The 115,343-nt window shown below is 71.5% G+C and carries 97 protein-coding genes, 2 pseudogenes and 1 riboswitch (1 of these 100 running past the window's edge); of the genes and pseudogenes, 27 read left to right on the forward strand and 72 right to left on the reverse strand.

The window, feature by feature from the left end:
• Positions 1-123: 123 nt before the first annotated feature.
• The 4 genes from infB to rimP form a co-directional block, all read right to left on the reverse strand.
• Positions 124-3,159, reverse strand: a complete 3,036-nt coding sequence (infB, locus tag ABZ948_RS04940; protein ID WP_359757336.1) for a translation initiation factor IF-2 — start codon at positions 3,157-3,159, stop codon at positions 124-126.
• Between the two features lie 146 nt (positions 3,160-3,305).
• Positions 3,306-3,602 carry a YlxR family protein gene (locus tag ABZ948_RS04945; protein ID WP_359757337.1) on the reverse strand — a complete coding sequence of 99 codons (297 nt, stop codon included), beginning with the start codon at positions 3,600-3,602 and terminating at the stop codon, positions 3,306-3,308.
• A gap of 102 nt (positions 3,603-3,704) precedes the next feature.
• The gene (gene nusA, locus ABZ948_RS04950) at positions 3,705-4,739 is read right to left on the reverse strand and encodes a transcription termination factor NusA (RefSeq protein WP_359757339.1); all 1,035 of its coding nucleotides are present in this window, start codon (positions 4,737-4,739) and stop codon (positions 3,705-3,707) included.
• A gap of 2 nt (positions 4,740-4,741) precedes the next feature.
• Entirely contained in the window at positions 4,742-5,242 is a 501-nt protein-coding gene (rimP, locus tag ABZ948_RS04955; protein WP_359757340.1) for a ribosome maturation factor RimP, read from the reverse strand.
• A gap of 206 nt (positions 5,243-5,448) precedes the next feature.
• On the opposite strand from rimP, the gene ABZ948_RS04960 reads away from it, so the two are divergent.
• From ABZ948_RS04960 to ABZ948_RS04970, 3 genes are read left to right on the forward strand one after another with little or no spacing between them, the layout of a single operon-like run.
• Positions 5,449-5,976: a hypothetical protein gene (locus ABZ948_RS04960; protein ID WP_359757341.1), complete on the forward strand. Its 528-nt coding sequence runs from the start codon at positions 5,449-5,451 to the stop codon at positions 5,974-5,976.
• The gene (locus tag ABZ948_RS04965; protein ID WP_359757342.1) at positions 5,973-6,437 is read left to right on the forward strand and encodes a ferritin-like domain-containing protein; all 465 of its coding nucleotides are present in this window, start codon (positions 5,973-5,975) and stop codon (positions 6,435-6,437) included. The genes ABZ948_RS04960 and ABZ948_RS04965 overlap by 4 nt, the downstream gene beginning before the upstream one ends.
• Before the next feature lie 48 nt (positions 6,438-6,485).
• The gene (locus ABZ948_RS04970; RefSeq protein WP_359757344.1) at positions 6,486-7,388 is read left to right on the forward strand and encodes an aminoglycoside phosphotransferase family protein; all 903 of its coding nucleotides are present in this window, start codon (positions 6,486-6,488) and stop codon (positions 7,386-7,388) included.
• A 45-nt stretch (positions 7,389-7,433) separates the two neighbouring features.
• Here the strand turns inward: ABZ948_RS04970 and ABZ948_RS04975 are convergent, their stop codons facing one another.
• The 8 genes from ABZ948_RS04975 to ABZ948_RS05010 form a co-directional block, all read right to left on the reverse strand.
• On the reverse strand, positions 7,434-9,134 hold the full coding sequence (locus tag ABZ948_RS04975) for a proline--tRNA ligase (RefSeq protein WP_359757346.1): 1,701 nt from the start codon (positions 9,132-9,134) through the stop codon (positions 7,434-7,436).
• A 69-nt stretch (positions 9,135-9,203) separates the two neighbouring features.
• Positions 9,204-9,734 carry a GNAT family N-acetyltransferase gene (locus ABZ948_RS04980; protein WP_359757348.1) on the reverse strand — a complete coding sequence of 177 codons (531 nt, stop codon included), beginning with the start codon at positions 9,732-9,734 and terminating at the stop codon, positions 9,204-9,206.
• Between the two features lie 30 nt (positions 9,735-9,764).
• Positions 9,765-10,613, reverse strand: a complete 849-nt coding sequence (locus tag ABZ948_RS04985; protein WP_359757349.1) for a GNAT family N-acetyltransferase — start codon at positions 10,611-10,613, stop codon at positions 9,765-9,767.
• Positions 10,614-10,790: 177 nt separating this feature from the next.
• The gene (gene ispG, locus ABZ948_RS04990) at positions 10,791-11,948 is read right to left on the reverse strand and encodes a flavodoxin-dependent (E)-4-hydroxy-3-methylbut-2-enyl-diphosphate synthase (protein WP_037763766.1); all 1,158 of its coding nucleotides are present in this window, start codon (positions 11,946-11,948) and stop codon (positions 10,791-10,793) included.
• Between the two features lie 168 nt (positions 11,949-12,116).
• Positions 12,117-13,409 (reverse strand): M50 family metallopeptidase, encoded by a 1,293-nt coding sequence (locus tag ABZ948_RS04995; RefSeq protein WP_359757553.1) that lies wholly within the window; start codon positions 13,407-13,409, stop codon positions 12,117-12,119.
• An 8-nt stretch (positions 13,410-13,417) separates the two neighbouring features.
• The gene (gene dxr, locus ABZ948_RS05000; RefSeq protein ID WP_359757351.1) at positions 13,418-14,674 is read right to left on the reverse strand and encodes a 1-deoxy-D-xylulose-5-phosphate reductoisomerase; all 1,257 of its coding nucleotides are present in this window, start codon (positions 14,672-14,674) and stop codon (positions 13,418-13,420) included.
• A gap of 181 nt (positions 14,675-14,855) precedes the next feature.
• On the reverse strand, positions 14,856-15,065 hold the full coding sequence (locus ABZ948_RS05005; RefSeq protein WP_359757352.1) for a helix-turn-helix domain-containing protein: 210 nt from the start codon (positions 15,063-15,065) through the stop codon (positions 14,856-14,858).
• 113 nt (positions 15,066-15,178) lie between these two features.
• A complete protein-coding gene (locus tag ABZ948_RS05010; protein ID WP_359757353.1) occupies positions 15,179-17,116 on the reverse strand; it encodes an acyl-CoA dehydrogenase family protein in 1,938 nt (645 codons plus the stop codon).
• A 336-nt stretch (positions 17,117-17,452) separates the two neighbouring features.
• On the opposite strand from ABZ948_RS05010, the gene ABZ948_RS05015 reads away from it, so the two are divergent.
• From ABZ948_RS05015 to ABZ948_RS05025, 3 genes are all read left to right on the forward strand, one after another.
• Complete coding sequence (locus tag ABZ948_RS05015) at positions 17,453-18,466, forward strand: LacI family DNA-binding transcriptional regulator (RefSeq protein WP_359757355.1); 1,014 nt, start codon at positions 17,453-17,455, stop codon at positions 18,464-18,466.
• 91 nt (positions 18,467-18,557) lie between these two features.
• Entirely contained in the window at positions 18,558-20,600 is a 2,043-nt protein-coding gene (locus ABZ948_RS05020) for a glycoside hydrolase family 31 protein (RefSeq protein ID WP_359757356.1), read from the forward strand.
• 111 nt (positions 20,601-20,711) lie between these two features.
• Positions 20,712-21,899, forward strand: a complete 1,188-nt coding sequence (locus ABZ948_RS05025; protein ID WP_359757357.1) for a sulfotransferase family protein — start codon at positions 20,712-20,714, stop codon at positions 21,897-21,899.
• Between the two features lie 27 nt (positions 21,900-21,926).
• On the opposite strand, the gene ABZ948_RS05030 is transcribed toward ABZ948_RS05025, so the two are convergent.
• The 7 genes and pseudogenes from ABZ948_RS05030 to ABZ948_RS05060 all read right to left on the reverse strand — a co-directional run bounded on the left by ABZ948_RS05030 (position 21,927) and on the right by ABZ948_RS05060 (position 32,808).
• A complete protein-coding gene (locus ABZ948_RS05030; RefSeq protein ID WP_359757359.1) occupies positions 21,927-22,640 on the reverse strand; it encodes a glycoside hydrolase family 12 protein in 714 nt (237 codons plus the stop codon).
• 34 nt (positions 22,641-22,674) lie between these two features.
• Positions 22,675-24,866 (reverse strand): annotated as a pseudogene (locus ABZ948_RS05035) (glycosyl hydrolase family 95 catalytic domain-containing protein).
• Positions 24,863-26,842 carry a beta-galactosidase gene (locus ABZ948_RS05040; RefSeq protein ID WP_359757360.1) on the reverse strand — a complete coding sequence of 660 codons (1,980 nt, stop codon included), beginning with the start codon at positions 26,840-26,842 and terminating at the stop codon, positions 24,863-24,865. Before ABZ948_RS05040 ends, ABZ948_RS05035 begins: the two are co-directional and overlap by 4 nt.
• Positions 26,842-29,040: a 1,4-beta-glucanase gene (locus ABZ948_RS05045; protein ID WP_359757362.1), complete on the reverse strand. Its 2,199-nt coding sequence runs from the start codon at positions 29,038-29,040 to the stop codon at positions 26,842-26,844. The genes ABZ948_RS05040 and ABZ948_RS05045 overlap by 1 nt, the downstream gene beginning before the upstream one ends.
• A 119-nt stretch (positions 29,041-29,159) precedes the next feature.
• A complete protein-coding gene (locus ABZ948_RS05050) occupies positions 29,160-30,086 on the reverse strand; it encodes a carbohydrate ABC transporter permease (protein WP_359757364.1) in 927 nt (308 codons plus the stop codon).
• Positions 30,083-31,135 (reverse strand): ABC transporter permease, encoded by a 1,053-nt coding sequence (locus tag ABZ948_RS05055; RefSeq protein WP_359757366.1) that lies wholly within the window; start codon positions 31,133-31,135, stop codon positions 30,083-30,085. Before ABZ948_RS05055 ends, ABZ948_RS05050 begins: the two co-directional genes overlap by 4 nt.
• Complete coding sequence (locus tag ABZ948_RS05060; protein ID WP_359757368.1) at positions 31,135-32,808, reverse strand: extracellular solute-binding protein; 1,674 nt, start codon at positions 32,806-32,808, stop codon at positions 31,135-31,137. The genes ABZ948_RS05055 and ABZ948_RS05060 overlap by 1 nt, the downstream gene beginning before the upstream one ends.
• Before the next feature lie 347 nt (positions 32,809-33,155).
• Between ABZ948_RS05060 and ABZ948_RS05065 the strand changes: the two genes are divergently transcribed.
• Entirely contained in the window at positions 33,156-35,996 is a 2,841-nt protein-coding gene (locus tag ABZ948_RS05065; protein WP_359757369.1) for a glycoside hydrolase family 3 C-terminal domain-containing protein, read from the forward strand.
• Between the two features lie 97 nt (positions 35,997-36,093).
• Here ABZ948_RS05065 and ABZ948_RS05070 read toward each other — a convergent pair whose 3' ends face one another.
• The 3 genes from ABZ948_RS05070 to ABZ948_RS05080 all read right to left on the reverse strand — a co-directional run bounded on the left by ABZ948_RS05070 (position 36,094) and on the right by ABZ948_RS05080 (position 41,623).
• Complete coding sequence (locus ABZ948_RS05070) at positions 36,094-37,539, reverse strand: aldehyde dehydrogenase family protein (RefSeq protein WP_359757371.1); 1,446 nt, start codon at positions 37,537-37,539, stop codon at positions 36,094-36,096.
• A gap of 122 nt (positions 37,540-37,661) precedes the next feature.
• Positions 37,662-39,335: a PucR family transcriptional regulator gene (locus ABZ948_RS05075; protein WP_359757373.1), complete on the reverse strand. Its 1,674-nt coding sequence runs from the start codon at positions 39,333-39,335 to the stop codon at positions 37,662-37,664.
• 119 nt (positions 39,336-39,454) lie between these two features.
• Entirely contained in the window at positions 39,455-41,623 is a 2,169-nt protein-coding gene (locus ABZ948_RS05080) for an ATP-binding protein (protein ID WP_359757374.1), read from the reverse strand.
• 252 nt (positions 41,624-41,875) lie between these two features.
• On the opposite strand from ABZ948_RS05080, the gene gabT reads away from it, so the two are divergent.
• Positions 41,876-43,210 (forward strand): 4-aminobutyrate--2-oxoglutarate transaminase, encoded by a 1,335-nt coding sequence (gene gabT, locus ABZ948_RS05085; protein ID WP_359757376.1) that lies wholly within the window; start codon positions 41,876-41,878, stop codon positions 43,208-43,210.
• 204 nt (positions 43,211-43,414) lie between these two features.
• A pseudogene (locus ABZ948_RS05090) lies at positions 43,415-43,636 on the forward strand (phosphatase PAP2 family protein); the annotation flags it as partial.
• Here the strand turns inward: ABZ948_RS05090 and ABZ948_RS05095 are convergent.
• The gene (locus tag ABZ948_RS05095) at positions 43,636-44,517 is read right to left on the reverse strand and encodes an NAD(P)-dependent oxidoreductase (RefSeq protein ID WP_359757378.1); all 882 of its coding nucleotides are present in this window, start codon (positions 44,515-44,517) and stop codon (positions 43,636-43,638) included. The pseudogene ABZ948_RS05090 and the gene ABZ948_RS05095 overlap by 1 nt on opposite strands.
• Before the next feature lie 112 nt (positions 44,518-44,629).
• Between ABZ948_RS05095 and ABZ948_RS05100 the strand changes: the two genes are divergently transcribed.
• Positions 44,630-44,959: a winged helix-turn-helix transcriptional regulator gene (locus ABZ948_RS05100; protein ID WP_359757380.1), complete on the forward strand. Its 330-nt coding sequence runs from the start codon at positions 44,630-44,632 to the stop codon at positions 44,957-44,959.
• Between the two features lie 7 nt (positions 44,960-44,966).
• Here ABZ948_RS05100 and ABZ948_RS05105 read toward each other — a convergent pair whose 3' ends face one another.
• The gene (locus ABZ948_RS05105; RefSeq protein WP_359757382.1) at positions 44,967-46,745 is read right to left on the reverse strand and encodes an acyltransferase; all 1,779 of its coding nucleotides are present in this window, start codon (positions 46,743-46,745) and stop codon (positions 44,967-44,969) included.
• Between the two features lie 57 nt (positions 46,746-46,802).
• On the opposite strand from ABZ948_RS05105, the gene ABZ948_RS05110 reads away from it, so the two are divergent.
• Together ABZ948_RS05110 and ABZ948_RS05115 are read left to right on the forward strand one after the other, a co-directional pair.
• Positions 46,803-47,480, forward strand: a complete 678-nt coding sequence (locus tag ABZ948_RS05110) for a phosphatase PAP2 family protein (RefSeq protein WP_359757384.1) — start codon at positions 46,803-46,805, stop codon at positions 47,478-47,480.
• An 86-nt stretch (positions 47,481-47,566) separates the two neighbouring features.
• Positions 47,567-49,351: a GmrSD restriction endonuclease domain-containing protein gene (locus ABZ948_RS05115; RefSeq protein ID WP_359757386.1), complete on the forward strand. Its 1,785-nt coding sequence runs from the start codon at positions 47,567-47,569 to the stop codon at positions 49,349-49,351.
• A gap of 83 nt (positions 49,352-49,434) precedes the next feature.
• Here the strand turns inward: ABZ948_RS05115 and ABZ948_RS05120 are convergent, their stop codons facing one another.
• From ABZ948_RS05120 to ABZ948_RS05150, 7 genes are all read right to left on the reverse strand, one after another.
• The gene (locus ABZ948_RS05120; RefSeq protein WP_359757388.1) at positions 49,435-49,890 is read right to left on the reverse strand and encodes a hypothetical protein; all 456 of its coding nucleotides are present in this window, start codon (positions 49,888-49,890) and stop codon (positions 49,435-49,437) included.
• Between the two features lie 168 nt (positions 49,891-50,058).
• Positions 50,059-51,477, reverse strand: a complete 1,419-nt coding sequence (locus tag ABZ948_RS05125) for an NAD(P)/FAD-dependent oxidoreductase (protein ID WP_359757390.1) — start codon at positions 51,475-51,477, stop codon at positions 50,059-50,061.
• A gap of 18 nt (positions 51,478-51,495) precedes the next feature.
• On the reverse strand, positions 51,496-52,296 hold the full coding sequence (locus tag ABZ948_RS05130) for an ABC transporter permease (RefSeq protein ID WP_359757392.1): 801 nt from the start codon (positions 52,294-52,296) through the stop codon (positions 51,496-51,498).
• On the reverse strand, positions 52,297-53,226 hold the full coding sequence (locus ABZ948_RS05135; RefSeq protein ID WP_359757394.1) for an ABC transporter permease: 930 nt from the start codon (positions 53,224-53,226) through the stop codon (positions 52,297-52,299). It lies immediately after the preceding gene.
• A complete protein-coding gene (locus tag ABZ948_RS05140) occupies positions 53,226-54,371 on the reverse strand; it encodes an ABC transporter ATP-binding protein (RefSeq protein WP_359757554.1) in 1,146 nt (381 codons plus the stop codon). Before ABZ948_RS05140 ends, ABZ948_RS05135 begins: the two co-directional genes overlap by 1 nt.
• A gap of 5 nt (positions 54,372-54,376) precedes the next feature.
• On the reverse strand, positions 54,377-55,624 hold the full coding sequence (locus ABZ948_RS05145; RefSeq protein WP_359757396.1) for a polyamine ABC transporter substrate-binding protein: 1,248 nt from the start codon (positions 55,622-55,624) through the stop codon (positions 54,377-54,379).
• Between the two features lie 57 nt (positions 55,625-55,681).
• Positions 55,682-57,217, reverse strand: a complete 1,536-nt coding sequence (locus tag ABZ948_RS05150) for a gamma-aminobutyraldehyde dehydrogenase (RefSeq protein ID WP_359757398.1) — start codon at positions 57,215-57,217, stop codon at positions 55,682-55,684.
• Positions 57,218-57,417: 200 nt separating this feature from the next.
• Here ABZ948_RS05150 and ybiA point away from each other — a divergent pair, with 200 nt between their 5' ends.
• Entirely contained in the window at positions 57,418-57,987 is a 570-nt protein-coding gene (gene ybiA, locus ABZ948_RS05155; RefSeq protein ID WP_359757400.1) for a riboflavin biosynthesis intermediates N-glycosidase, read from the forward strand.
• Between the two features lie 44 nt (positions 57,988-58,031).
• On the opposite strand, the gene ABZ948_RS05160 is transcribed toward ybiA, so the two are convergent.
• Positions 58,032-58,493: a DUF4190 domain-containing protein gene (locus tag ABZ948_RS05160; protein WP_359757402.1), complete on the reverse strand. Its 462-nt coding sequence runs from the start codon at positions 58,491-58,493 to the stop codon at positions 58,032-58,034.
• Positions 58,494-58,561: 68 nt separating this feature from the next.
• The gene (locus ABZ948_RS05165; protein ID WP_359757404.1) at positions 58,562-59,209 is read right to left on the reverse strand and encodes a DUF4190 domain-containing protein; all 648 of its coding nucleotides are present in this window, start codon (positions 59,207-59,209) and stop codon (positions 58,562-58,564) included.
• Between the two features lie 215 nt (positions 59,210-59,424).
• Between ABZ948_RS05165 and ABZ948_RS05170 the strand changes: the two genes are divergently transcribed.
• Together ABZ948_RS05170 and ABZ948_RS05175 are read left to right on the forward strand one after the other, a co-directional pair.
• Complete coding sequence (locus ABZ948_RS05170; protein WP_389617322.1) at positions 59,425-60,486, forward strand: adenosine deaminase; 1,062 nt, start codon at positions 59,425-59,427, stop codon at positions 60,484-60,486.
• Entirely contained in the window at positions 60,483-61,229 is a 747-nt protein-coding gene (locus ABZ948_RS05175; protein ID WP_359757406.1) for a glycerophosphodiester phosphodiesterase, read from the forward strand. Before ABZ948_RS05170 ends, ABZ948_RS05175 begins: the two co-directional genes overlap by 4 nt.
• Here ABZ948_RS05175 and ABZ948_RS05180 read toward each other — a convergent pair.
• The 3 genes from ABZ948_RS05180 to ABZ948_RS05190 all read right to left on the reverse strand — a co-directional run bounded on the left by ABZ948_RS05180 (position 61,174) and on the right by ABZ948_RS05190 (position 65,031).
• Positions 61,174-62,811 carry an RNA polymerase sigma factor gene (locus ABZ948_RS05180; protein ID WP_359757408.1) on the reverse strand — a complete coding sequence of 546 codons (1,638 nt, stop codon included), beginning with the start codon at positions 62,809-62,811 and terminating at the stop codon, positions 61,174-61,176. The genes ABZ948_RS05175 and ABZ948_RS05180 overlap by 56 nt on opposite strands.
• 130 nt (positions 62,812-62,941) lie before the next feature.
• Positions 62,942-63,475 (reverse strand): hypothetical protein, encoded by a 534-nt coding sequence (locus ABZ948_RS05185; RefSeq protein WP_359757410.1) that lies wholly within the window; start codon positions 63,473-63,475, stop codon positions 62,942-62,944.
• Between the two features lie 116 nt (positions 63,476-63,591).
• Positions 63,592-65,031, reverse strand: coding sequence for a gamma-aminobutyraldehyde dehydrogenase (locus ABZ948_RS05190; RefSeq protein ID WP_359757412.1), 1,440 nt, complete (start codon positions 65,029-65,031; stop codon positions 63,592-63,594).
• Positions 65,032-65,195: 164 nt separating this feature from the next.
• On the opposite strand from ABZ948_RS05190, the gene ABZ948_RS05195 reads away from it, so the two are divergent.
• The 7 genes from ABZ948_RS05195 (at position 65,196) to ABZ948_RS05225 (ending at position 72,395) form a co-directional block, all read left to right on the forward strand.
• Complete coding sequence (locus ABZ948_RS05195; protein WP_059419035.1) at positions 65,196-65,735, forward strand: Lrp/AsnC family transcriptional regulator; 540 nt, start codon at positions 65,196-65,198, stop codon at positions 65,733-65,735.
• 13 nt (positions 65,736-65,748) lie between these two features.
• Complete coding sequence (locus ABZ948_RS05200; RefSeq protein WP_359757556.1) at positions 65,749-67,116, forward strand: aspartate aminotransferase family protein; 1,368 nt, start codon at positions 65,749-65,751, stop codon at positions 67,114-67,116.
• A gap of 218 nt (positions 67,117-67,334) precedes the next feature.
• Entirely contained in the window at positions 67,335-68,084 is a 750-nt protein-coding gene (locus ABZ948_RS05205) for an ABC transporter ATP-binding protein (RefSeq protein WP_359757414.1), read from the forward strand.
• Positions 68,066-69,859 carry a hypothetical protein gene (locus ABZ948_RS05210; RefSeq protein WP_359757416.1) on the forward strand — a complete coding sequence of 598 codons (1,794 nt, stop codon included), beginning with the start codon at positions 68,066-68,068 and terminating at the stop codon, positions 69,857-69,859. Before ABZ948_RS05205 ends, ABZ948_RS05210 begins: the two co-directional genes overlap by 19 nt.
• A gap of 120 nt (positions 69,860-69,979) precedes the next feature.
• Positions 69,980-70,387: a VOC family protein gene (locus ABZ948_RS05215; protein ID WP_359757418.1), complete on the forward strand. Its 408-nt coding sequence runs from the start codon at positions 69,980-69,982 to the stop codon at positions 70,385-70,387.
• Positions 70,388-70,412: 25 nt separating this feature from the next.
• Entirely contained in the window at positions 70,413-71,534 is a 1,122-nt protein-coding gene (locus ABZ948_RS05220) for an LOG family protein (protein ID WP_359757420.1), read from the forward strand.
• A 147-nt stretch (positions 71,535-71,681) separates the two neighbouring features.
• Entirely contained in the window at positions 71,682-72,395 is a 714-nt protein-coding gene (locus ABZ948_RS05225; protein WP_359757422.1) for an LAETG motif-containing sortase-dependent surface protein, read from the forward strand.
• 59 nt (positions 72,396-72,454) lie between these two features.
• Here the strand turns inward: ABZ948_RS05225 and ABZ948_RS05230 are convergent, their stop codons facing one another.
• The 10 genes from ABZ948_RS05230 to rpsB form a co-directional block, all read right to left on the reverse strand.
• Positions 72,455-73,474, reverse strand: a complete 1,020-nt coding sequence (locus ABZ948_RS05230) for an ABC transporter ATP-binding protein (RefSeq protein ID WP_359757424.1) — start codon at positions 73,472-73,474, stop codon at positions 72,455-72,457.
• Positions 73,475-75,139 carry an ABC transporter permease gene (locus tag ABZ948_RS05235; protein ID WP_359757426.1) on the reverse strand — a complete coding sequence of 555 codons (1,665 nt, stop codon included), beginning with the start codon at positions 75,137-75,139 and terminating at the stop codon, positions 73,475-73,477.
• The gene (locus ABZ948_RS05240; RefSeq protein WP_435857461.1) at positions 75,115-76,152 is read right to left on the reverse strand and encodes a thiamine ABC transporter substrate-binding protein; all 1,038 of its coding nucleotides are present in this window, start codon (positions 76,150-76,152) and stop codon (positions 75,115-75,117) included. Before ABZ948_RS05240 ends, ABZ948_RS05235 begins: the two co-directional genes overlap by 25 nt.
• Before the next feature lie 124 nt (positions 76,153-76,276).
• Positions 76,277-76,383, reverse strand: a riboswitch (TPP riboswitch).
• A gap of 24 nt (positions 76,384-76,407) precedes the next feature.
• Entirely contained in the window at positions 76,408-77,514 is a 1,107-nt protein-coding gene (gene rlmN, locus ABZ948_RS05245; RefSeq protein WP_359757428.1) for a dual-specificity RNA methyltransferase RlmN, read from the reverse strand.
• 69 nt (positions 77,515-77,583) lie between these two features.
• The gene (locus tag ABZ948_RS05250) at positions 77,584-78,033 is read right to left on the reverse strand and encodes an SRPBCC family protein (RefSeq protein ID WP_359757430.1); all 450 of its coding nucleotides are present in this window, start codon (positions 78,031-78,033) and stop codon (positions 77,584-77,586) included.
• A gap of 117 nt (positions 78,034-78,150) precedes the next feature.
• A complete protein-coding gene (locus tag ABZ948_RS05255) occupies positions 78,151-79,278 on the reverse strand; it encodes a phosphatidate cytidylyltransferase (protein ID WP_359757432.1) in 1,128 nt (375 codons plus the stop codon).
• Complete coding sequence (gene frr / locus ABZ948_RS05260; RefSeq protein ID WP_014675285.1) at positions 79,278-79,835, reverse strand: ribosome recycling factor; 558 nt, start codon at positions 79,833-79,835, stop codon at positions 79,278-79,280. The genes ABZ948_RS05255 and frr overlap by 1 nt, the downstream gene beginning before the upstream one ends.
• A 166-nt stretch (positions 79,836-80,001) precedes the next feature.
• The gene (pyrH, locus tag ABZ948_RS05265) at positions 80,002-80,760 is read right to left on the reverse strand and encodes a UMP kinase (protein WP_359757434.1); all 759 of its coding nucleotides are present in this window, start codon (positions 80,758-80,760) and stop codon (positions 80,002-80,004) included.
• A gap of 184 nt (positions 80,761-80,944) precedes the next feature.
• Positions 80,945-81,781 carry a translation elongation factor Ts gene (gene tsf, locus ABZ948_RS05270; protein ID WP_359757436.1) on the reverse strand — a complete coding sequence of 279 codons (837 nt, stop codon included), beginning with the start codon at positions 81,779-81,781 and terminating at the stop codon, positions 80,945-80,947.
• A gap of 152 nt (positions 81,782-81,933) precedes the next feature.
• Positions 81,934-82,824 (reverse strand): 30S ribosomal protein S2, encoded by an 891-nt coding sequence (gene rpsB, locus ABZ948_RS05275; RefSeq protein ID WP_359757438.1) that lies wholly within the window; start codon positions 82,822-82,824, stop codon positions 81,934-81,936.
• A gap of 273 nt (positions 82,825-83,097) precedes the next feature.
• Here rpsB and ABZ948_RS05280 point away from each other — a divergent pair, with 273 nt between their 5' ends.
• Positions 83,098-83,661, forward strand: coding sequence for a peptidoglycan DD-metalloendopeptidase family protein (locus ABZ948_RS05280; protein ID WP_359757440.1), 564 nt, complete (start codon positions 83,098-83,100; stop codon positions 83,659-83,661).
• 240 nt (positions 83,662-83,901) lie between these two features.
• On the opposite strand, the gene ABZ948_RS05285 is transcribed toward ABZ948_RS05280, so the two are convergent.
• The 18 genes from ABZ948_RS05285 to proS form a co-directional block, all read right to left on the reverse strand.
• Positions 83,902-84,459: a TetR/AcrR family transcriptional regulator gene (locus tag ABZ948_RS05285; protein ID WP_359757560.1), complete on the reverse strand. Its 558-nt coding sequence runs from the start codon at positions 84,457-84,459 to the stop codon at positions 83,902-83,904.
• A 93-nt stretch (positions 84,460-84,552) separates the two neighbouring features.
• Complete coding sequence (gene whiG, locus ABZ948_RS05290; protein WP_114255562.1) at positions 84,553-85,395, reverse strand: RNA polymerase sigma factor WhiG; 843 nt, start codon at positions 85,393-85,395, stop codon at positions 84,553-84,555.
• Positions 85,396-85,670: 275 nt separating this feature from the next.
• Positions 85,671-86,828: a DNA-processing protein DprA gene (gene dprA / locus ABZ948_RS05295; RefSeq protein ID WP_359757443.1), complete on the reverse strand. Its 1,158-nt coding sequence runs from the start codon at positions 86,826-86,828 to the stop codon at positions 85,671-85,673.
• Positions 86,825-88,450 carry a YifB family Mg chelatase-like AAA ATPase gene (locus ABZ948_RS05300; protein ID WP_359757445.1) on the reverse strand — a complete coding sequence of 542 codons (1,626 nt, stop codon included), beginning with the start codon at positions 88,448-88,450 and terminating at the stop codon, positions 86,825-86,827. Before ABZ948_RS05300 ends, dprA begins: the two co-directional genes overlap by 4 nt.
• Positions 88,450-88,842, reverse strand: a complete 393-nt coding sequence (locus ABZ948_RS05305) for a YraN family protein (protein WP_359757447.1) — start codon at positions 88,840-88,842, stop codon at positions 88,450-88,452. Before ABZ948_RS05305 ends, ABZ948_RS05300 begins: the two co-directional genes overlap by 1 nt.
• Before the next feature lie 104 nt (positions 88,843-88,946).
• Complete coding sequence (locus ABZ948_RS05310) at positions 88,947-89,255, reverse strand: DUF2469 domain-containing protein (RefSeq protein WP_003993268.1); 309 nt, start codon at positions 89,253-89,255, stop codon at positions 88,947-88,949.
• Positions 89,256-89,311: 56 nt separating this feature from the next.
• A complete protein-coding gene (locus tag ABZ948_RS05315) occupies positions 89,312-89,836 on the reverse strand; it encodes an NUDIX hydrolase (protein ID WP_359757449.1) in 525 nt (174 codons plus the stop codon).
• On the reverse strand, positions 89,826-90,605 hold the full coding sequence (gene lepB / locus ABZ948_RS05320; RefSeq protein WP_359757451.1) for a signal peptidase I: 780 nt from the start codon (positions 90,603-90,605) through the stop codon (positions 89,826-89,828). The genes ABZ948_RS05315 and lepB (ABZ948_RS05320) overlap by 11 nt, the downstream gene beginning before the upstream one ends.
• A gap of 51 nt (positions 90,606-90,656) precedes the next feature.
• Positions 90,657-91,619: a signal peptidase I gene (gene lepB, locus ABZ948_RS05325; RefSeq protein ID WP_359757453.1), complete on the reverse strand. Its 963-nt coding sequence runs from the start codon at positions 91,617-91,619 to the stop codon at positions 90,657-90,659.
• On the reverse strand, positions 91,507-92,598 hold the full coding sequence (gene lepB, locus ABZ948_RS05330) for a signal peptidase I (RefSeq protein WP_359757455.1): 1,092 nt from the start codon (positions 92,596-92,598) through the stop codon (positions 91,507-91,509). Before lepB (ABZ948_RS05330) ends, lepB (ABZ948_RS05325) begins: the two co-directional genes overlap by 113 nt.
• The gene (gene lepB, locus ABZ948_RS05335) at positions 92,591-93,337 is read right to left on the reverse strand and encodes a signal peptidase I (RefSeq protein ID WP_359757457.1); all 747 of its coding nucleotides are present in this window, start codon (positions 93,335-93,337) and stop codon (positions 92,591-92,593) included. Before lepB (ABZ948_RS05335) ends, lepB (ABZ948_RS05330) begins: the two co-directional genes overlap by 8 nt.
• Before the next feature lie 45 nt (positions 93,338-93,382).
• Positions 93,383-93,733 (reverse strand): 50S ribosomal protein L19, encoded by a 351-nt coding sequence (gene rplS / locus ABZ948_RS05340; protein ID WP_030852073.1) that lies wholly within the window; start codon positions 93,731-93,733, stop codon positions 93,383-93,385.
• A gap of 136 nt (positions 93,734-93,869) precedes the next feature.
• The gene (gene trmD, locus ABZ948_RS05345) at positions 93,870-94,703 is read right to left on the reverse strand and encodes a tRNA (guanosine(37)-N1)-methyltransferase TrmD (RefSeq protein WP_359757459.1); all 834 of its coding nucleotides are present in this window, start codon (positions 94,701-94,703) and stop codon (positions 93,870-93,872) included.
• The gene (gene rimM, locus ABZ948_RS05350; protein WP_359757461.1) at positions 94,703-95,245 is read right to left on the reverse strand and encodes a ribosome maturation factor RimM; all 543 of its coding nucleotides are present in this window, start codon (positions 95,243-95,245) and stop codon (positions 94,703-94,705) included. The genes trmD and rimM overlap by 1 nt, the downstream gene beginning before the upstream one ends.
• Positions 95,246-95,327: 82 nt before the next feature.
• A complete protein-coding gene (locus ABZ948_RS05355) occupies positions 95,328-95,567 on the reverse strand; it encodes an RNA-binding protein (RefSeq protein WP_003973401.1) in 240 nt (79 codons plus the stop codon).
• A 2-nt stretch (positions 95,568-95,569) separates the two neighbouring features.
• Positions 95,570-95,989, reverse strand: coding sequence for a 30S ribosomal protein S16 (gene rpsP, locus ABZ948_RS05360; protein WP_031120925.1), 420 nt, complete (start codon positions 95,987-95,989; stop codon positions 95,570-95,572).
• A 285-nt stretch (positions 95,990-96,274) separates the two neighbouring features.
• Positions 96,275-96,883, reverse strand: a complete 609-nt coding sequence (locus tag ABZ948_RS05365; protein WP_114255550.1) for a hypothetical protein — start codon at positions 96,881-96,883, stop codon at positions 96,275-96,277.
• A 270-nt stretch (positions 96,884-97,153) separates the two neighbouring features.
• The gene (gene proS / locus ABZ948_RS05370) at positions 97,154-98,569 is read right to left on the reverse strand and encodes a proline--tRNA ligase (protein ID WP_359757462.1); all 1,416 of its coding nucleotides are present in this window, start codon (positions 98,567-98,569) and stop codon (positions 97,154-97,156) included.
• A 199-nt stretch (positions 98,570-98,768) separates the two neighbouring features.
• On the opposite strand from proS, the gene ABZ948_RS05375 reads away from it, so the two are divergent.
• Positions 98,769-99,623, forward strand: coding sequence for a methyltransferase domain-containing protein (locus tag ABZ948_RS05375; RefSeq protein ID WP_359757463.1), 855 nt, complete (start codon positions 98,769-98,771; stop codon positions 99,621-99,623).
• A gap of 99 nt (positions 99,624-99,722) precedes the next feature.
• Here ABZ948_RS05375 and ffh read toward each other — a convergent pair whose 3' ends face one another.
• The 5 genes from ffh to nsdA all read right to left on the reverse strand — a co-directional run bounded on the left by ffh (position 99,723) and on the right by nsdA (position 107,339).
• Positions 99,723-101,273 (reverse strand): signal recognition particle protein, encoded by a 1,551-nt coding sequence (ffh, locus tag ABZ948_RS05380; RefSeq protein ID WP_359757465.1) that lies wholly within the window; start codon positions 101,271-101,273, stop codon positions 99,723-99,725.
• A gap of 83 nt (positions 101,274-101,356) precedes the next feature.
• Positions 101,357-103,804 carry a [protein-PII] uridylyltransferase gene (locus tag ABZ948_RS05385; protein WP_359757467.1) on the reverse strand — a complete coding sequence of 816 codons (2,448 nt, stop codon included), beginning with the start codon at positions 103,802-103,804 and terminating at the stop codon, positions 101,357-101,359.
• 28 nt (positions 103,805-103,832) lie between these two features.
• The gene (locus tag ABZ948_RS05390; protein WP_030231663.1) at positions 103,833-104,171 is read right to left on the reverse strand and encodes a P-II family nitrogen regulator; all 339 of its coding nucleotides are present in this window, start codon (positions 104,169-104,171) and stop codon (positions 103,833-103,835) included.
• Complete coding sequence (locus ABZ948_RS05395; RefSeq protein WP_359757469.1) at positions 104,168-105,508, reverse strand: ammonium transporter; 1,341 nt, start codon at positions 105,506-105,508, stop codon at positions 104,168-104,170. Before ABZ948_RS05395 ends, ABZ948_RS05390 begins: the two co-directional genes overlap by 4 nt.
• Positions 105,509-105,842: 334 nt before the next feature.
• Complete coding sequence (gene nsdA / locus ABZ948_RS05400; RefSeq protein ID WP_359757471.1) at positions 105,843-107,339, reverse strand: transcriptional repressor NsdA; 1,497 nt, start codon at positions 107,337-107,339, stop codon at positions 105,843-105,845.
• Between the two features lie 445 nt (positions 107,340-107,784).
• On the opposite strand from nsdA, the gene ABZ948_RS05405 reads away from it, so the two are divergent.
• Entirely contained in the window at positions 107,785-108,450 is a 666-nt protein-coding gene (locus ABZ948_RS05405) for a bifunctional DNA primase/polymerase (protein ID WP_359757472.1), read from the forward strand.
• A gap of 112 nt (positions 108,451-108,562) precedes the next feature.
• On the opposite strand, the gene ftsY is transcribed toward ABZ948_RS05405, so the two are convergent.
• The gene (gene ftsY, locus ABZ948_RS05410) at positions 108,563-109,762 is read right to left on the reverse strand and encodes a signal recognition particle-docking protein FtsY (protein ID WP_359757473.1); all 1,200 of its coding nucleotides are present in this window, start codon (positions 109,760-109,762) and stop codon (positions 108,563-108,565) included.
• A 151-nt stretch (positions 109,763-109,913) separates the two neighbouring features.
• Here ftsY and ABZ948_RS05415 point away from each other — a divergent pair, with 151 nt between their 5' ends.
• Positions 109,914-110,885 (forward strand): LLM class flavin-dependent oxidoreductase, encoded by a 972-nt coding sequence (locus ABZ948_RS05415; RefSeq protein ID WP_359757474.1) that lies wholly within the window; start codon positions 109,914-109,916, stop codon positions 110,883-110,885.
• A 54-nt stretch (positions 110,886-110,939) separates the two neighbouring features.
• Complete coding sequence (locus ABZ948_RS05420) at positions 110,940-111,317, forward strand: hypothetical protein (protein WP_359757475.1); 378 nt, start codon at positions 110,940-110,942, stop codon at positions 111,315-111,317.
• 112 nt (positions 111,318-111,429) lie between these two features.
• Here the strand turns inward: ABZ948_RS05420 and ABZ948_RS05425 are convergent, their stop codons facing one another.
• Both ABZ948_RS05425 and smc read right to left on the reverse strand, forming a co-directional pair.
• The gene (locus ABZ948_RS05425; protein WP_359757477.1) at positions 111,430-112,848 is read right to left on the reverse strand and encodes a sugar porter family MFS transporter; all 1,419 of its coding nucleotides are present in this window, start codon (positions 112,846-112,848) and stop codon (positions 111,430-111,432) included.
• Between the two features lie 223 nt (positions 112,849-113,071).
• Positions 113,072-115,343: the 3' portion of a chromosome segregation protein SMC gene (gene smc / locus ABZ948_RS05430; RefSeq protein WP_359757479.1), read on the reverse strand. 1,334 nt of this gene lie beyond the right edge of the window; 2,272 of the gene's 3,606 nt are visible here — the last part of the coding sequence; its start codon lies beyond the right edge, outside the window; the stop codon is at positions 113,072-113,074.

Below are 115,343 nucleotides of genomic sequence, written 5' to 3' on the forward strand. Positions count from 1 at the left end.
GTGGACGTCGCCCGCTGCGCGCGGACCTGCGGCGTGGACGAGGACCTGCTGCGTCGGACGGCACGCAGGATCGGCACCGCCTCCAGCGGGTGCCGCGTCGGCCGGTGGGTGAACCCGTGGGTGTCACACCCGCGGCTTCTCGCGCATCTCGTACGTCGCGATGACGTCGTCGACCTTGATGTCGTTGAAGTTGCCGAGGTTGATACCGCCCTCGAACCCTTCGCGGATCTCGGTGACGTCGTCCTTGAAGCGACGCAGGCCCTCGATGGTGAGGTTCTCCGCGACGACCTTGCCGTCGCGCAGCAGGCGGGCCTTGGTGTTCCGCTTGACCTCGCCGGAGCGGATGAGCACACCGGCGATGTTGCCCAGCTTGGACGACTTGAAGACCTCGCGGATCTCCGCCGTACCGAGCTCGACCTCCTCGAACTCCGGCTTGAGCATGCCCTTGAGGGCCGCCTCGATCTCCTCGATCGCCTGGTAGATGACCGAGTAGTACCGGACGTCCACGCCTTCGCGCTCGGCCATCTGCTGCGCACGCCCGGCGGCGCGCACGTTGAAGCCGATGACGATGGCGTCGGAGCCCATGGCCAGGTCGATGTCGGACTCCGTGACCGCACCGACGCCGCGGTGCAGGACGCGGATGTCGACCTCTTCGCCGACGTCCAGCTGGAGCAGGGAGGACTCCAGAGCCTCGACCGATCCGGACGCGTCGCCCTTGATGATCAGGTTCAGCTGCTGGACCTCGCCGGCCTTCAGCACCTTGTCCAGGTCCTCCAGCGACACGCGGCGCGTGCGCTTGGCGAACGCGGCGTTCCGCTCGCGGGCGGCGCGCTTCTCGGCGATCTGACGGGCCGTACGGTCCTCGTCGACCACGAGGAAGTTGTCGCCCGCGCCCGGGACGTTGGTCAGGCCCAGGACCTGGACCGGCGTCGACGGGCCCGCCTCGGTGACGAGGTTGCCGTTGTCGTCGTGCATCGCCCGGACCCGGCCGTACGCGTCGCCGACCACCATGGTGTCGCCGACCCGCAGCGTGCCGCGCTGGACGAGGACCGTCGACACGGCACCGCGGCCGCGGTCGAGACGGGACTCGATCGCGATGCCCTGCGCGTCCTGGTGCGGGTTGGCCCGCAGGTCGAGCGAGGCGTCGGCCGTGAGGATCACGGCCTCCAGCAGGGAGTCGATGTGCAGACCCTGCTTGGCGGAGATGTCGACGAACATCGTGTCGCCGCCGTACTCCTCGGCCACCAGCCCGTACTCGGTGAGCTGACCGCGCACCTTGGTCGGGTCGGCGCCCTCGACGTCGATCTTGTTGACCGCGACGACGATCGGGACGTCGGCCGCCTTGGCGTGGTTGAGCGCCTCGACCGTCTGCGGCATGACGCCGTCATTGGCCGCGACGACCAGGATCGCGATGTCGGTCGACCGGGCACCACGGGCACGCATGGCGGTGAACGCCTCGTGACCCGGGGTGTCGATGAAGGTGATCTTGCGCTCTTCGTCGTTGACCTCGGTCGCGACCTGGTAGGCACCGATGTGCTGGGTGATGCCGCCGGCCTCGCCCGCGATGACGTTCGTCTTGCGGATGGCGTCGAGCAGTCGCGTCTTACCGTGGTCGACGTGACCCATGACGGTGACGACCGGCGGGCGGACCACCAGGTCCTCCTCGTCGCCCTCGTCCTCGCCGAACTCGATGTCGAAGGACTCGAGCAGCTCGCGGTCCTCCTCCTCCGGGCTGACGATCTGAACCGTGTAGTTCATCTCGTCGGCGAGGAGCTGGAGCGTCTCGTCGGAGACGGACTGCGTGGCCGTGACCATCTCGCCGAGGTTCATCATGACCGCGACGAGCGACGCCGGGTTGGCGTTGATCTTCTCCGCGAAGTCGGTGAGGGAGGCACCGCGCGACAGGCGAACGGTCTCGCCGTTGCCGCGAGGCAGCATCACGCCGCCGACCGACGGGGCCTGCATGGCCTCGTACTCCTGGCGCCTCTGCCGCTTCGACTTGCGGCCACGACGCGCGGGACCGCCGGGACGACCGAAGGCGCCCTGCGTGCCACCACGGCCACCCGGACCACCGGGACGACCGCCGAAGCCGGGACGGCCACCGCCGCCGCCGAAGCCGCCGCCACCGCCGCCACCGGGACGACCGGCGAAACCGCCGCCGCCACCGGGACGACCGGCACCGCCACCGCCGCCGGGACGGCCGGCGAAGCCGCCGCCGGGACGACCGGCACCGCCGGGACGACCCGCACCACCCGGGCCACGACCCCCACCGGGGCCGGGACGCGGGCCGGCAGCGGGACGCTGCGGCATCATGCCGGGGTTCGGACGGGGACCTGCGGAGCCGCCGCCGGGACGCGGGCCGCCGCCCTGCGGACGCGGCATCGAGCCCGGGGTCGGGCGGTTGCCGCCCGGAGCCTGCGGACGCGGACCGCCGCCGCCCTGGGCGCCGGGCGCCTGGGGACGAGGACCGCCGCCGGGCCCGCCGGGGCCGGGACGGGCACCACCCTGCGGACGGGGCGCCTGCGGGCGCGCCATGCCGGTGGAGCCACCGGAGGTGAAGGGGTTGTTGCCCGGGCGCGGACCGGCCGGACGGGCACCCGGCCGCGGCGCCGGAGCGCCGGGACGCGGACCCTGACCGCCGGAACGGCCCTGGCCGCCCTGACCCTGGCCGGGACCGCCGGAGGGGCGGCCGCCGCCGGGCTTGGGGGCGCCGGGACGCGCGCCACCGGGCTTCGGACCGGACGGGGCCGGGGCCGACGGGGGCGCGGTGAACTCGGGCGCGGCCGGAGCCGGACGCGGCGCGGGCTTGGGACCCGGCGTCGGACGCGGGCCGGGGGCCGGCGCGGGGGACGACGGGGCCGACGGCTGCTGGGCCGCGGGCTTGGGGGCGGCCGGCGGCTTCGGGGCAGCCGGACGCGCCGCCTGCGCCGGAGAGGGCGCGGCGGGACGGGGGGCGGCCTTCTTGGGGGCGGCGGGCTTCGCGGCGGACTTGCCGTTGCCACCACCCTGGAAGGCGTCGGTCAGCTTGCGAACAACGGGCGCTTCGATCGTCGAAGACGCCGAACGGACGAATTCACCGAGTTCCTGGAGCTTGGCCATGACGACCTTGCTCTCGACACCGAACTCCTTGGCGAGTTCGTAGACCCGGACCTTAGCCACTTCGCTCCTTTGAGGTCCGGGTTACGTCCGGACCGTCGCTAGTTCATGGGCGTACTCATCGCGTACTCATCGAGTGCTCATCGCAATCTCGACCTGCTTTCGACTCGCGAGGTACCTAAGCCACACGGGGTTCCGTGCGGCACGTCTTACGGTGTTGCCTGCTCGGCAACTGTTGTCTGCTCGACGTATCGGCGCAACGCCTTTGTGTCGAGCGCTCCCGGGGCGCGCAGTGCCCTCGTGAACGCCCGGCGGCGTACCGCCTGGTCGAGACAGACCGGGGCGGGGTGAACGTACGCACCCCGGCCGGGCAGCGTACCGCGAGGATCAGGGACGCATGCGTCCTTGATCGCCACGATCCGCAGCAGTTCGGCCTTGGCCGCTCGCTCCCGACACCCCACACAGGTGCGTTCAGGGCATGCGCGGGCGCGCGTCCGGCCAGACACTGCTAAGTCTACCTCCCCAAACGCGCCTCACCCCTATGGGGCAGGTTTCGAACAGTTGCCGCGCATGAACCTGTCGTGATCTGAACGACCGGCGGCTTGGATCTATTCCCCGGAGCGGTCCCGGGTCTGTTCCCCGGAGCGGTCCCGGGTCTGCTCCCCGGACGGTTCCGTGTCCGGGCGGATGTCGATCCGCCAGCCGGTCAGCCGGGCCGCGAGGCGGGCGTTCTGGCCCTCCTTGCCGATGGCCAGGGACAGCTGGTAGTCGGGGACGGTCACCTGGGCGGACCGGGTCGACATGTCCACGATCTCGACCTTGGAGACACGGGCCGGGGAGAGCGCGTTCGCCACCATCTCGGCCGGGTCCTCCGACCAGTCGACGATGTCGATCTTCTCACCGTTCAGCTCGCCCATCACGTTGCGGACCCGGCCGCCCATGGGGCCGATGCAGGCGCCCTTGGCGTTCAGGCCGGACCGGGTGGACCGGACGGCGATCTTCGTGCGGTGACCGGCCTCACGGGCGATCGCGGCGATCTCCACGGAGCCGTCGGCGATCTCCGGCACCTCCAGGGCGAACAGCTTCTTCACCAGGTTGGGGTGCGTGCGCGACAGCGTCACGGACGGGCCGCGGACGCCCTTGGCGACCCGGACGACGTACGACCGCAGCCGCATGCCGTGCGGGTAGGTCTCGCCCGGCACCTGCTCCTGCACCGGCAGGATGGCCTCGAGCTTGCCGATGTCCACGAGCACGTTCTTCGGGTCGCGGCCCTGCTGGACCACACCGGTGACGATGTCGCCCTCGCGGCCGGCGTACTCGCCGAGCGTCGCGTCGTCCTCGGCGTCGCGCAGGCGCTGCAGGATGACCTGCTTGGCCGTGGTGGCGGCGATACGGCCGAAACCGGACGGGGTGTCGTCGAACTCGCGGGGCTCCTGGCCCTCCTCGACGTCGTCGGGGTCCTCCTTCGCCCACACGGTCACATGGCCGGTCTCCCGGTTGAGCTCCACGCGCGCGTGGCGGCGGCTTCCCTCGGTGCGGTGGTAGGCGATGAGGAGGGCCGACTCGATCGCCTCGACCAGCAGGTCGAAGGAGATCTCCTTCTCCCGAACCAAGCCCCGCAGGGCACTCATGTCGATGTCCACGGCTACGCCTCCTCTTCCTTCTTGTTGTCCTTGCGGCTGAACTCGACCTGGACCCGCGCCCGGGCGATGTCGTCGAAGGCGAGCCTGCGCGCGGTGGCCTTGCGGCCCTTGACTCCGGGCACCTCGGTGTCGACGCCCTCGTCGTCGACCTTCAGGATTCTGGCGACCAGCTCGCCGCCCTCGGCCAGCTGGAACTTCACCAGCCGGTCCGTGGCCCGGACGTAGTGCCGGTGTTCCGTGAGGAGGCGCTCCGCGCCCGGGGTGCCGACCTCGAGGGTGTACTCCCCCTCGCCCATCGCGTCCGTCTCGTCGAGCTTCGCCGAGAGCGCGCGGCTCACATCGGCGATCTGGTCCAGGTCCGCACCGGTGTCGGAGTCGACGACGACGCGCAGCACTCGCTTGCGGCCGACGGAGTCCACTTCGATCTCTTCGAGATCCAGGCCCTGGGAGGCGACGAGCGGTTCCAGCAGTTCTCGCAGCCTCTCGCTCTGGGTGGTGCTCATCCGGGTGACTCCTCGGCCGCGTGTGCTGTTGTGGGATGGGTCGCGTGTCTGGTCAAAGGGTATCCGGTCGTGGGGAGTGTTGCCGTCCACCCGGTCACGAACGGTGCCGCTGAGTGGTCCCGGGCGACGGCCCGGGTACCGTGATCACGGGCGTGCAGCCCTGCCATGCGCTTCTTTCTCGCAACGAGCCCCCGAGGACGTCTGACGTGCCGTTCCCCCCATCGCCGCGCGCCCGTTCGGGGCCGCGCAGAAGGAGTCTGCTCGCCCTCGGCCCGGCGGCCGTCGCCTTGGCGGGCTGCACCGCCGGCGGCGAGGACCCGGCCGACCCGGGCGACGGCCCGTCGGCGGCGGAGCGCCGGGCACGCGCGCGTGCGGCGCGGGACAGCGAGGGGCTGGTGGCGCGGTACGACGCGGTGATCGCCGCGCGGCCGGGGCTCGCGGGGCGCCTGGGGCCACTGCGGGAGGACGTCGTACGGCACGCGCGGGCGTTCGGGGGTGGCCGGAAAGCGTCCCCCTCGGTGTCGGGCTCGGCCGCGCCGTCGGCCTCGCCGACGACCGCCGTGCCGGGGAACGACAAGGACGCCCTGGCCGGGCTCGCCGCCGCGGAGCGGGAGCTCGCCGACCGGCGGTCCAAGGAGCTGCTCGGGGTGCCGGGCGAGCTGGCGCGGCTGCTGGCGTCGGTGGCGGCGGCCGGGGCGGTGCACGTGTATCTGCTGACGGAAGGGGAGGCGTGAGCGAGGCGGAGGACCGGGAGCTGCGGGCCCTGCAGGCGGCGCTGGCGGCCGAGCACGCGGCGGTCTACGGCTACGGCGTCGTCGGCGGGAAGATCGGCGACGGGCGGCGCGGCGAGGCGCAGACGGCGTTCGACGCGCACCGGGCGCGCCGGGACGCCCTGGTGCGCGAGGTGAAGGACCTGGGCGGCAGGCCCGTGGCGGCGGCCGCCGGGTACGCGCTGCCGTTCCAGGTGCCGGACGCGGCGGCGGCCGTGCGGCTGGCCGCCGAACTGGAGGACCGGGTGGCCGGGGTCTACTCCGACCTGGTGCGGGCCGCGGGCGGCGGGCGGCGGGCCCTGGCCGCCGAGGCGCTGCGGGAGGCGGCGGTGCGGGCGGTGCGCTGGCGCGGGGAGAGCGTAGCCTTCCCTGGGCTCGCCGAGCGCGCGGGCACGGCCCCGCCCTCGGCGGCGCCGACGGCGTGACCCGCGCGGGGCACGCACCGCGGACAGCACGAAGGGAACGACTCGCGCATGGTTTTCGAACCGCCGCAGCGCCTGGTCAGGGCGCTCGGTGAGACGGCGCCGGACGGTGACGACTGGCTTCAGAGGCTGCCCGAGGCGGCGCAGCGGGCCGTCGCGCTACGCGAGTTGACCGTGGAGCGGGTGCAGGTGCCGGGCGGGCGCAGCAGCCTGGTCGTGCTGGTGCGGACGGCCGACGGGACGCCCGCCGTGCTGAAGCTGGCGCCGGGGCGGGCCCGGCCGGAGGCGGAGCGTGCCGCGCTGGCGCACTGGGCCGGGCGGGGCGCCGTACAGCTGCTCGAAGCGGTCCTGCCGGCCGAGGGTGTGCTGCTGCTGGAGCGGCTGCACCCGGACGTGTCGGTGCGGTCCCTGCCGGAGGCGAAGGCGCTGCTGGAGGCGGCGGGGACGCTGCGGCGGCTGTGGGTCGAGCCGCCCGCCGGTTTCCCGTTCGAGACGGTGGCCGAGCGGACCGGGCGGCAGGCCGAGGCGATGCGGGCCCGGGCGCAGGCCGATCCCGAGGTGGCCCCGCTGGTGGAGCTGGCGCTCGCGGCACGCGCGGAGCTGCTGGCCGCGCCGCCCGAACACCGGCTGCTGCACGGCACGTTCCGGCAGAGCAAGGTGCTCGCCGGGGAGCGGATGCCGTGGCTGGCCGTGGGGCCCGACCCGGTGGTCGGCGAGTGCGCGTTCGATCTGGCCCGGCTGGTCCGGGACCGGGTGGAGGACCTGATCGCCCAGCCGTCCGGCGCGGCCACGACCCGGCGCCGGGTGAAGCGGCTGGCCGAGTCGCTGGACGTGGACCAGGAGCGGCTGCGGGGCTGGACCCTGTTCCGGGCCGTGGAGTCGGGTGTGCGGGCCGGACGGGTGGGGCGGCCCCGGGACGCGGAGCTGCTGCTGGAGTTCGCGGGCTGGCTGTGAGCGCTCCGGCCTCCCGGAGCGCTCACCCCTGCCCCTGCCGGGGCCTTACGCCGTGAGGCGGGCGACGGCCTCCTCCACCGTCAGTTCCTCGCGCTCGCCGGTGCGGCGGTTCTTCAGCTCGACGACGCCCTCGGCGGCGCGGCGCCCCGCCACCAGGATCTGCGGGACGCCGATCAGCTCCGAGTCCGTGAACTTGACGCCCGGGGAGACGCCGGCGCGGTCGTCGACCAGGACGCGGACGCCGGCCGCGGCCAGCTTCCCGGAGACGTCGAGGGCGAGTTCCGTCTGGAGGGCCTTGCCTGCGGCGACCACGTGGACGTCGGCCGGGGCGACCTCCTTGGGCCAGCACAGGCCCTTGTCGTCGGCGCTCTGCTCGGCGAGGGCTGCGACCGCGCGGGAGACGCCGATGCCGTAGGAGCCCATGGTGACGCGGACCGGCTTGCCGTTCTGGCCGAGGACGTCGAGCTTGAGGGCGTCGGCGTACTTGCGGCCCAGCTGGAAGATGTGGCCGATCTCGATGGCGCGGTCCAGGACGAGGCCCGTGCCGCACTTCGGGCAGGGGTCGCCCTCCTGCACGACCACGACGTCGACGTACTGGTCGACCTCGAAGTCACGGCCCGCGACGACGTTCTTGGTGTGGGTGCCGGCCTTGTTCGCGCCGGTGATCCAGGACGTGCCCGGGGCGACGCGCGGGTCGGCGAGGTACGTGACCTTGTCCAGGCCCTGCGGTCCGACGTAGCCGCGGACCAGGTCGGGGCGGGCCGCGAAGTCCGTCTCGGTGACCAGTTCGACGGTGGCCGGGGCGAAGTGCGCCTCGACCTTGTCCAGGTCGACCTCGCGGTCCCCGGGCACGCCGACGGCGACGATCTCGCCGTCGACCTTCACGAGGAGGTTCTTCAGCGTGGCCGAGGCCGGGACGCCGAGGGAGGCGGCGAGGGTCTCGATGGTCGGGGTGTCGGGGGTGGGGATGTCCTCGGCGGCCGGGACGTCCGAGGCGTCGACGGGCTGCAACTCGTAGGTGATCGCCTCGGTGTTGGCGGCGAAGTCGCAGTTGGGGCAGTCGGCGAAGGTGTCCTCGCCGGCCTCGGCCGGGGCGAGGAACTCCTCGGACTTGGAGCCGCCCATCGCGCCGGCGGTGGCGGCGCAGATGCGGTAGTCGAGGCCGAGGCGCGCGAAGATCCGCTGGTAGGCCTCGCGGTGCAGGGCGTAGGACTGCGCGAGGCCCGCGTCCTCGGTGTCGAAGGAGTAGGAGTCCTTCATCAGGAACTCGCGGCCGCGCAGGATGCCCGCGCGGGGCCGGGCCTCGTCGCGGTACTTGTTCTGGATCTGGTAGAGGATCACGGGCAGGTCCTTGTAGGAGGACGCCTGGTCCTTCACCAGCAGGGTGAAGATCTCCTCGTGGGTGGGGCCGAGGAGGTAGTCGCCGCCCTTGCGGTCCTGGAGACGGAACAGCTCGGGGCCGTACTCATCCCAGCGGCCCGTGGCGTCGTAGGGCTCGCGGGGCAGGATGGCGGGGAGCAGCACTTCCTGGGCGCCGATGGCGTCCATCTCCTCGCGGACGATCCGCTCGACGTTGGCCAGCACCTTCTTGCCGAGCGGCAGCCAGCTCCAGATGCCGGCGGCGGTGCGGCGCACGTACCCGGCGCGGACGAGGAGCTTGTGGCTGAGGACCTCGGCGTCGGCCGGGTCGTCGCGCAACGTCTTCGCCATCAACTGGGACATGCGCTGGACCGGTGCGTTCGCCATGGTTTTGCTCCTGCTGCGTGTGGGTGATGGCAGGAGGTTATCCGGGGGGTACGGGAGCGCGGAAATCGGTTAACGGCGGCGCAGCGGGAGCGGGGCGCCCATCACCGCGTACGGCTTGGGCGCGCTCGGGAAGAGCACCTGGCGGGCCAGGTCCTGGTAGCCGAGGGAGCGGTAGAGGGCGCGGGCGGGGCTCTCGGTGTCGATCGCGGAGAGGATCGAGCGGGGTTCGGCGGCGCCGTCGGTGATGGTGGTGATCAGGGAGCGGCCGATGCCGCGGTTCTGGTGGGCGGGGTGGACGTGCAGCTCGGTGATCACGAAGGAGTCGTCGAGCCAGTGGTCGCGGCCCTGGGCGCGGAGGTAGGGCTCCACGACGGTGGACCACCAGTGGGTGCGGTCGTTGGGCATGCCGTAGACGAACCCCACGAGGTTGCCGCCGGCGGTCGCGCCGAGGGCACGGGCGCCCGGGTAGGTCATGTGGCGAAGGACGATCTGGCGGCGGACGGCGACTTCGTCGGGGCCGAGGCCGAATGCCACGGCTTGGACGTCCAGTGCCTCGTCGACGTGGGCGGGGAGGTCGAGGGGGCCGATCACCAGGTCCATGGCGGGGAGCCTACAGGGGGGTCCCCGTTGTCAGAACAGCACGCTCATGAAGGCGCCGACCTCTTGGAAGCCCACCCTCTGATACGTCCTGCGGGCCGCGGTGTTGAAGTCGTTGACGTAGAGGCTGACGACCGGGGCGACGTCGGCCAGGGCGTAGCGCAGCACGGCCGCCATGCCGGGGGCCGCCAGACCGGTCCCCCGGTATTCGGGGGCCACCCACACGCCCTGGATCTGGCAGGCGCGGTCCGTCGCGGCGCCGATCTCGGCCTTGAAGACGACCTTGCCGTCCGCGTCGAAGCGGGCGAAGGCCCGGCCGGAGCCGACGAGTTCGGCGACGCGGGCCTGGTAGAGGAGTCCGCCGTCGCCGGCCAGCGGGGAGACGCCGACCTCCTCGGTGAACATCGCCACGCACGCCGGCATGATCGTCTCCATCTCGTCCTTGCGGACGCGGCGGACGTAGGGGTCCGGGGCGATGTCGGCCGGCAGGCGGTCGGTGACCATGAGCGGCTGGTGGCGGCGGACGTCGCGGGCCGGGCCCCAGTGGGGTTCCAGCAGTCGCCACAGGTCGGCGGTGGCGCCGGAGGGTCCGACGATGGAGGAGCAGCGGCGGCCGGCCCGGCGGGCGCGGTCGGCGAAGGCCCGGACGGCGCGCGGGCCGGCGCAGATCGGGACCAGGTTGGCGCCCGCGTAGCACAGGGACGTCAGCATGCCGTCCTCGTACCAGCCCCACATCTCGCCGCCGAGCCGCCACGGGTCCAGGCCGGCGATCTGCACCCGGGACGTCACGAAGGCGTTCGCGACCGGCTCGCGGTCGAGTACGGCGAGCGCGGCGTCCAGGTCGCTCGGTTCGAGGACCCGTGAGGTGGTCTGCGTCAACACGTGCGGGGCCTCACACACTGGGGTCGGCTTGGTCTCCGCACTATAGCTGCGCTGCTTGGACGGGGCGCCTGGGAGCTCGGGGCTTCTCGCCGGCGGGCGGCTGCGGGTGGTCTGTGGTTGCTCGCGCAGTTCCCCGCGCCCCCAAGAAGCCCGATCCCGCCGACGGCATGGAAAGGATCAGCCCGCGACCGCCACCGACGGCTCGCCGGAAGCGACGCCGTCCGCCTCCATCTGCTCGGCCAGCTTCATGGCCTCCTCGATGAGGGTCTCCACGATCTTGGACTCGGGGACGGTCTTGATGACCTCGCCCTTGACGAAGATCTGGCCCTTGCCGTTGCCGGAGGCGACGCCGAGGTCGGCCTCGCGGGCCTCGCCGGGGCCGTTGACGACGCAGCCCATGACGGCGACGCGGAGCGGGACGTCCATGCCCGTGAGGCCGGCGGTGACCTCTTCGGCGAGCTTGTAGACGTCGACCTGGGCGCGGCCGCAGGACGGGCAGGAGACGATCTCCAGGCCTCGCTGGCGGAGGTTCAGCGACTCCAGGATCTGGATGCCGACCTTGACCTCCTCGGCGGGGGGCGCGCTCAGGGAGACCCGGATCGTGTCGCCGATGCCCTGGGAGAGCAGGGCGCCGAAGGCGACCGCCGACTTGATCGTGCCCTGGAAGGCGGGGCCGGCCTCGGTCACGCCGAGGTGCAGCGGGTAGTCGCACTGCTCGGCGAGCTGCTTGTAGGCCTCGATCATGATGACCGGGTCGTTGTGCTTGACGGAGATCTTGATGTCGCGGAAGTCGTGCTCCTCGAAGAGGGACGCCTCCCACAGGGCCGACTCGACCAGGGCCTCGGGGGTCGCCTTGCCGTACTTCTGCAGCAGGCGCTTGTCGAGGGAGCCGGCGTTGACGCCGATGCGGATCGGGGTGCCGTGGTCGCGGGCCGCCTTGGCGATCTCCTTGACCTTGTCGTCGAACTGCTTGATGTTGCCGGGGTTGACGCGGACCGCCGCGCAGCCGGCCTCGATCGCGGCGAAGACGTACTTCGGCTGGAAGTGGATGTCGGCGATGACGGGGATCTGCGACTTGCGGGCGATGGTGGCGAGGGCGTCGGCGTCGTCCTGGGTCGGGCAGGCGACGCGGACGATCTGGCAGCCGGAGGCGGTCAGTTCCGCGATCTGCTGGAGCGTGGCGCCGATGTCGGAGGTGCGCGTGGTGGTCATCGACTGCACCGAGACGGGGGCGTCTCCGCCGACGGCCACGGACCCGACCTGGATCTGGCGGCTCTTCCGGCGCTCGGCGAGCTTGGTCGGAACGGACGGCATGCCGAGAGAAATCGCAGTCATCTGCTGTGCAACCCCAAGTCGTGGATCAAGGTCCGGTCCCGTGAGCAGCGGGCTCCGAGCTTCGAGATTACGGCACATGCCCCCGCGCGGGCACATCCCACCCGCGCTGCCACCCGATGGGAGGCGGCCCGGCACACAGTATGCCGAGCCGCCTCGAGCTCCATATGACTAGGAGATTCTCACCGGGTTAACCACGTCCGCGATCAGCACCAGGATCGTGAAGCAGATGAAGATCCCGGCGACCACGTAGGCGACGGGCATGAGCTTCGCCACGTCGAAGGGGCCCGGGTCCGGCCGGCGCAGCACCTTGGCCGTGTTGCGGCGCAGCGACTCCCACAGGGCACCCGCGATGTGGCCGCCGTCGAGCGGCAGCAGCGGGAGCATGTTGAACAGGAACAGGGAGAGGTTGAAGCCGGCGACCAGCATGAGGGCCATGGCGAGCTGCTGGGTGGGCGGGATGTCGAGGGTGAAGATCTCGCCGCCGACACGGGCCGCGCCGACCACGCCCATCGGGGAGTCGGCCTCGCGCGGGGCGCCGTCGAAGGCCGCGTTCCACAGGGCCGGGACCTTGCCGGGCAGGGCGGCGAGGGAGTCGACGGCCTCGCCGATCCGGTCGCCCATCCAGGTCACGGACTCGCCGAAGTCCTGCTTGACCACGCCCGTGGCGGCGCTGAAGCCGAGGAAGCCCGCCTGCACGTACTGGCCCTCGACGATCTGGCCGCCGGAGTCCTTCTTGGCGACCTGGTTGGTGGCGATCTTCGCGTGCAGGGTGACGTCCTGGCCCTTGCGGTCGACGACGATCGGCACCTCCTTGCCGGGGCTGGAGCGGATGAGGTCGGACAGCTCGTTCCAGTCGTCGGTCCGCACGCCGTCGAAGGAGACGATCTTGTCGCCGGCCTTGAGGCCCGCCGCGGCGGCCGGGCTGGCCGGGTCGCCCTTCTCGCACTTGTCGCGGTTCTCGCTCTGCGCGATGACGCACTGGGAGACCGAGCTGACCGAGGTGGTCTGCTGGGTGATGCCGAAGCCCATCAGGACGGTGAGGAACAGGGCCACCGCCAGGACCAGGTTCATGAAGGGGCCGGCGAACATGACGATCACGCGCTTCCAGGGGGCGCGCGTGTAGAACATGCGGTTCTCGTCGCCCGGCCGGAGCTCCTCGTACGCGGCGGTGCGGGCGTCCTCGATCATGCCGCGCCAGGGGGAGGTGGAGCGGGCCTCCAGCCGGCCGTCGGCGCCGGGCGGGAACATGCCGATCATGCGGATGTAGCCGCCGAACGGGATCGCCTTGATCCCGTACTCGGTCTCACCCTTCTTGCGGGACCAGAGCGTGGGGCCGAAGCCGACCATGTACTGCGGCACGCGGATGCCGAAGAGCTTGGCCGTGGACAGGTGCCCCAGCTCGTGCCACGCGATCGAGAACAGCAGGCCGACCACGAAGAGACCTATGCCGAGGATGAACATCAGGGTCGTCATGCACGGGCCTCCGCCGTCTGTGCCGCCAGTTCCCGGGCCCGGGTCCGCGCCCAGGTCTCCGCTTCGAGGACGTCCGACACGGTGAGTGAGGTTCCCGTACGCGGGGTGCCGTGCTCCTCGACGACCCGGGTGACGGTCTCCATGATCCCGTTGAACGGCAGTGCGCCCTGGCGGAACGCCTCCACGCACTCCTCGTTGGCCGCATTGAACACCGCCGGGGCGGTGCCCGCGAGCTCGCCGACGTGCCGGGCGAGGTTCACCGAGGGGAAGGCCTCGTTGTCGAGCGGGAAGAACTCCCAGGTCGAGGCCTTGCTCCAGTCGAAGGTGGGGGCGGCGTCAGGGACGCGCTCGGGCCAGCCGAGGCCGATGGCGATGGGCCCGCGCATGTCGGGCGGGGTCGCCTGGGCCAGTGTCGATCCATCCGTGAACTCAACCATCGAGTGGACATACGACTGGGGATGCACGACCACCTCAATGCGGTCGAAGGGAATGTCGTAGAGGAGGTGCGCCTCGATGACCTCCAGGCCCTTGTTGACGAGGGTCGCGGAGTTGATCGTGATGACCGGGCCCATGGCCCAGGTGGGGTGGGCGAGGGCGTCCTCGACGGTGACGTGGGCCAGCTCCTCCTTCGTACGGCCTCTGAAGGGGCCGCCGGAGGCGGTGACGACCAGTTTGCGGACGTCGGCGCGGGTGCCGGCGGCCAGGGCCTGGAAGAGGGCGGCGTGCTCGGAGTCGACCGGGATGATCTGGCCGGGCTTGGCGAGGGCCTTGACGAGCGGGCCGCCGACGATGAGCGACTCCTTGTTGGCGAGCGCGAGCGTGCGGCCCGCCTCCAGGGCGGCGAGGGTCGGGGCGAGTCCGATGGAGCCGGTGATGCCGTTCAGGACGGTGTGGCAGTCGGAGGCCGCGAGCTGGGTGGCCGCGTCCGGGCCGGCGAGGATCTCGGGGAGCGGCTCGCCGGTGCCGTACCGCGCGGTGAGCGCCTCGCGCAGGGCCGGCACGACGTCCTCTCGGGCCACGGCGACCGTGCGCACGCGCAGCCGGTACGCCTGCTCGGCGAGGAGGGCGACCCGGCCGCCGTTGGCGGACAGACCGGTGACCCGGAACCGGTCGGGGTTGCGCAGCACGAGGTCGATGGCCTGCGTGCCGATGGACCCGGTGGAGCCGAGGATCACCACGTCCTTCGGGCCGTCGCCCGCCACCGGGTCGTAGACGAGGTGGGGGTCGGCGAGGGGGGCTGGACTGTCGCTCATTCCTCCATTGTTGCCGTAAGCGTCGTGTGTGAGGACAGCGCGTCTCCCGGCGCGCGGCGCGTTGCCGGCCGAACCGGCGGCTGACGCCCCAGGGCGGCCGGTAGCCGAGCCTCGTCTGATCGACTAAATTGCCGTGGTCGGCGCCGGGATCTGTCCTCGACGCCCGCAGACGAATGGCCGCTCAGTCGGCGATCAGGTCTGCGAGCGGTACATCAAGGACGTGCTCGATGAGCAGCAGGTCGTCAAGGTCCGTGTCGTAGGCGCCGTGCTCGATCTGGTCGATGCGGCTGCGGCCGAGCCTGGTTGCCTTGCCCAGTTCCTCCTGGCTGAGTTTCTGAGCTTCCCGCTCGGCGCGGATGCGCTCTCCGATCGCGCAGAGTCGGGAAATCACCCAGTCGGGCGGCGCATAGACATGGGTGCATCCTGTTCCGCCTGGTCATTCTCACCGGCTTCTTGCCGGACGGGGCGCGCGCCACATGAGCCCGCGCCCCCCATCCGGGTCGGTCACCGGATCGGCCGGTGGACGTTCTCCTTCTGCGATGGTCCCGGTGTCGCGTCCGCGATCCAGGGGCCCTCGCCCGACGGGTCGACGATGCCCCGCTCCAGCCACTCGTAGGTGCCGGACAGGACGCCCTTGACGACCTTGCGGTCGAGGTCGTCGGTGTTGGTCCACAGGCGGGTGAAGAGTTCTTCGACCCGGATGCGGGACTGGCGGCAGAAGACGTCGGCGAGCTGGTAGGCCTCGCGGCCGTTCTCGCCCTGGCTGCGCAGGAGTTCGGCCCGGACGCAGGCCGCGCTCATGGCGAACAGCTCGGCGCCGATGTCGACGATCCGGCCGAGGAAGCCCTGCTTGGACTCCATGCGGCCCTGCCAGCGGGACATGGCGTAGAACGTGGAGCGGGCGAGCTTGCGGGCGGTGCGCTCGACGTAGCGCAGGTGCGCCGAGAGGTCCACCTCGCGTTTGAACTCGCCGTAGGAGGTGGGGAGCTGGCCCGGGCCCGCGACCAGCTTGGGGAGCCACTTGGCGTAGAAGGCGCCGGCGTTCGCGCCGGCCTTGGCCTTGTCGCCGAGGGACTTCTCGGGGTCGATGAGGTCGCCGGCGACGGAGAGGTGGGCGTCGACGGCCTCGCGGGCGATGAGGAGGTGCATGATCTCCGTCGAGCCCTCGAAGATGCGGTTGATGCGCAGGTCGCGCAGCAGTTGCTCGGCGGGGACGCCCTTCTCGCCGCGGGCCCGCAGGGACTCGGCCGTCTCGAAGCCGCGGCCGCCGCGGATCTGGACGAGTTCGTCGGCCATCGTCCAGGCCATCTCGGAGGCGTACAGCTTGGCGAGGGCGCCCTCGATGCGGATGTCGTTGCGGTCCTCGTCGGCCATCTGCGAGGCCAGGTCCGTCACGGCCTCCAGGGCGAAGGTGGTGGCGGCGATGAAGGAGATCTTGGAGCCGACCGCCTCGTGGTGCGCGACGGGCTTGCCCCACTGCTCGCGGGCCGCCGACCACTCGCGGGCGATCTTCAGGCACCACTTGCCGGCCGCGACACAGGAGGCGGGCAGCGAGAGCCGCCCGGTGTTGAGCGTGGTCAGGGCGATCTTCAGGCCCTGGCCCTCCTCGCCGACGCGGTTGGCGGCGGGGACGCGGACCTGGTGGAAGCGGGTGACGCCGTTCTCGATGCCGCGCAGGCCCATGAAGGCGTTGCGGTTCTCGACGGTGACGCCCGGCGAGTTCGTCTCCACGACGAAGGCGGTGATGCCGCCCTTGTGGCCCTCGCTCCTGGGCACGCGGGCCATGACGACCAGCAGGTCGGCGACGACGCCGTTGGTGGTCCACAGCTTCACGCCGTCCAGGACGTAGTCGTCGCCGTCGGGGACGGCCGTGGTGGCCAGGCGCGCCGGGTCGGAGCCGACGTCGGGCTCGGTGAGCAGGAAGGCGCTGATGTCCGTGCGGGCGCAGCGCGGCAGGAAGCGTTCCTTCTGCTCCTGGGTGCCGAACAGCTTCAGCGGCTGCGGTACGCCGATGGACTGGTGGGCGGAGAGCAGCACGCCGATCGCGGGGCTCGCGGAGCCGGCCAGGGAGAGCGCCTTGTTGTAGTACACCTGGGTGAGACCGAGACCGCCGTACTTGGTGTCGATCTTCATGCCGAAGGCGCCGAGCTCCTTCAGGCCGTCGATCACCTCGTCGGGGATCCGGGCGTCGCGCTCGATGCGGGCCGGGTCGACCTTCGTCTCGACGAAGTCGCGGAGCTTGGCGAGGAACTCCTCGCCGCGCTGGGCGGCCTCGTCGTCGGGGACGGGGTGGGGGTGGATGAGGTCGAGCCGGAAGCGGCCGAGGAACAGCTCCTTGGCGAAGCTGGGCTTGCGCCAGTGCTGTTCCCGGGCGGCCTCCGCCACCTCACGGGCCTCCCGCTCGGTGACGGCGGGACGGGAAGAGGGGGTGGAAGCGGACATGAGGGTCACCTCGCCGCATCTAGGAATATTGATGACTGTACGTTACCGACCAGTGCTACTGGATCGTTGGTACCCGAAACCGGACGCTCCCACCAGTCCTCGCGCGTCCGTTCAGCCGAAGGGGGCGGAGCGCGCGCGGCACTTGTCGGGCGCCTGACGACGGTGTTGCATCGAGGTGCCTCCCAGGGAACCGGTCACCGCCGCTGGAATTCGGTATCGAAGCGCTTCGACAACCTATGGACACCCACGATCGCTGGAGCTACTGTCGAACCACCCTCACTCGCCGTTATCAGCAATGCGCACTGTCGAAGCGCTTCACAAAGCTTGGAGAGCTGGATGGTCACCCTCGCCGAGGTCGCCCAGCACGCCGGAGTCTCGGCGAGCACGGTGAGCTATGTCCTCAGCGGCAAGCGGTCCATCTCCGCGACCACCCGCCAGCGGGTCGAGCGGAGCATCCGCGAGCTCGGGTACCACCCGAACGCCGGGGCCCGGGCCCTGGCGAGCAGCAAGTCGAACATCATCGCGCTGATGATCCCGCTGCGCACGGACATGTACGTGCCCGTGATGATGGAGATCGCCATCGCGGTGGCGACCTGCGCGCGCACCCACGGGTACGACGTGCTGCTGCTCACCGGTGAGGAGGGGCCGGACGCCGTGCGCCGCGTCGCGGGCAGCGGGCTCGCCGACGGGATGATCCTGATGGACGTCGAACTCGACGACGAGCGGCTGCCGCTGCTGCGCGGGACGGACCAGCCGTCCGTGCTGATCGGGCTGCCCGCCGAGACCACCGGCCTGACCTGCGTCGACCTGGACTTCAGGGCGACGGGCGCGCTGTGCGTGGAGCACCTGGCGAAGCAGGGGCACCACGACATCGCCGTCATCGGCGAGGCACCGGCCGTCTACGAGCGGCACACGGGCTTCGCCGAGCGCACCCTCGAAGGGCTGCGGTCCCGCGCCCGGGAGCTGGGCGTGCGGCTGCTGCACCGGCCGTGCGAGGGCGGGTACGACGCGATGGCGGTGACGCTCGCCCGGATCCTCGACGAACGCCCCGGGACCTCGGGGATCATCGTGCAGAACGAGTCGGCGGTCGAGCCGCTGCTCGCGCTGCTGCGGCAGCAGGGCCGGGCCGTGCCCGAGGACGTGTCGGTGGTCGCCATCTGCCCCGACCAGGTCGCGACGCAGGCCTCGGTGCGGCTGACGTCGGTCGCCATCCCCGCGCAGGAGATGGGCCGGCACGCGGTGGAGCACCTGGTCGCCAAGCTCGAGGGGCGCGGCCGCGACGAGGTCGTGCTGATCGCGCCCGAGCTGACGGTACGGACGAGCACGGGACCGGCGCCGAGCCGGTCGTAGGCGCCCCCGCGCCGCACCTCCCTCGCACCACCGCCCTCCTCCCAGGGCACCCCCATGTCTGCACTCCTCCAGGAGCACAGGAGCACGCCACGTGAATCAGCCTGCTGAAACCCAGCCCCAGGTGAGCCTGGCGCAGTCCTCCCCCACGGTCGGTACGTTCCGCGAGCGGGACGGCGCGCTGGAGTGGAGCGGCCGCCAGGAGACCGTACGGATCGAGCCGTGGGGGCCGGACGCGGTCCGGGTGCGGGCCCGGCTCGGCGGTCCCGTCCTCGAGGGGCTGCCGGGCGCCCTGCTCGACGAGGCTCCGGCGACGCCGTCCACGGTGAAGATCGAGGACGGCGGCGGCCGGCTGACGGTCGGCGCGCTCACCGTCGAGGTGAACGCCGAAGGCCTGATCCGCTTCCTGCGGACCGAGGACTCCGCCGAACTGCTCGCCGAGGACCGCGCCCACTTCTGGTGGCCCGGCTCCCGCCTCTACACGGCCGTCGGCAACGGCCACCACCGCCTGGAACAGCGCTTCGCCGCCTACGACGACGAGAAGCTGTACGGCCTCGGCCAGCACCAGCACGGGCGGCTCGACCAGAAGGGTCTCGTACTGGACCTGGTCCAGCGCAACGCCGAGGTCGGCATCCCGGTGCTGACCTCCAGCCGCGGCTACACCCTGCTGTGGAACAACCCGGCGATCGGCCGGGTGGAGCTGGCGCACAACGGCACCCGGTGGGTCGCCGACTCGGCCCGGCAGATCGACTACTGGATCACGGCGGGCGATCCGGCCGGCGCCCAGCGCCGGTACAGCGCGGTGACCGGCCGGACGCCGATGCTGCCGGAGTGGGCGGCGGGCTTCTGGCAGTGCAAGCTGCGCTACCGCACGCAGGACGAACTCATGGCGGTGGCCCGGGAGTACAAGCGGCGGGGGCTGCCCATCTCGGCGATCGTCTGCGACTTCTTCCACTGGACGCACCTCGGCGACTGGAAGTTCGACCCGAAGGAGTGGCCGGACCCGGCGGCGATGGTGCGTGAGCTGGAGGAGCTCGGCATCAAGCTGGTGGTGAGCGTCTGGCCGTCGGTGTCGCCGCTGAGCGAGAACCACCCGGTCCTGGAGCAGCGGGGCTGGTTCATCGGCACCCAGTACGGGCCGATGGCGCACGCCGACTGGCCCGACAAGGAGGTCGCCTCCACGGTCCAGGTGGCCTTCTACGACGCCACCAACCCGGAGGCCCGGGAGTTCGTGTGGTCGAGGATCAAGGAGAACTACCTCGACCCGTACGGCATCACGGCGTTCTGGCTCGACGCCTGCGAGCCGGAGCTGAAGCCCGGCTTCTCCGAGAACCTGCGGTACTGGGCGGGCCCGGGCCTGGAGGTCGGCAACATCTACCCGGCCGAGAACGCCCGCACCTTCTACGAGGGCCTCGTCGCCACCGGCGAGGAGGAGGTCGTCACCCTCAACCGCTCGGCGTGGGCGGGCAGCCAGCGTTACGGCGCCGCCCTGTGGTCCGGGGACATCGGCACGGACTTCCCGACCCTGCGCCGCCAGATCGCGGCGGGGCTCAACACGGCCCTGTCGGGCATCCCGTGGTGGAACACCGACATCGGCGGCTTCCACGGCGGCGACCCGGACGACCCGGCCTACCGGGAGGTGATGGTCCGCTGGTTCCAGTTCGGCGCGCTGTCCCCGCTGATGCGCCTGCACGGCTTCCGCGACCCGGGCATGCCGCTGGGCCCGGAGATGACCGGCGGCCCGAACGAGGTGTGGTCGTACGGCGAGGAGGCCGGGGCCGTCCTGGAGAAGTACCTGCGGCTGCGCGAGCGCCTGAAGCCGTACGTCCTGCGCGTCATGCGGGAGGCGCACGAGGAGGGCCTGCCCGTGATGCGGCCGCTGTTCCTGGAGTTCCCCGGCGACCAGGCGACCTGGTCCGTCGACGACTCCTACCTGTTCGGCCCGGACCTGCTGGTCGCCCCGGTGCTGACGGCCGGCGCCACGGCCCGTACGGCGTACCTGCCGGCGGGGGCCACCTGGACGGACGCGTGGACGGGTGAGACGTACGAGGGCGGTCAGGCCGTGACGGTCGACGCCCCGCTGGACCGGATCCCGCTGTTCCTGCGGGACGGGGCGCGGCTGCCTGTAGCGGAGTAGCCGTGCCGGAAGGGGGTGGCCGGATCGATGGAGGTCTTCCGGCCACCTCTTTTCGCGTCTTCGGCCAACTTCCCGGCAGCGCGGCCGGGTTGGAAGGGATAGGTTCCCTGCGTGTCCACGTCTCCGCTCGCCCTCACCGCCGCCAATCTGCTGCTGCGGCCCGCCTTCGGCTCCCGCCGCGACCCCGGCCGGGTCTTCGACCGCATCGCGGTGGAGGCCGGACAGGCGCCGGGCGACGGGGAGTTCACCGACGGCTTCCGGGCCCTGCTGGGCTGGTGGGCGAAGGCCGAGAACCTCACGCCGGTCGGCTGGCAGTCCGCGCAGGCGCACGTCCGGCGGCACCTGGCCAACCGGGCCCGGGTGCGGCAGTTGATCGCCCAGCATCCGGAGATCGAGCGGGAGCCGATCGAGAAGCCGGTGTTCGTCGTGGGGCTGCCGCGCACGGCGACCACGGTCACGCACTCGGTGCTGTCCGTCTCGGACGGTCACCGGTGCCCGCTGCTGTGGGAGCTGCTCCGGCCCGACCTGGAGTTGCCGCCCCGGCAGCGGCGCAAGGCGATCACGGCCGGACACCGGATGGTGCAGGGCACGAACCTCTTCGCGCCGCGCTTCCGCGACATCCACGCGATGGCCGCCGAGGGCCCCGAGGAGTGCACGTTCGCGCTGCCGCACGCCCTGATGCCGTTCTCCCAGGCCCGGATCCCCGAGTACCTGGCCTGGCACTGCGCGCGGGACTTCGTCGGCGACTACCGGTACCTCAAGCAGGTCTACCAGGTGCTCCAGTACGGCCGTCCGCGGCGGCGCTGGATGCTGAAGTCACCCATGCACCTGGAGAACCTGGACGCGCTGCTGACGGTCTTCCCCGACGCCACGATCGTGTGGTGCCACCGCGACCCGGTCACCGTCGTGGCGTCCTTCTGCAGCCTGATCGAGCACGGCATGGCGGTCAGCACCCGCCCCCTCGATCTGCACGGCATCGGCACCACCTGGCTGGGTCTGCTGAGCCGGGCCATGACACGCGGTCTCGCGGCCCGGGCCGTCGTCCCGCCGGAGCAGCTGGTGGACGCCCCCTACTCCTGGCTCGGCTCCGACCCCGCGACCGGCGCCCCGAAGCTCTACGCGGCCGTCGGCGCGCCCTGGACCGAGGCCGACGCGGCCCGGCTGCCCGCGGCCGTCGCCCGGCCCAAGGGCACCCGCAGGCACACCTACGACCTGTCCCGGTACGGCCTGACCCGGGACGAGGTCGAGTCGGCCTTCGCCGCGTACAACGCGCTGCGGGCCGAGGTCGACCGCGCCTGACGGCACGGCCGGCCCCGGCCCCGGAGGTCAGCTGCTGGTGACCGTGAGGTTGTTGGTGGTGAAGTTCAGACCGCCGGACGACGAGGTGATCTCGTAGCCGAACTGCACGTCACCGATGGTCTCGTTGCCCATCCACTTCTTGGTGTCCTTGATCCACTTCAGGATCGGCAGGATGTTCACGGTGCCGGAGTTGGAGTTGGAGGTGCGGATGAACGAGAACACCTCGTTGGCGCCGTTGGTGCCCTTGAAGACGTTCCAGGTGTGGCCGCCGAGCGTGACGCTGCCCTGCGAGCTGCCGATCGGGCCGACGGCTCCGGTCTTGTTGACCCAGAGCATGATCTCGTAGTCATGGTCCGTGTCCCAGATGTCGTACGACGTGTTGTACGCGCCGGACGACGGGACGCTGACGTTGTAGCTGCTGGTCAGCGAACCCAGGGAGGTGATCGACTTGTTGATCGCCTTCGTCTGGTTCGGGTAGGACTTGATGCCGCCGGTGTTGGGGTGGTTGGCCCAGACGCCCCAGTTGGTGCCGGAGTTGGCCCAGATGCACTGGCTGCCGGCGCCGGAGCCCCAGATGTTGTTGTAGAGCGTGTAGCCGTTCAGGTTGGTCTGGCCCCACTGGTCGCAGGAGTTCCAGACCGCGGCGGAGGCGGGGGCGGAGGCGAGGCCGACGGTGACGCCGAGGGCCAGAGCGGGGGCCAGCAGGGCCTTGGTGACCCTGCTCAGCGTGCGTGATGCCATGGTGTCCCTTCCATGGGTGGGGGGGTGGGGGGAACTACCACGCCCTCAGGGTGAGGACGTGGTCTTCTCCGGCGACCAGGTGGAGGGATTCTGCGCCGGAGGAAGTCCTGAGTTCGACGCGGACGGTGCGGCTCGGCCGGAGCACGGCGGTGACGGCGCCGTCCCGGCTCCAGGTGAGGTCCAGCTCGGCCCCGAACCGGGTGCGCACCCCGCGCAGCGCGCCGCCGGGGTACGCCGCCGGGAGCGCGGGCAGCAGGACAGCCGGTCGGGCGTGGACTGCACGAGCATCTCGATCAGCACGGCGGGCAGGGTGTGCGCGGCGTCGGCGTTGTAGACGTCGCGCTTGGGGTAGTGGGCGCTCATCAGGGAGGCGTGGAAGAAGTCGCCGTCCAGGACCCGGCCGAGGGCGTGGGCGACGCGGTCGGCGTCCCGGAGCCGGGCCGCGACGAGGGCGTGGTGCAGGTGGCCGTGCGCGGAGTCGTTCTCGGCGCCGCGCAGTTCCAGGGCGCGGTGGGCGGCGGCCGCGAGGTCGGGGGTGTCGTAGGGGGTGATCTCGTCGAGCGGCCAGACGCCGTACAGGTGGCTGAGGTGGCGGTGGTCGTAGGAGTCCTCCAGGCCCGGCCAGGCCCATTCGGCGAGGGCGCCGTCGGCGTTGACGCGGTGCGGCGGGAGGCGGTCGGCGAGGGCGTTCCAGCGGTCGGCGTCGGGGCCGGGGTGGTAGGCGGCGGCCGTGCGCAGGGCGTGGCGGGCCGCGGAGAGGTCCATGGCCGCGTTCAGGGTGCCCCAGCTCGCGTTGGCCGGGCGGTTCTCGGGTGAGTACGACGGGACCAGGACGAGGTGGCCGTGCTCGTCCGTCCTGGTGAGGAAGTCCTCGTAGAAGAGGGCGACTTCGGCGAGTGCGGCGGCGGTGTGCGGGTCGCGGGTGCCCTGGGTCTCGTCGTGGTCGACGAGCGGTTTGAGCAGCCAGTCGGCGCCGGCGGTCCACAGGTGCAGGGGGTATTCGCGGCTGTAGTGGTAGGCGTGGCCGGACTCTCCGTCGGTGTGGGCGGGCGCGACCACGCCGCGGGTGCCGAAGACCGCGCGGGCGTTGTCCCGCCAGTCGGGGAGCTGGCGCCGGATCAGCCGGGCGTGGGCCTCGGTGACCTCGGGGAGGGCGGCGGCAGCGGCACAGGCGGTCTGGAGGTTGAGGTTGGCGTCGTTGGTGAAGGCGCCCGACCAGGCCGTGTTCCAGTCGCCCGTCCACAGTCCGGTCAGGCGGGGCGGGAAGAGGCCGCTCGCGGAGAGCAGGTGGTAGCGGCCGGCGGCGAAGAGGCGCTCCGGCAGGGCGGCGCCGCGCGGCCGGGTCAGCAGCTCGGAGCCCGGCAGGGCCCGTTCCGCGGGGTCGGCGCCGAGGTCGAGGGTGACGCGCTCGTAGGCGGTGCGGTGCAGGGCGGTGTGGCGGTCGAGGAGTTCGTCGTACTCCGGCGGCAGGTCGCGCAGGGCCCGGCCCTCGGCGACCACGTCGAGTTCGCCGGTGTGCCGGCGCACCCGGGTCAGGAGCAGCACGGACCGGGCGCCCTCGACGCGCACGCCGGGAGGCACGAGGGTGGTGGTGCCGCCGGTGACGATGACCTGGGTGACGCCGGTGCAGGCCCGGTCGCTCTCCGGGTAGCGGGCGCGCAGGCTGAGCAGGGCGCCCTCGGGGGTGAGGACGGCTCCGTGTCCGACGCCCAGTCCCAAGGGGGCGCCGGGCAGCCGGTGGTCCAGGTCGATGTCGAGGGTGAGGCCTGGTCCGGTGACGTGGTGGACGATCACGTCGTCGGCGCGGGAGACGAAGAGGCGGCCGGTCCAGCCGGCGCAGGCCGCGCTGACCACGCCCGTCGCGAAGTCGACGTCCCGGCGGTAGTCGGGGCAGTCGGCCGGCGGCCGGCGCAGCCGGACCTGGAAGGCGGGGTGGAAGGGCTGCACCCACTGGAGCGGACGACCGTCCGTGAAGCTCTCGGCGGCCGTCCGGTCGCCCGCCAGGAGCCGTTCCTGGAGGGCGGGGAGGCCACCGGCGAGCTGCGGGGGCCGGGGGTCCCGGCCGTTGGGCCGCACCAGGGTGTGATGCGTGACGATGACCCGCTCGCTGTTCGGGTCGCCGAACACAAGGGCGCCGTGGTGGCCGTTGCCGCTGAGGAAGGCGTCCTCCCAGCGGGCGGCCGGCCGCGGTTCCCAGGTGCCGTGGACGGGTGCGGTGGTGCTCATGGCCGGAGCACCGCCGCCTCGTAGCGGCCGAGGGTGATCCGGTCGGTGACGGGCGTGTCCGTCAGCAGGTCGAGGTGGGTGCCGGGGACCTCGACGGTCACCGGCTCGCGGCCGTGGTTGAGGACGAACAGCACCTCGCCCCGGCGTACGGCCTCGACCTGCCCGGGGAGGCCGTCCAGCACCGGGCGGACGCCCGCGTCCCCGGCGATCCGGGCCAGCAGGTCGCGCAGCGCCCCGGGCTCGGGGAGCGTGGAGACGTACCAGGCGCGGCCCTTGCGCAGCACGGCGGGCATGCCGTCGAGCTCGCCGCCCTTGTAGCGGATCGTGTGGTCCGGGTCGGCGGGCTCGATCTCCTCGGACCACAGGGTGCCCCGGAAGCCGTCGCAGGCGGCGGTCTCCGTCTCCTCCAGCGGCCACCACTCGTGCAGCGTGCGGATGCCGAACAGCTCCCGCAGCCGGGCGTCCATGCCGCCGGGCCGGACCCGGTCGTCCTCGTCGGCGACGCCGGTCAGGAAACCGCAGACGAGGGTGCCGCCCTGCCGGACGTAGGCGAGGAGGTTGTCGATCGCCGCGTCGGTGAGCGCGTACAGCTGCGGCACGACGACCACCGCGTAGGGCGTCAGGTCGTGATCGGGGTGGGCGAAGTCCGTGGTGAGGTGCGCCTGCCACAGGGCGCGGTGCCAGGCGCGCAGCACGTCCGGGTACTCCACCCGGGTGGACGGGCGGCCGTCCTGGGCGCCGGCCCACCAGGCGTGCCAGTCGTGCAGGACGGCGACGCCGGCGGTGATGTGCCGGCCGGTCACCTCGGGGGCGATCCGGGCCAGGTCGGCGCCGAGCCGCTTGACCTCCTGGTACGTGCGGCCGTCCTCGCCGGCGTGGCTGACCATGCCGGAGTGGAACTTCTCCGCGCCCTGCCGGGACTGCCGCCACTGGAAGTAGCAGACGGCGTCGGCGCCCCGGGCCACGGCCTGGAGCGACCACAGCCGGTTCAGGCCGCGGGGCTTGGGGTGGTTCACGCCGCGCCAGTTGACCGGCCCGGCCGCCTGCTCCATGAGCATCCACGGCCCGCGTGCCTGGGAGCGGGTCATGTCCTGCACCAGGGCGCCGTTCTGCGCGCCGAGCGGGTCGCGCGGGTCGGGGTAGAGGTCGACGGAGACGACGTCCTCCTCCTCGGCCCAGCGCCAGGCGTCCTGGCCGGACCAGAGCGGCATGAAGTTGCTGGTCACCGGGATGTGCGGGGTGTGGCGGCGGACGATGTCCCGCTCGGCGACGTAGCACTCCAGGAGCATGTCGGAGGTGAAGCGCCGGAAGTCCAGTACCTGCGTGGGGTTGCGCAGGTAGTGGGGCAGGCGGGGCGGCAGGATGCCGTCCCAGGTGTCGTAGCCCTGGCTCCAGAAGGCCGTGCCCCAGGCCTCGTTGAGGGCCTTGAGGGTGCCGTACTTCTCCCGCAGCCAGCGGCGGAAGGCGGCCGCGGCCTCGTCGCCGTGGTCGTAGGTGCAGTACTCGTTGTTGATGTGCCACATCGTCAGGGCCGGGTGGCCGCCGTAGCGTGCGGCCAGGTCCTCGGTGATGGCGGCGGCGTAGCGCCGGTAGGTGGCGCTGGAGTGGGAGAAGTGCTGCCGGCCGCCCCACCACTCGGTGCGGCCGTCCTCGGTGACGGGCAGGGTGTCGGGGTGCAGCCGGCCCAGCCAGGGCGGGGGCGAGGAGGTCGGGGTGGCGAGGACGACCCCGATGCCGTTCTCGTGCATCAGGTCCATCAGCGTGTCGAGCCAGCCGAACTCCCGCGCGCCCGGCTCCGGTTCCAGCGTCGACCAGGAGAAGACGCCGAGGGTGACCGAGTTGACGCCGGCGGCCCGCATCAGCCGGACGTCCTCGTGCCAGGTCTCCTCGGGCCACTGCTCCGGGTTGTAGTCGCCGCCGTAGAGGAGGCGGCCCCGGGTCGCGTCGGCCAGGCCGGGCCGTTCTCCCGCGGCCATCAGGCGGGCTCCCCGTACTGGACACCCCGTCCGTTGGTGGCGATGTAGACGCGGCCGTACACGCGCGGGTCGCCAGTGATGGCGGCGCCGATCCAGCCCCACTGGTGCCGGTCGTCGTTGACGCGCACCCAGGTCTTCGCCTCGTCGTCCGAGCGGTACACGGCGGTGATGCTCTCGGTGGCGCCGACCATGTAGACCGCCGGGTAGGAGGCGCCCTCGGCGGCCTTGCCGAAGCCCAGGGTGTACGACGCCCAGCAGCTGGCGACCTTGGTGAAGGCCGCGCCGCCGTCGGTGGAGCGGTACAGCCCGTTCCACTTCAGGCTCAGCCAGAGGTCGCCGGAGCGGCCCGGGGCGGCGACGAGCTGGAACTCGGTGTCGCCCGAGTTCAGGCCGCCGGCCCGCGCGGTGAAGGTCGCTCCGCCGTCCGTGCTGGCGAAGAGCGTGCCGGTGGTGGTGTCGAAGGCGTAGAACCGCCGCGGGTCGACCGGGTCGGCGACCGGTGCGGCGCCCTGGGGGAAGGAGGGGACCTCGGACCAGGTGGTGCCGTTGTCGGCCGAGCGGAAGCCGGGGTTGCCCGTGCCGAAGGACCACAGCAGCACGCTGCCGTCGGCGTTGGTGGCGATCGGCCCCGGCGCGCTCTTGGCCATGCTCGGCTGGGTCTCGAACGGGGCCCAGGTCCTGCCCCCGTCGTTCGACCAGGCCCCGTTGCCGTGGTCGCCCCAGCCCGCCCGGACCACGTACGACGGCTTGGCCGCGGCCAGCGACAGGCCGGTCGACGTGCCGAACACCGGGTTGGACGCCATGCCGCGCGACGGCGACGCCGTGAGCCGCTCGTGGTACATCACGCCGATGTCCCCGGAGCCGCTGAGCAGGTGTGCCTCGCCGGTCGGGGGCGAGACCAGCTGGCGGATGGAGGCCTCCTCCAGGCCGCGGATCTGCGGCGCCCAGTGCTTGAGGTCGCGGGTGCCGTAGAGGGTCGCGCCCGTGCCGTACACGACGTGCTTCGAGTCGTACGGGTCGAGGGCGAGGGCCTGGATCCACCAGCCGAACTTGGGCTTGTCGCCGCCCCACTTGAGGTAGGGCGTCTCGGAGACGTCGAGGACGGCCGTGTCCTTCAGGGAGGTCCAGGTGCGGCCGGCGTCGGTGGAGCGGAAGACGGTGTCGATCTCGGCCCAGCGGTTGTTGGTGGAGACGACGAGCGTGCCGGGGCGGCGGGCGTCGACGGCGACCCCGCCGTAGCCGAAGGAGTCCCTCCCGCCGTCGCTCGTGGTGCCGCCGGGCTTCACCGGCGTGACCTCGGTCCACTTCCCGCTCGTCGTGCGCAGCTTGTGCACGCTGCCGTCGGACTGGCCGTTCGGACCGGGGGCGTCGGCGTACGTCACGTACAGCTCGCGCGTGTGCCGGTCGTACGCGGCGCGGACCGGCACCTTGGCGGCGGCGCCCGTGGGCTGCCCGGGGACGGGCTCCCAGGTGGTGCCGTCGGCCGTCCGGTAGAGGTTCGCGGCGCTGCCGTCGGAGTCGCCCCAGCCCGCGTAGACGGTGCGGCCCGCGGCGACCAGGAGCGTGACGCCCTGGCCGCTGGCGCTCGGTGCGGCCGGGAAGGCCACCGCCTGCCAGGTGGCGCCCCGGTCGGTCGACCTGAGCAGCCCGTCGTGGCGCGTGCCGAGCCACAGGGTGTCGCCGTCGCGCGGGTCGACGAGCAGCCGTTCACCGCAGCCGCGCCCGTCCTCGTTGGCCCCGAGCTTCACGGTGAGGTCGGCGCGCTTCCAGGTGGCGCCACGGTCCTCGGAGCGCAGCACGGCCCCGTTGCCGGCCCAGGACTGGGCGTACGTGCCGAGGGCGAGGTAGAGCCGGTTCGGATGGGCCGGGTCGACGGCCATGGCCTCGACGCCGAGCAGGTTCCAGTCGTCCCAGCCGATGTGGTCGACGAGCGGGATCCACCGGCCGGTGCGGTCGTCCCAGCGGTAGGCGCCGCCGATGTCGGTGCGGGCGTAGGCGAGGCCGCGGACGGTGGGGTGGAAGAGGACGCCGGTGATGAAGCCGGTGCCGCCCTGGACGACGTTGCGCCAGCGGTAGGCGCCGCCCGTGGCGGGGACGGCGGCGTGCGCCCGCCCGGGCAGGAGGGGGACGGCGGTGAGCGCGGCGGCGGCCGCGGTCCCGGCGAGAACGGCACGTCTGCTCGGGCTGGACGCATGCATGACACATACCTCGTGGTTCGGAGGGAGGGGGGAAGCGCCCCTAAGGGGCGCGGGGAACCGCGCGATCAGCCACGACGCGGCCGCACGGAAGACGACCGACACCCGACGGCGTGAACCGGTCAGCCCTTCACCGCACCCGTCAGCATGCCCTTCTTGAAGTGCCGCTGGACGAAGGGAGAGGCGACGGCGACGGGAATCAGCGCGAGGACCATGACGGCCATCTGGAGCCCCAGGGCGGAGAGCTCACCGGTGCGGACCGCCTGCTGGAGGCCGGTCGGCGCCTCGGTGTTCTTCTGCACCAACTGGATGAGCACGTTCTGAAGCGGCATCATCTGCTGGTCGGTGAGGTAGATGGAGGCGTTGAACCAGGCACTCCAGTACCCCACCGCGTAGAACAGCGAGATGACGGCCAGCACCGCCCGCGACAGCGGCATGATGATGGTCAGGAGGATGCGCAGGTCACTGGCCCCGTCGATGCGGGCCGACTCGGTGAGTTCGGGCGAGATGCCCATGAAGAAGGCCCGCAGTACGAGGATGTTGAAGACGCTGACCGCGCTCGGCAGGACCAGGGACAGATAGGTGTCGGTGAGGCCCAGTGACTGCACCAGCAGATACGTCGGGATGAGGCCGGCCCCGAAGAACATGGTGGCCATCATGGTCATCAGGAAGAACCGGTGGCCCAGACTGCCCGGCCGGGACAGGCCATAGGCCGCCAGCACCGACACCGTCATCGAGAACAGCGTGCCGAAGAGCGTGACCCCGACCGACACCATGATCGCCCGGCTGACCTGGCCGCCGCTGAGCAGTTCCGTGTAGTTGACGAACGTGATGCCCTGGGGGATCACGACCAGCCCGCCGACCCGGTCGATCACGGGTTTGGGAGACAGGCTGGTGACGATCACGATCCACAGCGGACCGAGGACCGCGAGGCAGCACAGGACCAGCAGCACGCCCTTCGCGGTGAGACCGGTCTTGCTGGGCGGCTCCTCCCACACCGGGCGGGCGGGAGCCTTCAGGCTGCGTATGAGCTGCGTGTTGAGGCTCACCTCTTGTACACCCCCTGCTCGCCGAGCAGGTGCGCGACCTTGTTCGCACCCAGGACGAGACACACTCCGATGGCTCCCTTGACGAGGCCGACCGCGGCCGCGTAGCTGAAGTCGCCGTTCTGGATACCCATGTTCCACACGTAGGTGTCGAGGACCTCGCTGGCCCCCGCACCCACCGCGTACCGCTGGAGCAGGAACTGCTCGAATCCGACGCTCAGCGCGTCACCCACGCGCAGCACCAGCAGCAGCGCGATCACGGGGCGCAGCGCGGGCAGCGTCACATGCCACATGCGGCGCCAGCGCCCCGCGCCGTCCATGGCGGCGGCCTCGTACAGATCGGTGCTGACGGCGGCCAGCGCCGCGAGGAAGACGATGATCCCCCAGCCGGCGTCCTTCCACACGGCCTGCGCGGTGACCAGGTACTTGAAGAGGCTCGCGTTGGTCATCAGGTCGAAGCCGCTCCACCCGTGCTTCTCCAGGGTCTGCGCGATGATGCCGGCGCCGCCGAAGATCTGCTGGAAGACGGTGACGACGAGGACCCACGAGAAGAAGTGCGGCAGGTACATGATCGCCTGCGCCACGGCCCGGACGCGGGGCCGGATCACGCTGTTGATGAGCAGCGCGAGGGCGATGGGGATCGGGAAGAACAGCACCAGTTGGAGCACGAACAGCACGACGGTGTTCTTCGCGGCGCTCCAGAACAGCGGGTCGTCGACCATCCGCGAGAACTGCTCCACCCCGACCCAGGGGCTGTGGAAGATCGCCGTGACGCCGTTGCTGGAGACGTACGGGTCGTAGTCCTGGAAGGCCACGACATTGCCGAGGAGCGGGACGTAGTTGAAGAGCAGGAGCAGTGCGATGACGGGCAGCGTCATCAGGACGAGCGTGCGGTCGCGGCGCCACCGCACCCGCAGGGGAACCTTGCCGGCCTTGCCCGTCCCGCGCGGCACACGCTCCTTCGCCACGGCCGCGGCGACCGCGGCCGTCGGCTCCTCGACGGCCGCGGGGGGACGAGTCCCGTCGGGCCGGCTCCCGGCCGTGAGGGACATCAGTTGCCGCTGCCGTTCTTGTCGATGAGCTCCTTGTACCAGTCGCGCAGCTTGTCGCCGCCGGAGGACTTCCAGGTGGAGATGGCCTGCTGCACGTCGGACAGCTTCTTGTTGCCGCGTACGTAGTCGATCTCCAGCTGCTCGAACTGACTGGAGAGGTTCGCGTAGCGGGACGGCTCCACGATGTTCATGCCGTACGTGGACGTCTTCTTCATGAAGGCGCCCATCCGCTGCTGCCACTCGACCTGCTTGCGGGCGACGTCGGGGAAGTCGGGGTGGGCGTAGTAGGCGGCGGGAGCGGCCAGCATCACCCAGGCGTTGAGCACCTCGGAGTTGCCCAGGTCGTTCTTGACCGGGACGCCGTCCTTGACCGTGTAGTGGGTGCCTTCGACGCCGTAGTCCACGAGCATCCGCTCCTTGGTGCCGTAGGGAGCGGCCGAGAAGTTGGCGGCGGCCAGCGCGTTCTCGACGGTCTCCTTGGAGGCGCCCTTGCGGATCAGCGACCAGATGGCGGCGGGCTGGGCCGCGTACAGCTGCGGGTCACCGCCGTCCGCACCGAAGATGTCCATGACCTCGATCTTCAGGTCCGGGTTGGACTGGGCCTGTTCGGCGGTCTTCCCGTACCAGTCGGCGAGGTTGGTGCTCCAGAACAGGGTCTCCCCGGCGGTGAACCGCTGGCCCGGGTCGCCCGAGCGTGCCTTGTCGTCGGGATGGACCACGCCCGCGTCGTACAGCTTGCGGACCCATTCCAGGGCCTCGAGGTATTCGGGCTGCTCGATGCGGTACGTCAGCTTGCCGTCGGACCCGATGTCCCAGCCGATCGTCCCGGAGCCGCGGACGCCGAAGATGTTCCACGCGGACCAGGTCATGTCACCGCAGGCCCACACCTTGGCCTTGGAGCTGGTGGCCTCCTTGGCCCAGCTCATGAACTCGTCGGGCGACTTGGGTACCGCGTAGCCCTTCTTGTCGAAGATGTCCTTGCGGTACAACGGCGCGATCCAGTTGGCGGTGGCGCTCGGCATCGGGATCCCGCGCAGCGCACCGCCGAAGATGCCCATGCGCCAGGCGTCGGAGGGAATGGCGGCCAGGTTCGGGTACTTCTTCACCTTGTCGCCGGCCAGGTAGGGGCCCAGGTCCATGAACTTCGCGGTGACCGCGTTGGAGATCTTGCCGACCAGTTCCCAGCTCGGCACGACCACCATGTCGGGTATGGAGCTCGAGGCGAGGACGGCGCCGAGCTTCTCGCCGTAGGTGTTGCCGTCCTGGTTCTGCCAGGTGACCTTGGTGCCCGCCGCGGCGTCGACCGCCTTGTAGTACGCGCACCCGGGCTTCGGCGGGGAACCCCAGAACGGCGACATGATCTTGAAGGGGGCGCCGGTACCGAGCTTGTCCGGGACCGACGTGGCGAGCGCCGCGATGTCGACCTTGCCGGTGTATCCGGCCGCCGAACCGTTCTTGGACGGAAGGTCCGGCTTGGCGACCGCGCTGGCGACGAACGCCGGGAGCAGCTTCTCCGCGTCCTTGCCCGACGTGGTCCCGTCCTTCGACCCGCTGTCCGACCCGCCGCAGGCGGAGAGCAGCGGCATCCCGCCCGCCACCGCTGCGGTGGCGACCGCCGTGGAGGCGAGGAAAGATCTCCGGCTCGGTCCGGAGGAGGCGGCATTCGGCGTCATTGCGTCAACCCTTCATGGCGCACCAGGACACCCGGCGGAGGGCCGTCGGCTGCGGTGTCTCGAGTGGAACTGGCTGAGCCGAAGCGATACTCCGACGCGTGACGAGGCGTGCGCACCACCGGGTGGCGGACTTCACAGTCGAAGCGCTTCGATGTTGCTGTGAGGTTAAGTGAACGCCCCAGGGTGCACAAGGGTCGTTCGCAAACTTCCTCCCAGGGTTGAGAAGGGACCTTTCCTCATGCACCACTTGAAGTGATGGCGTCGGTCTCTTGACACCCGCCCTGTCGTCGAATGAGCATCGAAGCGCTTCGAAAGAGCCTCCCCGCTCCCGCACAAAGGGATCCCACGTGACCGCATCCACGCCGCCCAGTCCCCCCTTCCGCGATCCGCGCCTGCCCTTCGCGGAGCGGATCGACGACCTCCTGTCGCGGCTCACGCTGGAGGAGAAGACCGCCTTCCTGCACCAGTTCGCGCCCGCCGTCGAGCGGCTCGGCGTCGCCGCCTTCCGCACCGGCCAGGAGGCCCTGCACGGCGTGGCGTGGATGGGCCCGGCGACGGTGTTCCCGCAGGCGGTGGGCCTCGGCGCCACCTGGAACACGGAGCTGGTGCGGCGCGTCGGCGACGCGGTGTCCAGGGAGATCCGCGCGATGCGCGCCAAGGACGACCGCGTCGGCCTCAACGTCTGGGCGCCGACGGTCAACCTGCTGCGCCACCCGCTGTGGGGGCGCAACGAGGAGGGCTACTCGGAGGACCCGAGGCTCACCTCGGCGATCGCCACGGCCTACACGCACGGCCTGCGCGGCGACCACCCCACCTACTGGCGCACCGCGCCCGTGCTGAAGCACTGGCTCGCCCACAACAACGAGACGGACCGCTCCACGACGTCGAGCTCGGTGCGCCCGCGCGTGCTGCACGAGTACGACCTGCGGGCCTTCCGCGAGGCGGTGGAGGCGGGCGCCGTGGCCGGGGTCATGCCGGCGTACAACCTGGTCAACGGCCGTCCCAACCACGTCTCCCCGTACCTCGCCGAGCACCTGCGCACCTGGACCGACCAGGACCTGCTGGTCTGCTCGGACGCGGGCGCGCCGAGCAACCTGGTCGACTCCGAGCACTACTTCGACACCCACGAGGAGGCCACCGCGGCCTCGCTCGTGGCGGGCGTCGACAGCTTCACCGACCACGGCACGGACTCCTCGCAGATGATCGGGCGGCTGCGCGGCGCCCTGGAGCGGGGCCTGCTGACGGAGGCCGACGTCGACACGGCCGTGCGCCGCCAGCTCTCGGTCCGCTTCCGGCTCGGCGAGTTCGACCCGGAGTACGACCCGCACGAGGCGACCAGCGAGTTCGACACCCCGGCGCACCGCGCCCTCGCGCGGGAGGCCGCCGAGCAGGCGATCGTGCTGCTGAAGAACGACGGGGTGCTGCCGCTGGCCCCCGAGACCCGTGTCGCGGTGGTCGGGCTGCTCGCCGACGAGTGCAAGCTCGACTGGTACAGCGGCACGCTCCTGCACCGCTCGACCCCGCTGGAGGGCCTGTACGAGCGGTTCGGCGCGCAGCGGGTGGAGTTCACCGAGGGGGTCGACCGGGTCCGGCTGAGGACCGCCGCGGGCGCGTTCGTGCACGTGCCGGTGGCCGCGGACGCCGCCGACGAGGTGCGCGGCGCCGAGGGCGCGCTCGACCCGGCGCTGCTCGCGGGCCGCACCGACCTGCCCGCGCTCACCACCGACGCGACCGGCACCGAGCTGGCGCTGGCCGACTGGGGCGAGGGTGTGCTGACCCTGCGCGCACCCGACGGCCGCTACCTCTCGGTCGCCGACGACGGGTACGTCCGCGCCTCCGCCGACCAGCCGGGCGGCTGGGTCGTCCAGGAGACGTTCAGCCTGGAACCGCACGGGAACGGGCACCTCCTGAAGCACCGGGGGACGGGTCGCCACGTCTGTGTCTCCGCCGACGGCCTGAAGGTTGCCGACGAAGATCCGGAGGTCTTCGAGCTGGTCGTCACCGAGCGGGGCGAGGAGGCGGTGGCGCGTGCCGCCGCGGCGGCCGACGTGGTCGTGGTGGTCGCGGGCAACGACCCGCACATCAACGGCCGCGAGACGGAGGACCGGGCGACCCTGCGGCTGCCCGGACAGCAGGAGCGGCTGCTGCGGGCCGCCCGGGCGGCGAACCCGGCGACGGTGCTGGCACTGGTCTCCGCCTACCCGTACGCCGTCGACCCGGAGGACCTCCCGGCCGTGCTGTGGACCGCGCACGGCGGCCAGGCGGCCGGCACCGCCCTGGCCCGTGTCCTGGCCGGTGACGTCTCCCCCGCCGGCCGCCTCCCGCAGACCTGGTACGCCGACGACGCCGACCTCCCGGACCTCCTCGACTACGACGTGATCGGCAGCCGGCAGACGTACCTGTACTTCGAGGGCACGCCCCTGTTCCCCTTCGGACACGGCCTGTCGTACGCGTCGTTCACGTACGGCGGCCTGACGGCCCGGGTCGAGGAGGGGGCGGTGCGGGTCTCCTTTACCGTCACCAACTCCGGTGCGGTCACGGCCGACGAGGTCGCCCAGCTCTACACCCGGGCCGTCGAGGCGTCCGTGCCGCGTCCGCGCCGCCAGTTGCTGGACCACCGGCGCGTCACCCTCGCCCCGGGCGAGACGGCCGAGCTGGGCTTCGACGTCCCGCTGTCCGCCTTCGCGTTCTGGGACGTCGCCCAGGACCGGTGGCGCGTCGAGCCGGGGGCGTACGAGCTGCTGGCCGGGGCCTCCAGCGAGGACGTCCGGCTGCGGACGGCCGTCACGCTCGACGGCGAGCCCACCCTGCCCCGCGCCGTCCTCGCGCACGGCCTGGCCGCCGCCGGCTTCGACGAGCAGCGCGGCATCGAGATCGTCGACCGGACGAAGGTGTCGGGCGACGCCGTGACACCGGCGAACCCGGCCGGCGGCGGCGAACTGGTCTACCGGGCCTGCGACTTCGGGCGCGGCATCTCCGGGGTGACGGTGGAGGTGGCCGGCGAGGGCACGGTCGAGCTGTCCCTCGACGGCGGCCCGGCGCTCGCGGTGCTGTCGCCCGCGACGCCCACCTCGGGCCCGTACGACTACGTCCGCCTCGAAGCGTCCGTCGGCGCCGCGGGCGTGCACGACGTGCACCTCAGGCTGCGCGGCCCGCTGCGGCTCGCGCACGTCGGCTTCTCCGGTTGAGGGTCCGGAGCAGGCCGGCGTAGAGAAGGGGCCCGGCACCGGAAGGCATCGGTGCCGGGCCTCTTCGCGGAGCCTACCTGAAAATGGTTCCCATGAGCTAGAGGGTGATTCCGGCCAGGACCATCACGCGCTCGTAGGTGTAGTCCTCCATGGCGAACCGCACGCCCTCGCGGCCCACGCCGGACTGCTTCACGCCGCCGTAGGGCATCTGGTCGGCACGGTAGGACGGCACGTCACCGATGACGACACCGCCGACCTCCAGGGCCCGGTGGGCGCGGAAGGCGGTCTGCAGGTCGTGGGTGAACACGCCCGCCTGAAGGCCGTACTTGGAGTCGTTGACGGCGGCGAAGGCCTCGGCCTCGCCGTCCGCCTTCTGCACGGTGAGGACCGGCCCGAAGACCTCCTCGCAGGAGATCGTCACGTCGGCCGGGACCTCGGCCAGGACGGTCGGCGCGTAGGAGGCGCCGTCGCGCTTGCCGCCGGTGAGCAGCCGGGCACCGGCGTCCACGGCCTCCTGCACCCACTTCTCGACGCGCTGGGCGGCGTCCTCGCTGACCAGCGGGCCGACGTCGGTGGCGTCGTCGCTCGGGTCGCCGGTGACCTGGGCCTCGACGGCGGCGACGATGCGCGGCAGCAGCCGGTCGTAGACCGAGGCGTCGGCGATGACCCGCTGGACGGAGATGCAGGACTGGCCGCCCTGGTAGTTGGAGAAGGTGGCGATGCGGTTCGCCGCCCGGTCCAGGTCCTCGTCGCTCGCCCAGTCGGCGAGGACGACGGCCGCGCCGTTGCCGCCCAGCTCCAGGGTGCAGTGCTTGCGCGGCACCGAGTCCATGATCGCGTAGCCGACCTTCTCGGAACCGGTGAAGGAGATGACGGGCAGCCGCTCGTCCTGCACCAGGGCCGGCATCTTGTCGTTGGCGACCGGCAGGATGCTCCAGGAGCCCGCGGGCAGCTCGGTCTCGGCCAGCAGGTCGCCGATGATCAGGCCGGACAGCGGGGTGGCCGGGGCCGGCTTGAGGATGATCGGGGCGCCGGCGGCGATGGCCGGGGCGACCTTGTGGGCGCAGAGGTTCAGCGGGAAGTTGAAGGGCGCGATGCCGAGCACGACGCCCTTCGGGAAGCGGCGCGTGAGGGCGAGCCGGCCCTGGCCGCCGGGGTCGGTGTCGAGGCGCTGGGCCTCGCCGCCGTTGAACCGCCGGGCCTCCTCGGCCGCGAACCGGAACACGGAGACGGCACGGCCGACCTCGCCGCGCGCCCACTTCATCGGCTTGCCGTTCTCGGCGGAGATCAGCCGCGCGATCTCCTCGGTGCGCTCGGCGAGACGCTTGCTGACGTGGTCGAGGGCGGCGGCCCGCACGTGGGCCGGGGTGGCGGCGAACTCGTCGCGCACGGCGTACGCGGCGGCCACGGCCTCCTCGACCTGCGCGTCCGTCGGCACGCTCACCTTGCCGACGAGCCGCCCGTCCCAGGGGGAGGTGACGTCGAAGGTGTCCTCGCCGGTGGCCTGGCGGCCGGCGAGCCAGAAGGCGTGGGTGGAGGTCATGTTCGTTCCGGCCCTTCGGCGTTGGGGGTGATCCAGTCGTACGGGACCCACCGTAGGGGCGGAGTGGCCGAAGGGCGCTTGTCCGGGGCGTAGCAGTGGCGGGCGATGACACTACGGTTTGGCTAGTCGGTGCTGGTCGCCTTCAGGGCCAGCCAGAGCTCCATCCGCGCGTCCGGGTCGTCCAGGGAGCGGCCGAGGATCTCCTCGACCCGGCGCATGCGATAGCGCAGGGTGTGGCGGTGGACGCCGAGGTCGGCCGCCGCCGCGTCCCACTGGCCGTGCCGGGACAGCCAGGCGCGCAGGGAGGCGACCAGGTCGCCGCGGCCCGTGGCGTCGTGCTCGTACAGCGGGCGCAGCATGCCGTCGGCGAACGCCCGGACGGCGTCGTCCGCGAGCAGCGGCAGCACGGATCCGGCCGCCATCTGCTCGTGCTCCACCAGGACGCGCCCGCGCCGCCGCGCCACCGACAGCGCCTGCTCGGCCTGCTTGTACGCGGCGGACGCGGCGATGGGTCCGGCCGGCGCCGACAGGCCCACGACCAGCTCGTCGTCCTCGCCGCCCGGCGCCTTCTCGCGCACGCCGGTCCGGGCCGTCTCCAGGGCGGCCGCGTACTCGGCGCAAGCCGCCGCCGCGGCGCCGCCGTCCGCGGCCAGCACCACCAGCCGCTCCCCCTCCGGCACGACCAGCACGGCCTCGCCCGACCGGGCCGCCGCGGACTCCATGACGTCGGCGAGCGCCGCGAGGCGGTCGCCGTTCGTGTCGGCCGCGGCGAGCGCGGCGGCCGAGGGCCGGTCCGCGGCCCGGGCGGGCGTCTGGGACTCGGCGCGGGCCAGGGCGGCCGAGGACGACACCGGCACCCGCTCGGCGACCACCATCCGGAACGGCGCGTCCAGCAGCCCGCCGTACAGGTCCCCGGCCACGGCACGCGCGTGGTCCGGCTCCCCGGCCAGCAGCATGCGCAGCACCGCCGAGCCGATCCGCTGCTCGGCCGCCTGGAGGGACCGGGAGCGTTCCGTGGTCAGCGTCAGCAGCGCGATCGCGGAGTGGAGGGCGTAGCGCTCGGCCGTGCCGAGGGCGGCGGCCGTGCCGACGGCGAGGGCCGCCCGGGGACGCCGGCCGGTGCCGATGGTGTGCAGTTCGACCCGGTCCTCGTTCTCCGGCCCGCCGACCACCGACGAGGCGGGCGCGGCCCGCTCCCGCAGCCGCTGCACGTCGCCGGTGAGCCGCGCGGCCCGCCGCCCCGCCCACTCCGGTGCCGTGGCGACGACGGCGCCCGAGGCGTCGTACAGCGCCGCCCAGCCGTCGACCTGCGCGGCGAGCGCGGCCAGCAGCCCCTCCGGCCCGCCGGTCTGGGCCTGCCGGGTCAGCTCGCGCTGGGCGGCGAACCCGGCGGTGACGGCCTTGTACTGGTCGGCGGCGATCGCCGCGGACACGGCCTTGCTGATGGCCAGGAAGGGCGTGCGGCGCGGCACCTCCAGCAGGGGTAGGCCCTCCTCCTCGGCCGCGTCGACGAGCGCCTTGGGGATCTCCTCGTAGTTGACGCCGACGGCGAAGCCGAGCCCGACCACTCCGGCCCCGGCCAGCCGCCGCACGTAGCGGCGCATGGCCTCCGGGTCCTCGGCGTCCAGCTTCAGCGCGGTGATCAGCAGCAGTTCCCCGCCCTCCATGTAGGGCACGGGGTCGGCGAGCTCGCTGACGTGGGCCCAGCGGACCGGCACGTCGAGGCGGTCTTCGCCCGCTCGCACGGTCAGTTTCAGCGCGGAGTGGTGGACGAGCGAGGCGAGCGTCGGGGGCATGAGGCCTTCTGCGTCAGGGCTGTGTGATCTTTGTGGTCTTTTGGCCGCCACGTATGAACGACCTGTGACGATTCTGCCTCACCGTACGGTCCCCGCGTACCCGCACCGTCGGGAAGCCGTCAGCCCCGGAGATCCACCAGCAGCGGCGGTGCGTGCTCACCCTTCACATCGGTCAGCGACAGCACCGCGTGTCCCGCCGGGACGCCGTGCGCCAGCTCGGACGCGGACCAGCGCTCCCGCTCGACCTGCCGCACGGTCACCGCCCGCGCGGTCGGGGCCTTGCCGGTGATCACCCGCCGCACCGCGTGCAGTGCCTTGCCCGCCGGGGTCTCGGCGATGATCTGCCGGTCGGTGACGTCCCGGGCCTCGGTCCACTCCTTGCCCCACACTTCGGCGAAATCCTGCCCGTCCCAGGGCGTGACCCCGGACAGCGCCATCCGGCAGCCGGTGGCCCCGAGCAGCGGCCCGCGCAGGGGCCGGGCCACGTCGTCCAGGGTGCGCAGGGTCAGCACGACTCCGGCGTTGCCGGACCGCAGCCGCTGGATGCCGCGCACCGACTCGGGCGTGACCACGCCGGTCGCGTCGTCGAGCACCAGGCAGGCGAACAGGGACCGGTCCTCGCGTACGGCGACACTCGCCGTGAACTGGGCGAGCACCAGCCGCGCCAGCATCCGGGAGGCGTCGGCGTGCCCGCGCTCGGGCAGGTCGATGCGGACCCGCACGGGGTGGTCGAGGGCCTTGAGCGTGAACGGCCGCGACTGGCCGGAGGTGTCGAAGAACCCGGCGAACGCGGGCCGGTCGAGCAGCGCGACCCGGTCGGCGAGCACCCCGCCGACGTCGCCCGGCTGCCCCATCTGACGCTCCCGGGCGTCGAGTTCCCGCAGCAGCGAGTCCTGCCCGGCGTCCTGCAGGCCCTGCCGCAGCGTGGCGAACGGCCCCGGCGACCCGTCCAGCAGCTGCCGCAGCTCCGGTACGGAGGGGAAGCGCCCGTGGACGGCCCGGAACGGTCCGAGCAGCTGTGCGAGGACGGTGGTGGAGCGGCGGCTGTCACTGCCCGGATGCGGATCGGCGAGATCCCCGACGAGCGCCTCGGCGAGCACGGCGGCGGCCTCGTCCGGGTCGGCGGTCCCGCCGTAGAGGTCGAGGTCGTACTCGGACTCCTGGTTCCCGATCCGTACGACGACGTCGTACGCGTCGGCCGGCCCGAGCCCCGCCCCGGCCGCCCCGACGACGACCACGGCGGCCCGCCCGGCGAGAGCATGCAGACACAGCGACTCGGCGAGCGGCCGGACGACGGTACCGGTCTTACCGGAGCCGGCGGGGCCGACGGCGAGCAGGGAGGTACCGAGCAACTCCGGACCGAGAGCGAGCCCGGTGCCGCGGTAGGCGTACGGGTTGCGCGGGTTGTCTGCGCTGGTGCCCAGCCTCACCTGCCCGGTGACGAGGTCGTGACGGGCAAGCCGGGTGGGCAGGTCACGAGCGCCCGAGGGGTGCAGGCAGGCGGCGGCGCCATCCTGAAGCACGGCGCCGCTGAAGGAGGCCATACTGTGCCGACCGCTGCGAACGCCCTGCCAGGCCCGGACGATCCGGGCATGGTCGACGTCCCGCATGAGCCCCGCCCGCGCGTCGGCGGCGAGCCGCTCGGCGGCATCTACGGCGCCGGCGGCCCGCAGCTGCGGAAATTCGGCGGGGTCGGCCTCGGGGAGGGGCGGCGGTCCGTCACCCGAGGTGCTGCGACGCCAAGCGGCGGGGCCAAACCGGCGCCACAATTCGGACCAGTGTCCGATTTTTCCGAAGATTGCGAAGATCCCGACGAACACCAGTCCCTCGTAGACCCACGAGGCCGCGCCGCCCACGGCTCCGGCTTTGCCGAGTGTCCATGAATCGGGCGCCAGCACGAACCACGGCCAGAGCCAGAAACCGCCGAGATAGCCGTTGTACAGCAGCGAGCACAGCAGCCAACCGCAGAGAAACGCGATCACGGCACCGGCCAGCAACTGTCGCGTCGGAATGAGCTCCGGCTCCTCCTCCGGCCGCGGCTTATGCCCGAATCGCCACACACCGGGCGGTGCCTCGGGCCGGGGCATGCGGAGCCACGTCAGGAACGACGATCCGTCCGGCATCGGGGGAATCCCGGGTGCCTGGGCCGGCCGGGGTGGCACGCCAGGCCTGTGGGGCGCCGAACTGCGCCCGTCCGGAGGCACCGCGGGCACCTCCGGTGGCCCCGCCGGGCGCGGCACGGGATTCGCGTGCGTACCCCGGGCCTCCTGCGTCCCGTCGCTGTCCATCGCCCTTGCCCCCTGACCAGCCGCTCCGTCCACCATCAGCGAGCCAATCTAACGCCCTCCCCTGGGGAGTTCACCGCTTACACGGCCGGGTCGTGGGCAGCAGCCCACCAGACCGCCATGTCCACCCCGGACAAGCCGCCCCGCCGACAACGCCCACATGGAGCATGCCCACCCCCCTTTCCCCGCCCTAGCCTGCGAGAAAAGAAGCCAAGCGTCCGTGCATCACCATCCGCACCACCCCAGGAGCCCCGCATGACCGCACTTCCGCAGGAGCGTCGCGTCGTCACCGCCATCCCCGGACCGAAGTCGCAGGAGCTGCAGGCCCGCCGTACCGCCGCGGTCGCGCAGGGTGTGGGCTCGGTGCTGCCCGTGTTCACGGCGCGTGCGGGCGGCGGCATCATCGAGGACGTCGACGGCAACCGGCTCATCGACTTCGGGTCGGGCATCGCCGTCACCTCCGTCGGCGCCTCCGCCGAGGCCGTCGTACGGCGGGCCACCGCCCAGCTCGCCGACTTCACCCACACCTGTTTCATGGTCACGCCCTACGAGGGGTACGTCGAGGTCGCCGAGGCCCTCGCCGAGCTGACCCCGGGCGACCACGCCAAGAAGAGCGCCCTGTTCAACTCCGGCGCCGAGGCCGTCGAGAACGCCGTGAAGATCGCGCGGGCGTACACCAAGCGGCAGGCCGTCGTCGTCTTCGACCACGGCTACCACGGCCGCACCAACCTCACGATGGCGCTGACCGCGAAGAACATGCCGTACAAGCACGGCTTCGGGCCGTTCGCGCCCGAGGTCTACCGGGTGCCCGTGGCGTACGGCTACCGCTGGCCGACCGGCCCCGAGAACGCCGGCCCCGAGGCCGCCGCCCAGGCGATCGACCAGATCAGCAAGCAGGTCGGCGCCGAGAACGTGGCCGCGGTCATCATCGAGCCGGTGCTCGGCGAGGGCGGCTTCATCGAGCCGGCCAAGGGCTTCCTGCCGGCGATCCGGAAGTTCGCCTCCGACCACGGCATCGTCTTCGTCGCCGACGAGATCCAGTCGGGCTTCTGCCGCACGGGCCAGTGGTTCGCCTGCGAGGACGAGGGGATCGTCCCGGACCTGATCACCACGGCCAAGGGCATCGCCGGCGGTCTGCCGCTGGCGGCCGTGACCGGTCGCGCCGAGATCATGGACGCCGCGCACGCCGGCGGCCTGGGCGGCACCTACGGCGGCAACCCGGTCGCCTGCGCCGGTGCGCTCGGCTCCATCGAGACGATGAAGGAGCTCGACCTCAACGCCCGGGCCAAGGCCATCGAGGCCGTGATGAAGGCGCGCCTGTCCGCCATGCAGGAGAAGTTCGACGTCATCGGCGACGTCCGCGGCCGCGGCGCGATGATCGCCATCGAGCTGGTCAAGGACCGCGCCACGAAGGAGCCGAATCCGGAGGCGACCGCCGCACTTGCCAAGGCCTGCCACGCCGAGGGGCTGCTGGTCCTGACCTGTGGCACCTACGGCAACGTGCTCCGCTTCCTGCCGCCGCTGGTGATCGGCGAGGACCTGCTGAACGAGGGCCTCGACATCATCGAGCAGGCCTTCTCCCGCATCTGAACCGGTCGCTGCCCGCATCCGGCCCCGGCGCCGCGCATCTGAGCCGCCGTCGGGGCATCTGAGCCGCCGTCGGGGCAGGTGAGCCGCCCCGGTTCCGCTACCGGGGCGGCGAGCGGCAGAGCGTGTGAAGAAGGTGTGCGAGGTGGATGACAGGGGGCCCTGCGGCCTGTCCTCCGCCCCGCCCCTGTCGTAGGTTCTACCCAGATGAGAGATACACCCCGCCCACAGGGGACTGTGGGCGACATCAGGCCGGGGCCTCCCCAGCTTCGACCTGGTCGTGCCCTCGCGCACACCGGAGCCTCAGGCTCTGGATCTCCTCACCGATCGGACGGTCGCCCGCCCCAAACCCCCCGGGGCGCGCGACGTTCCGGTCCGGACGGCCGCCTCGGAACCACCCCCCCTGTTCCGGGGCGGCCGACCTCCCTCTACGCCCCCTTCCTGAGCACTTCGGTCAGTGCCGCGATGCTGTGCCCTCCGTGGCCCTCCCCGGCCGCCCGGCGCAGCAGGTCGTGCAGGGGAGCCAGCCAGGCGGTGTCGACGTTCGTCTCCTCGGCCAGGTCGTCGTCGTGGGCCGCGCCCGCGAGGAAGAGGTCCACCGAGCTCGCGGCGTCGCTGTAGTCGCCGCTGTCGATCTCCGCGGCGTAGACCGGCAACAGCATCTTGATCATGTCCAGCCACTTGCCGGCGAACCGCACCATCGACTCCGCCCGCAGTCCCCGCGCCTGGACGGCGGCGGCCCCCTGGAAGAAGCCGACGAGCGCGGGCAGCAGCATCGCGCCCACCGCCATCTCGTACAGCGCGGCGAGGTCGGGTTCCTCCCCGAGGTGGACGGTGTCGCCTCCCAGTGCCCTGAGGGTCGTCTCGTGCGCGTCGAAGACGGACCGGTCACCGCTGTAATAGAGCAGGGTGTCCGCCGCTCCCACGGCCGCCGGCACGTTCTTGACCGCTCCGGCGAGCAGGCGGGCGCCGTGCGCGGTGGCCCACGCGGCCGTCTCCCGCGCGCCGGACGGGGAGCCGCTGTTCAGGGTGACGAGGACCCGGCCCCGTAACGCCCCGGCGGCCGGTTCCAGCGCCGCGCGGGTGTCCTCGAAGGTGGTCAGGCAGGTGACGACCAGGCCGCTCGCGGCGACGGCGTCCGCGACCGACTCGGCGTGCACGGCCCCCTCGTCCACCAGCGGCGCGGCTCGGCCCGGGGTGCGGTTCCAGACGGTGGTCGGATGCCCCGCCGCCAGGAACGCCCCGGCGAGCGCCCGCCCCATCGAGCCCAGTCCGATGACGGTCACGGGTGTGGGATTGTCCCCAGCCATGATTCTCTCCCTTGTTCTGCTTACGGGATTCCATGCTGGGTGGTCGCGTACATTCCCTCAAGTACCTACATTTTTCTCGGGTACTGACAGTTTTGTTCGTGGGGAGGGCCGGATGGCGAAACGTACGTATACGTGCGGGCTGGATGCCGCCATAGCCGTAATGGGCGGAAAGTGGAAGGGCCTGATTCTGTTCTCGCTGGGTGAAGGGTCGTTGCGCTTCGGCGAGTTGCGGCGGGCCGTGGCCGGAATCAGCGAACGGATGCTCATCCTTCAGCTGCGGGAGATGGAGAACAGCGGTCTGGTGCACCGCGAGGTGCACCAGCAGGTGCCGCCGAAGGTGGAGTACTCGCTGACGGAATTCGGTCGTTCCCTCAATGCCGCGATGGCCCCGCTCGGCGAATGGGGCGAGGAGAATCTGGAGCGGATCGAGGCCATTCCGTGAGCCGGCGTCAGGACGGTTTCCCGGCGGCCGGCGCCGGTTCGGGGCGGTGGATGCCGCGGGGGCGGTAGCCCAGGACGTCGGCGAGGCCGAGCACGTCCGCCAGCAGCCAGATGATGGCGAGCCACATCTCCGTTCCCTGGAGGCCGGGTTCGCGGCCCGGGCCGCTGCCGTCGGGGGTGGGGCCGAAGGCGAAGCCGCGGCCCGGGTGCCAGCGGCGCAGGGCGGCGGTGAGCTGGGCCGCCGCCCAGGCGCGGGTTTCCTCGGAGCGGTGGGTGGTCTGCCGGGCGCAGAACCACAGGGGGTGGATCACGTCCAGGACGTTGCAGGCGTTCTCGCGGCCCGGGGCGAAGTGGCGGGGGTCGCGTGCGTGGTCCAGGACGGTGTCGACCACGCGCTCCGCGTACGGCACGGGCAGGCCGAACTGGGCGAACGAGCCGCGGGTGAGCCGGTAGTAGCCGTTGACCATCTGCAGGCGTCCGGCCTCGGCGGTGGGGGAGCCCCACATGCCGGTCCAGGGGTCGGCGTGGGTGTGCAGCCAGCCGAACAGTGCCTCCAGCGCGCCGGGCGCGGCCGCCTCCGCCCCGAGCCGCAGGTTCCAGTGCGCGGCGGTGGCCCAGGAATCGACCCAGGCCCCGGCGTGCCAGGCACTCTCGCGCCAGGGCAGGGCGGCGAGGTGGCGGACCAGCCGGTCCGCGGTCGTGGTCCGCACCGCGTGGACCGGGTGGGCGAAGGAACTGCCGAGCAGGTCGAGCGCGTAGCCGACGCACAGCACGTGGTAGGCCGCGGCACCGTCCTCGTCCGGCACCCCGGCCGGGCCGGGCAGCGGCGGCGCCGCACCGATCTCGGGGACGAGGCCGGTGGCGGGGTCCTGCAACGCCCGCAGCCGCCGCACGTGTTCGGCGGCGGCCAGGTGCGGCGGCACGTCCCGGAGCAGCAGGTCGGCGATCTCGACGGCGTCGCAGTGGGCCCGCACGGTCGGCTGGACACCGGGCCGGTCGACGTAGTGCCCGGTGCCGGGCTGCCGACACCGGTCGAGCAGGCCGGGGGTCTCGGCCCGGGCGGTTGCGGCGAACGCGGCGAGCTGCTCCGCGAGGTCGGCGAAGGCGGGGCGCGGGTCCGCGCTGTGCTCGTCGTAGGGCTTGCCCAGAATGGGCGCGGTGTCCTCCCTCGCACCCCCTGACTGCAGGGCGGGGCCCCATCCCCCACCCCCCGCCTCCCGCCGGTCCCGTATGCGCCGGGCCGGATTTCCCGCCGCCACCGTCCAGGCCGGCAGGTCCTTCGTCACCACCGCCCCCGCCCCGACGACGCAGTGGTCCCCGATCGTCACGCCGTCCAGGACGACCACGTGCGAGCCGATCCACACGTCGTCGCCGACCGTGATCCCACGGCTGGTGACGGGCTGCCGATGGACCGGCAGGTCGGGCGCGGTCCCGTGGTTGAAGCCGAGCAGGGAGGTGTGGGCGCCGACACGCACCCCCTCCCCCAGGCTGACGGTGCCGCGCACGACCGCGAAGGGGTTGATCGTGCAGTCGGCGCCGGTGCGTATGTCGCCGGTGACGTAGGCGTGGGCCGCGATGTAGGAGCGGTCGCCCAGGTGCAGGACGTCCGGGTGCACGGCGGCCGTCTCCGCGACGAAGCAGTCCGCCCCGAGCCGCACCGCGCCCGGCCCCACCAGCAGCCGCTTCTGCCGCTGTTCCTGCGCCGCGCGCTGCTCCTCGGACGCCTGCGCGGCGAAAAGCCACGGGCAGTGCTCGAAGAGGCCGTCGTCGTTCGCCGGCTGGTTCACGTGATCCTCCGCAAGGGGCCGCGAGTGGGCGTCTGTGCTCGTGCCAAGCTGTGCCCCATGCCGACCCCCGCGAACCAGGAGCGCGCCACGTCCCCCACGCGGGGCGAGCGGACACGTCCGGGCGCCCTGACCCTCCTGTTCGGCCTCCCCGCCCTGCTCTTCGCCCTGATCACCTGGCAGGTCGTCGCCGACGGCCCGCTGATCCGGCTCGACGAACGCGTCAGCCGCGGCCTCGTCGACCCCGGCCGCGGTTCCGAACTCCTCGCCGACCTCGGCAACGTCCAGGTCGCGGTCCCGGTCCTCGCCGTCGCCCTCGGGTACGTCGCCGTACGCGCCCGCCGCGACGGCGGCGACCGCTGGTGGCTGCCGGTGGCCGCCGCGGCCCTCCTCATGGCCCTGGTCCCCGCGTTGATCATCCCGCTCAAGGAACTCACGGACCGCCCGGGCACCCCGGCCGTCCCACCCGGCACCGGCTACTACCCCTCGGGCCACACCGCCACGGCCGCCATCGCCTACGGCTCCGCGACCCTGCTCCTGCTCCCCCGACTCCACACGCCCCTCGCCCGCCGGACCCTGGTCATCGCATGCCTGGCCCTCATCCTCGGCGTGAGCTACGGCCTGGTCCGCCGCGGCTACCACTGGCCACTGGACGTGGTGGGCAGTTGGTGCCTCTGCTCCGCCCTGTTGACCGGCTTGGCCTGGGCACAGCAAGTCCACCACAAACAAACATATTAGAACAAGACCTCTCATGCCTCCTTGTGCGCTTCACTGCCAGGGGATCATGAATCCCCCATTTGCCATTTCTTACACGATGAGGCCCCATGTCTATCACCCCGCGCGGTATGTCCATTCAAGAAGCATATAGCCTCTACCGCAGCGAAAAACTCATCGTAAACAGGAATTACCAGAGAAAGCTCGTCTGGGGGGTGGACGAAAAAGCGCATCTCATCGATAGCATTTTACACGGCTTCCCCATTCCGCTCTTCCTTCTGGCGGAGGCCCCCGACCAAAAGTATGAAATAATTGACGGAATGCAGCGGCTTGATGCCATTTTCGGCTTCATCGAGCAACGCTACGGCCTCACGGATGATGACGACGCCGTCCGTTTCTTTGATCTGGCCGAGTTCTCAAGAGCCCGACAGCTGGCCGAATCCGGGGCATTCGACCGAGAGCCAGGCGAACCGAAGTTGATAACAGCAGCCCAGTGCGCAGACCTCCTGGACTATCAACTCGCCGTAACCATCTTCACCTCAAGGGAAGAAACTCAAGTCACCGAAGTATTTCGGCGAATAAACTCCGGCGGGCGCCAACTGAGCGCCCAGGAAAAACGGCAAGCCGGAGTAGTGAGCGAGTTTGTGCGCCTGCTGAGGCACCTCGCCTCCGAATTTCGATACGACGGCTCACCCGAGGTTCTGCCCTTGACCAAGATGCCAGTTGTATCCATTGACTCGGCACGCGAGCGTCTGGGCTATGTAGTCGCCGCAGAAGAAACATTCTGGTGCAATCTCGGCGTCCTGAGCACGAAACAGCTCCAGCAAAGCGAAGATGAGCAGCTCCTCGCAGACATCTGCATTTCTGCCGTGCGGGGCAACACTTTCAGCGTAAGCTCTGACGTACTGGACAAGTACTTCGATCTCGAAACCGCAGAGAGTAAGTCACTGACCGCAGATCTTGCGGCATACGGTACCGACAAACTCGCCGACGACGTCAAAGTCGTCCTTGGCGCCATGAAGACCATGGTGGACTCCACCAAACCGGGCACGGTCGGCGCATTTAGACAGCACGTGAGCACTAGCGGATGGAACTCGGCCAAAACTCCGTTCTATGCAGTGTTCATGGCATTCTTCGATCTCATGATCAGAAGGCAGATGCAACTCTCCGACCCACTCGGAGCGTTCGCAGCCATACATAAGGTAACCGCCAAGCTCACTCCCAGCAGGAATACGACTACAGAAGCTCAGCGGCAGGCGAACATAGATGTCGTACGCGGATTGGTCGAGAAATTCTTCACACACTCGCCACGAGGAGCTTTGACTCATGGCCCCGCAATGGAGATCGAATTTCCGAACCTCATCAGGCGTGCCCCCATCGAAAGTGCCAGGTATGAGTTCAAGCAGGGCATAGTCTCCCTCAACGAAAAGCGCACCATCAACAGGGACCTCCTCAAGAAGCTTCCGAAGATCATGTCCGCCATCGCCAATACCGGACCCGAGTCCGATGGTTATGTGATCTTCGGCGTTGCCGACAACGATGCGGCCGCGCAGAGGATCGAGCAGCTCGACGCTGTTCGACCGGTACCACTCGCCCGCCAGGTTCTCTTCGGCATTGACCGGGAGTGCGACGTCCTGGGCATCGACATCAGTACCTACGTCCGCCACATCATTCGCGCGATCCAGACGTCACCACTGGAGGACCCCCTAAAGGGGGATATTCTCGCCAACCTCGACACGATCTCCTACTCCGGCCGCACCTATGTGGTCGCTCGCATACCGGCCCAAAGGGATCTTTCAGGGTTTGACGGCGACTACTACGTGCGCGATGGTGACGGGCTTCGCAAAATGTCGACCGCCGAAGCACTGGCAGCCGCTAAGCGCTTCCGGAAGTGACCTGCGACGGCGGTTCTACCAACGATGGCACGGCCGTGAAGCAACGCCCCGACGCGGCCCGCCAGGCATGCCGGTCAACTGCCTTACCTGTCCCAGTTCCCGGCCAGCCCCGCCGCCGCCTCGTGCATCGCCAGTTCCAGCAGTGCCGGGTCCGTCAGGGTGCCCGAGCCGTCCGGTGGGACCAGCCAGCGGACGCCTCCGGGGGAGGAACGGCCCGGGTACGGCACGACGATCCAGGTGCCGGCGCCCGCCGTGCGGATGCCCGTGCCGAGCCAGCGGGCCGCGGTGCCCGGCGGTACGAAGAACCCCATGCGCGCGTCGCCGAAGTCGACGAGCACGGGCCCCGGCTGGTCGAGGACACGGCTGAGCACGTCGAGCGTGGCGTAGCCGAGTTCGCCGGGCAGGATGAGCACGTCCCAGGCGCTGCCGGCGGGCAGCAGCGCCACCCCGAGCGGGTTGCGCTCCCACTCCCAGCGGCAGGCCTCGGGATCGGGTGCGACGGATGCGAGCCACTCGACCGCCGTCTTCGCCCCTGTCATGAGGAAGACCCCCTTCTCTCTCGTGAGCTCGTGAAGCTCATGGACCTCGTGGACGCGCCGTGCGTCCACGAGGCCGTCACGAGGGAGAAGGGGTCTCCCGGCCGTCATTACGCGGCTTCCGGCTCCTCATTGGAGTGAACCGGCTCACACCGGCTCACACCCACCGGCTCAGCTGTCGAAGCCCAGCCCCAGCCGGTCCATCGTCCGCAGCCACAGGTTGCGGCGTCCGCCCTGTGCGTCCGCTCGCGCCAGGGACCACTTGGTGAGGGCGATGCCCGTCCAGGCGAACGGCTCGGGCGGGAACGGCAGCGGTTTCCTGCGGACCATCTCCAGCTCGGTCCGCTCGGTGCGCTCCCCCGCCAGCAGGTCCAGCATCACCTCGGCGCCGAACCGGGTGGCGCCCACGCCGAGCCCCGTGTATCCGGCCGCGTAGGCCACCTTGCCCTGGTGGGCGGTGCCGAAGAACGCCGAGAAGCGGGAGCAGGTGTCGATGGCGCCGCCCCAGGCGTGGGAGAAGCGGACGCCCTCCAGCTGCGGGAAGCAGGTGAAGAAGTGCCCGGCGAGCTTGGCGTAGGTCTCGGGCCGGTCGTCGTACTCGGCGCGGACGCGGCCGCCGTAGGGGTAGATCGCGTCGTAGCCGCCCCAGAGGATCCGGTTGTCGGCGGAGAGGCGGAAGTAGTGGAACTGGTTGGCGCTGTCGCCGAGGCCCTGGCGGTTCCGCCAGCCGATCGAGGCCAGTTGGCCGGCGGTGAGCGGCTCGGTCATGAGGGCGTAGTCGTAGACCGGGACGGTGTAGGAGCGGACGCGTCTGACCAGGTTGGGGAAGACGTTGGTGCCGAGGGCGACCCGGCGGGCGCGGACCCGGCCGTAGGGGGTGCGGACGGCCATGCCCGCGCCGTAGGGCCTGAGGTCCAGCGCGGGCGTGTGCTCGTAAACGCGGACGCCCAGGTCCGCGCAGGCCCGCTTCAGGCCCCAGGCGAGCTTCGCCGGGTGCAGCATGGCGACGCCCCTGCGGTCCCACAGGCCCGCCTGGAAGGTGGGTGAGTTCACCTGCTCCCGTACGGCGTCGGCGCCCAGGTACTCGACGTCCTCGGCCAGGCCGCGGCGGGACATCTCCTCGTGCCAGTCGCGCAGTTCCCACGCCTGGTACGGCTCGGTGGCGACGTCGATCTCGCCGGTGCGTTCGAAGTCGCAGTCGATGGAGTGCCGGGCGACCGCCGCCTCGATCTCGTCGAGGTTGCGGACGCCGAGCCGCTGGAGCGTGTGGATCTCGTCCGGCCAGCGGGCGAGGCCGTTGGGCAGGCCGTGGGTGAGGGAGGCGGCGCAGAATCCGCCGTTGCGGCCGGAGGCGGCCCAGCCCACCTCGCGGCCCTCCACCAGCACCACGTCCCGCCGCGGGTCGCGTTCCTTGGCGATCAGCGCCGTCCACAGTCCGCTGTAGCCGCCGCCGACGACCAGCAGGTCGCAGGTCTCGGAGGTGGTGAGGGCGGGTTCGGGACGGGGCCGGCCGGGGTCGTCCAGCCAGTACGGGACCGGCTGGGCGTCGGAAAGCGATCGGGTCCACTGATTCATGGCGCTCGGGGCCATGATGTCAACTCCCTACGGTTATGCCTTTTGTCTGCTGCGGCGATTGCCGACGGCCATGGAAACCAGGACGAACAGTACGGCGACGACGAACATGGCCGTGCCGATGACATTGATCTGGACGGGCGTTCCGCGCTGCGCCGAGCCCCAGACGAACATGGGGAAGGTGACCGTCGAGCCCGCGTTGAAATTGGTGATGATGAAGTCGTCGAAGGAGAGCGCGAAGGCGAGCAGCGCGCCCGCCGCGATTCCGGGGGCGGCTATCGGCAGGGTCACGCGGACGAACGTCTGGAACGGGCCCGCGTACAGATCCCGCGCCGCCTCCTCCAGTTTTGGATCCATCGACATGACTCGTGCTTTCACGGCCGTGACCACGAAACTCAGGCAGAACATGATGTGCGCGATGAGGATCGTCCAGAAGCCGAGCTGCGCGCCCATGTTGAGGAACAGGGTGAGCAGCGAGGCGGCCATGACGACCTCGGGCATCGCCATCGGCAGGAAGATCAGCGAGTTCACGGCGCCGCGGGCGCGGAACCGGTAGCGGACCAGCGCGAAGGCGATGAGCGTGCCGAGGAGGGTGGCGCCGAGGGTCGCCCAGAAGGCGATCTGCAGGCTGACCGACAGCGAGCCGCACAGGTCGGAGACTCCGCAGGGGTCCTTCCAGGCGTCCAGCGAGAACTGCTGCCACTCGTAGTTGAAGCGCCCCCTCGGTTTGTTGAAGGAGAACACCGTCACGATGATGTTCGGCAGCAGCAGATAGGCGAGGGTGAAGAGTCCCGCGATGACGACGAGATTTCTCTTGAGCCAGTTGACGAAGGGCATTTAGACCAGATCCTCCGTCCCGGACCTGCGGATGTAGAAGGTGACCATGAGGAGGATGGCCGCCATGAGGATGAAGGAGAGCGCCGCGGCCGTCGGATAGTCGAGCACTCTGAGGAATTGCGTCTGGATGACGTTGCCGACCATGCGGGTGTCCGTGGAGCCGAGCAGATCGGCGTTGACGTAGTCGCCGGTCGCCGGGATGAAGGTCAGCAGCGTGCCGGAGACGACACCGGGCATCGACAGCGGGAAGGTCACCTTGCGGAAGGTGGTCCAGGGCCGGGCGTACAGGTCTCCGGCGGCCTCGTGCAGCCGTCCGTCGATGCGCTCCAGCGAGGTGTAGAGCGGCAGGATCATGAACGGCAGGAAGTTGTACGTCAGGCCGCACACCACCGCGAGCGGCGTCGCCAGGACCCGGTCGCCGGCGGTCCAGCCGAGCCAGTTGGTGACGTCCAGGACGTGCAGTGTGTTCAGCGCGCCGACGACCGGGCCGCCGTCCGCGAGGATCGTCTTCCAGGCCAGGGTGCGGATCAGGAAGCTGGTGAAGAACGGCGCGATCACCAGGATCATGATCAGGTTCCGCCAGCGGCCCGCCCGGAAGGCGATCAGGTACGCCAGCGGGTAGCCCAGCAGCAGGCACAGGATCGTGGCGGTGCCGGCGTAGAGCACCGAGCGGACGAACTGCGGCCAGTACGCGGACAGCGCGTCCCAGTAGGTGGCGAAGTGCCAGGTGACCTTGTAGCCCTCCTCCAGGGAGCCCGTCTGCACGGACGTGGAGGCCTGGTAGATCATCGGCAGCGCGAAGAACACCAGCAGCCAGAGGATGCCGGGGAGCAGCAGCCAGTAGGGGGTCAGGCGGCCCCGGCGCTTCGGGGGCTTCGGGCCGGGTGCGTCCGGTGCGAGGGGCGGTGGCGCCTCGGTGAGTGTGCTCATCAGGCCGCCTCTTCCACTCCGGCGTCGGCGTCCTGGGCGGCGTCCAGGCCGAAGGTGTGGGCCGGGTTCCAGTGCAGGACGACCTCGGCGCCGGGCGCCAGGCGCGGGTCGCGGTCGATGTTCTGGGCGTAGACCTCGAAGTCCGGGCAGACCGGGCTGTCGACGACGTACTGCGTCGAGACGCCGATGAAGCTGGAGTCCGCGATCCGGCCGGTGATGCGGTTGCGGCCCTCGGGGATCTCGCCGGCGTCGTCCGCGTGGGTGAGGGAGATCTTCTCCGGGCGGACCCCGACCAGCACCTTGCCGCCGGTGCTCGCGGGTGCCGAACAGCGGGCTTCGGGCAGGACGAGCTTGCCGCCGCCCGCCTTCAGCACGATCTCCTCGCCGCTCCTGGAGTCGACCTCGGCCTCGATGAAGTTGGAGGTGCCGAGGAAGTTGGCGACGAAGGTGGTGCGCGGGTTCTCGTACAGCTCGGCCGGCGAGCCGAGCTGCTCGACGCGGCCCGCGTTCATCACGGCGACCGTGTCGGCCATGGTCATGGCCTCCTCCTGGTCGTGCGTGACGTGGATGAAGGTGATGCCGACCTCGGTCTGGATGCGCTTGAGCTCCAGCTGCATCTGGCGGCGCAGCTTCAGGTCGAGGGCGCCGAGCGGCTCGTCGAGCAGGAGCACCTTGGGGTGGTTGATCAGGGCGCGGGCCACGGCGACGCGCTGCTGCTGGCCGCCGGAGAGCTGGTGCGGCTTCTTGCGGGCCTGCTCGCCGAGCTGGACCAGCTCCAGCATCTCCTCGACCTGCTTCTTCACCGACTTCCATCCGCGTCGGCGCAGGCCGAAGGCGACGTTCTCGAAGATGTCGAGGTGCGGGAAGAGGGCGTAGGACTGGAAGACCGTGTTCACCGGCCGCTTGTAGGGCGGCAGGGCCGTCACGTCCTGGTCGCCGAGGAAGACGGTGCCGGCGGAAGGTTCCTCCAGCCCGGCGATCATGCGCAGGGTGGTGGTCTTGCCGCAGCCGGAGGCACCGAGCAGGGCGAAGAAGGAGCCCTGCGGCACGGTCAGGTCGAGCGGGTGGACGGCGGTGAAGGCGCCGTAGGTCTTGGATATGCCCGTGAGGCGGACGTCGCCGCCCGGGTCGGTGGTGTTCGTCATGGTGGTCACGCCCCCGTCAGCTTCGCGAACTTCTCTTCGAACTCGGTCTCTTCCTTCGAGCTCAGCGAGCGGAAGGCGTGCGACTTGGCCGCCATGGCCTTGTCGGGGATGATCAGCGGGTTGTTCGCCGCGTCCTTGTCGATCTTCTCCAGCTCGGCCTTCACGCCGTCGACGGGGCACACGTAGTTGATGTACGCGGCCAGTTCCGCGGCGGGCTTCGTCTCGTAGTAGAAGTCGATGAGCCGCTCGGCGTTCGTCTTGTGCCGGGCCTTGTTGGGGATCAGCAGGTTGTCCGTGGACGTCATGTAGCCGCTGTCCGGGATGAGGAAGTCGATGTCGGGGCTGTCCGCCTTGAGCTGGACGACGTCCCCGGCCCAGGCGACGCAGGCGGCGAAGTCGCCGCTGGTCAGGTCCGAGGTGTAGTCGTTGCCGGTGAAGCGGCGGATCTGGCCCTTGTCGACGGCCTTCTGCAGGCGGGCGATGGCCGCGTCGTAGTCGTCGGCGGTGAAGTCCGCCGGGTCCTTGCCCATGTCGAGCAGGGTCATGCCGACGCTGTCGCGCATCTCCGACAGGAAGCCGACCCTGCCCTTGAGCTTGGGGTTGTCGAGCAGGTCGGACAGGGACTTCACCTCAACGCCGTCGAGGGCCTTCTTGTTGTATGCGATGACCGTCGAGATGCCCTGCCAGACGTACGAGTAGGCGCGGCCCGGGTCCCAGTCGGGGCTGCGGAACTGCGCGGAGAGGTTGGCGTAGGCGTGCGGCAGGTTGGACGGGTCGAGCTTCTGCACCCAGCCGAGGCGGATGAGGCGGCCGGCCAGCCAGTCGGTGAGGACGATCAGGTCGCGGCCGGTGTCCTGGCCCGCGGCGAGCTGCGGCTTGATCTTGCCGAAGAACTCGTTGTTGTCGTTGATGTCCTCGGTGTACTTGACCTTGATGCCGGTGCGCTCGGTGAACTGCTCCAGCGTCGGGTGGTGCTTGCCGCTGTCGTCGACGTCCATGTACTCGGTCCAGTTGGAGAAGTTCACGGTCTTCTCCTTGGCCGAGCGGTCCTCGGCCGGCACGCCGCCCTGCGACCGGCCGGCCGCCGGGATGCCGCAGGCGCTCAAGCTCCCGAGACCGCCGACGGCGAGCGCGCCGCCCGCGGAGGCGCGCAGCAGCGACCGGCGGGTGAGCGCGGCCCTGCCGTTGGTGAAGCTGCGCCGCATGGCGGCCACTTGGGCCGGGGACAGGCGGTCGGGCTCGTACTGCTCCATGCGCGTGGTTGCCCTTTCGGAGGGTGGACGGCCGTTGGTCAGGCGGCCTGCAAACGGCTATCGATCCCCGAACACCGTGCGGTGCCAGTCCTTCGCGGCCACCGCGGTGTTGTCGAACATGACGTGCTTGATCTGGGTGTACTCCTCGAACGAGTACGTTGACATGTCCTTGCCGTAGCCGGAGGACTTGTAGCCGCCGTGCGGCATCTCGCTGATGATCGGAATGTGGTCGTTGACCCACACGCACCCCGCCTTGATCTCGCGCGTGGCCCGGTTGGCCCGGTACACGTCCCGGCTCCAGGCGGAGGCGGCGAGCCCGTACGGGGTGTCGTTGGCGAGGGCGATGCCCTCGTCGTCGGTGTCGAACGGCAGCACGACCAGGACCGGCCCGAAGATCTCGGACTGCACGACCTCGCTGTCCTGCGGCGCGTCGGCGATGAGGGTGGGCCGGTAGTAGGCGCCCTTGGCGAGCCGGCCCCCGGGCGCCTCGCCGCCGGTCACCACGCGCGCGTAGGCCCGCGCCCGGTCGACGAAACCGGCGACCCGGTCGCGCTGGACGTGCGAGATGAGCGGCCCGAGGTCGGTGCCGGCGGCGAAGGGGTCACCCAGCCGGACGGTCTCCATGAGGGCCGCGGTCCGCGCCACGAACTCCTCGTACAGCGGCCGCTGCACGTACGCGCGCGTGGCGGCCGTGCAGTCCTGCCCGGTGTTGATGAGCGCACCGGCGACGGCGCCGTGGGCGGCGGCCTCCGGGTCGGCGTCGTCGAAGACCACGAAGGGCGCCTTGCCGCCGAGCTCCAGGTGGAGGCGCTTGACGGTGGCGGTGGCGATCTCGGCGACGCGCTTGCCGACGGCGGTGGAGCCGGTGAAGGAGGTCATGGCCACATCGGGGTGGCCGACGAGGTGCTCCCCGGCCTCCCTGCCGGTGCCGGTGACGATGTTGATCACGCCGTCCGGGATCCCGGCGTCGGTGGCCGCCCGGGCGAAGAGCAGCGAGGTGAGCGGGGTGAGCTCGGCGGGCTTCAGGACGATGGTGTTGCCCGCGGCGACCGCCGGGAGGATCTTCCAGGCGGCCATCTGGAGGGGGTAGTTCCAGGGCGCGATCGACCCGACGACCCCGATGGGCTCGCGCCGGATGTACGAGGTGTGGTCCCCGGAGTACTCGCCGGCGGACTGCCCCGGCAGGTGGCGTGCGGCTCCGGCGAAGAAGGCGGTGTTGTCGATCGTCCCCGGGACGTCGAACTCGCGGGTCAGCTTCAGCGGCTTGCCGCACTGCAGCGACTCCGCGCGGGCGAAGTCCTCGGCCCGGTCGGCCAGGACCGCGGCGAACCGGTGCAGGGCGTCGGACCGCTCGCCGGGGGTGGCCCCGGCCCAGCCGGGGAAGGCCTCGCGGGCGGCGGCGACGGCCCGGTCGACGTCGGCCGTGCCCGCCAGCTCGTAGCGGAGGACCTCCTCGCCCGACGCCGGGTCGACGACCGCGTGCGTACGGCCGGAGGTGCCCCTGGCCGGACGGCCCGCGATGTACTGCGCGCCCTCCTCGAAGCGCTCCTCGGCCGGGAAACGGTCCGGGGTGGCGGTACCCGGGTTGTGCATGTCGCTCTCCTCCGTGTCCCCGTGAGGGGGCCGGCGTGGCTCAGGCTCGATTTGAGTGCCGATCCTGACAGAGGGATGGCACGCCAACAAGGGATTCCGTTGTTGATTTTTGGTTACGCGACGGAATCTGTCGACCAGGTGTCGAGTCCGCCAGGAAAAGGCAGGACGCTGTGTCAGTGGTGCGTGCCAGACTCGCGTGCATGGAGGAGATCACGGGGGCGGCCGGCTCGCGGGAAGCCCTGATCAGGGCGGTCCACGCGGGGGCCAGGGTCAAGTATCTGCATTTCTGGGGGCACCGGCCGCGGCCGGACGGCCGGATCGGGCCGAGCTGTCTGAGCCAGTGGTGGCCCTCGCCGTTCACGGTGGACGGCGTGGCGTACGCGACGGCCGAGCACTGGATGATGGCCGGCAAGGCCCGCCTCTTCGAGGACGCGGCGGCGGAGCGTGCCGTGCTGGCCGCCGGGCATCCCGCCGAGGCGAAGAAGGCCGGTCGCCTGGTGCGCGGGTTCGACGAGGCGATATGGACCCGGGAGCGGTTCCGGATCGTCGTCGAGGGGTCGGTCCACAAGTTCGGTGCCCATCCGGACCTGCGGCAGTTCCTGCTGGACACCGGCGACCGCGTGCTGGTCGAGGCGAGCCCCGTGGACCGCGTGTGGGGCATCGGGCTGGCCGCGGACGACGAGGCGGCGATGGACCCGCAGCGGTGGCGGGGGCCGAACCTGCTGGGGTTCGCGCTGATGGAGGCCCGGGAGCGGCTGCGCACGGCATGAGCGAGGGGCCGGCCCCGGGACCGGCCCCCGGCGTGGAGCTTCGTTCAGGCCGCCGCGCCGAGCCCGCCCATGATGCCGGCGAACAGCAGGAAGCCCAGCAGCGGCAGGATCACGGTCGCGATGATCCCGCAGACCAGGCCGGCGGTCGCCGCGCCCTTGTTGGTGGCCTCACCGCGGGTGGCCTTGCCGCGGCCGATGGCGCCGAAGATGATCGCCAGGATGCCCAGGATCACGCCGAAGAACCACAGCAGGAAGGTCACGCTGCAGACCACGCCGATGATGCCCAGCACCAGCCCCGTGGTCCCCATGCCGTTGCTCGGCTGCGGAGGTATCCCGTAGCCAGGGGCCTGCGGGTAGCCCACGGGCGGTGCGGCGGGGTAGCCGGGGCCGCCCTGCGGGTAGCCGTAGCCCGGGCCGGACTGCTGCGGGTAGCCGTAGCCGGGGGCCGGCTGCTGCGGGGGCTGGGACGGCGGCCCGAACCCCGGCGGGGGGTTGGTGTTGGACATGGACGATCTCCCCTCGTTGTCAGACCAGGGAATCGTAGTGGCCGACTCCGTCGCGGCGTACGGGAGTTTCAGCGGTGGTGGGCAGCGGTGGCCACCGGGGCCTGGGCGCCGTAGTACGGGTCGTCGTCGTACGGTTCGTCGCTGTTGATGGCGGCCGTGATGCCCACCGCGATCAGGACGATCACGGCGATGCCGAGGATGATCCCGATGATGCCCATGATCAGGCCGGCCTGGGCCTGGCCGTGGTTCGTGGCCACGCCGGCCTCGGCGCGCTTGCGGCCCTTGATGCCGAAGATCACGGCGAGGATGCCGGTGACCAGGGAGACCACGCCGTAGAGGCAGAACAGGGTGCAGGAGACGATGCCGAGCACCATCGCCGCTATGCCCATGCCGTTCTGGGGCGCCATGGGCATGCCCGGCCAGCCGTAGCCCGGCCCGGCCTGGTAGCCGGCCCCGGACTGGGGGTAGCCGGGGTAGCCGTAGCCGCCGGGGGCGACGGGCGGGGGCGGGACCGCCCCGGCGCCGGTGCTGTCGGACTGCGGCGTGCCGGCGGGCGGCGTGAAGCCCGCGTTCGGCATCGAGGTGACCGTGGCCTGGTCGTGCACGGACGGCGGCCCCTGGGTGGGTGGCTGGTCCTTGTCGAGCGACGGCTTGTTCTCCGGGGGCGCCCACGGGTCGTGGCCGCCGCCTCCGCCGGGCTGCGTCGGGTCCGTCATCTGGTGCATCCCCCCTGGGTCGATCGTGCCGCCATGCTACGGGGCCGTTCGGCGCGTGTCGCAGTGCGGGTGTGCGGGACCGGCAGCGCAGCCCCCACGGGCCCCCGCGAGGGCGCTGACCCACGGCCTAGGATGAACCCGAGTCACCGATCAGCCGATCACCCGCGCCCGCCCGAGCCACGCTCCGGCCGGGGCGCCGTTCCGGGGAGGAACCCTTGACCGAGCATCTCGTCGACCCCCAGGCCCCGCGCGACCTGCGGGCGTTCATCGCCGGACTGCCCAAGGCCGAACTGCACGTGCACCACGTGGGCTCCGCCTCCCCCCGGATCGTGTCCGAGCTGGCCGCCCGGCACCCCGACTCGAAGGTGCCGACCGACCCCGCGGCCCTGGTCGACTACTTCACGTTCACGGACTTCGCGCACTTCATCGACGTGTACCTGTCGGTCGTCGACCTGATCCGCACCCCGGAGGACGTCCGGCTGCTGACCTACGAGGTGGCCCGGGACCTGGCCCGGCAGCAGGTGCGGTACGCCGAGCTGACCATCACGCCGTTCTCGTCCACGCGTCGCGGCATCGACGAGCGCGCCTTCATGGACGCGATCGAGGACGCCCGCAAGGCCGCCGAGGCCGAGTTCGGGACGGTGCTGCGCTGGTGCTTCGACATCCCCGGCGAGGCGGGCCTGGAGGCCGCCGAGGAGACGACCCGACTCGCCACCGACGACCGGCTGCGCCCCGAGGGCCTGGTCTCCTTCGGGCTCGGCGGGCCGGAGGTCGGCGTGCCCCGGCCGCAGTTCAAGCCCTACTTCGACCGCGCGATCGCGGCCGGGCTGCACTCCGTGCCGCACGCCGGCGAGACCACCGGCCCGGAGACGGTCTGGGACGCGCTGACGCATCTGCGGGCCGAGCGCATCGGGCACGGCACCAGCTCCGCCCAGGACCCGAAGCTCCTCGCGCACCTCGCCGAGCACCGGATCCCGCTGGAGGTGTGCCCGACCTCCAACATCGCCACGCGCGCGGTCCGCACCCTCGACGAGCACCCGATCAAGGAGTTCGTGAAGGCGGGGGTCGTCGTCACCATCAACTCCGACGACCCGCCGATGTTCGGCACCGACCTGGAGAACGAGTACGCGGTCGCCGCCCGCCTCCTCGACCTCGACGAGCGGGGCCTGGCCGACCTGGCGAAGAACGCCGTCGAGGTGTCCTTCCTGGACGACGCCGGCAAGACCAGGATCAAGGGCGAGATCGACACGTACACCGCGGGGTGGCTCGACCGGTGACGGCCACCGCACAGCGCCCCGGGCGGGCCGTGACCGCCGTGGCCCACCGGGGCGACCCCTACCGGGTCCGCGAGAACACCGTGGCCTCGCTCAGGTCCGCGCTCGCCCGGGGCGCCGACGCGGTGGAGGTCGACGTACGGCTCACCCGGGACGGCGTGCCGGTGCTGCTGCACGACGCGACGCTGAAGCGGCTGTGGGAGCACGAGCGGCCGGTGCTCGCGCTGTCCTTCGACGAGGTGCGCGGGCTGACCGAGGGCGGGGTGCCGACGTTGACGGAGGCGCTGGCCGCGACCGACGGGCACCGGGTGATGGTCGACCTGCCCGGCTCGCCCGACGTGCGGGCGGTGCGCCGGGTCATGGACGCCGTCCGGGAGGCCGGGGCGGCGGACCGCGTCTACTACTGCGCGGGCGCCGACGCCATGCTCGCCGTGCGCGCGGCGGACCCGGACGCCGAGATCGCCCTCACCTGGACGACGCTGGCGCCGCCGCGGCCCGTGCTGCTGGAGGCGATCCGCCCGCGCTGGCTCAACTACCGGTTCCCGCTGGTGGACCGTCGCCTCGCCGACCGCGTCCACCGCGACGGCTACCTGCTGTCGGTCTGGACCCCCGACACGCGCCGCTCCATGCGGCGCCTGCTGGAGGCGGGCGTGGACTCGATCACGACCAACCGCGTCGACGTGCTGTGCGCTACACGCGCGAGCGCTGCGGCACCGTCGCCGGATCGGCCGGGGTCGCACGCGTGACGTACTGCGGCACGGGCGCGCTGTCCGTGCCGGTGTCGCGGACGAGGCCGTAGCGGATCGCGCCCTGGGCGGGGCCCTCGTTGATGTCCTCGTCGACCGCCTCCCAGCTCGACGGGAAGACGATCAGGCCGTAGTCGCAGCCGCGTTCGTTCTGGGTGAGGGTGACGGTGCCGTCGACGTAGAAGTACTCGTTCTGCCACATCTGCTGGGCGCCGGGCGGCAGCACCGCGTATCCGATGTCCGGGCCGCCCATGCCGGTGGCGTAGCCGTTCGGGGCGCCGGGCAGCGGGTCGTCCATGCGGCGCGTGCCGCCGGAGGCCACGTGGAACAGCTTGCCCTTCAGGCCGGTCCAGGCCGGCATGACCAGTGCGCCGGGCCGGGACTTCGGCGAGATCTGCCAGCGGACCAGGACGTAGCCCTGGCCGCTCAGCGTCACGCTGTCGCCACGGTGCTGCATGACGGCTTTCGGCCCGCCGGTGCTGGTGATCCCCGACTCAGGGCGGCGGGGCAGGGCGGCGGGCCGGGCGTCCGGGTCAGGGGCGCGGTCGACGGCGTCGACGACCGTGCCGTACAGGTCGGCCTTCTCGGTCACCGTCGGCGAGGGCGTGGGGGTGGGGGTGGGAGGGGCCGAGGGCGGTGGTTCGGAGCCGGCCGTCGCCGTGGGGGTCACCGCGGCCCGTGGCGGCGGGGCGTCCGGCGGCTGGGTGACGACGTAGGCGCCGCCGGCGACGATCGTCGCGCCCGCCGTCATCGCCACGGCCGGCTTGGTGAGCGCGCCCAGCAGCTTGGCGGACCAGCCCGCGGACGTGGCGGCCACGGCCGTCTTCCCGCCGAAGGCGAGCGACAGCGTGAACCCGGCCGGCAGCGGGACCAGGGCGATGCCGACGAGGAGGCGTTCCGCCGGTACGACGGACTCGCGGGTGCCGCCGCAGTAGGCGCAGCCGCGGATGTGCCGGGCGAGCCGCTTGCGCCACACGGAGTCGGGCCGGCCGTGCCAGCGGCCGGTCAGCTCGCGCAGGTCGGGGCAGGCGCCGTCCAGGGCGCGGACGATGCCGCGCGAGGTCTCCAGGCGCTCCTTCATCCGCTGGACGCGGACGGCGGCGTGCTGCCGGGTGATGCCGACGGCGGCGGCCAGCTCGCGCCGGGTCAGTTCGCCCGCGACCTCCAGCCACCACAGCGACAGCAGCTGCCGGTCCTCGTCGTCCAGCCACCGCACCGCCTCGGCGACCTCGCGCCGCTGGCCCTCCAGCTGGAGGCGCAGCACGGTCAGTTCGGCGAAGTCGGCGGCCGCCGTCTCCTCCAGCCTCTCCGGGGTCCTCCGCCGGGCCCGGTCCCGGATCTGCCGCATGGCGATCGCCACCAGCCAGGACCGGAAGCTGTCCGGGTCGCGCAGCGAGCCGAGGTGGTCGACCGCGCGCAGCATGGTCTCCTGGACGACGTCGTCGACGTCGGCGTGGCCGTTCAGGGCCCGGCCCACGATGTTGTAGACCAGCGGCAGCCAGCCCGCGACCAGCTCGTCCAGCGCCTGCCGGTCCCCGGCCTGCGCCGCCGTGATGACGGGGCGCCAGTGCTGAGTGTCCACGGTGCCCTCTCGACGCCTGGGTTCACTGATGTTCCGCACGCACCCTCTCAGCCGGTACCGGGGTTCTCGCCATGTCGGGGATCACATGCGGGGAGACGACGTGAAGGTTCTCGGGATAACAGTTTTTTCCTCAGCCGCCCGAGAGGCCCGGCACCGGGGCGGCCGCCGGCACGGTCAGCGCCTCCAGCCGCTTGATCCGCTGCCGCACGACGTACAGCGGGATCACCCCGAGCACGCCGAACGCCATGTCGATCACGGACCACCAGAAGGGGATGCCGCGGACGGGTCCGCAGATCAGGGCGAGCGGGATGATGCCGGCACAGGCGATCATCCCGAACTCGACGACCCAGATGTTGCGGACCGGGTCGCGGTAGGGCCCGTAGAAGGCGACCGCGATCACCAGGTGCGCGAAGGCCAGCCAGTCGGTGCCGTACAGGAGGAAGGGGTACTCGGCGTCCGCCCGGTCGAGTCCCGTGCGCACCCGCCCGATCCAGTCCGTCAGGCCGGGCAGGTGGTCGCCGACGGACAGCGCCCGCAACAGGTCCTCGGTCCACCGCAGTTCGTGGACCAGGGGAAAGGCGGTGGCGCCGCTGAGCACCAGACACACCACGAAGAAGACCAGCCACGCACGGATGCCCTTCAGCAGGGCGGCTCTGTCGCTCATGGAGCGCACTCTACGCCCACAATTGAACGTGTTCAAAAAGGGGTCACCCCTTGGACGCGCGAGCGGCCCCGGACGGAGAGGAACCGTCCGGGGCCGCTCTGGGTGCGTGGGAGGGGCTACGCGTCCAGCGACGTCATCACGTGCTTGATGCGCGTGTAGTCGTCGAAGCCGTACGCCGACAGGTCCTTGCCGTAGCCGGACTTCTTGAAACCGCCGTGCGGCATCTCCGCGACCAGCGGGATGTGCGTGTTGATCCACACGCAGCCGAAGTCGAGCTTCTTGCTCATCCGCATGGCGCGGCCGTGGTCCTTGGTCCACACCGAGGAGGCGAGGGCGTACTCCACGCCGTTGGCCCACTGCACCGCCTGGTCCTCGTCGGTGAAGGACTGCACGGTGATGACCGGGCCGAAGACCTCCTTCTGGATGATCTCGTCGTCCTGCTTCAGGCCCGAGACGACGGTCGGCGCGTAGAAGTAGCCCTTGTCGCCGACCCGCTTGCCGCCGGTCTCCACGCGCGCGTGCGCGGGCAGACGGTCGATGAAGCCCTCGACCTGGGCGAGCTGGTTGGGGTTGTTGAGCGGCCCGAACAGCACGTCCTCGTCGTCCGGCTGCCCGGTCTTCGTCTCGGCGGCGGCCTTCGACAGCGCGGAGACGAACTCGTCGTGGATGGACTCGTGGACGAGCACGCGCGTGGCGGCCGTGCAGTCCTGGCCGGCGTTGAAGTAGCCCGCGACCGAGATGTCCTCGACGGCCTTGGCGATGTCGGTGTCCTCGAAGACCACGACCGGCGCCTTGCCGCCCAGCTCCAGGTGGACGCGCTTGACGTCCTTGGAGGCGGACTCGGCGACCTGGATGCCGGCGCGCACCGAGCCGGTGATGGAGGCCATCGCCGGGATCTCGTGCTCGACCATCATGCGGCCCGTCTCGCGGTCACCGCAGATGACGTTGAAGACGCCCTTCGGCAGGATGCCGCCGAGGATCTCCGCGATCAGCACGGTGGAGGCCGGGGTGGTGTCGGACGGCTTCAGCACGACCGTGTTGCCCGCCGCGATCGCCGGGGCGAACTTCCACACGGCCATCATCATCGGGTAGTTCCACGGCGCGACCTGCGCGCAGACCCCGACCGGCTCACGGCGCACGATGGAGGTCAGGCCCTCCATGTACTCACCGGCCGAGCGGCCCTCCAGCATCCGCGCCGCACCCGCGAAGAAGCGGATCTGGTCGACCATCGGCGGGATCTCCTCGGAGCGGGTCAGCCCGACCGGCTTGCCCGTGTTCTCCACCTCGGCCGCGATCAGCTCCTCGGCGCGCTCCTCGAAGGCGTCCGCGATCTTCAGCAGGGCCTTCTGGCGCTCGGCGGGCGTGGTGTCGCGCCAGCCGGGGAAGGCCTCGGCGGCCGCCGCCATCGCGGCGTCCACGTCCGCCTGCCCGGACAGCGGAGCGGTCGCGTACGCCTCGCCCGTCGCGGGATTGACCACCTCGGTGGTCCGTCCGTCGGCGGCGTCCCGGAACTCACCGCCGATGTAGTTGCGCAGACGACGCAGCTCGGTGCTCACTGCCGGCCCTCCAGTTCGGATGTCCAGTACTTGAGACACCCACCCTAGTCGGCCGACCCACGTTTTCAACACCCCCACTCCCATCGTTCATGCGGAATCCGCAGTCGCAGGCAACAAAAACAACGGATTTCATCGATCACGGCTTGCGGAAGTGACGAGACCTCGTGCACAGTGACCTCGTGGCCAGTCGAAGCGCAGACCAGAAGGGCTCGCGGGAGCACCGCGAGTCCTCCCGAGAGTCCAGGAACGGCAGCTCGCCCCAGCTGGACGCCGTCTCCCTCGCGATCATCGAGCAGCTCCAGGAGGACGGCCGCCGGCCGTACGCCGCCATCGGCAAGGCCGTGGGCCTGTCGGAGGCGGCCGTGCGCCAGCGCGTCCAGAAGCTGCTCGACCAGGGCGTGATGCAGATCGTCGCCGTCACGGACCCGCTCACCGTGGGCTTCCGCAGACAGGCGATGGTCGGCGTCAACGTCGAGGGCGACGTGGAGTCGGTCGCCGACGCGCTGACGGCCATGTCCGAGTGCGAGTACGTGGTGATGACCGCGGGCTCCTTCGACCTGATGGTGGAGATCGTCTGCGAGGACGACGACCACCTCCTGGACGTCATCAACAAACGCATCCGCGCCGTCCCGGGAGTGCGCTCCACCGAGAGCTTCGTCTATCTGAAGCTCAAGAAGCAGACCTACATGTGGGGAACCCGATAACCGTGAGGACCCGATAGCCGTGAGCAAGGACCTCTCCCAGTCCGCGTACGACCACCTGTGGATGCACTTCACGCGCATGTCGTCGTACGAGAAGGCCCCCGTCCCCACCATCGTCCGGGGCGAGGGCACGTACATCTACGACGACCAGGGCAAGCGCTACCTGGACGGCCTCGCCGGCCTGTTCGTGGTGCAGGCCGGGCACGGCCGCGTCGAGCTCGCCGAGACCGCCTCCAAGCAGGCGCAGGAGCTGGCGTTCTTCCCCGTGTGGTCCTACGCCCACCCCAAGGCGATCGAGCTGGCCGAGCGCCTGGCCCACCACGCGCCGGGCGACCTGAACAAGGTCTTCTTCACCACCGGTGGCGGCGAGGCCGTCGAGACCGCCTGGAAGCTCGCCAAGCAGTACTTCAAGCTGGTCGGCAAGCCCACCAAGCACAAGGTCATATCCCGCGCGGTCGCCTACCACGGCACCCCCCAGGGCGCCCTGTCCATCACCGGCCTGCCGGGCCTCAAGGCCCCCTTCGAGCCGCTGGTGCCGGGCGCTCACAAGGTCCCGAACACCAACATCTACCGCGCCCCGCTCTTCGGCGACGACCCGGAGGCCTTCGGCCGCTGGGCCGCCGACCAGATCGAACAGCAGATCCTCTTCGAGGGCCCGGACACGGTGGCCGCGGTCTTCCTGGAGCCCGTGCAGAACGCGGGCGGCTGCTTCCCGCCCCCGCCCGGCTACTTCCAGCGCGTCCGCGAGATCTGCGACCGGTACGACGTGCTGCTCGTCTCCGACGAGGTCATCTGCGCCTTCGGCCGCCTGGGCACGATCTTCGCCTGCGACAAGTTCGACTACGTGCCGGACATGATCACCTGCGCCAAGGGCATGACCTCGGGCTACTCCCCGATCGGCGCGTGCATCATCTCCGACCGCCTCGCCGAGCCGTTCTACAAGGGCGACAACACCTTCCTGCACGGCTACACCTTCGGCGGCCACCCGGTCTCCGCGGCCGTGGGCCTCGCCAACCTCGACCTGTTCGAGCGCGAGAACCTCACCCAGCACGTCCTGGACAACGAAGGCGCGTTCCGCTCGACCCTGGAGAAGCTGCACGACCTGCCGATCGTCGGCGACGTCCGCGGCAACGGCTTCTTCTACGGCATCGAACTCGTCAAGGACAAGGCCACCAAGGAGTCCTTCGACGCCGACGAGACCGAGCGGATCCTGTACGGCTTCCTCTCCAAGAAGCTGTACGAAAACGGCCTGTACTGCCGGGCCGACGACCGCGGCGACCCGGTCGTGCAGCTCGCCCCGCCGCTGATCTCCGACCAGTCGACGTTCGACGAGATCGAGCAGATCCTGCGGGCCACCCTCACCGAGGCGTGGACCAAGCTCTGACCGACCGACGCCCCCGCGTCGCTCCGATCGTCTGCCTGGATGATCAACACCGGCCCCGGTGCCGCCCGTTCGAGTGAGAAACGGCGGCCCGGGGCCGCGTGCTGTCCGACGTCCCGCCGCCCTGTGCCTAGCGTGCCCAGTGACCGATCGGCCCTGCCTTCGTTCCCCCGCACGGGGGATGGCACGGGAACTACGGATCTGAACCGAGGTGTACGCCCATGGAGGCCCCGCCGGACAACGACGTGCTCTGGGCACGCGCCCTGCACTTCCAGCACGACGACGGCTCGCCCGCGCTCACCGGAGTGTCGCTCGGCGTCCGGGAGGGCGAGATCCTCGCCGTCAGCGGCCCGCGCGGCAGCGGCAAGACGACCCTGCTGCGGTGCCTGTCCGGCCTGGTGCCCGTCCGGCGCGGCGAGGTCTGGTTCAACAGCGTGCCCGTGCACACCATGGGCCCCCTCACCCGGGAACGGCTGCGCCGCGACCGCTTCGGCTGGATCGACCCCGCCCCCTCCCTGGTCCCGGAGCTCAACGCCTGGGAGAACACCGCCCTGCCGCTGATGCTGCGCGGCACCAGCCGGCGCCGGGCCAAGACCGCCGCACTGGAGTGGCTGGAGCGCCTGGACATCGGCGACGGCGCCCGCAAGCGCCCCCACCAGCTCGTGCAGGCCGAGCGCCAGCGGGTCTGCATCGCCCGCGCCCTCGCCCCCGCCCCCTCGGTGCTGTTCGCGGACGAGCCCACGGCCCCGCTGCACCGCGCCGACCGCGCCCACGTCCTGCGCACCCTGACCACGGCGGCCCGCTCCCACGGCATCACCGTCGTCCTCGCCACCCACGACGCGGAGACCGCGGCCCTCGCCGACCGCACGGTGTCCCTGCTCGACGGGCGGCGCGTGCAGACGGTGCACCTGCCGCCGGTCGCCGAGACCGCCGAGCCGGAAGGCCGGGCCGCGTGCTCGCTCTCCGTCTGACCCGCGGCGCCCACCCCGCCGTCCAGCTGCGCCGCCTCCTGGTCGCGGCGGCCTCGGCGGGCACGAGCTTCCTGTTGCTGTGCGCCCTGGGCCACGCCCTCGGGCACCCCGGCGCCACCGGCGAGTCCCTGATGCGTCTGGCGTGGTGCGCGGCCCCGCTGGCCACCACGGTGTACTTCGCCGTCGCGGTGGCGCGCACCGACCCCGCCACGAAACCCCGCCCCGGCCTCTCCGCGATCGGCCTCGGCCCGCTGCGCCTGCTGGCCGTCTCGGCGGCGACGACGGCTCTGTCCTGCACGCTCGGCGCCATGCTGGCCCTGCTCGTCTTCCTGCACCTGCGGGGCGACCTGTCGGGCCTGCCCTTCGACGGGGCGGCCGCCGGGCCCCTCGCCTCCGGCCGGCCCCTGCCGCTGGCGGGCACCCTGACCCTGCTGGCGATCGTCCCCGTCGGCGCGTCGGCGGCCGTGGCGCTGGCGCTGCGGCCGCGGGAGACCGGACCGGCGGCGCCCCGGGCGTCCCGGATGTACGGCCGGTTCGGCGCGTACCGCCGCGAGAGCAAGCGCGAGACCTTCGGGGCGTACGGCCGGTTCGGACGGCAGATCGTCCGGCCCGCGCACGGCCGCTCCGCCGACTCCGCGCCGCAGGGCGGTCCCCCGCAGGCACGCACGGGCGAACCCACCTCCGTGACGACCCTCGCCCGCACCGACACCGACACCGACGCTGACTCCGGCCCCCGCTCCGGCTCCGACTCCGGCGGCACGGTCAGCGCACTCACGGACCCTCCGGCACGCGACACGGTGAGTGCGGTGATCCCGTACGGCGGCCCGGCCCGCCACCCGGCGGCGCCGGACCCCAGGGACGCCGCCCGGCCCGACGGCGACACCGCCCGCCACCCGGCGCCACCCGCCCCCGACTCCGACGGCGATCCGGCCCGCCCCCCGGCGGCATCCGGCCCCGGAGACCCCCACGGCGCCCCCGCCCGGCACCCGCTGAACACCGCCCACCCCGCACACCCCGCCCCACACCCCCAGGCATCGGACCCGGTCGGCGCGGCCCGGACCGACGGGACGCCCGCCCAGCGGTCCGCTCCCTCCCCGGCCGCGGCACGCGGCGCCGACGACCCCGCCGCCCTCGCGGCGGCCCTGCCGGACCCGCCCGGGACCGACGGCTCCCCGACCGCCGCCCCCACCGGCCTCCCCTGGGGCATCACCCTGCTGGCCGCGGGCCTCGCCGTGGAGACCTACACGAGCCGCACCGCCCCGACCGCCCCCGACCTCACCTTCTCCGGCGCCTCCCCCGGTGTCCTGGCCGGCTGGGCGCTGGCCGCCGTCGGACTGGCCCTGGCGGGCCCGGGTCTGACGCACCTGTGCGGACGGCTCCTCCAGTCGGCCCGCCCCGGCGCCCTGCGGCTGCTGGCCGGACGCGTCCTCATGGCGGAGGCCGCCCGCATCGGCCGCCCCCTGGGCGTCGTCAGCGCGGTGCTGTCGGCCGCGTGGGCCATGGCGCTGCTGCACCTCCCGGACGGACTGTCGCTCGGCCCGCTCACCCTCCTCGGCGTGCTCCTCGTGACCGGATGCACCGTGGGCACGCTCCTCACGGCCGCCGTCGAGGCACGGCAGGCCCGGGCCGACACCACCGCCGCGCTGCTGCGCCTCGGCGCCCCCGCGACGATGCTGCGCGGCGCCGCCGCCCTGCGCGCGGGCGCCCTGCTCGCCCTCTTCGGCCCGCTCACCCTGACGGTGGCCGAGCTGGCGGCACTGCCGCTGGCCCGCTGAAGCGCCCCGGAAGCCCGCCGGGAAAACCCGTACGAAAAAAATCTCCGAACGGCGATGAGTTCCGCGCCGTACCCAGGTCTATCCCCGCGTAACGACACGGACCCGATGGGAGAGACCCGCATGTACCAGCAGATGATCTTCGTGAACCTGTGCGTCAACGACCTCGACTCCTCCAAGAAGTTCTTCACGGAGCTCGGCTACTCGATCAACGAGCAGTTCAGCGACGAGTCGACCGCCTCGGTCGTGATCAGCGACACCATCGTCGTGATGGTGCACACCAAGGACAAGTACGCGCAGTTCACGAAGAAGGCGATCGCGGACGCGACGAAGACCAGCGAGGTGCTGATCGCGCTGAGCGCCGAGAGCCGCGAGAAGGTCGACGAACTGGTCGAGAAGGCGGTCGCGGCGGGCGGCTCCGTCAGCGGCGAGACCCAGGACCACGGCTTCATGTACGGCCGCGCCTTCGACGACCCGGACGGCCACACCTTCGAGGTCGTGTGGATGGACCCGTCGGCCGTCGAGGGCTGAGACGTGGCTGTGCCAGCATGGGCGGGTGCAGACGATGCCCGCCCATGCGGCCCACCACGACGACCGTGAGATCGAGACGCTTGAGGAGTTCGACGCCACCGTCTCGGCGCGCCGCACCCTCGCCGGCTACCGCGTCCAGGCCGTCGACCTGACGGACCGCACGCGCGAGTTGCTCGGCACGGACACCACGGGCGCGGTCTTCCTCGGCTGCGCGATGCGCGAGGACGCGGCGGCGAAGGTCCGCGCCGACGGCGCCCTGGTCTTCCCGCCGGTCCCGGACCTGCCCTTCGACCCGTACCGCGCCCATGTCTACGCGCCGGACGAGCTCTTCGCGTCGCTGGCGGACGGCTACGAGGCCACCCCCGACGCCCGGGCGTACGCCTGGTTCCAGCACACCAAGGCGGACCGGGACATCTACGCCTCCATGCTGCGCTCGGTCCACGACGACTCCGTCTCCGACGCCCTCGACGAACTCCTGTCCGGCGCCCGGGTGGTGGGCGTGATGGGCGGCCACGCGATGGCCCGCGGCACGCGGGAGTACGCCGGTGCCGCGCGGCTCGGCCGCGAGCTGGCCCGGGCCGGTTTCACCGTCGCGACCGGAGGCGGCCCGGGCGCCATGGAGGCGGCGAACCTCGGCGCCTACGCCGCCCCGTTCGGCGAGGACATGCTCACCGAGTCGCTCGAACTGCTCGCCAAGGCACCGCGGTTCACCCCGTCGATCACCCAGTGGGCGACGGCCGCCTTCGAGATACGCGGCCGCTGGCCGCAGGGCGGCCGTTCCGTCGGCATCCCGACCTGGTTCTACGGCCACGAGCCGCCGAACGCCTTCGCGTCCCACATCGCCAAGTACTTCGCCAACGCCACCCGCGAGGACGGCCTGCTGGCCCGGTCCAACGCGGGTGTGGTGTTCCTGCCGGGCGCCGCCGGGACCGTCCAGGAGATCTTCGACAACGCGACGCCCAACTACTACGAGTCGCGCGGCGAGCCGACCCCCATGGTGCTCGTGGACCGGGCGCACTGGACGGAGAGGCTGCCGGCGTGGCCCCTGCTGCGATCGCTGGCCAAGGGGCGGTCGATGGAGGCGCGGATCGCGCTGGTCGACCGGATCGAGGAGGCGCCCGAGGCGTTGAAACGTCTCGGCGGTTAATAAGCTGGCAAAGCAAGTGCTTGCACCCTGCATATGCGTTGACACTACTTATGCGGCGCTTATAGACCTGGGAGCCTCCCGGTAGTGCTGATGTCCAGTCAACACTGCCTCCACCCCCCGCAATTGCGCATCCTGTAAAGGACAAACGTGGCAGTTCTGTCCGTATCCCGCCGTACGACCCGGCGTCGCACCCTCGCCCGTTCCGTGCGGATCCTCGGTGTCGCCTCGGCCTCGGCCGCGCTCGCACTCGGCGCCGCCGGCAACGCGCTCGCCTGCAACATCAACGAGTTCTCCGCCGAGGCGAAGTGCGACGGTGACAAGGGCGTCATCACCGTCACCGACGTGGACCCCGCCGGCGTCCCGGCGACCGTCACCGTGTACCTGGAGAACAACGGCGCCGACGTGAAGAAGGTCGGCGAGCAGGTGGTCAAGGGCTCCCGCGAGGGCACCACCATCACCTTCGCCGAGAACTGGAAGCCGAACGCCGAGTACCGCATCCACGTCAAGGCCACCCCGTACGTCGACGAGGACATCAAGCCGAACCTCGTCACGCCGGCCACGGCCTGCAAGAAGGAGGAGGAGCCCCCGGCTTCGACTCCGCCGGCCACGCCGACCCCGTCGGCCTCCCCGTCGAAGCCCGCCGAGGACACCGACACCCCGGCTCCGGCGCCGTCGGAGAGCGAGAGCAGCACGCCGGCGGGCAACGCGCCCGCCCCCGCGGCCGGTGACTCGAACCTCGCCGAGACCGGTGCCGACTCCAACACCGGGATCATCGCCGGCATCGCGGCGGCCCTGGTCGTCGTCGGTGGCGGTGCGGTGTTCTTCGGCATGCGCCGCCGTGGGGCGAAGAGCGACAGCTGACGCCCCGCACGCCGTGATGTGGCCCGTCCCCGAACCCTGGGGGCGGGCCACGTCCCGTCTCACCCGAGCACGACGATCTCGGCCGCGTCGAACTCCACCCCGACCTCGCCGCCGACCTCCGGCGCGTCCCGCAGCGCGCAGGCCGCCTCCAGCCGCGGGGCGTCCGCCGGCTGCAGGTGGACGGCCACATGGGTGCCCTTGAAGGTGCGGGCGGCGACCGTGCACCTCAGACCGGCCTCGGCGGACACCAGGCACACCCCGGCGGGCCGGACGAGCAGGTTCCGCGTGCCCTGCGGCGCCCCCTCCGGCACGGGCACCTTGCCCCACGGCGTGTCCGCCGCCTCCGTCCCGACGGTCGCCTCGACCACGTTCTCGAAGCCCAGGAAGCGGGCCACGAACGCGTCGGCCGGCCGCTGCCACACCTCCAGGGGCGTACCGGACTGGGCGATCCGCCCGTCCCGCATCACCACGACCCGGTCGGCCAGCGCGAAGGCCTCCCCCTGGTCGTGGGTCACGGCGAGCACGGTCGTACCCAACCGGCCGAACAGTTCCTTGAGTTCGACGACCAGCCGCTCCCTGAGCGACCGGTCGAGCTGGCCCAGCGGCTCGTCCAGCATCAGCAGCCGTGGGCTGGGCGCCAGAGCCCGGGCCAGCGCGACCCGCTGCTGCTCCCCGCCGGACAGCGCGGCGACGGCCCGGCGGGCCGCGCCCGGCAGCCCGACCAGGTCCAGCAACTCCTGGACGCGCTCGGCCTGTCGCCGCTTCGGCGCCCCGTGCATGCGCAGCCCGAAGGCGACGTTGCCGCCCACGTCCCGCTGCGGGAACAGCTGGTGGTCCTGGAACATCAGCCCGACGCCCCGCCGGTGCGCGGGCACGCCCGCCTGGTCCCGCCCGTCGAGCGACACGCGCCCGGAGTCGAGCGGCTGCAGCCCGGCCACCGCCCGCAGCAGGGTCGACTTGCCGCTGCCGCTGGGCCCGAGCACGCACACGATCTCGTGCTCGGCGACCTCCAGATCGACGGCGTCCAGCACGGCCCGCCCGCCGAAACGGACCGTCGCGCCCTCCAGGCTCAGCAGCATCTAGAACTCCCCCGTCCGGTCCGTCCGCAGCCTCTCCAGCACCAGCAGGGCCACCGCGCACACCACCATCAGAATCGTCGACAGGGCCATCGCCTGCCCGTAGTTGAGGTCCCCGGGCCGCCCCAGCAGCCGGGCCACGGCCACCGGCAGCGTCGGGTTGTCGGGCCGCGCGATGAACACCGTCGCCCCGAACTCCCCGAGCGACACGGCGAAGGCGAACCCGGCCGCGATCAGCAGGGCCCGCCGCACCATCGGCAGGTCCACCTCCCGCCACACCCGCCAGGGCGAGGCCCCGAGCACCGAGGCCGCCTCCCGCAGCCGCACGTCCACGGCCCGCAGCACGGGCAGCATCGTCCGGACCACGAACGGCACCCCGACCAGCGCCTGCGCGAGCGGCACGAGGATCCAGGAGGACCTCAGGTCCAGCGGCGGCTCGTCCAGCGCGATCAGGAATCCGAAGCCGACGGTCACCGCGGACACCCCGAGCGGCAGCATCAGCAGCGCGTCGAAGCCGCGCACGAACCGCCCCGCGTCGCGGCGGGTGAGCGCGACGGCGGCGAGGGAGCCGACCACCACGGCGATGGCCGTGGCGGCGACGGCGTACGACAGGGAGTTGCCGATCGCCTCGATCGGCGGGACCAGGAACACTCCCCCGTCGTCCCTGGTCAGCGCCCGGTAGTAGCCGAAGCCGGGCGCGTCGAGGGACCGCTGCACCAGCACGGCCAGGGGCAGCAGGAGCAGCACGACGACGGTGACCAGTACCCCGCCCAGCAGCGCCCACTGCCCGGCGCCGCGCGGCCGGCGCGCGGTCCCGGCGGCGTCCACCAGCCGCAGCGCCGTCTCCCGCCGCCGCACGGTCCAGGCGTGCAGGGCGAGGATCGCCCCCACGGCCACGAACTGGATCAGCGTCAGCACGGCCGCCGTGGACAGGTCGAAGATCTCGGACGTCTGCCGGTAGATCTCCACTTCCAGGGTGGAGAAGGTGGGCCCCCCGAGGATCTGGACGACGCCGAAGGAGGTGAAGGTGAACAGGAAGACCATGAGCGCGGCGGCGGCCACGGCGGGTGCCAGCGCCGGGAGCGTGACCTGCCGCCAGGCCTTCAGGGGTGAGGCCCCGAGCATCCGCGCGGCCTCCTCCTGCCGCGGGTCGAGCTGCGCCCAGAGCCCGCCGACGGTCCGCACGACGACCGCGTAGTTGAAGAAGACGTGCGCGAGCAGGATCGCCCACACCGTGGTGTCCAGCCGTACCCCCCACAGCTCGTCGAGCAGCCCGCCGCGCCCGACCAGCGCCAGGAACGCCGTACCGACGACGACCGTCGGCAGCACGAACGGCACGGTCACCACCGCCCGCAGCACCTGCTTGCCGGGGAAGTCGAAACGCGCGAAGACGTACGCGCCGGGCAGCGCGACCAGCAGCGTGAGCGCGGTGGAGACGAGCGCCTGCCAGGTGGTGAACCACAGGACGTGCCGGACGTCGGACTGCGCCAGCACCTCCCCGATCCGCCCGAGGTGCCAGGCCCCGTCGGCCTTCAGGCCGCGCGCGACGATCGCGGCGACCGGATAGGCGAAGAAGACCGCGAAGAACGCGACGGGCACGGCGAGCAGACCGAACCGCGCCGCCGCGCCCCGCCGCCGGACGGCTACTTCAGTACGAGTGAGGTCCACGACTTGACCCACTGGTCACGGTGGTCGGCGATCTTCGCCGGGTCCATGGTCTCGGGATCCTTCGCCTGCGGCCCGTACTTCACGAACTCGGGCGGCACCTGGGCGCCCTCGGTCACCGGGTACACGAACATGTTGAGCGGCATGTCCTGCTGGAACCGCTCGCCGATCAGGAAGTCGAGGAGCGCCTTGCCGCCCTTGGCGTTCTTCGCGTTGCTCAGCAGCCCGGCGTACTCGACCTGCCGGAAGCAGGTGCCCTCGGCGACCCCGGTGGGGGCGGCGGCGGGCTTCGGGTCGGCGTACAGCACCTCGGCGGGCGGCGAGGAGGCGTACGACACGACGAGCGGCCGGTCGCCCTTGGCCTTCTTGCCGCTGCTGGAGCCGGAGAACTCCTCGTTGTAGGCCTGCTCCCAGCCGTCGACGACCTTGACGCCGTTGGCCTTGAGCTTCTTCCAGTAGCCCTCCCAGCCGTCGTCGCCGTACTTCGCGGCGGTGCCGAGCAGGAAGCCGAGACCGGGCGAGGAGGAGGCGGCGTTCTCGGTCACGAGCAGGTTCTTGTACTGCGGCTCGACCAGGTCGTCGAAGCTGCGCGGCGGCTCGATCTTGTGGTCGGCGAAGTACTTCTTGTCGTAGTTGACGCAGATGTCGCCGGTGTCGATGGGCGTGACGCGGTGCTTGTCCTCGTCGACCCGGTACTCGGCCTTGATCCGCTCCGATCCCTTCGCCTCGTACGGCTGGAACACGCCGTTGTCGAGGGCGCGGGACAGCAGGGTGTTGTCGACGCCGAAGAAGACGTCGCCCTGCGGGTTGTCCTTGGTCAGGACGGCCTTGTTCACGGCCTGCCCGGCGTCGCCGTCCTTCAGGACCCGGACCTTGTAGCCGGACTCCTTCTCGAAGGCCGCGATGACGTCCTCGGACGCGGCCCACGAGTCGTGGCTGACGAGCGTCACGGTCTTGGAGTCGCCGGCCCCCTGGGAGCCGTCGGACGACCCGCACGCGGACAGCGTGCCGACCATGCCGAGCCCGACGGCCACCGCCGTCAGCCGCTTGATGTTGATGCTCACCGGATTCCTCCTGGGGTGACCAGGAGAAGACGCGGCCCTGCCCGGGACTTCCGGGGTCCCGGGCAGGGCGCAACAGCTCGAGTGGTGACCGATCTCCCTACCCAGAATGACCTGGGCCAGGTTCGGAGGGTCTGCGGCCGTGTGCCGCACTCTCAGCGCTGTGGCGCTCCCCTGTCGGAATATGAAGGTGTATGTACGACGGTCACACTACCGTTCGGTGGCCGCGAGCTGACCACACGCCCCGTCGATCTCCTGACCACGGGTGTCCCGGATCGTCACCGGCACACCATGCGCGGCGATGGCCTCCACGAACGCCTTCTCGTCCTCGGGCCGGGAGGCCGTCCACTTCGACCCGGGCGTCGGGTTCAGCGGGATGAGGTTGACGTGCACGGGCCTGCCCTTGAGCATCCGGCCGAGCCGGTCGCCACGCCAGGCCTGGTCGTTGATGTCGCGGATCAGGGCGTACTCGATGGACAGCCGGCGTCCGGACTTGGCGCTGTACTCGAAACCGGCGTCCAGCACCTCGCGCACCTTCCACCGCGTGTTCACGGGCACGAGGGTGTCACGCAGCTCGTCGTCGGGCGCGTGCAGCGAGATCGCCAGCCGGCACTTGAAGCCCTCGTCGGCGAACCGGTGGATGGCCGGCACGAGACCGACGGTGGACACGGTGATCCCTCGCTGGGACAGGCCGACGCCGTCGGGCTCGGGGTCGGTGAGCCGCCGGATGGCGCCGATCACCCGGTTGTAGTTGGCGAGGGGCTCGCCCATGCCCATGAACACGATGTTGCTGAGCCGCGCCGGGCCGCCGGGGACCTCCCCGTCGCGCAGGGCCCGCATCCCGTCCACGATCTGGTGGACGATCTCGGCGGTGGACAGATTGCGGTCCAGCCCCGCCTGTCCCGTCGCACAGAACGGGCAGTTCATCCCGCACCCGGCCTGCGAGCTGATGCACATGGTCACCCGGTCCGGGTAGCGCATCAGCACCGACTCGACGAGCGTCCCGTCGAACAGCCGCCACAGCGTCTTGCGGGTGGTGCCCTGGTCGGTCGACAGATGCCGCACGACGGTCATCAGCTCGGGCAGCAGCGCCTCCTGCAGCCGACCGCGGGCACCGGCCGGAATATCGGTCCACTGCTCCGGCTCGTGCGCGTACCGCGCGAAGTAGTGCTGCGAGAGCTGCTTGGCGCGAAACGGCTTCTCCCCGACAGCGGCGACAGCCTCCTTGCGCTCGGCAGGAGTGAGGTCGGCGAGATGCCGCGGCGGCTTCTTGGCTCCGCGCGGGGCGACGAAAGTGAGTTCTCCGGGCTTAGGCATGGCTCAACCAGTGTCGCAGATCGTTCACGGTGGCCCGTGCCCCGCCTGCGGCACCGGGGATGAGACCCCCTACTCGCCCGTGTGCTCCAGCCGGTCCTTGAGGAGCTGCTCGTTGCGCGGGAGTTCCTTGCGGACCTGGGGGCGGACGACGAAGGGGACGAGGACCTTGCCCATGCCGTGGCCCTCGAAGTCGACCTCGATCGTCACGTGGGAGCGGCGGCCCTCGTCGAACGGCTCGACCTCGCCGTGGACCCGTGCCCGGACGGGGCCGTCGATCCCGCGCAGGCCCCAGCTGTGCGGCGGGTCGTACTCGGTGACCTCCATGGTCATCGGCATCGTGCGGCGGCCGATGTGCCGGGTGACCCGGACCTTGGTGCCGATGCCGACGGGCCCCTCGTCGAGGCGTTCCGCGGAGACGGCGCTCAGCTGCCACTCCGGCATGCGCGGGGTGTCCATGACGTAGTCGTAGACGTCCGTGGGAGAGCGGTCGACATCGATGGATTGTCGAATGGCGGACATGATGACCCCCTTTGCGGCGTACACCTGAATCGTCCCACTCCGTGAAGCCCGCCGCCTCCTCGAGAAAGACGGCGAGCCCCCGCCGTGGTGGACGGGGGCTCGCCGGGGCGGATCCGCTCAGCCGGATCCCACGAAGAGCACGAGCAGCAGCCACACCACGGGAGCCGTGGGCAGCAGCGAGTCGAGCCGGTCCATGATGCCGCCGTGGCCCGGCAGCAGCGTGCCCATGTCCTTGATGCCGAGGTCCCGCTTGATCATGGACTCGCCGAGGTCGCCGAGCGTGGCGCTGACCGCGACCGCGAGACCCAGCAGCAGGCCCTGCCACCAGGCACCGTCATGGATCATGAACTCCAGGCACAGCGCGCCGACCACCATGGCGAAGGCGACCGCACCGAGCAGGCCCTCGCGGGTCTTGCCGGGGCTGATGCGCGGGGCGAGCTTGGTCCGGCCGAAGCGCCAGCCGACGGCGTAGGCACCGGTGTCGCTGACGACCGTCAGCAGCAGGAAGGTGAGCACCCGCTGCGGTCCGTCGTCCGCGGTCAGCATCATCGCGACGAACGTCGCCAGGAACGGCACGTAGAACGCCGCGAAGACGCCCGCCGTGACGTCCCTGAGGTAGTTCTCCGGCGGTTCCGTCATGCGCCAGACCAGCACGGCCAGCGCGGTGAGCGCCATGGCGACCCAGGCGCCCTCGGCGCCCCGGACGTACCCGGCGACGACCATCGCGGCACCGCCGAGCGCGAGCGGCACGAGCGGCGCCCGGATGCCCTTGCGCTCCTCCAGCCGCTTGGTCAGTTCCCACAGGCCCACCACGACGGCGACCGCGACGACGCCGACGAAGACGGCCTTGACGACGAACAGCGACGCGACGATCACCGCGCCGAGCCCGACCCCGACCCCTATCGCGGCACTCAGGTCGCGACCCGCGCTCTTCTTCTGCGGCTTGGGTGCCGGCTGCGAGGCGTCGGGCATGGGCTCCGGATTCGTGTCGTTCCGGACCGGAGGGCCGCTCCGCCGAGCGGCCCCTCGGTCGTCATCCTGGTTTCCGCCGTACGCGGCTACGTCGGGCACGATGGGCATGGGCCGAGTCTGAGGCGCGTCATGCGCATCGTATGCGGGACCCGCCGGGGCGGCCCCTTGGACGTGCCCCTGGCCGGGGGTGTGGACCTGCCCGTGGCCATGCGGCTGGTCGGTGGGCCCCCAGTACCCGGCCTGTGGCGGCGCCCCCCAGGAAGAGTCGTTCATCAGACCTCGAGCAGCTCCGCTTCCTTGTGCTTCAGGAGCTCGTCCACCTGTGCGACGTACTTCGCGGTGGTGTCGTCGAGCTCCTTCTCCGCACGGCGGCCCTCGTCCTCGCCGACCTCGCCGTCCTTGATCAGCTTGTCGATGGCGTCCTTGGCCTTGCGGCGCACGGAGCGGATGGAGACCTTGGCGTCCTCACCCTTGCCCTTGGCGACCTTGATGTACTCGCGGCGGCGTTCCTCGGTCAGCTCGGGGAACACCACCCGGATGATGTTGCCGTCGTTGCTCGGGTTGACGCCCAGGTCGGAGTCGCGGATGGCCTGTTCGATGTTGCGCAGCGCGCTCTTGTCGAACGGGGTCACCACGGCCATGCGCGGCTCGGGCACCGAGAACGAGGCCAGCTGGTTGATCGGGGTCGGCGCGCCGTAGTAGTCGGCCACGATCTTGTTGAACATCGCCGGGTGCGCACGGCCGGTGCGGATCGCGGCGAAGTCCTCCTTGGCGACCACGACGGCCTTCTCCATCTTCTCCTCGGCCTCGAGGAGGGTCTCTTCGATCACCACTTGCTCCTGCGTGTCTTGAGTAGGCCCGGCTGCGGTTCCATGTGGGGCGGCGGCCGGCTGCGTCGCGTCTTCTTCCTGCACGGTTCCCGACCGGCGGGACATTGTCCATCCCCCGGCCCGGCTCCGTCCCGTCCGTCCCCCGGACGGGGTTGTTCTCGGGGTGTCAGTCCCGGCTGCCGGGGTCCCCCACCAGCGTGCCGATCTTCTCACCCTTGACGGCGCGTGAGATGTTGCCCTCCGCCAGCAGCTCGAAGACCACGATCGGGAGCTTGTTGTCGCGGCACAGCGTCACGGCCGTGGCGTCGGCGACCTTCAGGTCGCGGGTGATGACCTCGCCGTAGCCGAGGTGGTCGAACTTCACGGCGTCCGGGTTGGTCTTCGGGTCGGAGTCGTAGACCCCGTCCACGCCGTTCTTGCCCATCAGCAGCGCCTCGGCGTCGATCTCCAGGGCGCGCTGGGCGGCGGTGGTGTCGGTGGAGAAGTACGGCATGCCCATACCGGCGCCGAAGATCACCACGCGGCCCTTCTCCAGGTGCCGTACGGCGCGCAGCGGGATGTAGGGCTCGGCGACCTGGCCCATGGTGATGGCGGTCTGCACGCGGCAGTCCACGCCGACCTTCTCCAGGAAGTCCTGGAGGGCGAGGCAGTTCATGACCGTGCCGAGCATGCCCATGTAGTCGGAGCGGGCCCGGTCCATGCCGCGCTGCTGGAGCTCGGCGCCACGGAAGAAGTTGCCGCCGCCGATGACGACCGCGATCTGCGCGCCGTCGCGCACGACGGCCGCGATCTCGCGGGCGATCTTGTGCACCACGTCGGGGTCGACGCCCAGGCCCCCACCGCCGGAGAAGGCCTCTCCGGACAGCTTCAGCAGAAACCGGCCGCGTACTTTGCCGTCGTCGCTCTTCTGGGCCTTGGTGGTCATGGGGGATCCCGCCTCTTTCACGTGGTGCACATACGAGGAAGGCCATTGCCGGTGGGGCGTGTTTCACATCCCATACGGCAATGGCCTCCTCGTCAGATCTGCTGTCGTCCGTCACCCCTGTGACGGCGTACGCGGACGACTGCTGTCGACCCTATCGGGGTCGCGCGTCGATCGCGGTACGGACTCAGATGCCGACCTTGATGCGCGTGAAGCGCTTCAGGGTGACACCGGCCTCGTCCAGGATCTTCTGGACGGACTTCTTGTTGTCGAGCGCGTACGGCTGGCCGAGCAGCGTGGCGTCCTTGAAGAAGCCGTTGAGGCGACCCTCGACGATCTTCGGCAGGGCGGCCTCGGGCTTGCCCTCGGCGCGGGTGGTCTCCTCGGCGACGCGGCGCTCGGACTCGACGACCTCGGCCGGCACGTCCTCCTTGGAGAGGTACTTCGGCGCGAAGGCGGCGATGTGCTGGGCGACGCCCTTGGCGATCTCCGCGTTCGGCTTGTCCAGCTCGACGAGGACACCGATCTGCGGGGGCAGGTCGGGCATCGTGCGGTGCATGTACGCGGTGACGTAGCCGTCGGCGAACTGCGCGAAGCGGTCCAGGACGATCTTCTCGCCCAGGTTGGCGTTGGCCTCGTCCACGAACGCCTGGACGGTCTTGCCGGCCTCGATCTCGGAGGCGAGCAGGGCCTCCAGGTCGGCCGGGGAGGTCTTGGCGACGTGCTGCGCGATCTGGTTGGCGACGGCCTGGAACTTCTCGCCCTTGGCGACGAAGTCGGTCTCGCACTTCAGCTCGACGATGACGCCGGAGGAGTTGTCGTCGGCGATGACGGAGACCACGGCGCCGTTCTCGGCGGAGCGGCCCTCGCGCTTGGCGACGCCCTTCTGGCCCTTGATGCGGAGCGCCTCGACGGCCTTCTCGACGTTGCCCTCGGCCTCGTCCAGCGCCTTCTTGCAGTCCATCATGCCGGCGCCCGTGAGCTCGCGGAGCTTCTTGACGTCGGCGGCGGTGTAGTTCGCCATGAGTCTGTGAATCTTTCTCGAAGTCTGGAAGATCGAAGATCTGCGGATGCGCCCATGGAGCCGGGGGGCGCTGTCCTTCCGCTGACCTACGGGTGAACGGCGGGAGCGGACTTCATGTCAGCGCTCCCGCCGTCACCTCGGACGCTGACGGGTCAGGCCTGCTCGGCCTCGGCCGGCTTCTCGCCCTCGGCCGGCTTCTCGGCCTCGGCGGCCGGAGCAGCCTCGGCGGCCGGGGCGGCCTCAGCGGCGGGGGCGGCCTCGTCGGCCTTCTTCTCGCCCTCGAGCAGGTCGCGCTCCCACTCGGCGAGCGGCTCGCCGGCGGCCTTCTCGCCCTTGCCCTCGGTGGCGACACCGCTGCGGGCGATGAGGCCCTCGGCGACGGCGTCGGCGATGACGCGGGTGAGCAGGGTGACGGAGCGGATCGCGTCGTCGTTGCCCGGGATCTTGTAGTCGACCTCGTCGGGGTCGCAGTTGGTGTCGAGGATCGCGACGACCGGAATGTTCAGCTTCCGGGCCTCACCAACGGCGATGTGCTCCTTCTTGGTGTCCACGATCCAGACGGCGCTGGGCACCTTCTGCATCTCGCGGATACCGCCGAGGGTCTTCTCCAGCTTGGCCTTCTCGCGCGAGAGCACGAGAAGCTCCTTCTTGGTCAGACCGGACGCGGCGACGTCCTCGAAGTCGATCTGCTCGAGCTCCTTGAGGCGCTGCAGACGCTTGTAGACGGTCGAGAAGTTGGTGAGCATGCCGCCCAGCCAGCGCTGGTTGACGTAGGGCATGCCGACGCGGGTGGCCTGCTCGGCGATGGCCTCCTGCGCCTGCTTCTTGGTGCCGACGAACATGACCGTGCCGCCGTGGGCGACGGTCTCCTTGACGAACTCGTAGGCGCGGTCGATGTACGACAGCGACTGGAGCAGGTCGATGATGTAGATGCCGTTGCGCTCGGTGAAGATGAAGCGCTTCATCTTCGGGTTCCAGCGACGGGTCTGGTGACCGAAGTGGACGCCGCTCTCCAGCAGCTCCCGCATCGTGACGACGGCCATGGCCGTTTCTCCTTGAATTTCTCGGTTGTGCCGCGGATGCCGGACGGCTTCCGCGCCTGACGCCCACTGCGCGCCGTGCCACGAGGGACCGAGGGGCGCTGATACGGCCCGTTGCCGGGCTGCATATCGGGGCGTGCGAAGTCGACCCGGTGGCCCGGGTCGCCACCAGAAGTGTACGGGACCCGCGGGGCACCGGGTGACGCCGTTGTCCACAACCGGGTGGTGGTCCACAGACCCGGGCGGTGACCGGGGGTGCTCCGGGACGCTTTCCGCATGCGAGCGAAGCGATGTGTGCGTGCGTGTACGCGGCTGGTCCTGCTGCTGGTGTTCACGGTGACGGCCCTGCTGTCCCCGCCCGCGAGCCTGTCCCTGACCGGCACGGACGCGCCGGTGCCGGCCCTCGGCCGCACCTGGCCGGTGGGCTTGCGCCCTCCGGTCCTGCGCGGCTGGGAGCCCCCGGCGACGGTGTACGGCCCGGGCCACCGGGGCGTCGACCTGGCGGCGGAGCCCGGAGCGCCGGTGCGGGCGGTGGCGGCGGGCCGGGTGTCCTTCGCGGGCCGGGTGGCCGGAAAGGGGGTCGTGTCCGTGGACCTCACGGGGACCGGTGATCCCGCGCTCCGCACGACCTACGAGCCCGTGACGGCGTCCGTCGAGGAGGGCGAGGAGGTGGAGCCGGGCGAGGTGATCGGCACGGTGGCGGCGACCGGCTCGCACTGCACGGCTCCGTGCGTGCACTGGGGTCTGCGCCGGGGCGGGACGTACCTGAACCCACTGTCGCTGCTGCCCCCGTGGCTCCTGAACGGGGGCCCGTCGAGGCTGCTGCCGGTCCTCACCTAGAGCCACCGGCGGTCGTTCCGCTCGGACGCCACGGGTGGGCCGCACCCTGCGGCGCCATGCCACGCCACGCACCCGCCCGGCCCCGGCCCGCGGGGCCGCACCCCGCGGCGCCGCGCCGCGCGCCCGCCGGCCCCGCCCGTTCCCGACCCCAGCCCGCCGAAGCTCAGCCCGAGCCCACCGAAGCTCAGCCCGACGAAGCTCAGCTCGAGCCCGCCGAAGCTCAGCCCCAACCGCCGAGGCTCAGCCCCGCACACCCCGCAGAGCCATGGAGACAGCCGCCTCGGTCACAGTCCCGGGCTCCTCCGCGGCCCCCAGCTCGATCCGCCGTACGGCCGCGTCCACGACCCCCTGCACCAACATCGCCGCGAGCCGGGGCTGCTCATGCCCCATCTCGGCGAGCGCCTCGACGATCATCGCGACGAGCCCGCCGTGCGCCGCCCGGATCTTCTCCCGGGCACCCGCGTCCAGCTCGCTCGCGGAGATCGCCACCACGGCCCGGTGCCGCCGGTCACCGACCAGCTCCAGCTGCTGCCGCACATACGCCTCGACCTTGGCCTCGGGCGTCCGCGCCCGCTCCATCGCCGCCGACACCTCCGCCGCCCAGACGGGGAAGTCGACCTCGCACAGCTCCTCGACCACGGCCGCCCGTGACCGGAAGTACTCGTAGACGGACGAGCGCGCCAGGCCCGTCCGCTCGGCGAGGGCCGGGAAGGTCAGCGCCTCCGTACCGCCCTCGGACAACAAGGAACGAGCCGCGTCCAGCAGGGCGGCTCGCTGCATCGACCGGTGCTCGGCCACGGAGGCCGCTCGAATCCTTGGCACGTCAACACTCTACGGACGCGCCGGGCCGGACGGGAGTGGCTCCCGCCGGGCCGACGCCATCCGGCCAGGTCAGCGGCCGAAGCTCGCCAGTTTCGCCCTGAGCTGGAGCACGGACTTGGTGTGGATCTGGCTGACCCGGCTCTCGGTCACGCCCAGCACGTTGCCGATCTCGGCCAGCGTGAGGCCCTCGTAGTAGTACAGCGTGACCACGGTCTTCTCCCGCTCGGGCAGCGTGTTGATGGCCCGGGCGAGGAACCTCCGCAGCTCGCGGTCCTCGGCGACCTCCACCGGGTTGTCGGCGGCGGTGTCCTCCAGCGTGTCCATGACGCTCAGCCCGTCGCCGCCCTCACCGCCCACGTGCAGCAGCTCCTCCAGGGCCACCACGTTGGCCAGCGACAACTGGCTGAACACCGCGTGGAGTTCCTCGACCGCGATGCCCATCTCGGAGGCCACCTCGCCCTCCGTCGGCGTGCGCCGCAGCCGCGCCTCCAGCGTGGCGTACGCCCGCTCCACGTTGCGCGCCTTCTGCCGCACCGAGCGCGGGATCCAGTCCAGCGCCCGCAGCTCGTCGATCATGGCGCCGCGGATCCGGGTGATCGCGTACGTCTCGAACTTGATCTCCCGGTCGATGTCGAACTTCTCGATCGCGTCGATCAGCCCGAACACCCCGGACGAGACGAAGTCCGCCTGCTCGACGTTGGACGGCAGGCCCACGCTGACCCGTCCCGCGACGTACTTCACCAGCGGCGAGTAGTGCAGGATCAGCTGCTCCCGCAGCCGCTCGTCCCCCGTCGCCTTGTACGACCGCCACAGCTCGTCGAGCGTCGAGGGAGCGGGCGGCCGCACGCTGCCACCGTCACGGGCGGCTGGGGGGATCGCCGCCCGGTCGGACCCGGAGGTGTGCTGGGGCATTCGTCGCCTTGTGCCGTTCTGCTGCGAAGTGGTGCTGCTGGGGTGAGCTGTCTGTCTGATGTCGAGTTGCCTGTCCGTGTCGGGATCCTCGTGAGCGTAGCGTGACTGCGGTGTCGCGGTGCGCGAAGGGCGGTGGTCGAAGGGGGCGCAGATACGTTCCGGAAGGCGTCCCGCCGAAGCGGCACGCTCGCCCGGCGTGCTCCCCGGAGACCCCCAACTGGGCGCATTTCCAAGGGGTGTCGGGGTTCCCCCGGACGGCCGAACACGGGTGGTCCTCACGGCTCGGGACCCCCGCGGACCGACATCACCGCCTGGCGTGTCAACTTCCAGCCGTCGCCGTGTCGTTCGACGTAACCGAGTGCTCGGAGTTCGTACAGTCTCGCGATCGCGTCGTCCGGTGCGGTCTGCGCGCGGCGCGCGATCTCGTCCGGCCGGGCGGCCCGGCGTCCCGGCAGCGCGGCGAGCACCTGCCGGGCGGCCGGCTCCAGCAGGTCCCGGGGCAGGACGGGGCCGCGCCGGTCGGGGGCCAGCTGCCCGATGTCGCCGACCAGCTCGACGACGTCGGCGGCGTCGGTGACCAGGGCCGCTTCCGCGCGCAGCAGTTCATGCACCCCGGCGGAGAGCGCGCTGGTGGCGGGGCCGGGCACGCCCATGGTGTACCGGCCCAGGCGCTGGGCCGCCCGGGCCGTGACCAGGGAGCCGCTGCGGTGGGCGGCCTCGACGACCACGGTCCCGCGGGTGAGGGCCGCGATCACCCGGTTCCGCAGGATGAACCGGCTCGGTGTCGGGTGATCCCCGGGCGGCAACTCGCCGATGACCAGACCCTGTTCGGCGATCCTGCCGATCAGCTGGGTGTGTCCGCGCGGGTAGGGCCGGTCGACGCCGCAGGCGAGGACGGCGACGGTGGCGCCGCCCGCGCCGAGGGCTCCGCGGTGGGCGGCGCCGTCGACGCCGTAGGCGCCGCCGGACACCACGACCCAGCCCTGCTCGGCGAGGCCGGCGGCGAGGGTGGCCGCCATGTGTGCCCCGTACTCGGTGCAGGCCCGGGCGCCGACGACGGCGACGGACCTCAGGGCCCACATGCGCAGGCTGGGCCGCCCTCGCACCCAGAGGCCCAGGGGCCGGGCGTCCCCGAGATCGTCGAGCTGCCCCGGCCACTCGGGGTCCCCGGGGCACACGAACCGCACCCCGGCGTCCCGGGCGACCTCCAGATCCCGCCGCGGCCGGGCGATCGCGGCCCTGGCCAGCAGCCCGGCCCACCGCTTCGCGCTCACGCCGGGCAGGGGCACCCCGCCCTCCACCAGCCGCCGCACCACTCCCCCGACCCCGAACTCCCGCACCCACCGCCCACCGGCTTCGTCCCCGGGCTCGATGACCCGGGTGAGGAAGACGCGGGCGAGCAGTTCGTCGTCCGGGTCGTCGAGGATGCTCATGTCAGTGCCCCGATGGCCATGGGCACGCCCCTCGGCACTCCGGTGCGCAGCTGGAGCGCGAGGGCGACGTCCGTGGCGTCGGGCCGGTCGTGACCGAGGAGATCGGCCACGGTCCAGGCCACGCGCAGGACGCGATCGAGTCCGCGGGCGGTCAGGACGCCCCGCTCCAGGTTCCGCTCGGCCTCGTCCATCGCGCCGGGGGCGGCGTACCAGCGGCTGCGCAGCTCGCGGCCGGGCACCTCGCTGTTCGTCCGCCAGGGAGTGCCCGCCAGGCGCTCCGCGGCCCGTTCCCGGGCTGCCCGGACCCGGTCGGCGACCGTCGCGGTGGACTCGCCCCGGGCGCCGGAGGCGGTCAGCTGGGTGCGGGTGACGCGGTCCACCTCGACGCGCAGGTCGACGCGGTCGAGCAGCGGCCCGGAGAGCCGGGCCTGGTACCGGCGGATCGCCGAGGGCGGGCACTCGCACAGGTCGTCCCGCTGGGAGAACCGGCCGCACGGGCAGGGGTTGGCCGCGAGCACCATCAGGAACTTCGCCGGGAAGCGCACCACCCCGGCGCTGCGCGCGATCACGACGTGCCCCGCCTCCAGCGGCTGGCGCAGCGCGTCCAGGGCCTGGCTGTTGAACTCCGGCGTCTCGTCCAGGAACAGCACCCCGCGATGGGACAGCGACACGGCGCCGGGCCGCGCGATGCCCGGGCCGCCGCCGACGAGTGCCTGCATCGTGGCCGAGTGGTGCGGGGCGCAGTACGGGGCGACGTCGATCAGCGGCTTGCCGGGAGGCAGCAGGCCCGCCACCGAGTGGACCGCGGTGACCTCCAGCGACTCCTGCCGGACGAGCCGGGGCAGGATGGTGGGCAGCCGCTCGGCGAGCATCGTCTTGCCGGCTCCGGGCGGCCCCTCCAGGAAGAGGTGGTGCCCGCCCGCCGCGGCCACCTCCACCGCCGTGCGCGCCGACGTCTGCCCGACGACGTCCGCCAGGTCGTGGCCGTGGTCGTGCTGGGCGGCGCCGACGCTGTGCATGCCGGTGGCCGCGCCCGTGCCCGGCACGCGCAGGCCGGCGAGGAGCGGATCCGGCCGTCCCAGTTCGTCCTGTTCCTCGTCGGGCACGGGTTCGTCGGCCAGGACGGCGATCAACTGCCGCAGGCTGCGGACGCCCAGGACGGACACCCCGGGCACGAGGGACGCCTCGGCGGCGGCACACTCGGGCACCACCACCTGCTCATATCCCGCGTCCGCCGCCGCCAGCACCGCCGGCAGCACCCCCCGTACCGGCCGCACCCGCCCGTCCAGCCCCAGCTCCCCGATCATCACGATGTCGGCGAGGACCCGCGGGTCGATGCGTTCCGCCGCGCCGAGGACCGCCGCCGCGACGGCCAGGTCGAAGCCGCTGCCGGACTTCGGGACGGAGGCCGGGCTCAGGCCCACCGTGAGTTTCTTCTGCGGCCAGGCCGCGCCCGAGTTGACGACCGCGGCGCGCACCCGGTCCCGGCTCTCCGTGAGGCTCTTGTCGGGCAGCCCCACCAGCGTGAACGCCGCCACACCCGGTTCCAGGTCGGCCTGGACCTCGACGACCACGCCCTCGACGCCCACCAGCGCCACCGAACACGTACGGGCGAATGCCATCAGGCCGCCCCCCGCACGTGCTCGACCACGGCCGCACCGCGGGCGGGCAGCAGCACCCCGACGACGTCGATGCGGACCCCGCCGGGCGGTGCGCCCCCGTGTGTCTGGATCCATCGCTCGGCGAGGTCCCGCAGCCGGTCCGCCTTCTGCGGGGTCACGGCCGCCATCGGATGCTCGAAGGGGCCTTCCCTGCGGGTCTTCACCTCGCAGACGACCAGGACGTCCCCGTCCCGGGCCACGATGTCGATCTCGCCGTTGCGGCCCGAGCGCCAGTTGCGCTCCAGGACCGTCAGGCCCGCCTCGGCCAGCCGCCTGGCCGCCAGACTCTCTCCGTACCTGCCCATCGCACTGCGTGCGTTCATGCCGGCACCACCTCCGGCGCCAACGATCACGCAGCCGCGACCAAGAAGTGGATCTTGGTGGACGGCTCAGCCGTTGTGGACAACCCGGTCACCCGCCGGGGTGAACCTCACCCGTTCGGCAGCTCCAGATCGCTTCACCCGCTCGGCAGCTCCAGATCGCTCTTGTTCAGCTCCTCGATGTTCACGTCCTTGAACGTGAGCACTCGGACCTGCTTCACGAACCGCGCCGGCCGATACATGTCCCACACCCAGGCGTCCGCCATGGACACCTCGAAGAACACCTCGCCCTGGACCGAGTGCACCTGCATCTCGTAGTCGTTGGTCAGGTAGAAGCGCCGCTCGGTCTCGATCACGTATTTGAACAGACCGACGACATCGCGGTACTCCCGGTAGAGCTTCAGCTCCATCTCGGTCTCGTACTTCTCGAGGTCCTCGGCGCTCATGGCATGTTCCCCTTCAGCCGTGCGATCCCACCATTGTGCGCCAGTCCCGTGAGCCCCTAGACGATTTCCGGGTCAAGGATCACGGGCCTGGCCGGGGGACCTTCGTCGAGCAGCGTGCGCAGCAGCCCGGCGAGTCTGGTCGGATACACCGTCTCATGTGCCCGGGTCAGTTCCGGACACGTCCACCAGCGCGCTCCGGCGACACTGCGCCGTTCCAGCTCGGTCAGCCCGGCGGCGGCGATCGCCGTACGGTCCGTACGAGCCAGGAAGTACCACTCGTCCTGGTCCCAGCGGCGGCCCGCGAACGGGAACGAGCACATCCGCCGCCACAGCACCGGGCCGAGCTCGACCTCGGTGATGCCCGTCTCCTCGGCGAGTTCCCGCAGGGCGGCCTGTTCACGGGTCTCGTCGCCCTCCAGGCCGCCGCCGGGGGTGAACCACCAGTCGTCGGCCGGATCGTCCGGCTCGTGCCCGTGCAGCAGCAGGATGCGGTCCTGCGGGTCGAGCAGCACGACCCGGGCGACCTTGCGCAGTCCGCTCCCGTGGCCGTCCTGGCCCGCGCTCACGGCCTCAGCGGGCACCTGCGGGCTCCGCGCTCGCCCGCCGGGCCCGGGCCGCGTCCGCGCGCTTGGCGATCGGGCCGTAGGCGCCACCGCCCAGGACGAGCACGGCGCCGGCGATCACCAGGGCGGTGATGGTGCGCAGCGGTCCGGGCGAGGAGAGGGCGCCGAGCGGTTCGAAGCCGGTGGGGCGCCCCAGCATGCCCTTCATGGGCCACACGACGGCGTCCACGCGCGCGTCCACGGCGGAGCGGGCCACGGTGCCGCTGGCGGCATCGGTCAGGTGCGCGGTGGAGTCGACGGAGTTGCCGCGCTCGTCACCGAGCAGGAACAGCCGGCCCTTGGGGACGGTCACGGTCGGGAAATTGCCCATCTCGGCCGGTGTGCCCTTGGGCAGGTACGTTTCGTCGATCTCCTTGCCGTTGACCTTGAGCTTGCCGTCCTGGCAGCAGGAGACCGTGTCACCGCCGATGGCGACCACGCGCTTGACCATGGGCGCGTTGGCCCACGTCGCGTCCTTGAAGACGACGACGTCACCGCGGCGCACGTCGGCGCCGTCGACCCGCTGCGCCAGGATCCGGTCGCCCGCGTCGATCGTCGGCGTCATCGAGCTGGTGGGCACGGTGTACGGCCGGTAGACCACCGCTCCCCAGGCGAAACCGCCGAGGAACAGCACGAGGCCCAGTGCGACGGCCAGCCCGGACAAACGCTGTCCGGTCCGGCTGCCCACCGGGCCCGTGCCTGTGCCACCGCCGCGCGGGGCCGTGTGCGTCATGCTCTCGCCACCCATGGGTCCGCACCCTACCCGGGGGTACCGGCCGGGGTCAGCCCATGGTCGGGATCACTGCTTCCGGCGACGCCAGAGCACCACCGGCACCACGCCGAGGAGTGCGATCCCCTGCGGTGCCACCGGCAGACCCGCCGCGTTCGGCTGAGCGTTCAAGCCGGACTGGTCGAAGGTGTCCGGCACCGGCAGGGTGTCCCAGCGGTTGATCGGCCAGGCGATGACGATGGCCCGTCCGACGACGTCCTTCACCGGGACCATGCCGTGGTGCTTGTCGGACTGGTTGTAACGCGAGTCCCGCGAGTTCTGCCGGTGGTCGCCCATGACCCAGATGTAGCCCTCGGGGACCTTCACCTTGAACTGGCCGCCCTGGTCGTCGACGCTGCACGGCGTGTTGCCGGCGTAGACGTACGACCGCTCGTCCAGCGCCTTGCCGTTGACCGTGAGCGGGCCAGTGCCCTTGCACTCGATGGTGTCGCCGCCGACGCCGATGACACGCTTGATGAGGTCCTTCTCCTCCGCGGACGGCATGAGGCCGATCCAGCTGAGGAACGTCTGCAGGGCGTTCGGATCCGTCGTCGGCTCGCCCGCCAGCCAGTTGTCGGGGTCGTGGAAGACGACGACCTCGCCGCGCTCGGGCTCGGAGCCGAACCAGGGGGTCAGCTTGTCGACCAGGACGCGGTCGCCCTGCTGGAGGGTGTTCTGCATCGAGTCGGAGGGGATGGAGAACGCCTGCACCAGGAAGGTCTTGATCAGCAGCGCCAGCACCAGCGCGATACCGATCAGGATGGGCAGCTCCTTCCAGAAGGAGCGCGGTTTCTTCGGCGTCCGGGCCGTACCGCCCGGCCCCTGGCCCTCGGCTGTCGTGTGCTCGCCTGTCACCCTGTCATCCTCGGCTGCCCCGGAGTCATTCCCGGAGGTCACGGCGCTGTCCGCGGCCGGGACGGCGGATTCCGCGGGGCGTCCGCGGTGCTCCTCGCCGTCGTGTCCGGACCGTGCGCCAACCGCCACATCCCCCACGCCAACTCCTCACTCTGTGCCGCCGCCTGCCCCATACACGACGCAGGCCCACCACTCCCATAACGAGCGGGAGTTCCGCAGGGGTCGGGAGCTGGATCGTTCCGTTCGATTCCTCGGAGGCAACCCTATGCGACGGCGGAGGGGCAGCGGTCGACCCGGTGGCCGAGTCGGACACCGAGGCGTACGTGTTCGGTTCCTCGAGCATGTTCCAGTGGCCGAGGGGCCAGGCGATGACCATGGCGCGGCCCACGACCTCCTCCTCGGAGACCGTGCCGCCGTAGTCGGTGTCCTGGTGGGCGCGCGAGTCCGCGGAGTTGTTCCGGTGGTCGCCCATGACCCACAGCCGCCCCTGGGGCACCGTGATGTCGAACGGCGTGTCGGACGGGGCGATGCCGGGGTACAGGTAGTCCTCGTTCAGCGGGATGCCGTTGACGGTCACGCGCCCTTGCGCGTCGCAGCACTTGACGCGGTCTCCGCCGACGCCGACGACCCGCTTGATGAGGTCCTTCTCGTTCTCGGACGGCAGCAGACCGATGAAGGTGAGCCCTTCCTTGATCTGCTTGATGACGACGGGGTCGTCCTTCTGCGTGGTGGGCTGCTCGTCCTGGAGCCAGCCGCCGGGGTCCTTGAACACGACGACGTCCCCGCGCTGCGGCTTCGAGCCGAACCACGGGGTGAGTTTGTCGACCAGGACGCGGTCGCCGATCTGGATCGTCTGCTCCATGGAGCCGGACGGGATGACGAAGGCCTGGACGAGGAAGGTCTTGAGGACGAGGGCTATGAGGACGGCGACGCCGACGAGGAGGGGTATCTCCTTGACGGCACCGCGCCTGCGGCGCCGCTTGACCTTCTTCTGGAGCTTGCGCCGCTCGGCGCGCGTACGGCCGCCGGACGGGCTGGCGGCGCGCCGGGCGCCGGTGGGCAGCAGGTTGTCCGCCGGGCCGGCGGGGACGCCGCGCGGTTTGCCGCGGTTACCCATGGGCGCCCGCCCTTTCGGCGGCGGGCACCCGCGCAGAGGCGGCGGCCGGCACGCGCGCGTAGGCGTCGGGGCGCTGCAGCCGGGTGGCGTGGCCGAAGGGCCAGACGATCCAGTCGGCGCGGCCGATGACGTCGCCGACCGGGATCATGCCGCCGCCCGGTGAGCCGAGGTGGTTCCGGGAGTCGCTGGAGAGGCTGCGGTGGTCGCCGAGGACGAACAGGGTGCCGTCGGGCACGACGACGTCGAAGGGCACCGTGGACGGGCTGTCGCCGGGGTACAGGAAGCCCGACTCGTCGACCGGCCGGCCGTTCACCCGGATCCTCCCCTCCTTGTCGCAGCACACCACGTGGTCTCCCCCCACGCCTACAACGCGCTTGACGTAGTCCGCGTGCCCGAAGTAGCCGGTCCCGTCGAACACGACGATGTCTCCCCGCTGCGGCTCGGCACCGAAACGGTACGCCAACTTATTTACGAGAACCCGGTCCCCGATCCTCAATGCCTGCTCCATGGATCCGCTGGGGATCTGGAACGGGCGCATCACGAACGTGCTGAGGAGCAGGAGGAAGAGCAGGCAGGTCAGCAGGGTGAGAGTGATCCGGCCGCCGGGGACCCATGCGCTGACACGCGACACCAACGCGAAACGCGACCGGCCCTCCGGCTCTCCGGGGTCCGAGGTCTGCTCGGAGCCGGAAGGGCGGGAGGAGCGGTCGCGCTCCGTCGGCTGTGCTTCGGTGTCCATCGGAGCCAGATGCTATCCGGCCCCGGTGTGAACCCCGGAGGGCGCTCAGTTCTCGCGCTTCTCCTTGATCTTCGCGGCCTTGCCGCGGAGCTCGCGCAGGTAGTACAGCTTGGCGCGGCGGACGTCACCCTTGGTGACGAGCTCGATCTTCTCGACGATCGGGGTGTGCACCGGGAAGGTGCGCTCGACGCCGACGGAGAAGGAGACCTTGCGGACCGTGAAGGTCTCGCGCACGCCGGAGCCCTGGCGGCGGATCACGACGCCCTTGAACTGCTGCACACGGGAGCGGTTGCCCTCGATGACGCGGACGTGCACGTTGACCGTGTCGCCCGGGCGGAAGGCGGGGACGTCGCTGCGCAGCGAAGCGGAGTCGACGGTGTCGAGCAGGTGAGACATTTCGTCTGCTTTCCTCGCTGATGCCACAGGTCATCAACGGAAACTAGGTGTTTCGGATTCAGGGTCGTGCGGGTCGGGGCGGGCGTCGTCTCCCCCTGTGGCAGGGGCGCACGCCGGACGGACGCACAACAGCTGGCTATTCTTCCACGCCGTCGGTCCTGCGCCAAAATCGGCCGTACGGCTCCCCCGCCGGGTCGGGTGCCCAGCCCAGGATGGAGAGCATCTCGCGGTCCTTCTTGTCGAAGGCCTTGGGGTCGCACCGCTCGATCAGGTCGGGCCGGTGGGCGGTCGTGCGCTTCAGCGCCTCGTCGCGGCGCCAGCGGGCGATCTTCCCGTGGTGGCCGCTGAGCAGCACGTCGGGGATGTCCCGGCCGCGCCACTCGGGCGGCTTGGTGTAGACGGGACCCTCCAGCAGGCTCGCCATGGCGCCGGGCGCGAAGGAGTCGTCTCGGTGCGACTCGGCATTGCCCAGGACGCCGGGCAGCAGCCGCGCCACGGCCTCCGTGACGACGAGGACGGCCGCCTCGCCCCCGGCCAGGACGTAGTCGCCGATGGAGACCTCGTAGACCGGCATGCGCGTCGCGTACTCGTCGACGACGCGCCGGTCGATGCCCTCGTAGCGGGCCGGCGTGAAGATCAACCAGGGGCGCTCGGAGAGGTGGACGGCGAGTTCCTGGGTGAAGGGGCGGCCGCTCGGGGTGGGCACGATGAGGGCGGGCTCGCCCGAGCCGGTCTCGTAGCCGTCGGCCAGGACGGAGTCCAGCGCCTCTCCCCAGGGCTCGGTCTTCATGACCATGCCGGGGCCGCCGCCGTAGGGGGTGTCGTCGACGGTGTGGTGACGGTCGTACGTCCAGGACCGCAGGTCGTGCACGTGCACGTTCAGCTGTCCACGCGCGCGTGCCTTGCCCACGAGGGAGACGTTCAGCGGTTCCAGGTACTCGGGGAAGATCGTGACGACGTCGAGGCGCATTACGACTCTTCCCGGCTGGACGCGATCTCGGCGCGGTCGTCGATCAGGCCGGGAGGCGGGGTGATGACGGCCTTCTGCTCCTCCAGGTCGATCTCGGTGACGATCTCCTCGACGAAGGGGATCAGCACCTCGCTGCCGTCGGGGCGCTCCACGATGAACAGGTCCTGGGTGGGCAGGTGCGAGATCTCGGTGATCCGCCCGACCTCGGTGCCGTCCGCGGTGACCACGTCGAGATCGATGAGCTGGTGGTCGTAGTACTCGTCCTCGCCCTCGGGCAGTTCCTCCGGGTCGACCTCGGCGATCAGGAGGGTGTTGCGCAGGGCCTCGGCGCCGGTGCGGTCGCTGACGCCCTCGAAGCGCAGCAGAAGACGGCCGCTGTGGACGCGGCCCGTCTCGATGGTGAGCGGTCCCGCGGCGGCGGGATCGGTGGCGAGTACGGCACCGGGGGCGAGCCTCAGTTCCGGCTCGTCCGTACGGACCTCGACGGTGACCTCGCCCTTGATGCCATGGGCACGGCCGATCCGTGCGACTACCAGCTGCACGTGTCCAATCTCCTGTCATACGACTGCGGGCCGGGGACGGCCCAGTGGCCCTCCCCGGCCCGAGCCGGTTGCGCGATAAGCGTCAGCGGACGTGGTCGACGTCGACGAGGTCGACGCGGACTCCGCGACCGCCGATGGCGCCCACGACGGTGCGCAGGGCGCGTGCGGTGCGGCCGTTGCGGCCGATCACCTTGCCGAGGTCGTCCGGGTGGACCCGGACCTCGAGCACTCGCCCGCGACGCAGGTTGCGCGAGGCGACCTGCACATCGTCAGGGTTGTCGACGATGCCCTTCACGAGGTGCTCGAGAGCCTCCTCGAGCATGCTCAGGCCTCGGTCGACGCGGACTCAGCGGCGGCCTCGTCCTTCTTCTCAGCCTTCTTCTTCTGGGTGATGGCCTCACCCTTGCCCTCGTCGTCACCGCCGAGAGCCTCGAACGACGGGCGCGCGGCCTTCTCGGGCTGCGTCAGGAGCGGGGCCGGAGCGGGCTCGCCCTTGAACTTCTGCCAGTCGCCGGTCTTCTTGAGGATGGCGAGCACGGGCTCGGTCGGCTGGGCGCCGACACCGAGCCAGTACGCCACACGCTCGGCGTCGACCTCGATCACCGACGGGTTGTACGTCGGGTGGTACTTGCCGATCTCCTCGATCGCACGGCCGTCACGACGGGTACGGGAGTCGGCGACGACGATGCGGTAGTGAGGCGAACGGATCTTGCCCAGACGCTTCAGCTTGATCTTGACTGCCACGGGAGTGGGTTCTCCTGGATTTGACGTGGTTGGGCACGGCGAGAAGGCCGCGTGGGGTTGCGGTACCCGAGTGCCCGATGGACGCGTCAGCCGGAGGAGAGAGGGGTCCTGTGCGGCTGTCGAGTACAGCTAGCCATTGTGCCACACCCCGAGGGTCGCTCCGGCCGGGGGTGCGCCGCGTGCGCGCAGGCCGGAGCGGCACCCGGCGTGGAGGTGAGATACGTCGGGTGCCGCACCGTCCGGCGTCCGTCTCGACCGGCAGCCACGAGATGCCGGTGGGGGACGTCAGCCGGCCACCGCTCCCGCGCCCACGACCTCCGGGATCCGGAACGGCTTGCCGCAGCCGCCGCAGACGATGGGGGCCTGGGCGAGGACCGACGGCACCACGCGGACGTTGCGGCCGCAGTCGCAGACCGCCTTGACGCGGACGCCGCCGCCGGAGGAGCCGTGCCGGGCGGCGGGGCCCCGGAAGGTGCGGGAGGTGTCGGAGGAGGTGGCCGCGGTGTGGGCCTTCAGGGCGCGCTGGAGGCGCTCCATCGTCGGGCGGTAGCGGCGCTTCGCCTCGGGGGTGAGCGTGACCAGGGAGAAGCCGCTGCTCGGGTGCGGTTCCTCGGGGTGGTCCAGGCCCAGCTCCTCGGCGATCGCGAGGAATCTGCGGTTGTGGTAGCGGCCGGCACGGGAGGTGTCGCGGACGCCGCGCGCGGCGGCGATGCCATGGACTGCCTCATGGAGCAGTCGCTCGAAGGAGAGCTCGTGACCGCACGCGGACGACGACTCCCCGATCAGGGACTCTGGCGCGGCAAGGTCGGGCAGCTCGGGGTGGTACCGCTGAATGTCGGCCCACGCCTGTGCCAGCTCTGCGGCGAGAACAGGTGGTGTCTGTGTCGTGCTCACGTAATGACAACGAGCCGGGGTGCCCCAGTGTTCCGATTCCGGGCCATCCCAAATAATTTGCACGTACCCGTCAGTTGCCTCTGATGCGTCCTGACGAGGGCGCCTGCGCTGATCTGGGGAGAAGCCTCACAGCTCACCACAAGGTGGTGCGTAGCCCCGCGTACGCCCCGGCGCGTAGACGATGTCCGCGCGCCGGGGAAGCAGGGGCCCGCCGGTGCGCAAGAGGCGTTTCGGCCGCCTTGCGCCCCACAGGTGGGCGCGTGCCGCGACTCAGTAAGCGCGTGCGACGACGGCGACGTTACCGGGTGCGTCGTCGGCGTCCGGCACCGACCCGTCCTCGGCGACCAGACACCGTACGGTCACCGCGTGGTCGGCCAGCCTGGCCTCTCCCTCCTCGCCGAGCACCGCCCAGGGGATGCGCGCCCAGCCGCCGGCCGTCGCGGCCTCGACGGCCTGGTCGATCGTCGAGACCTCCGCGGTCCTGGACCGGCGTCGCTCGCGCGCCTGCTCCAGCAGCAGCGCCTGGTCCTCTTCGAGGACCTTCGGGAGCAGCTCCACCAGGTCGTCCAGGGACACCGGCTCCTTGCCGCCGGGGATGCGGCGCGCGAGCATCGCCGTGCCGTTCTCCAGGTCGCGGGGCCCGATCTCGACGCGCACGGGGACGCCCTTCAGCTCCCAGTCGACGGCGCGGCGGCCGAACGGGGTGTCGGTGCGGTCGTCGACGTGGACGCGCACCCCGGCCGCCTTCAGCCGGTCGCCGAGCTCGCGGACCTTGGCCAGAACCGCCTCGTCGCCCTTGATCGCGAGCACCACGGCCTGGATCTGCGCCAGCCGGGGCGGGACGCGCAGGCCATGGTCGTCGCCGTGCATCATCACCAGGGCGCCGATCATGCGGGTGGTGGAGCCCCAGGAGGTCTGCCAGACCAGCTCCTGCCGGCCGTCCTTCGACAGGTACTGCGTGTTGAAGGCCTTGGCGAAGTTCTGGCCCAGTTCGTGGCTGGTGGCCATCTGGAGGGCCTTGCCGTCGCCCATCATGCCTTCGAGGGTGAGGGTGTTGACGGCGCCCGCGAACCGCTCCTTGACGGTCTTGCGGCCGGGGACGACATCCATGGCGAGGACGTTCACCATGAAGTCCTCGTAGACCCGCCGGTGAATGTGCGCGGCGAAATCGCGCGCCTCCTCGTACGTGGCGTGCGCGGTGTGGCCCTCCTGCCAGAGGAACTCGGTCGTGCGCAGGAAGAGACGGGGCCGCAGTTCCCAGCGGACGACGTTCGCCCACTGGTTGATGAGCAGGGGCAGGTCGCGGTAGCTCTGCACCCACTTGGAGAAGTAGTCGTTGATGATCATCTCGGAGGTGGGCCGGACCACGGCGGCCTCTTCGAGTTCCTTGCCGCCGCCGTGCGTGACCACGGCCAGCTCGGGCGCGAAGCCCTCGACGTGGTCCGCCTCCCTGGTCAGGTACGACTGGGGGATCAGCAGCGGGAAGTACGCGTTCTGGGTGCCCGTCTCCTTGATGCGGGCGTCCATCTCGGCCTGCATCCGCTCCCAGAGCCCGTACCCGTACGGTCGGATGACCATGGTGCCGCGCACCGGACCGTTGTCGGCGAGTTCCGCCTTGGTGATCAAGTCCTGGTACCAGCGCGGGAAATCGTCCGCCCGGGGAGTGAGAACAGGTGCTTTGGCCATGGCGCGATGGTACGGGCCCAGGTTGCCGGAATGTGAAATCTCGCCATAGGCACATGACAACTCACAAGCCGGGGCGCATTCCACTGGACGACAGGTCGAGGGGGGAGTTTCCTGGCATACGGGGGTAGTGCGAGCGCACTGTCACGGGGGCCATGGAATCGGGCAAGAGGCAACTCTCGGCGGATTGGGGCGCTTACTTATGACACCTACGCTCGTGCGGCAGCACCTGCCTCACGCGGGGGCCGCACCCCGCGTGGACCTGCGTGCACGCGCGCGTGACTGGTCCGAGATCCAGGAGCGGATGCTCGTACCGCTCTACGAGGCCGTCTACGAGCGACTGGACGTGGGTCCCGCCACGCGGCTGCTCGGCCTGGGCTGCGGTTCCGGGCTCGCCCTGCTGATGGCCGCCGCCCGGGGAGCGGCGGTCACCGGTGTCGACGCTTCCCCCGAAAGAATGGCCCTCGCACGGGAGCGGCTGCTGCCCGAGGCGGGGGGCACGCACGGGCGTGCGGGCACCCGGCTGGTCGAGGGATCGCCCCGGGACACCCGGGAGCCGGGCACTCCCGCCTACAGCCTCCTGACCGCCTTCGAGCCGATCGGGTGCCTCGCGGGCGACTCGGAGGGGCTCGGCGGACTGCTCGCGGAGGCGACGCCGCTCGCCGAGCGGGGCGCGGCCGTGGTGCTGGCGGGCTGGGGTCCGCCGGAGCGCTGCGCCACGACGTCCGTGCTGCGGGTGGCCACGAAGCTCGCGGAGCCGCTGCGCGCCTCGGGCAGCTGGCGTCCCGCCCTGCGCGACGACCTGGAGGAGGTCGCCCAGCGGGCCGGGCTCAAGCCGGACGGCTCGGGGCGGGTGGCATGCCCGTTCGGGTACGCCGACGTGGACAGCGCGGTGCGCGGGCTGAAGTCGACGGGGCTGTTCGACGCGGCGATGACGGCGACGGACCAGGTGCAGGTGGACAAGGAGCTGACCGAGGCGCTCCATCCGCACCAGCGGCGGGACGGGACGGTGTGGATGCCGAACGTCTTCCGGTATCTGATCGCCCGGACGCCGTGACGCCCGGAGCCTGACGGAACGGCCGCGAGGGCACCCCTTGGGACAAGGGGCGCCCTCGGTGTCGTGCGTCAGCGGGCCGGCGACGTGCGGCGGGGGCCGTCAGCCCATGAACTTCTTGAACTCGTCGGGGAGTTCGAAGTCCTTGCCGCCCTGCTGCGGCAGGCCGAAGGCGCCTCCGGACTCGGCGGCGGCCGCGCGGCGGGCGGCTGCCTCCTGTTCCTGCTGCTTGCGCTTCATCGGGTTGCCGGAGCGCTGCTTGCCCTTGGCCTGCTTCTGCTTCTTCTTCGCCCGGCCGGGGCCGCCGCCCATGCCCGGCATCCCGGGCATCCCGGGCATGCCGCCGCCCTGGGCCATGCGGGACATCATCTTGCGCGCCTCGAAGAACCGCTCGACCAGGTTCTTCACCGCGCTGACCTCGACACCCGAACCCCGCGCGATACGGGCGCGGCGGGAGCCGTTGATGATCGTCGGGTCCTGGCGCTCGCCCGGGGTCATCGACTTGATGATGGCCGCCGTGCGGTCGACGTCCCGCTCGTCGAGGTTGTTGATCTGGTCCTTGATCTGGCCCATGCCCGGGAGCATGCCGAGCAGCTTGGAGATGGAGCCCATCTTCCTGACCTGCTCCATCTGGGCCAGGAAGTCGTCGAGGGTGAAGTCCTGGCCCTTCTTGGAGGCCAGCTTCTCGGCCATCTTCTGGGCTTCGGCCTGGTCGAAGGTCTTCTCCGCCTGCTCGATCAGGGTGAGCAGGTCACCCATGTCGAGGATGCGGGAGGCCATCCGGTCCGGGTGGAAGGCGTCGAAGTCCTCGAGCTTCTCGCCGTTCGACGCGAACATGATCGGCTTGCCGGTGATCTGCCGGATCGACAGGGCCGCACCACCACGGGCGTCACCGTCGAGCTTGGAGAGCACCACGCCGTCGAAGCCGACGCCGTCGCGGAAGGCCTCGGCGGTGTTGACGGCGTCCTGGCCGATCATCGCGTCGACGACGAACAGGATCTCGTCCGGGGAGACCGCGTCGCGGATGTCCGCGGCCTGCTGCATCATCTCCTGGTCGATGCCGAGGCGGCCGGCGGTGTCGACGATGACGATGTCGTGGACCTTGGACTTCGCGTGCTCGATGGAGTCCTTGGCGACCTTGACGGGGTCACCGACGCCGTTGCCCGGCTCCGGCGCGTAGACGCCGACGCCGGCGCGCTCGGCGACGACGCTGAGCTGGTTGACGGCGTTCGGGCGCTGGAGGTCACAGGCGACCAGCAGCGGGGAGTGGCCCTGCTCCTTCAGCCAGCGGCCGAGCTTGCCCGCGAGGGTGGTCTTACCGGCACCCTGCAGACCGGCCAGCATGATCACGGTGGGCGGCTGCTTGGCGAAGCGCAGGCGCCGGGTCTCGCCACCGAGGATGGTGACCAGTTCCTCGTTGACGATCTTGAGGACCTGCTGGGCCGGGTTCAGCGCCCGGGAGACCTCGGCACCGAGGGCACGCTCCTTGACGTTCTTGATGAACGTCCGGACGACCGGAAGCGCCACGTCCGCCTCGAGGAGCGCGATGCGGATCTCGCGCGCCGTGGCGTCGATGTCCGCCTCGGAGAGCCGTCCCTTGCCGCGCAGGTTCTTGAAGGTCGCTGAGAGGCGATCGGAAAGAGTATCGAACACGGCGCTCGCGGTCCTCGGGGTCGGAGACAGACTGGGGAATCGCCCTCCAGGGTATCCCGGCGTGACAAGTCGCCGGGTCGGCCTCACCCACGCAGTGTCTCCTCCAGCTTCCGCGCCACCGCCGCGGCCTCGTCGCCGGGCAGCGGCGCGCCCTCCGGGCCGGTCACGTAGAAGGCGTCGACGGCGTTGGCGCCGAGGGTCGAGACGTGCGCGCTGCGCACCCGCACGCTCGCGTCCTCCAGGGCACGGCCGATGCGGAACAGCAGGCCGGGGGCGTCCTGGGAGCGGACCTCGATGACCGTGGCCAGCCGGGAGGCGGCCGGGTGGACCGACACCCTCGGCGGCGGCGCGACGACGCCCCGGCGGCGCGGATAGGCCGCGTCCCGCTCGGCGAGACGCCCGGCGATGTCCAGGGAGCCGTCCAGGGCCCGCACCAGGTCGGCGCGGAGGCGGGCGGCCTGCGGCAGGGAGCCGTACTCGGCGGCGACCCGCCAGTCCAGCAGCAGGACGGAGCCGTCGACGCCGTCCGGGAGGGTCAGGGAGCGCAGCTCGGCGGTCCGCACGGTGAGCCGGTGCATGGCGAGGACCCCGGCCACCGCGGGCAGCACGCCCGGCTGGTCGGGCACGGCGATGAGCAGCTCCACTCCGAGCGGCTCGGGGTCGCCGGACGGTTCCTGCCCGGCGGGCTGCTCGGTCTGGGCCCGCAGGGCGAGGACCGGGCTGCGGGTCGCGACGGCCTCGATGGCGAGCCGCTCCTGCTCGGCGGTCGGCGCGGCGTCCTCGGGGTCGTCCGGGGCGTCCCCGGCGAGCACCGCCGAGACCCGCTTGACCAGGTCCGCCACGAGGGAACCCCGCCAGGACGACCAGGCGGCCGGGCCGGTGGCCAGGGCGTCGGCCTCGGTGAGCGCGTGCAGCAGTTCCAGGGTGCCCTGCGAGCCGACGGCCTCGGCGACCGAACGCACGGTGGCCGGGTCCTCCAGGTCACGCCGGGTGGCCGTCTCGATCAGCAGCAGGTGGTGGCGTACGAGGGCGGCGATGACGCTCACGTCGTGGCGGTCGAAGCCGATGCGCGCGGCGACGTCCTTGGCGATGATCTCGCCGGCCACCGAGTGGTCGCCGGGCCAGCCCTTGCCGATGTCGTGCAGCAGCGCGGCGACCAGCAGCAGGTCGGGCCGGCTGACCCGGCGCGTGAACTCGGAGGCGCGCACGGCGGTCTCGATGAGGTGCCGGTCGACGGTCCACAGGTGCACGGCGTTGCGCTGGGGGCGGCAGCGGACCCGCTCCCAGTCGGGCAGCAGCCGGGTGATCAGCCCCTCGGCCTCCAGCGCCTCCCAGACCTCGATGGTCGGGCGGCCGGAGCCGAGAAGGGTGACGAGCTGTTCCCGGGCCTCGGCGGGCCAGGGCGTGGGGACTGGGCGCACGGTGGCCGCCAGGCGCCGCACGGCGTGCAGGGAGAGCGGGAGCCCGGCCTGCGCGGCGGCCGCGGCGGCGCGCAGGGGCAGGACGGGATCGCGCTCCGGGCGCGCGGCACGGGCGAGCACGACCTCGCCGTCCTGCTCGACCACGCCCTCCGCCAGGGGCGAGCGCTCCGGGGCCGGTTTCCCGCCGCCCAGCATGGCGCGCAGCCGGGGCCGCACGGCTCGGGACCGCAGCACGCGCCCGACTTCGCGCCAGGTGACGTCACTGGCGTACGAGACGACCCGGGCCGCCTCGTAGACCTGCCGCAGCAGTGTGTCCGCGTCGAGCAGGCCGAGTTCGGCGGCGACCTGGTCCTGCTCCTGGAGGGCGAGCCGGTCGGTGGCCCGCCCGGTGGCCAGGTGCAGCGCGTCCCGGACGTCGAGGAGGCGGCGCCGGGCGTCGGCGAGGCCCTCGCGCGGGGCGTCGGCGAGCCAGGAGGCGGCGACGGCGCGCAGGGCGGTGGCGTCGCGCAGCCCGCCGCGGGCCTCCTTCAGGTCGGGCTCCAGCAGGTACTGCAGCTCGCCCTGCCGCTCGGCGCGTTCGGCACACAGTTCCTGGAGTTCGGGCAGGCGCTTGGGCGCCTGGTTGCGCCAGTCGGCCAGGACGGCCGTGCGCAGTCCCGCCGTCAGACCGAGGTCGCCGGCGATGTGCCGGGCGTCCAGCAGGCCGAGCTGCACCTTGAGGTCCTCGCCGGCCGTCCTGCGGGCCTCGGCGGGCGTGCGGACGGAGTGGTCGAGGTCCAGGCCCAGGTCCCACACCGGGTACCAGAGCCGGTCGGCGAGGGCGGCGACCGCCTTGGTGTCGCTGCCGTCGTGCAGCAGGAGCAGGTCGAGGTCGCTGCGGGGGGACAGTTCACCGCGGCCGTAGCCGCCGACGGCGACCAGGGAGGCCCCGCGCAGGCCCTCGGCGCCCGCGGTGAACAGGCCGGAGAGCCAGTCGTCGGTCAGTTCGGCCAGGGCCGCACGGCGCGGCGGCCCGGACCGCGCCTCCTCGGTGAGGAGACGCAGCCGGGCCGCCGCGTAGCCGCTGGGTCCCGAGTCCTCTGCTTCCTTCTGCACGTCCGTACCCGTCACCCAGCGACTCCTGTTCTGTTTGCCTGCCTCAGAGCGCGTCGGGGCCGCGCTCGCCGGTCCGGACCCGTACGGCCGTCTCGACCGGGATGGACCAGACCTTGCCGTCACCGATCTTGCCGGTACGGGCCGCCTTGACCACGACGTCGATCAGCTGCTCGGCGTCGTCGTCCTCGACCAGGACCTCGATGCGGATCTTGGGGACCAGGTCGACGGTGTACTCGGCACCGCGGTAGACCTCGGTGTGGCCCCGCTGACGACCGTAGCCGCTGGCCTCGGTGACCGTCAGGCCGTGCACTCCGAAGGCCTGCAGGGCCTCCTTGATCTCGTCGAGCCGGTGCGGCTTGACGACGGCGGTGATGAGCTTCATGCGTCCACCTTCTTGCTCTCGGCGCCGACCGCTGCGGCCGCGACGGCGGTCTTGGCGGCACCGCCACCGGCGCCGCTGAAGTCGTATGCGGTCTCGGCGTGCTCGGCCTGGTCGATGCCGGCGACCTCGTCGTCCTCGGTGACCCGCATGCCGATGGTCTTGTCGAGGATGAAGGCGAGGATCGCGGAGACGATCAGGGAGTAGGCGAGCACCGCGAAGACACCGGCGCACTGCTTCCAGAACTGGGTGAGGCCGCCGCCGTAGAAGAGGCCCTCGACCTCGGACTGGCCCTTGCCGCTGGCGAAGAAGCCGATGAGCAGGGAGCCGACGACACCGCCGACCAGGTGGACGCCGACGACGTCGAGCGAGTCGTCGTAGCCGAACTTGTACTTCAGGCCGACGGCCATGGCGCACAGCACACCGGCGATGACGCCGACGGCGATCGCGCCGAGCGGGGTGACCGCGCCACCGGCCGGGGTGATGGCGACCAGACCGGCGACCGCGCCGGAGGCGGCGCCCAGCGTGGTGAACGCGCCGTGGCGGATCTTCTCGTAGGCGAGCCAGGCCAGCATGGCGGCGGCGGTGGCGACCTGCGTGTTGACGAACATCAGCGCGCCGACGCCGTCGTCGTTGCCGAGCCAGGAGCCGGCGTTGAAGCCGAACCAGCCGAACCACAGCAGACCGGCGCCGAGCATGACCAGCGGGAGGCTGTGCGGGCGCATCGGGTCCTTCTTGAAGCCGACGCGCTTGCCGATGACCAGGATCACGCCGAGCGCGGCGGCACCGGCGTTGATGTGGACCGCCGTACCACCGGCGAAGTCGATGACGCCCAGCTCGAAGGCCCAGCCGCCGGAGCCCCAGACCCAGTGCGCGACCGGGAAGTAGACGACCGTGGCCCACAGGGCGATGAACAGCGCCCAGGCGCTGAACTTCACGCGGTCCGCGAGGGCACCGCTGATCAGGGCGGGCGTGATGATCGCGAACATCAGCTGGAAGACCAGGAACACGAACACGGGGATGGTGTAGCCGTCCCACAGCTCGGTCAGGCCGATGTTGCCGAGGCCGACCCAGTCGGAGTTCCAGCCGATGAGGCTGCCGGAGTCGGTGCCGAACGCCATCGAGAAGCCGTACAGCACCCACAGGATGGTGACGATCCCGAGGCTGATGAAGCTCATCATCAGCATGTTCAGGGTGCTCTTGACGCGGACCATGCCTCCGTAGAAGAAGGCCAGGCCCGGGGTCATGAGCATCACCAGGGCGGAACAGATGAGCATGAACCCTGTGTTGGCGGCAGACAGCTTGGGTGCTTCTGCGGCAAGGGTGATGGCTGGTGCCATCGGCGTCTCCTCGTCGTTGGTACGGCCCCGTGCGGGCGAAGCCTCGAGCGGAATGAGGGGTGGGCCGGTTATGCGCCACGAGATTGGCGCAGCGCGGTTTCGGTGGAAGCCCCTCGTTGTTTCGCGGCCGTGACGAAGGCGCCTGCTGTGTTACGCATCGATGAACTGCCGGATTGCGGAAGCGCCGATCGTTATCGTGGCGCAACCTTCCGGTCCGGGCGGCCCTGGACGCATGGGCCGGCCGCGGTCGGCCTTCCGATGACCTGGCATGGGGGAGCCGAGTCGGGCAGTTCGGGAGGGCCGGCCGCGGCCGGGGTTCAGGGGCCGGGCGTGCTCAGACCGCCTCGGCGGTCTCGGGCAGCTCGGCGGCGAGCCGCTCGGTGAGGTCGACGACCTCACCGAGGTCGCCGAAGTCGCGCGCGGCGGTGTCGACCGTCTTTCGGATACGGGTGTTGACGCGCTCGGAGCGCACCTTCTTGGCCACCTGCATGGCCTCGGCGGCGAAGACCGTGCTCCGCTCGGGCTCGCGCTGCAGGAGGTGCACGGTGGCCATGCCGATCAGGTTCAGCGCATACGACCGCTGGTGCTCGCCGTCCTCGGCGAAGAGCTCCACGGCCCGCTGCATCAGGGGCTCGGCCAGCGAGGCGTAGGTGGGGCTGCGGCCGGCCACGTAGGCCAGGTCGCGGTACGAGTGCGAGTTCTCGCCGTACAGCTCGGCCTCGGAGAAGAAGCGGATCCAGTCGGGGTCCGGCTCGTCCCACTCGTCGGCCTCGGCGAAGGTGTCCTCGGCCATCCGCACGGCCCGCTTGCACTTGCCGGGCTGGCCCATGTTGGCGTAGGCGCGGGCCTCCATCGCATACAGCATCGACTGGGTGCGCGGGCTCGCGCAGTCCCGGCTGCCGTACTGCGCGAGGTGGATCAGCTCCAGCGCGTCGTCGGGCCGGCCGAGGTGGATCATCTGGCGGCTCATGCTGGACAGGACGTACGAGCCCAGCGGCCGGTCACCGGCCTCCTTGGCCGCGTGCAGCGCGAGGACGAAGTACTTCTGCGCGGTCGGCTGCAGCCCGATGTCGTACGACATCCAGCCGGCCAGCTCGGCGAGCTCGGCGGCGACCTTGAACAGGCGCCGGGTGGTGGCCTCGGGCTGGGGCTCCTGGAGCAGGTCGGTCACCTCGTGCAGCTGGCCGACGACCGCCTTGCGACGCAGGCCGCCGCCGCACTGGGCGTCCCACTGCCGGAACATCACCGTCGTGGACTCCAGCAGGTCCAGCTCCGGCTTGGAGAGCCGGCCGCGGGCCCGCCCGGCACCGGCCGCGAGGTCGGGCTCGGACCGCGGCGCCGGGGGCGAGGGGACGAGCCAGCGCTGCATCGGCTCGATGAGGGCCGGGCCCGCAGACAGGACCAGCGAGCTCCCGAGGAAGCCGCGCCGCGCCAGCATCAGGTCGCTGCGCGAGAACTCGCTGAGCAGGGCCACGGTCTGCGGGCCCGTCCAGGGCAGGTCGACGCCGGTCGCGGAGGGTGACTGACGCGCCGTGCGCAGCCCCAGGTCCTCGACGGAGACGACGACGCCGAAGCGCTCCGAGAACAGCTCGGAGAGGATCCTGGGGATCGGCTCGCGGGGGTTCTCGCCGTCGAGCCAGCGGCGCACGCGTGAGGTGTCGGTGGAGATGTGGTTGGCGCCCAACTGCCGTGCCCTGCGGTTGACCTGGCGGGCGAGCTCGCCCTTGGACCAGCCGCTGCGCACGAACCAGGAGGTGAGCAGCTCGTTCGGGCGCTTGTCAGCGTGCGTCGCGTGTGCAGCGTTCGTCCCGCTTCCGCCGTTGCCGCTCACTGGAACGCCCCCATCCCTGAGACCACTTGTCGCCGAGTGCGCCAAGCCCTATCAGCATGCCGGTTCGTACGGCCGTCCGTCCGGTCCTTGTCACCCTTCGAACGGAAAGCCGACTTGCCTCCGGCATACCCACGAGTGCATGTGCCCCCAGGACTCGTGCACACAAAGTAATCCTACGATCACCCGTCCAGCCACGGCTCACACGGAAACGCCACCATTCGCCACCCCATCGAATGAACTCACGTACGCCTGCGCGCGATTCACTTGACACAGGACACCCAGGAGCGGGTGCAGCGATGCACTCGGGGGCGCGCGTCGCAGGGCACACCACCCCGGACACTTCGGGGCGCCGAGTGAACCGACCGCCAACGGGAAGGCGGAAACGGAGAGTCACGCGCTGCGTCCGCTGCGTAACCAAGGGTGCGTCGGACCCGTTGGAGGGGGTATGGGCTTCACGATCGGCATCAGCCGGGGCATGCGCGACATCCGGACCGGCTCGCGCCGCCGCAGCCGCACGTCGGACGGCACCGCCGTGGCGGAGTACACCGGGCTGTGGGGCTGGGACGTGGTGCCGGGCGCCCGGGCGTCGGCGGGCGCCTGCTCCTGCGGCCGCCGTGACTGCCCGGCGCCGGGCGCGCATCCGCTCGGCTTCGCGCCGGTGATCCCGGCCGGGGCGACGCTGGACGAGGTGACCGAGGCCTGGAGCGAGTTCCCCGGCGCCTCGGTGATGCTCCCGGTCGGCCGGGCCTTCGACGTCATCGAGGTGGCCGAACCCGCCGGCTGCCGCGCCCTCGCCCGGCTGGAGCGCATGGGCCTGCCCGTCGGCCCGGTCGCGGCGACCCCGGACGGCCGCGCCCACTTCTTCGTCGCCCCCGGAGCGGCCGCCGACCTGCCCGGGCTGCTCTACCGCATGGGCTGGGACGACCCGGACGCCCTCGACCTGCGCGGCCTCGGCCCCGGCGCGCACATCACGGCACCGCCCTCGGACCGCGGGGGCCTCGGCCCGGTCCGCTGGCTGCGCTCCCCCGCCCTGGACTCCGCGTCCCGCCCGCCGGAGGCCCGCCTGGTGCTGGGCACGCTGGCGTACGTGGCACACCGGTCACGGGCGTAGGCGCGGCAAGGACACAAGAGCGAAGCGCCCGTCCCCGACTGCACCTCGGGGGCGGGCGCTTCTCGCGCGCGGATGCGGTTCTTCGGAGGTCCTGCCTCGGCGGGTGCCGGGCTCACTCCCCGATAAGGGCGTCAACGAACGCCTCCGGCTCGAACGGCGCGAGGTCGTCCGCGCCCTCGCCGAGCCCGACCAGCTTGACCGGCACGCCCAGCTCACGCTGGACCGCGACCACGATGCCGCCCTTGGCGGTGCCGTCGAGCTTGGTGAGGACGATGCCGGTGATGTCGACGACCTCGGCGAAGACCCGGGCCTGGACCAGGCCGTTCTGGCCGGTGGTGGCGTCGAGCACGAGCAGCACCTCGTCGACCGGGGCCTGCTTCTCCACGACCCGCTTGACCTTGCCGAGCTCGTCCATGAGGCCGGTCTTGGTGTGCAGGCGGCCGGCGGTGTCGATGAGCACGACGTTCGCACCCATCTCCTTGCCCTCCTTGACCGCGTCGAAGGCGACGGAGGCGGGGTCGCCGCCCTCCGGCCCGCGCACGGTGTAGGCGCCGACGCGCTCGCCCCAGGTCTGGAGCTGGTCGGCGGCGGCGGCCCGGAAGGTGTCGGCGGCGCCGAGGACGACGCTCTGGCCGTCGGCGACCAGGACGCGGGCGAGCTTGCCGGTGGTGGTGGTCTTGCCGGTGCCGTTGACGCCGACGACCATCACGATGCCGGGCTTGCGGTCCTCCGGCTCGGTCTTGACCGCACGGTCCATGTCGCGGCCGACCAGCGTGACGAGCTCCTCGCGCAGCAGGGTGCGCAGTTCCTCGGGGGTGCGGGTGCCGAGCACCTTCACGCGCTCGCGCAGCCGCTCGACCAGCTCCTGGGTGGGCTGCACACCGACGTCGGCCGTGAGCAGCGTGTCCTCGATCTCCTCCCAGGTGTCCTCGTCGAGGTGCTCGCGGGACAGCAGGGTCAGCAGGCCCTTGCCGAGGGCGTTCTGCGAGCGGGAGAGCCGGGCCCGCAGCCGGACCAGGCGGCCGGCGGTGGGCTCCGGGATCTCGATCTCGGGAGCTTCGGCGGGGGGCTCCTCGACGACGACCGGAGCCGAGCCGTCCGGAAGATCCACCTCCTCTATCGTGCGCCGCGGTTCCTCCCGCGGCGTCTCGGCCTCGTCGCCGACGTGCGGCTCGGCCGGTGGGGCGGTGATGTCGGGCGCTGCGGGCGGGGGCGGGGGCAGCTGCTTCTTGCGCCGGCTGCCGACGACGAGCCCGCCGAGCGCGCCGAGCACGACCACGGCGATGACTACAGCAAGGATGACGATGTCCATAACGCGTCCAGTATCAGTCATGGGGCCCCGGGTCACCCTGCTCGCACCGCCCCGAAGGGCCGAGGGCCGCCGGATCTCCACACCCCTGGATGTCTGACGCCCCGTCAGCTAACGTCCCCCGGACACCCGCCCGGTGAAGGGAGACGCCGCCATGCCCGTCACGGTCGCACGCTTCAACCTCGTCGCCCCCGGGGCCTCCCCCGCCGAGCTCGGCGCCCGGTACCGGGCGGCCCTGGAGATGGCCGCGTACGCCGACGACCGGGGCATCACCACCGTGCAGACGGAGGAGCACCACGGGGCCGACAACAACTGGCTGCCGTCGCCGTTCGCCTTCGCGGGAGCCGTCTTCGGCGCGACCCGGCGCGTCGCGGTCACCGTCTCGGCGATCATCGGCCCCCTGCACGACCCGCTGCGCCTGGCCGAGGAGATCGCGGTACTGGACCTGCTGAGCGGCGGCCGGCTGGTGACGGTCGCCGGCATCGGGTACCGGCCCGAGGAGTACGAGCAGTTCGGCGTGGACTTCGCCCGGCGCGGGAAGCTCCAGGACGAGCTGCTGGAGACGCTGCTGCGGGCCTGGACGGGCGAGCCGTTCTCCTTCCGGGGCCGCACGGTCCGGATCACCCCGCGTCCGTTCACCGACCCGCACCCGCTGCTCCTGGTCGGCGGCTCCTCCAGGGCCGCCGCCCGCCGGGCCGCCCGGCTCGGCCTGCCCTTCTTTCCCAGCGCGCATCTGCCGGATCTGGAGGCGTACTACAAGGAGCGGCTCGTCGAGTACGGCACCGAGGGCTGGGTCATGATGCCCGCCGCCGAGACGCCGCTGCTGCACGTGGCCGAGGATCCAGACCGGGCCTGGGCGGAGTACGGCCGGCATTTCCTGCACGAGGCCCGGACGTACGCCGCCTGGCAGTCGGGCGGGGTGCGCTCGGCGGTGAAGTCGGCCGCGACGACCGTCGAGGAGCTGCGCGGGGAGGGCGTGTACCGGATCGTCACGCCGGAGCAGTGCGCGGGGCTGGGCCTCGACTCCTACGTGCTGCATCCGCTGGCGGGCGGGATGCCGGTGGAGGAGGGGTGGCGCGGACTGCAACTGTTCTGCGAGCGGGTGCTGCCGGGCCTGGAGGGCTGAGGCCCGGCGCATAACCGGTGGCCCGCCGCGCCCGGCCGGTGCTCCACTGTGGCCATGAGCTTGTCGGTCGACGTGTTCCTGCGCGAGCCGGACGGACGGCTGCGGATCGTCGACGCCCCCGAGGGGCGCGACGACTCGGCCGGTTTCGAGTCCTGGCGGACCGTGGTGTGGGGGTCGGAGGCGGTCCGTGCGGCGGGTGCCCGCTTCCTCCCGGTGCCGGCCGGCGACGATCTGGAGGTCGAGGTCGACGACGTCGCGGCGTTCCTGCGCGAGGTGACCCTGCTGCGCGACCGGCTCGACGCGATCGCCGAGGCCACCCGGGGCCCGCGGGAGTTCGAGGAACACCGGCGCGGGCTGGTGAGACGGCTGCGGAACCTGGAGGTGGCCGCCCTGCGCGCCCGGATGATCGAGGGCGGCGTCATCGTGTGGTGAGACGACGGACCGCCGCCCCGGCTCGGGCAGTGGCCGAACCGGGGCGGCGGCGGGTTACGGGGAGAGGGGCAGCGGGGACTTTGGCCCTCCTCCCCGAGCGCACGGGACGGGCTCAGCCCATCTCCTCCAGGGCCTTGCCCTTGGTCTCCTTGACGAACTTCAGGACGAACGGGATCGAGAGCGCGGCGAACGCCGTGTAGATCACGTACGTCACGGAGAGGTTCCAGTCGGCGAGCGACGGGAAGCTCGCGGTGATGGCCCAGTTGGCGATCCACTGCGCGGCGGCGGCCACACCCAGGGCGGCGGCGCGGATGCGGTTGGGGAACATCTCGCCGAGCATGACCCAGACGACCACACCCCAGGACAGGGCGAAGAAGAGGACGAAGACATGCGCGGCGATCAGGGCGATCCAGCCCTGCGTGGCCGGCAGCTTGCCGTCGACCAGGTGGTGGGAGAACGCCCAGGCCTCCAGTGCCAGGCCGACGACCATGCCGACCGAGCCGATGATCGCGAGCGGCCGGCGGCCGATGCGGTCGACGAAGATCATCGCGATGACGGTGCCGACGATGTTGATGATCGACGTGGTGAAGGAGTAGAAGAACGAGTCCGTCGGGTCGACGCCGACCGACTGCCACAGCGTCGAGGAGTAGTAGAACGCGACGTTGATGCCGACGAACTGCTGGAAGACCGACAGACCGATGCCGATCCAGACGATCGGCTTGAAGAAGAAGCTGCCGCCGAGCAGGTCCTTGAAGCTCGAGCGGTGCTCGCTCTTCATGGCGCCCTCGATCTCGGCGACACGGGCGTCCAGGTCGACGTCCTTGCCCTCGACCTCGGTGAGGATCTCGCGGGCGCGCTCGTGCTTGCCGACGGAGATGAGGAAGCGCGGGGACTCGGGGATGGCGAAGGAGAGCAGCCCGTAGAGGATGGCCGGGACGACCATGACGCCGAGCATGACCTGCCAGGCCTCCAGGCCCATCAGCTTGCCGCGCTGGTCGCCGTCGGCGGCGTTCAGCAGACCCCAGTTGACCAGCTGCGACACGGCGATGCCGATGACGATCGCGGCCTGCTGGAAGGAGCCGAGCCGGCCGCGGTAGGCGGGCGGGGCGACCTCGGCGATGTAGGCCGGGCCGATCACGGAGGCCATGCCGATGGCGAAGCCGCCGACGACGCGCCAGAAGGCGAGGTCGTACAGCGCGAAGGGCAGTGCGGAGCCGACGGCGCTGACGGTGAAGAGGATCGCGGCGATCTGCATGCACCGGATGCGCCCGATGCGGTCGGCTATGCGGCCGGCGGTCGCGGCGCCGATGGCGCAGCCGATGAGGGCGATGGCGATGACCTGGGCGAGGGCCGCGGAGCCGACGTCGTAGCGGTCGCGGATGGCCTCGACGGCGCCGTTGATCACGGAACTGTCGTAACCGAAGAGGAAACCGCCCATCGCGGCCGCCGCCGCGATGAAGATGACGTGCCCGAGATGCTCGGGGTGAGCCGTCCTGGCTCCTGACTGGGGTGCCTGCGCTGTGCTGGTCACGTGTACTCCTCGGGCCACCGGCAACGCTGCCGGAGGGGGTCAGCCCTTCGAGGTGCCACCTGAAGGTACCTGAAGGTAAAAGGAACGTTGCCGAGACTATGCCTTCAAGTTTCGAAGTCAATAGGTCGGCTCCTGTGAATCTGAGGCAGGAGTGTGTCAGTGATGTGTTCAAGAATTGAAGTCATCGAGCGTCGCAGGTGAGACCGGTGTAGACCACACCCATCTAGCGGAGGCGCTGCGAGATGACCTTCGACACACCGTCGCCCTGCATGGAGACGCCGTACAGCGCGTCGGCGACCTCCATGGTGCGCTTCTGGTGGGTGATCACGATCAGCTGCGAGGCCTCCTGCAGCTCCTGCATGATCCGGATGAGCCGCTGGAGGTTGGTGTCGTCCAAGGCGGCCTCGACCTCGTCCATGACGTAGAACGGGCTGGGCCGCGCCTTGAAGATCGACACGAGCATCGCCACGGCGGTCAGCGACCGCTCTCCGCCGGAGAGCAGCGAGAGCCGCTTGACCTTCTTGCCCGGCGGACGGGCCTCGACGTCCACGCCCGTGGTGAGCATGTTGTCGGGGTCGGTCAGCACCAGCCGTCCCTCACCACCGGGGAAGAGCCGGCTGAAGACGCCCTCGAACTCCCGTGCGGTGTCGCGGTAGGCCTCGGTGAAGACCTGCTCGACGCGCTCGTCGACCTCCTTGACGACCTGGAGCAGGTCGGCGCGGGTCTTCTTGAGGTCCTCCAGCTGCTCGCTGAGGAACTGGTGGCGCTCCTCCAGCGCCGCGAACTCCTCCAGCGCGAGCGGGTTCACCTTGCCCAGCTGCTGGTAGGCGCGCTCGGCGGCCTTCAGGCGCTTCTCCTGCTCGGCCCGGACGAACGGCCTCGGGCGGTTGCGCGGGTGCTCGGGGTCCTCCGGCAGCTCCTCCCCCTCGGCGGGGGGCGAGGGCGGCACGAGCTGGTGCGGTCCGTACTCCGCGACGAGCCCGGCCGGTTCCACACCCAGCTCCTCCAGCGCCTTGGTCTCCAGCTGCTCGATCCGCAGCCGCTTCTCGGCGCCGAGTACCTCGCCGCGGTGGACCGAATCCGTCAGCTTGTCGAGTTCGGCCTTGAGGTCGCGCCCCTCGGTGCGGGCGCGGGCGAGTTCCTGCTCGCGCCGGGCCTTGGCCGCCTCGGCGGCGGTGCGCTCCTCGTCGGCCCGGGCGACGGACACCTCGACGTGCGCGAGCAGCTGCCGGGCACCGGAGGCGACGGCTTCCGCCACGGCCGCCTCGTGCCGCAGCCGGGCCCGCCGCTGCTCGGCACGCGCGCGTGCCTCGCGTTCCGCGCGGGCGGCCCGGTCCAGGGAGTCGGCCCGTCCGGCCAGACCCTTGACCCGCTCCTCGTGCGTACGGACCTGGAGCCGGGCCTCCATCTCGGTCTGGCGGGCGTTGGCACCGTCGGCGGCGAGCCGGTCCCGCACGGCGGTGTCGGGCTCCTCCTCGATCGGCATCTCCTCGGCGACGGCGAGCCGCTCGGCGAGTTCCTCGACCTCCCGGAGCGCCTTGTCGAGAGCCTCCTGGGCGCGGGCCGCGGCGGCGGTGGACCGCTCGGCCTCTCCCGCCGCACCGCGCGCCTGCCCGGCGAGCCGGCCGAGCTGCTGGGCGACGGCCGACTTCTCCCGGTCGGCGGCCCGGCGCCGCTCCCCCAGCTCCTCGACCAGCGCGGCGCACTCCTTGCGCCGCTCGACGGCCTCGTGCTGGGCCTCGGACAGCTCCTCGCAGCGGACGGCCAGCTCCTCCAGCTCGGCGGCGGCCTCGTCCACGGAGGCCTGTACTTCGAGGAGGCTGGGGGCGCCCGCGGAGCCACCGTGGGCGAAGTGGGCGCCGAGGAGGTCGCCCTCGGCCGTGACGGCCGTGAGGCCGGGGTGGGCGTAGACGAGGCCTTCGGCGTCCTCCAGGGTGTTCACGACGACGATGCCGTGCAGGAGGCGGCGTACGGCGGGCATGAGGTCGGCGGGGCCGCGGACCAGGTCTGCGGCGTAGGTGTGGCGGGCGTCTGCGGCGTCGTTGTGGCTGGTCGCGCCCACGCGGCGGCAGCCGCACGTCTGATGCGGCCCCGCGCCCCTGAAGGCGTCATCTCCTGCCAGGAGCAGGGTGGCCCTGCCACCGTCCTGTTTGCGGAGGAGTCGAATCGCGTCGGCCGCGGATGCCGGGGACGTGACCGCGATGGCGTCCGCCGCCACCCCGAACGCGGCGGCCAGGGCGACCTCGTGGCCCGGGGTCACCGTCAGGAGTTCCGCCGCCGGGCCGAGCAGGCCGGAGAGGCGGTCCTTCGCCGCGAGCAGTATCCCGGTGCCGTCCTTGCGGCGCAGCCCGAGCGCCAGGGCCTCGTGCCGGGCCTGGGTGGCGGCGCGCCTGCGTTCCGCCGCGGTGGCGGCCTCCCGGGCGGCCGTGAGGGCCGCCTCGGCATCGGTGAGCCGCTGTTTCGCGGCCTCGTGCTGCTCGGCGAGTTCGGCGTCG

It is taken from the genome of Streptomyces olindensis (assembly GCF_040645895.1).
GTDB classification, from domain to species: domain Bacteria; phylum Actinomycetota; class Actinomycetes; order Streptomycetales; family Streptomycetaceae; genus Streptomyces; species Streptomyces olindensis.

Bases quoted from the DNA above. Each gene is read 5' to 3' on its own strand.
- ABZ948_RS04970 (WP_359757344.1), top strand. From the start codon at position 6,486: ATGGTTTTCGAACCGCCGCAGCGCCTGGTCAGGGCGCTCGGTGAGACG.
- ABZ948_RS05280 (WP_359757440.1), top strand. From the start codon at position 83,098: ATGCGAGCGAAGCGATGTGTGCGTGCGTGTACGCGGCTGGTCCTGCTG.
- ABZ948_RS04995 (WP_359757553.1), bottom strand. From the start codon at position 13,409: ATGTTCATCCTCGGCATAGGTCTCTTCGTGGTCGGCCTGCTGTTCTCG.
- pyrH (WP_359757434.1), bottom strand. From the start codon at position 80,760: ATGACCACCAAGGCCCAGAAGAGCGACGACGGCAAAGTACGCGGCCGG.
- ABZ948_RS05255 (WP_359757432.1), bottom strand. From the start codon at position 79,278: ATGAACGACTCTTCCTGGGGGGCGCCGCCACAGGCCGGGTACTGGGGG.
- ABZ948_RS05165 (WP_359757404.1), bottom strand. From the start codon at position 59,209: ATGACGGACCCGACGCAGCCCGGCGGAGGCGGCGGCCACGACCCGTGG.
- ABZ948_RS05310 (WP_003993268.1), bottom strand. From the start codon at position 89,255: ATGAGCGCCGAGGACCTCGAGAAGTACGAGACCGAGATGGAGCTGAAG.
- ABZ948_RS05135 (WP_359757394.1), bottom strand. From the start codon at position 53,226: ATGAGCACACTCACCGAGGCGCCACCGCCCCTCGCACCGGACGCACCC.
- ispG (WP_037763766.1), bottom strand. From the start codon at position 11,948: ATGACTGCGATTTCTCTCGGCATGCCGTCCGTTCCGACCAAGCTCGCC.
- ABZ948_RS05185 (WP_359757410.1), bottom strand. From the start codon at position 63,475: ATGAGCGACAGAGCCGCCCTGCTGAAGGGCATCCGTGCGTGGCTGGTC.
- ABZ948_RS05095 (WP_359757378.1), bottom strand. From the start codon at position 44,517: ATGGCTGGGGACAATCCCACACCCGTGACCGTCATCGGACTGGGCTCG.
- rlmN (WP_359757428.1), bottom strand. From the start codon at position 77,514: ATGCCTAAGCCCGGAGAACTCACTTTCGTCGCCCCGCGCGGAGCCAAG.
- ABZ948_RS05015 (WP_359757355.1), top strand. From the start codon at position 17,453: ATGGTCACCCTCGCCGAGGTCGCCCAGCACGCCGGAGTCTCGGCGAGC.
- ABZ948_RS05040 (WP_359757360.1), bottom strand. From the start codon at position 26,842: ATGGCCGCGGGAGAACGGCCCGGCCTGGCCGACGCGACCCGGGGCCGC.
- ABZ948_RS05100 (WP_359757380.1), top strand. From the start codon at position 44,630: ATGGCGAAACGTACGTATACGTGCGGGCTGGATGCCGCCATAGCCGTA.
- ABZ948_RS05375 (WP_359757463.1), top strand. From the start codon at position 98,769: ATGACACCTACGCTCGTGCGGCAGCACCTGCCTCACGCGGGGGCCGCA.
- ABZ948_RS05150 (WP_359757398.1), bottom strand. From the start codon at position 57,217: ATGCACAACCCGGGTACCGCCACCCCGGACCGTTTCCCGGCCGAGGAG.
- ABZ948_RS05415 (WP_359757474.1), top strand. From the start codon at position 109,914: ATGCCCGTCACGGTCGCACGCTTCAACCTCGTCGCCCCCGGGGCCTCC.
- ABZ948_RS05080 (WP_359757374.1), bottom strand. From the start codon at position 41,623: ATGGACAGCGACGGGACGCAGGAGGCCCGGGGTACGCACGCGAATCCC.
- whiG (WP_114255562.1), bottom strand. From the start codon at position 85,395: ATGCCCCAGCACACCTCCGGGTCCGACCGGGCGGCGATCCCCCCAGCC.
- ABZ948_RS05355 (WP_003973401.1), bottom strand. From the start codon at position 95,567: ATGCTCGAGGAGGCTCTCGAGCACCTCGTGAAGGGCATCGTCGACAAC.
- ABZ948_RS05125 (WP_359757390.1), bottom strand. From the start codon at position 51,477: ATGGCCCCGAGCGCCATGAATCAGTGGACCCGATCGCTTTCCGACGCC.
- ybiA (WP_359757400.1), top strand. From the start codon at position 57,418: ATGGAGGAGATCACGGGGGCGGCCGGCTCGCGGGAAGCCCTGATCAGG.
- rpsB (WP_359757438.1), bottom strand. From the start codon at position 82,824: ATGGCCGTCGTCACGATGCGGGAGCTGCTGGAGAGCGGCGTCCACTTC.
- lepB (WP_359757451.1), bottom strand. From the start codon at position 90,605: ATGGGTGGCGAGAGCATGACGCACACGGCCCCGCGCGGCGGTGGCACA.
- ABZ948_RS05110 (WP_359757384.1), top strand. From the start codon at position 46,803: ATGCCGACCCCCGCGAACCAGGAGCGCGCCACGTCCCCCACGCGGGGC.
- proS (WP_359757462.1), bottom strand. From the start codon at position 98,569: ATGGCCAAAGCACCTGTTCTCACTCCCCGGGCGGACGATTTCCCGCGC.
- ABZ948_RS05420 (WP_359757475.1), top strand. From the start codon at position 110,940: ATGAGCTTGTCGGTCGACGTGTTCCTGCGCGAGCCGGACGGACGGCTG.
- dprA (WP_359757443.1), bottom strand. From the start codon at position 86,828: ATGAGCATCCTCGACGACCCGGACGACGAACTGCTCGCCCGCGTCTTC.
- ABZ948_RS05115 (WP_359757386.1), top strand. From the start codon at position 47,567: ATGTCTATCACCCCGCGCGGTATGTCCATTCAAGAAGCATATAGCCTC.
- ABZ948_RS05230 (WP_359757424.1), bottom strand. From the start codon at position 73,474: ATGCTGCTGAGCCTGGAGGGCGCGACGGTCCGTTTCGGCGGGCGGGCC.
- ABZ948_RS05060 (WP_359757368.1), bottom strand. From the start codon at position 32,808: ATGACGCCGAATGCCGCCTCCTCCGGACCGAGCCGGAGATCTTTCCTC.
- trmD (WP_359757459.1), bottom strand. From the start codon at position 94,703: ATGCGCCTCGACGTCGTCACGATCTTCCCCGAGTACCTGGAACCGCTG.
- gabT (WP_359757376.1), top strand. From the start codon at position 41,876: ATGACCGCACTTCCGCAGGAGCGTCGCGTCGTCACCGCCATCCCCGGA.
- ABZ948_RS05130 (WP_359757392.1), bottom strand. From the start codon at position 52,296: ATGCCCTTCGTCAACTGGCTCAAGAGAAATCTCGTCGTCATCGCGGGA.
- ABZ948_RS05395 (WP_359757469.1), bottom strand. From the start codon at position 105,508: ATGGCACCAGCCATCACCCTTGCCGCAGAAGCACCCAAGCTGTCTGCC.
- ABZ948_RS05240 (WP_435857461.1), bottom strand. From the start codon at position 76,152: ATGGTCGGCACGCTGTCCGCGTGCGGGTCGTCCGACGGCTCCCAGGGG.
- ftsY (WP_359757473.1), bottom strand. From the start codon at position 109,762: ATGGACATCGTCATCCTTGCTGTAGTCATCGCCGTGGTCGTGCTCGGC.
- ABZ948_RS05030 (WP_359757359.1), bottom strand. From the start codon at position 22,640: ATGGCATCACGCACGCTGAGCAGGGTCACCAAGGCCCTGCTGGCCCCC.
- rimP (WP_359757340.1), bottom strand. From the start codon at position 5,242: ATGAGCACCACCCAGAGCGAGAGGCTGCGAGAACTGCTGGAACCGCTC.
- ABZ948_RS05075 (WP_359757373.1), bottom strand. From the start codon at position 39,335: ATGCCCCCGACGCTCGCCTCGCTCGTCCACCACTCCGCGCTGAAACTG.
- tsf (WP_359757436.1), bottom strand. From the start codon at position 81,781: ATGGCGAACTACACCGCCGCCGACGTCAAGAAGCTCCGCGAGCTCACG.
- ABZ948_RS04975 (WP_359757346.1), bottom strand. From the start codon at position 9,134: ATGGCGAACGCACCGGTCCAGCGCATGTCCCAGTTGATGGCGAAGACG.
- ABZ948_RS05405 (WP_359757472.1), top strand. From the start codon at position 107,785: ATGGGCTTCACGATCGGCATCAGCCGGGGCATGCGCGACATCCGGACC.
- ABZ948_RS05045 (WP_359757362.1), bottom strand. From the start codon at position 29,040: ATGCATGCGTCCAGCCCGAGCAGACGTGCCGTTCTCGCCGGGACCGCG.
- ABZ948_RS05070 (WP_359757371.1), bottom strand. From the start codon at position 37,539: ATGACCTCCACCCACGCCTTCTGGCTCGCCGGCCGCCAGGCCACCGGC.
- ABZ948_RS05390 (WP_030231663.1), bottom strand. From the start codon at position 104,171: ATGAAGCTCATCACCGCCGTCGTCAAGCCGCACCGGCTCGACGAGATC.
- rplS (WP_030852073.1), bottom strand. From the start codon at position 93,733: ATGTCTCACCTGCTCGACACCGTCGACTCCGCTTCGCTGCGCAGCGAC.
- ABZ948_RS05120 (WP_359757388.1), bottom strand. From the start codon at position 49,890: ATGACAGGGGCGAAGACGGCGGTCGAGTGGCTCGCATCCGTCGCACCC.
- lepB (WP_359757455.1), bottom strand. From the start codon at position 92,598: ATGGGTAACCGCGGCAAACCGCGCGGCGTCCCCGCCGGCCCGGCGGAC.
- ABZ948_RS05215 (WP_359757418.1), top strand. From the start codon at position 69,980: ATGTACCAGCAGATGATCTTCGTGAACCTGTGCGTCAACGACCTCGAC.
- ABZ948_RS05250 (WP_359757430.1), bottom strand. From the start codon at position 78,033: ATGTCCGCCATTCGACAATCCATCGATGTCGACCGCTCTCCCACGGAC.
- lepB (WP_359757457.1), bottom strand. From the start codon at position 93,337: ATGGACACCGAAGCACAGCCGACGGAGCGCGACCGCTCCTCCCGCCCT.
- ABZ948_RS05010 (WP_359757353.1), bottom strand. From the start codon at position 17,116: ATGTCCGCTTCCACCCCCTCTTCCCGTCCCGCCGTCACCGAGCGGGAG.
- ABZ948_RS04980 (WP_359757348.1), bottom strand. From the start codon at position 9,734: ATGGACCTGGTGATCGGCCCCCTCGACCTCCCCGCCCACGTCGACGAG.
- ABZ948_RS05140 (WP_359757554.1), bottom strand. From the start codon at position 54,371: ATGACGAACACCACCGACCCGGGCGGCGACGTCCGCCTCACGGGCATA.
- dxr (WP_359757351.1), bottom strand. From the start codon at position 14,674: ATGAGCGACAGTCCAGCCCCCCTCGCCGACCCCCACCTCGTCTACGAC.
- ABZ948_RS05205 (WP_359757414.1), top strand. From the start codon at position 67,335: ATGGAGGCCCCGCCGGACAACGACGTGCTCTGGGCACGCGCCCTGCAC.
- ABZ948_RS05055 (WP_359757366.1), bottom strand. From the start codon at position 31,135: ATGTCCCTCACGGCCGGGAGCCGGCCCGACGGGACTCGTCCCCCCGCG.
- ABZ948_RS05145 (WP_359757396.1), bottom strand. From the start codon at position 55,624: ATGGAGCAGTACGAGCCCGACCGCCTGTCCCCGGCCCAAGTGGCCGCC.
- ABZ948_RS05160 (WP_359757402.1), bottom strand. From the start codon at position 58,493: ATGTCCAACACCAACCCCCCGCCGGGGTTCGGGCCGCCGTCCCAGCCC.
- ABZ948_RS05300 (WP_359757445.1), bottom strand. From the start codon at position 88,450: ATGGCATTCGCCCGTACGTGTTCGGTGGCGCTGGTGGGCGTCGAGGGC.